Below are 86732 nucleotides of genomic sequence, written 5' to 3' on the forward strand. Positions count from 1 at the left end.
AATCCGGGCGAGGATCGCCCGTTCCCGGTCGGGGTCGTCGCGCAGCGCCTGGGTGTTGTCGGTGGCGATGTAGCCGGGGGCGATTGCGTTGACGTTGACCCCGCTGGCCGCCCACTCGTTCGCCAACGCCTTGGTGAGCCCGGCCACTCCCGACTTCGACGCGGCGTAGCCGGGAACGGTGATGCCGCCCTGGAAGCTCAGCAGCGACGCGGTGAAAATGATCTTTCCTCGGCCACGCTCGACCATCGCCCTGCCGATCTCCCGGCTCAGCACGAACTGGCTGCTCAGGTTCACCTCGATCACGTGGTCCCACATCTCGTCCGGGTGGTCGGCGGCCGGGGTACGGGCAATCGTGCCGCCGTTGTTCACCAGGATGTCGATCGGCCCGAGCGCGGTGAGGTCGCGGGCCAACCGGTGCACGGCCGCCCGGTCGGCGAGATCGGCCCGCAGCGCGGTGAACCGGCTGCCGGCCGCCCGGACCCGGCGTTCCACCTCGCTTCCGTGCGCTTCCATCTGAGCGGAGACGCCGACGACGTCGGCACCGGCAAGGGCCAGGGCCTCGGCCATGGCAAGACCGATTCCGCGCCGGGCACCGGTCACGACGGCGGTCCGCCCGGACAGGTCGAACAGGGTCATCACCGGTTGCCCTCCCGCAGGTCGAGCAGCACCTTCATGACGCCGCCACCCTCCAGGGCCGTGAACGCGGCGGCGACCGCCTCGACGGGTTCGACCCGGGAGATGAGCTGTCGCACCGGGATCGCGCCGGAGGCGACCAAACGGATCGCCTCCGCCATGTCGTCGCGCTGGTACAGGCGGGCACCGAGCAACTCCAACTCCCGCCAGAAGAACCGGTGCAGGTTGACCTCCCGAGGTTGAGGGTGAATCGCGACCATCACCAGTCGGCCGCGAGTGGTCAGGACGTCAACCGCCGTGGCGACCCCGGCGGCGGAGCCGGACACCTCGAAGGCGACGTCGGCACCCGCGCCCTCGGTGCGGTCGTTCACCAACGCCACGACATCGGTCGTACCCGGGTCGACGACATCGATCCCGATTTTTTCGGCGACCGCGCGCCGGAACGGGTCCGGCTCGACGAGGAGCACCTGCGCGCCGCGGCCCTGCGCGACGGCGGCGATGAGAACCCCTATCGGCCCGCCGCCGACCACGACCACCAGGTCGTCGGCGGTCACCTTTCCCCGCCGTACGTCGTGCACCGCGACCGCGACCGGTTCGACGAGCGCCGCGTGGTCGAGCGGCAGTTCCTCGGGCAGCGGCAGGACCAGTTCCGCCGGCACGTTCCAGAAGGACTGCATGGCGCCTGGCGAGTCGATGCCGAGAAAGTCCATGGCGTGGCAGACGTGGGAGTTCCCGTGCCGGCAGGCCGCGCATCGTCCGCACGACCGGGTTGGCATCACCGTCACGGCCTGTCCGACCGTCCAACCGGTGGCGTCCTCGCCGACAGCCGCGATCCGCCCGGACATCTCGTGCCCGATGATCGCCGAGGGGCCGACCCGGGCGTCCATGTCCCCGTGGTAAATGTGCAGGTCGGTGCCGCAGATGCCGGTGTAGGCCACCGCGATCCGCACCTGGCCGCGACCCGGTGGTTCCGGCTCACGTTCCTCGATCCCGAGGCGCCGCGCACCCCGGTAGACGACTGCCTTCATCGATCCTCCGTCTCGGCGGTCGGTACGTCGGTCGTCCCGACCGGGCATGGTCGTGGGTGCACCACCGTGGCGGTGCACCCACGATCCCCTTGGTCTGTCGGTAGCTCGCGCTGAAACCGGCACCCCGGTACCGGAGCCGACCGGGCGGACCCCGGGCCCGCGTCCGGACCCGGGCGGCCCCGCCGGACGAGTCCGGGTAGCCGTGTCCAGGTCAGTGGTGCGCGGTAGGCGACACCGCGTTGTGGGAATTCAGCGGCACGACGGGAACCTGGCGTACGGGCGCGATCCCGTCGACCCCGGCGAGCAGCCGTCGTCCGGCTCGCTCCGGCCGGACGTTGGGGCCCTCGGTCGTCTGCGTCTGCGGGCGGCGGGTGGCCTCCCGGATCCGGTCCTCGTCGACCAGGACGCCCAGTCCCGGCGAGTCTCCGAGGACGAAGGCCCCGTCCTCGACGTGGAGGTCGATGGAGACGCCGGCCGGTGGACGCAGGTCCTGTAGCTCGCTGGTCAGGTGATTCGGCACCGAGGTCGCGGCGTGCAGCAGTCCGACCGGGCTGTTGCCGATCGGGCTGACCGGCAGGTCGTGGGCGTGCGCCAGGGCGGACGCCCGCAGGAAGTGGGTGACCCCCCATACGGCGGCCATCTGGACGATGTCGACCGCGCCGGCGGCGATCAGCGGGCGGTACTGTTCGAGCCCGGTGAGGTTCTCTCCGGTGGCGACCGAGGCGCGAATTCCTCGGCCGACCGTGGCGAGTCCCTCCGCGTCCCAGCGCCGGACGGGCTCCTCGATCCAGATGAGGTCGAGGGTGCGTTCGAGTTCGCAGACGTGCCGTACGGCCTGCTTGCGGGTCCATGCCTCGTTCACGTCGAGCATCAGGCCCGGCCGCAGTCCGTGCCCGGCCTCGGTCAGAACCTCCCTGACCAGGCAGAGGCGGTGCCGGTCGCGCTCGATGTCCAGGCCGCCCTTGAGCTTGGCGGCCCGTAGGCCGTGCCGGGCGTAGACCTCGTAGGTCGAGACGAGTTCGTCGTCGGTCAGCCCGATGTCCAGGCCGGAAGCGTAGGCGGGGACCCGCCGATCGCGTCCGCCCAGCAGCCGCCACAGCGGCTCGCCGGCGGCCTGCGCCTTGATGTCCCACAGGGCGGTGTCGAGCGCGCCGATGGTGCCGAACACCGGACCCGCGTGCCCGGCCTTGAAGGTGTGCCGCAGCATGCGGTCGTAGAGGGTTGTCACCGCGCGGGGGTCTTCGCCGTCGATGGCCGCGAAAATACGCTCGATCTCGACGTGCGGTCCGAGTCCGACCCCGGAAATACCCGCGTCGGTCTCGACGATGACGATCGGCACCGGGACCACCCCGTCGGCGAACACGCCGTTGGCGTCGCCGACGGGCCGTCCCCATTCCTGGACAGTGGATAATGTCCGATATCCGGTGATCCGCATGTCAACCCTTCGTGGAACCGGCGGCGACGCCGTCGGCGATTTGGCGCTGGAGGAAGAGGTAGACGACCAGAACGGGTATCGCGGCGATCAGCACACCTGAGGCGAAGGTGGGAATGTCGTCGGAGTACTGCCCCCGCAACGCGGTGACACCCACCATCAGTGTCCGGTGGTCGGCCGAGGGCATCATCACCAGCGACATGAGGACGTCGTTCCAGCAGAACAGGGCGTTGAGGATGCCGACCGACAGCAGCGCCGGGGTCCCCAACGGCAGCATGATCCGGCGGTACACGCCGTACACGCTGTTGCCGTCGATCCTGGCCGCGTCAATGATCTCCGGCGGAATGCCCCGGTAGTAGCTCGTCATCAGGAAGACGGTGAAGGGCAGGAACTGGGCGACGTAGACGAGGACCAGCCCGGGGTACGTGTCGATGAGCGCGGTGTCGGCCATGATCCGGGCGAGCGGCACCATGATCACCTGAAACGGAACGAACAGTCCCGCGAGGCAGCCCAGGAACAGCACCGACGAACCACGGAAGCGCAACTGGCTCAGGGCGAAGCCGGCCATCGACCCGAGCAGCAGCAGCAGGACTACCGACGACGTCACGACGAGCAGGGAGTTGGCGAAGTAGCGGCCCAGGCCGACGCTGTTCCACGCCGTGCCGATGTTCTCCCAGCGCAGGGCATCGGTCAGCGAGAACCGGTCGAGGATGTAGTCACGCCGCGTCTTCATCGCGACGTTGGCGGTGAACAGCAGGGGGTAGATCGTCGCCAGCGCGAGCAGCGACATCGGGATGGCCACCGCCCAACGGCCCAGACGGAGGCGAGACATCACTTGTCCCTTCCCGCTCGCTCGAGCAGTTTGATCTGCAGCATCCCCACGACGAGCATGATGACGAAGAGAACCGTCGATGCGGCCGACGCGAGGGCCGGCCGGTTCATCTGGCCCTGTTGGATCCAGATGTAGTACTCCGGCAGGTACGTCGATCCCTCCGGGCCACCGCTGGTCATGACGAACAGCAGCCCGAACATGGAGGTCAGCATCCCGATCATCGTGGTCACGAAGACGAACTGAATGGTGCGCGTGAGGCTCGGGATGATCACGTGCCAGACGACCCGGGGTAGTGACGCCCCGTCCACCCGGGCCGCGTCCAAGAGCGCGGCGTCCAGGGTCGCGAACCCGGCGAGGAACACCACCAGGCTCATTCCGAAGGTGGCCCAGATGTACACCCCGACCACCATGAACATCGCAAGGTCCGGGTCGCCCAGCCAGTCCACCGGACCGACCCCGACCGCCTCGAGTACGGCGTTGAGGGGACCGTCGAAGGCGAGCAGCAGGTTGAAGATCGCGCCGACGATGACCGGGGAGAGCACCGCGGGAAAGAAGTAGACGCTGCGGTAGAACCGGTGGCCGGGCACCCTCAGGTAGATGAATGTCGCAAGCAGCCCGGGGATCGCCACCGCCACCGGGAGCAGCAGCACCAGCAGCCCGACGTTGCCCAGCGCGGTCTGGAACAGCGGATCCCCGAGCAGCTCGCGGTAGTTGTCGAAACCTACCGCCCGCCCGTTCTGCTCGCCGTCGCCGGTGAAGGAGAAGTTGACTCCGAGGAGCAACGGATAGAGCCGCAGCGCCACGATTATCAGGACGGCCGGGGCGACCAGGACGTAGGGCGCAAGGCGCTCGGCGCGCGAGCCACGACCGGCGCGCCGGGTGCGGGCACCGTCCCGCTCAGCCGATGATCCAGCCACCGCCCGCTCGGTCCGTCCGGTTTGAGCCGGACGGACCGACGGGTGTGCATTTCCGATCGGCACGAGTTCAGCCCGCCTGGTCGGAAGCGGCCAGTTGCTTCACCACCTCGTCGACGGTGATCGAACCGCTGAGCAGTTGCTGGGAGAGCCGCCCCATCAGGTCCAGGGTCTTCGAGGACAGCGCCACATGCAGGGCGGGCTTGCCGCCCTTGAGCTCGGAGACGATCGTGGCAACAGCCGGGCCGCCCTGCGACACGTCGATCGTGGTGTCGGCGGCGATCGCCCCGGCGTCGGCGTAGAAGGCCTTCAGCGCATCGGTCGAGGTCAGGGATCGCACAAGGTCGGCGGCCACCTTCGGGTCCTTCGTCCATTTGGCGACCCCGTAGCCGATACCCCCGTCGTAGGCGAGGCTCGGGGTGGTCCCGGCGGTGACTACCGGAGCGTCCATCACACCGAGTTTGTCGGCCGTCAGGAACTCGTTGAAGTCCTTCCAGTGCCCCACGTCCGACATCAGCCCGATGACGTGGGCCGCCTTGCCCGACTGGAAGAGGGCGAAGGAGTCGTTGAACATCGCGGTCGAGTTGGCCCCGTCGTTGTTCAGTCCCGCGTCGCCGGCCTCCTTCCAGAGTTGGAAGACCCGCTTGACGTTGGCGGAGTTCCAGTCGCGCTTCCCGGCGATCCAGTCGTCGTACTCCTGAGCGGTGAGGATGCCCGACGCCAGGCCCGAGAGCCAGAACTGAATGCCGGCGCCCTCCTTGTTGCCGAGGGCGAAGCACTTGGCGCCGGCCTTGGCGATGGCGGCGCAGTCGGCGACGAACTCGTTCCACGTCGTGGCCGGGCTCGCCGGGTCGAGCCCGGCCCTCTCGTAGATCGCCTTGTTGTAGTAGATGGGGTGACCCTGCAGCGTCACCGGGCCCGCGTAGATCTTGCCGTCCTTGGTGAACGCGTCCCACCCGGCCAGCCGTTGCTTGTCGTCGGCCACGTACTCGTCCAGCGGCACCAGCGAGTCCGTCCGGTCACGGATCTGGCCTCCGCCGTTGAACAGGATGACGTCCGGGCCCTTGCCGGACTGGATCGCCGCACCGAGCAGCGTGTAGTACTGGTCGAACGGCTGCGCGACGAACTCGACCTTGACATCCGGGTGCTTCTTCGCGAAGTCGGCCTTCGCCTCTTTGAGGTAGGACGCGGCGAACGCCTCGCCGGACTTCCAATCCCACACCACCAGCTTGCCGTCCGATCCGCCCGAGGACGAGCCCGAATCGGCGGCACTCCCACAGCCGGCCAACGCCAGCCCCGCAACGAGGACGGCCGACCACATTGCTCGCTGTTTCATCGCTGTCACCTCTGAGAGTGGGGTAGCCGACGGACGCGCCCGTCGCGCCATCATTGACCGGAACGTAACCCGTATGACGTGTGACGTCAATAGTCGGTCGTACACTGACCACGGACGTCGTGCCACGGCGATTCATTCGGAGGGGGACATGACGCCACCGCAGGAGAAAGCCGTGAATGCAACGGCGACCCCGGCATGGGTACGCCGACCGGCCAACCTCGCCAGGGCGGTCACCGCCGAGTTGGTGGAGCGCATCGTCCGCGGGGTCCACCCCTCCGGAACGTCCCTGCCCCCCGAGCCGGTCCTCTGCGAGACCTTCTCGGTGAGCCGGACCGTCGTCCGGGAGGCGGTGAAGATCCTTCAGGAGAAGGGGCTGGTGCAGGTCCGCCAAGGGGCTGGCACCATGGTCACCCCGCCGTCGGACTGGGACATGCTCGACGAACTCGTCCTCGCGGCCACCATCGTCGGGGACGACAGTCTCGCCGTACTCGACGACCTCGTCGTCACCCGGCGGGTGCTGGAATCCGACATGGCGAACGTCGCCGCCCGCCTCGCCGACCAGGAGACTCTCGACCGGCTGCGCGCTCTGGTGGACCGGATGGACGGGCTCGTTGACGACCATGTCACGTACCACGAGCACGACCGGACCTTCCATGACACCGTCATGCAGGCGTCCGGGAACCGCATCGCTCGCGGTGTCGTACGGTCGTTGGAAAGTCAGGTCATGAACACCGCCCGCTACATGGGCCGGACCGAACGCGCCCTGTGCGTGGCCTCGAACCGCGGACATCGGCGCATCTACGAGTTCATCGCCGCTCACGACCCGAACGGTGCCGCCGAGGCGATGTTCACCCACATCACCGAGGCCTGGCTGGTCCGGCGCAGCGGTTCGGGTGAGCCGGTCCGCCTGCAACGCTGACCGGACGCACAACGGATCGTCGGCGCGCGAAGGCGGACGGCGGTGCCTACCCCGGCGTACGGGAGCAGGCGCCGCCGCTCGACTTCGGCGTCGGCCACGGCGTCGACCGGCGTCACGAGAACTGGGCGAAGAACCTCCAGATCTCACCCTTGGTCCAGGTCGTGATGCCGCTCTCGGCGTAGGTTCCGTCCACCGGCCCGGGCATGTGACCGTTGTCGAACGCAGCCCACTGCACCGGGTAGCCGGCCCTGCACCCCGAGTAGCCGGTCGTGATGTGCGTACGGCTGCCCGTTCCCGGCTCCCGTGGGCTCTGCGCGGCACAACCGTTGTTCCGGACGAACGTATCGCGTAGCGACCGCCCCTGGGAGATGTTGAGGACGTTGTCGGAGATGCCGTGCAGCCCGAAGTACGCGATGGGCTGGGTGCCGCCGCTGCACCCGCTGATCTGCGCCCCGGAGATGACCGCGACGGCCCGGAAGACATCGGCCCGCGCACAGGCGAGGGCGTAGCTCATGCCGCCGCCCCAGCTGAAGCCGAGGGCGAACCGCTGCCTCGGGTTAACGCAGAGGTCGCTCTCGATCCGCCTGATCATGTCGTCGACGAACGTGACGTCCTCACCGCCGGCATTGCCCCAGCCGTTGCCGAGCCCCTGTGGCGCGACCAGGATCGCACTGTTGTTCGACTGCTCCTGCTGCCCGTAGTACGACCAGGCGGTCCCGCTGGTGCCACCCGAGGAGATCTCCTGCATCGTGCCGCCCCGCCAGTGGAAAGCGAAGATCAGCCGGTAGGGATTGTTGTTGTTGTAGTTGGCGGGCACCCGCAGGATGAAGGAGCGGCTCTTGCCGTTGCTCTGAATCGTGTGCGTACCGCTGGACAGGGTCGGCGCCCTGCCGCACCCGGTGCCGCCCGACGGCGGGTTGCCACCGTCCACTCGGGCGAGTTGCCACTGCTGGTTCGCACCGTTCCAGTCGGAGTACTGCACGATGTTCGCGCCGTCGGCGGTCGAGGCGCCCTGCACCTCCACGACCTTGCCGCTGTGCCGGCTGATCAACCGGACGTGACCGCCGTCCGAGTCGGCCAACCGGAACTGCTGGTTCGTCCCGTTGAGGTCGGACCACTGCGCGATCGCACCGCCGTCGGCGGTCGACCAGTTCTGCACGTCGAGGACCTTGCCCGAGTGCCGTGACTTCAGCCGGTAGTAACCGCCACCCGAGTCCACGAACTGCCACTGCTGGTTCGCACCGTCGTTCCGCGTCCACTGACTGATCCGCGCGCCGTCGTTGGTGGCCGAACCGTACAGGTCCAACGCCTTGCCGCTGTTCCGGTTCACCAGGACGTACCAGGCGTTGGTGTCCACGGTTGCCGCCGCTGCGGGCGCAACATCCACCGCGACGAACGTGCCTGCCGCCATGACCGCGGCCGCCGCCGCGGCCAACCCGGACCGCCAGCGACGTCTACCTGGAGAGGCGGGACGAGCCTCACCGATGACCTTCATGGTCCACTCCTTCGATCGGGATCACCCACGAGCAGAACGCACGCGCGTGCCCTGTCATGTGTGCCGGCGTCCGGTGGTGGCGTCGGCATGCCGGGACGTTGGGGAAGTTGGCGTTCGCATCGTCGAACATCAGATGCTCAGCCTCGATACGACTGCCTCCGGTGGTCCGGGTGGGCTCGGCCTTACGCCAAGTCCACCCGGACCATTTCCACTCGGCCCTGATCGTGAGCAGCGAACGGGCGCCCGATTCGACGTACACCGTTGTCCGCGAACGTCAGGAACCCCGAGCCGGACCTGCGTCATGCCACTAGCGCTGCAGTGTCAGCAGACCCGGCCGGTAGGGCAGAAGGCCGTAGTCGCCGCCGGAGCTGGGGGAACGCCCCTGGTAGAGAAACTGCAGATTGCAGGGATTGATGGTCATGGTCTGATCGGCGTTGGTGCGGATCAACTCGCCGTGGCTGATGTCGTTGGTCCAGGTGGCGCCGCTGTTGGCCTTGCCGGCGAAGGGATTGCTCTCGGTCGCGGCCTGCGGGGTCCACGAACCACCCAGGCTGGTGGCAGTGAACGAGCGGAAGTAGCGGCCCTGCGAGCCGATCGCCTCAACGATCATGAGGTATTGGTTCTGGCCCTGGATCTTGTAGACCTGAACGGCTTCGAACAGGTTGTTTGTCGTGTCGCTCATGATCACCGTCGAGGTGGAGCCGAAATTGCCCGGGAAGTTCCCGATGGGCATGCTGGCGCGGTAGATCTTGCCGTTGTCCCCGGCGAAAAACAGGTACATGTTCGTGCTGTCACCGATGAGTGCCTGGTCGATGGGTCCCGTGCCGGAGCCGGAGATGCTTCCGGTGAAGAGAGCCTGCTGCGATGACCACCCGTTCGCATTGGTGGGATCGCTCGACGTCCGGTACGAGAATGCGGTCCCACCCCACTGGTAGGCAAGCACCCAGATGTTTCTCGGGGCGAAGTAGAAGAGCGAGGGCGCAACGGTGGAGGAAGACATCGCGTTCTGGCTGGCCGACGCCATGTCGGACCAGTTCGTGAAGAGGCCGAAGTTCATCGAGCCCCACGACGTTCCCGTGTCGTGTGTCGTCGCGTAGACGAGGTGCCTGCCGTTGTAGGGGACGGTGGTGAAGTCCTTGAGCGAGACCCACCCCGACCTCGGGTTCGCCAGCGATCCCGTCGACGTCCAGCGGTACGTCGAGGGAAGTGCGCAGGTGCCGGGTGGCGTAGTCGGAGGCGTGGTGGGGTTGCCCCCGCCGTCCACGCGTACGAGTTGCCACTGCTGGTTGTTGCCGTTCCAGTCGTCGTACTGCACGATGTTCCCGCCGTCGGCGGTCGAGGCGCCCTGCACCTCCACGACCTTGTTGCTGTTTCGGTTGATCAGTCGGACGTAGCCGCCGGCCGAGTCCGCCAGCCGGAACTGCTGGTTGGACCCGTTGGCGTCGGTCCACTGCACGATGCTGGCACTGTTGGCGGTCGACCAGTTGTAGACGTCCAGCACCTTGCCCGACAGCCGCGACTTCAACCGGTAGTAACCGCCACCCGAGTCGACGAACTGCCACTGCTGCTGGTTGCCGTCGTTCCGGGCCCACTGCGTGATTCGCGCCCCGTCGTTCGTGGCCAGGTTGTACACATCCAACGCCTTACCACTGTTGCGATTGATCAGCACGTACCACGCACTCGTGTCGACCGTCGCCGCGGCCGCCGGCGTCGACACCACCGCAGCAGCGGCGACACCGACCACCACCGCCGTGACGCCGGCGGCGACGATCCGCGGCAACCACCCGCGCCGCCGCGACGGCGGCGCGATCGATCCAGACCTACCTGATGCAGACATGATCCTCCTTCAATGACCAAGGGCCGTACGGTCCACCCGAAGATGAGCACCCGCGGCACACGGGCCGGGGAGCATGCGCCAGAAATGTCAGCGTTAACAAGAACTCCGCATGCCTGCCCTTGGCGCATGCCTGATCCAAGGTCCGACGAAGCAGGCTTGCCCGGTAAGCCACAGGCGCCGTCATCCCTAGCCATCGACTGTGAGCGATAACATGCCGTTCGTCAAGTCGTAACGTCATGGGTCTATCGGCCGGTGGCACACCTCCCTGGCGCAGCCGCATTCCCCACCGATCCCGCGCGGGCGCCACCCACCCACTGACACGGACCGGGACAGCGCATCCAAGAAAGTGGCATGTTGCGACGAAATAGATGTTTGCGCAGGAATCGGTCGACCTGGTCCTGCTCCATGGTCCGTCGGTCAAGGCCCCGGAGCTGCAGCGCCGTCGCCCACCGGCGGACGGACGTGTGGCGGCTCTTCGCCACCTCGGGGCCCGCGAATCCGACAGCTCTGATTCACAGTGGTGACAGACAGTTTGCTTAGCCGAGCAGGATGCGCGGTCCGCCCGGGGCAGGGCGGCCCGGAAGAGCTGCATGCAGCTCGGTGTGGTGGGCCACCCACTGCCGGGCACCTTGCCGGCCCGCGCCGGCCCGCATCCCGGGCACGTCGCGTTCCCGTCGAGGGCTGATCTCCGTCCACGACGTACACGGTCCGGTGCGCAGCCGCGCCCTGCCGAACCTTCATCACCGGGGCGCAAAGATTGGGTGCGGCTCGCGGGCTACGCGGACAGTGTCGGCAATCGGAGAGGCACGGTAGTGGCGGCGAACCCGGCTGCGAAAACCCCGGGGCTGCGCCCCGGTCCGCAGCCCTCCGGCCCGGAGCCAAGTGGCTCCGGGCCCTTGATCCGGCACGTTCAGGGGCTGGTGCAGGTGATGTTGCTGGGCGGGAGGTTGCCGTTGCCAGTCGCGGTGAACCCGAAGGTGGTCGAGGCGTTCGGGCTCAATGTGCCGTTGTAGGGGGCGTTCTGGACGGTGACGTTGCCGGTGGTGCCCGTGTGGGTGCCGTTCCAGAGGCTGCTGATGGTCTGACCACTGGCCAGGGTCAGGCGTACGGTCCAGCCGTTGACTGTGGTGGCGGTGTTATTGGAGACGGTGACCTCACCCTGGAAGCCGCCGGGCCAGCTGTTGACCGAGCGGTAGCTGGCGGCACAGATGCCCGGCTCACCGGTCGGCGGCGGGGTGGTCGGCGGTGTCGTCGTGGGCGGTGTCGTGGTCGGCGGTGTCGTCGTGGGGGGTGTATCGGACGGGAACTGGGTGAAGAATCTCCAGATCTCCCCCGAAGTCCAGGTCCTGGCGTCGTTGGGGCTGGAGGATCCGTCGACCGGGCTTGGGGTGTGGTCTCCGTCGAACGCGGCCCACTGCACCGGGTAACCGGCTCGGCAGCCGGAATAGGTGGTGGTGATGTGGGTGAGGCTGCCTCGGCTCGGCTCGCGCGGGTTCTGCGCGGTACAGCCGTTGTTCCTGACGAACGTGTCGCGCAGCGACCGACCCTGGGAGATGTTCAGCACGCTGTCGTAGGTGCCGTGGATGCCGAAGTAGGCGACGGGTTGGCTGCCACCGTTACATCCGCTGAGGTTGGCGCCGGACAGGACGGTGACCGCGCGGATGACGGTGGGCCGGGCGCAGGCAACCGCATAGCTCATGGCCCCGCCGTAGCTCCAGCCCAGGGCGAAACGCCGGGTCGTGTCCACGCAGAGGTCGTTCTCGATCTGCCGGGAGATGTCGTCGAAGAGGGTCAGGTCCCGACCGTTGGTGTTGGCCCAGCCGGCGTTGAGGCCTTGGGGCGCGACGAAGATCGTGCTGTTGTTCGACAGCGGCGCAAGCCCGTAGTAGCCGGCCGAGGCGACGTTGCTGGCCGAGCCGTTCAGCCAGTGGAAGCCGAAGATCAGCCGGTAGGGGCTACTTCTGTCGTACCCGTCCGGGATCCGGAGGATGTAGCTGCGACTCTGCCCACTGCTCTGAATGGTGTGCGTCCCGCTGGTCAGCGTGGGGGCCTTGCCACAGCCTGCGGTCGTCGCGAGGGTGCCGTTCGTCGCGGCCACCGCGGCTCCGCGGAAACCGCCGCTCAGCATGCCGCTGGCGGTGGCGATGGTCGCGAGGAGTACCGCCGCGACCGCGATGGATGAGGTGGAGTGTCTCGGGTTAGCCATTGCTCGCCTCCTCGTCACCGGTGGTACTGCGCGAACTCGACCCGGCCACCGCCGGCCGCGCCCCGCTGCCACAGCAGGATGCAAATAGCGACATGTCCCGTCTCCTCGCCGTCGACGATTCGGTTCCTGGCCGATGGAGCCGCCGTTCAGCGCGGCCGGAACGACGGTTCGGCCGTTCCGTGACGTGTAGGCGGATGTTTCTGGCACTGCCTGGTGGAGGCATAGCGGCGATCCTTCCGATGCGGGCCGGCATGCTCCCGCAGGCCGGCGCGGCGTAGACAGGTTGGTCTGCGGACCGTCCGTCGGTGCCGGTGGTTACCTGCGACGGGGCATCGGAAGCCGAGCATGCGGCCGGACCGAAGTCGTCCGGCGACCGCGTGCGGTCGCCTGGCATCGGCGGAGCGGCCCGGACTGGTCACCGACCGGGAAGGCGGCGGGAGGGCGTACCCGCGGGCTTGCCTCTGCCGGCTGACTGAGGTGACCGGGAGCGTGCCCTTCGCTCCCGCACCAAAAATAGCATGTTATCGATAACATGCTCAACCAGCCGAGTGGGGCGAGAGATGCTGCAGCAGGCCATCAGCCCCCTGCCCGCGCGACCGCACCGTTCGCGGGGCATCCGGGATGACCTAGCCCGGCAGGGCGACCAGGTGACCGTCACCAACGCCAGCTACAACGACTTGCCGCGGGAGCATCCCCCACCGTGGCCACATCGGCAGCACCGCCGGCGGCAGCCGATCACCGACCCACCTCAGCTGTACGGTCGCATGACGGTCGCGGCGGCCAGCCCCATCGGGGCGGGCCGCCATCCCACCACCCGCCCGACAGCTTCCAGCCGGGTGCTGGCCTCCGCGAGCGCCATGATCAGCTGCAGTGGGGCGACCAGCACCGCCGGTGGCGGGACGATGCCGTCCGCACCACCGGAGTGCTGGCCCAGCGGATGTACCCGCTGCCGGAGCCGGGTTCGATCCCTGCTACAGGACCTGCAACCGGCGGAGACCGATGGTTATGGTCCGGTCGTTATCCGATGCGGACCAGTTGCCACTGTTGGTTGTTGCCACCCCAGTCCGTGTACTGAACGATGTTCCCCCCATCAGCGGTGGACGCGGCCTGCACCTCGATGGCCTTGCCGCTGTTGCGGTTGATCACTCGCACGTAACCACCGGCGGATTCGGCGAGCCGGAACTGCTGGTTCGTGCCGTTGCCGTCGCTCCATTGCACGATCGGCGCGGAGTCCGAGGTGGAGAAGTTGTAGACGTCCAGCACCTTGCCGGAGTGTCGGGACTTCAGCCGGTAGTAGCCACCACCTGAGTCCACGAACTGCCACTGCTGGTTCACCCCGTTGTTCCGGGCCCACTGCGTGATTCGCGCACCGTCAGTGGTCGCCTGGTTGTACACGTCCAGCGCCTTGCCGCTGTTCCGATTCAGCAACACATACCAGGCGCCGGTGTCCACCGGGGAACCCGGCGTGTTGGAGCCGGCGTTGAGGGCGTCGAGGACGGAGGTGTACGCCGCCTTCTTGTTACCCGACCGATCGAAAAGCAGGGCGTTGTCGGTGCCGCGCCAGGAGTCGCTGTCGCGTACGCCCCACACCGTGATGCCGGTGCAGCGCGAGACGGCCAGGCAGGCGCGGGTGACCGAGCCGAAGATGTTGGCCTGGTTGCCGCCGGTCATCACGTCCAGCTCGGTGATCTGCACGTCGACGCCCAGGTCAGCGAAACGCTGCAGATTCGCCTGATAATCCCCCGCCAGCGAGGTGCCCAGGTGCGACTGAAAACCCACGCAGTCGATCGGCACGCCACGGGACTTGAAGTCCCGAACCATGTTGTAGATGCCGGTCGACTTCGCGTTGATCCCGTCGGTGTTGTAGTCGTTGTAACACAACTTCGCACCCGGGTCGGCCGCCCGCGCGGCGCGGAACGCCGCCTCGATCCAGTCGTTGCCGGTACGCTGCAGATTCGAGTCACGTCGCCCGCCGCTGCCCCCGTCGGCGAACGCCTCGTTCACCACGTCCCAGGCGTAGATCTTGCCCCGGAAATGGGTCGCGACCTGGGTCACATGGTTGATCGCGGCGTTGCGCAACGCACTGCCGGACATGCCCTGCGCCCAACCCGGCTGCTGCGCGTGCCAGAGCAGGGCATGACCACGCACGCTCATGCCGTTCGCCTGCGCGTGACCGACCAGACGATCACCGCCGGTGTAGGTGAAACGGCCCTGCTGAGGCTCCGTGGCGTCCCATTTCATCTCGTTCTCGGCCACGACGCTGTTGAACTCGCTGTTGAGGATGCCGACGTACTGGCTGTCGGAGAGCTTGCCCGTCGCGACGGCGGCACCGAAGTATCGGCCCTTCTCGGCCGCCGCCGCCTTCAGGGTCGTGCCAGCACTGGCCGCAGAGGCCAGCGTCACCGTCATACCCGCGGTCAGTGCGACCGCGAGGGTTGCCGTCGCTAGCAGACTTTTCCTGGGTTTCATCTCGATCCTTCTCACTGGTGGCATCGATGGTGGTGAGGTGCTGTTTCCGCTCAGGACCAACCGTTCGGGGCGGCCGACACCAGCTCGGCCGAGGAATCCGGGACGGTCATCCTCGGCCGCACCGCACCGTCGCAGAAGTCCGGCAGGCTGTCCCCGGCACAGCCGGGAGTCCTGAGGCGACGTCCGCATGCCCTGGGGGACGTCATGATCCGAGGCGCGACCTGTCGGGCTCGCCCGGTGAGCCACAGGTGCCGTCAACCTCTATATCGAGAGTGAGCGATAACATGTTCTTCGTCAAGACGTAACGAACCGTCCACACCAATCCCCCGAATCACATCGATGCACCCAGGACGGCCTCGCCCACCTATCGTCGGCTCCCGCAGGCCAACCACCGATGAGCCGCACCGCCTCGACGCCAAGGATCTGACGACGGTCTTGTTATCGCTCACAGCTGATGCCGACACCGACGTCCACGGCGTACCGGACGGCCTACGAGGTCCCCGGCCGGCCGGGCTGAACGCCCCTCGACACTTGCCCGTTCGAGGGTGACGGTCGGGGCGCACGCTCCGACGTGGAGCGCACCTCGCCTCGGTGCCGGACGTGGCACCCGACTGGCCGGGAACCTTGCCACGCTCCTCATCGCCGCCGCGCTGACGGTTGGTGGCGCGTTCGGCTACGAGCGCCGCAACCTGCGGGGGTGACCCGTCCACGGTCCCAGCGTTGCCGGTGCGGGTGACACCCCCGGGCGTTGACCTCGTCAGGCGGCAGTCAACCGGACCACGAACTGGCAGCCCTCGGCGGTGTTGCGCACCTCGACCCGACCTCCGTGGGCCTCGACCAGCCCGTGGACGATGGCCAGGCCGAGTCCGCCGGAGGCGTCACCGTTGCCGTTACCCGGTCCGGGGGTGCGTGCCGGTTCACCTCGGAACGCCACGTCGAACAGCCGGGGAAGGTCGGCCGGGGGGATGCCGCCGCAGGTGTCGGCCACCGACAGCCAGGCGTGGTCCCGCTCGCGGCCCGCCTCGATCCGCACCGTTCCGTCTTCCGGGGGTGTAGCGGACAGCGTTGAGCAGCAGGTTGGCCACCACCCGGGCCAGTTCCGGTTCGCTCGCGGCAACCGTCGGCCACCCCGACTCGCTGGCGACCAGCTTGATCCGGCGGGCAGCGGCGAGCGGGATGGTGCTCGCCAGGGCGTCCGATACCACCTCGCCGAGCGGCACCGCCGTCAACGACAACCGCAGCGCCCCGGCGTTGATCCGGGACAGCTCGCGGGCGCGGGTCCTGACCTACGGGCTGAGCCCCCGCGCCGACGTGCGGGCCATCGACGTCAAGCTTGACGCGCAGGGGCGGCTCGGGTTCCGGCTCGTCGCCCGCGGTGCCGAGGCACGGGTCCGGCTGCGGGTGCACGGAGAACACCAGGTCGGCGATGTCCTCGCCTCGGTGGCGGTCGGTCTCGGCTATCCCCTCGACGCGGTCGCGCAGGCCCTCTCCGATGCCGAGGCGCTGTCCCGTGACGCATGCACGGACGCACGCCGCTCGCGTACGCGAGCCGCAAGCCATCCGGTTGGCCGTACGCCGGATGTTTCGCCCCCGCGGTCCGGGGTAGGCGGCCCGAACGGACATCGGTGAACGCCGGAGGCGATCGTGGCATACCAGGCACGCAACGGTGAGCAGCCCGCACCCGCCGAGAACGATGCCAACCGGGTCGCACTGCCCCAGGTGACGGCGGACACCGACGTGCCGGCGCCGGACGACACCGACGAGCAGCCGGACATCGTCACCGAAGACGACGGCGCGGGCATGGCCGGCGGCTCCTCCGGCAGCAGCAGTGGCGGTTCCAGCATGCCGGGACATCCGGACGCGGCCAACTGACTTCTCGCACGGCAGGCCGCACGACCGAACCCGGCTCACATGGCGGCGGTGAGGACGGATTCGGCCACGGACGTGCGCGCGTAGAGCACCGAGCGGCCGGCTCGGTGGGCGCTGACAAGGCCCGCGTCGCACAGCGCGGTCAGGTGCTGGGATACGCCGGCCGCGGAGATCCCGGTACGGCGGGCCAGTTCGGTGGTGGAGGCCGGTGTTTCCAGTTCGGTCAGCAGCAGGGTCCGTGACCGGCCCAGTACGGCGGCGATAGCGTCGGTCCCCGTCGTCGGCCGTGATGCCCACAGTGCACCAACGCCGCGCGCCGGGTAGGCGAGTTGCGGCGGCTCGGGCATCCTGACCCGGGTGAACGGACCCGGGCCGGTGAAGACCGAGGGAACCAGCAGTAGTCCCTCGCCCGCCGTCGTACGGCACAGCGCCCGCCGCCGGCGGGTCAGTCGTAGTGCGTTGTCACCCCAACTCAGCGAGGGGTGCAGCTCGTTGAAGAGGTGAGCCGTGCCGTGCTCGGCAACCTGCCTGGCCCGGTAGAAGACGTCTGCGTGGAGCACCGCCCGGATCCGCGCCCAGTACGGGGCGAGCGCCAGTTCCCAGTAGGCCCCGATCTCTTCCGTGAGCCGAACCAGACGGGCCTGCGGCTCGACGTACAGGGCCTGCGACCGGGGACCGAGCCGCCCCTGCTCGCCGGCCAGGCGGTCGAGGTCCTGCCGTACCTGTCCGGCGGGAGCAGCCAGCATGCCGGCCAGTTCGACCGTCAATGTGGGGGCCGGTCCGGCGGGTGCCGGGTTGAGGAAGTCGGGGACGTAGCCCGAGGGCGGGATCAGTTCGGCGAGCCAGCCTCGGTCCAGCCCGGCGGCGGCCACGCGTGGTCGTACCTGCTCAAGCCAGGGCTGATGCACGGGGTGCACGGAACCGGAGCGCAGCAGCCGGAAGCTGGTCCCGACCTCCCACATCGGCGAAACGGCGAACCGCATCTGCGCCAGATCACTCGCCGAAAACGCCAGTTGCTCCAGGCCGACCACTCCTCGCGGATTCGGGCATGCCTTAATCAATGGCTGCCAGGCTACCCCGTCGAGATCATTGCGGCATGACCTCGGAAACGATCACCGCAGCCGCGTCGGGCACCTGGACGCTCGGCGACCTGAAGATCAACCGGATCGGTTTCGGTGCGATGCGTCTTGCCCAGGAAGGCGCGGCGTTCCGGACGGACGGCACCGCGCGTGACCGTGGCCAAGCGATCAGCGTCCTGCGCCGCGCGGTCGAACTCGGCGTGAACCACATCGACACCGCCGCCTTCTACTTCTCCCCGTTGCGTTCCGCCAACGAGCTGATCAACCGGGCGCTGGCCCCGTATCCCGACGATCTCGTCATCACCACCAAGGTCGGACCGGGCCGGGACCCGTCCGGTCGATGGCTCCCCCACGCCGGCCCCCAGCAGCTGCGCGGCCAGGTCGAGGAGAACCTGCGTCAGCTCGGCCGGGACCATCTCGACGTGGTGAACCTACGCGTCGTCGGCACCGACTCGATCGCCGAACGGTTCGGCGTCCTGGCCGAACTACGCGACGCCGGCCTCATCCGCCACCTGGGCATCTCCAACGTCAACGCCGAACGCCTCGCCGAGGCCCGGGCCATCGCACCGGTGGTCTGCGTGCAGAACCGGTACGGCCTCGGCACACCACCCCAGTACGACGAGTTCCTGCGTACCTGCGGTGAGCAGGAGGTCGCATTCGTACCGTTCTACGCAATCGCCGGAGCCGGACGCGACGCGGGCGCGACGGTCGCCGACACAGCGGAGGTGCTTGCCATCGCACGCGCCCACGGGGCGAGCGCCGCACAGGTCCGGCTGGCATGGACACTGCACCAGGGGCCGCACGTGCTGGCCATCCCCGGCACCGGCAATCCGGAACACCTGGTCGCGAACGTGGCCGCCGGCGCACTACGCCTGTCCAACGACGACCTGGCCGTACTGAATTCCCTGCACCGGCGCGGCAACGACGCCACGATACGACGGCCCAAACAACGAGTTGACGCCCGGGATCAGCCGGCCAGCAACGCGTCATTCATTTCGGCGACGACCCCATGGTCGGCCGGAGGCCCACCTTGCTGGAACTCGGTGATGCCGAGTCCGACCACGGGCCGCGCTTGAGACGTCCGTCGTCAGCGAGCGACGGGGAGTCCTCGACAAGGTCAAACCCGAGTACGCCGGTGAAGAACGCAATGGCAGGTCATACTCGTCAACGATCAGGAGCTACCAAGTCGATCTGCATGTCGGGCAGCGCACGCGAGCAGTCGCCTCCGAGGCTGCCGCGCCTTGACGGTTGCAGAGAGCGCGCCGTGGGGGCGGATCGCCGACCCGGACGCGCTGGTGACCGGGACCGCGACGCAACCGGGTCAGGGGTTGTCAATCTTGGTCAGCGTGGTGACCTCGCCGTTGGTGGTGGTAACCGCGACCAGCCCACCCTGCTTCCCGGCCAGCCACTTGGTGAAGTCGGACGCAGAGATGGAGTGACCGGCGCCGGCGTGCACCGAGACGATGCCGTCCCCGCCGCCGACGTTCTCCCACGACGTCAGTTTCGGCGCGGACCGGACCGGGATCGTCACCTTCGTGTGGCTCTCGACGATCTGGTACGGGTCGCTGCACTTGATATCGCTCGAGTCAATCTTGAATTGCTTGCAGTAGTCCGCACTGGCCATCACGAGCACCGGCTGAGCCACCGCGGAGCGCGCGACCGGATCGTACGAGTAAAGCTCCACCATCGACTGACTGGAGCCAGTCGTAGGATCAGTGAAGTGCGCCGGCTGACCCACCACCGGTGACCGGAAATCGACGTTCGCGAAGGCCACTGTGGCGTCCCCCTCGCTCGCGTCGTTGAGCGCCCCGAGCACGACCCGGCCCGCGACCAGCTGCGGGTCGGTGACCGGCACGCTCAGAGCAGGCGTACCGTCGACCGTCACCTGGGCCGTGCCGTTGTGCACGGTGATGCCGGTCCGGTGCGTCTGCCCGACCTGGAACGCGCTCGAGGCGACCCGCTGCTCCGAATTGAACCCATTTCCCGAGCTTTCGTCGATCCCCAGCCGGATTTCGTTTTCGCAGAACGAGGCTACGTAGCCGTGCTGGTCGACGACCCGGAACCAGATCGCCGCGCAGGCGCCCTTGGTGACGATGCCGACGTCGGCCGCGATCGTCTGGTCGCCGGCGAACGAGTCCTGCGGCCCCTTGCACTGATAGAGGGTGGACATGTGTGTTGTCGCCAGCATCCGCCGGTCAAAGGTGCACCACCCGGCGGCGCTGTCGGCAGTCTGGTCGGCCTTCCACAGGCCGCGCCGGTCGAGTCGGTCGGACACCCCCGGCCCCTGGATCCGTGGCGTGTCTGAGACGGCCACCGTCGAGTTGGGCGCGGCCGACGCCGACGTGCTGGGCACGACGGACGCCAGCGTCTCACCCGGCTCGTTGCGCGACAACGCGAATCCGATACCGGCACTCACGACGGTCGCGGCCACGGCCACGGCCACCAGGCGGCTCACCCGCCGACGAACGGGTGTGGCCGGCTCGCGTACGGCGGAAGGCCGCACCCGACCCGTGTGCTGGGCCGCCTCGGCGGCCTTGAGCAGCTCCGGCCGCTGGGCGAGCGCTCCCCCCGTTTCCGCCTCCAGCAGCAGATCGAGCAGTTGGTGTGCGGTCGGCCGCTCGGTCGGATCCTTGGCTAGCGTGCGGGCCACCAGGTCACGCAACGACCCGCCGAGCCCTGTCAGGTCGGGCGGCTGGGTCAGAATGCGAGCCGCCGTGGCGGCCGGGGAATCCGCCCAAAACGGGGTACGTCCGGTCGCCGCGTAAGCCACCACCACACCCCACGCGAACACGTCAGCCGCCGGCCCCACCGTACGATTCGAGTCGTTGTCGAACCGCTCCGGCGCCATGTACGCCACCGTGCCGACCATCTGGTCTGTCTTGGTATGCCGGCTGGTCGCCTCGAGCGCCCGCGCGATCCCGAAGTCGATCACCTTGGGCGTACCCAGCGAGAACAGCACGTTCTGCGGCTTCAGGTCCCGGTGGATGACCCCCACTCCATGGATCGCCGCCAGCGCCGTGGCCACCCCGACCGCCACGCTGTGCAGTGTGCCGCCGTCCAGCGGCCCTCGCTCCCGGATCACCTCGGAGAGACTCGGCCCGTCGACGTACTCGACCACCAGATACGGCGTCTCGTGATCCGGGTCGGCGTCGAGCACCGCCGCCGTGCAGAAGCCGGGCACCTCGCGGGCCCGGTTGACCTCGCTGCGGAAGCGCCCCCGGAACTCGGTGTCCCAGGCGTGCTCGGCCCGCAACATCTTGACCGCCACCAGCCGGCCATCCGGCGAGCGTCCGAGGAAGACGGTGCCCATGCCGCCCTCGCCAAGACGACCGAGCAGCTCATAGTTACCAAGCCACCGCGGGTCGTTCGGCATCATTGGATAGGTCACACGCGGCAGGATACCGGCTTCCCGCTCGACCCCCTCGTCTCGATGCTCACGAGATGGCCTCCCATCCAACGAAGCAATCGCCCGTTGAGCGCCGTCCCGGCATCGTCGCTATAAGGAGCGCCGCCGACGGTCCGACGCACTACTTTCGGCACGAGCGCTCCCGCTGCCCGACCAAGACGTCGAGAAGAGACCCCTCGCGTTCGCGCCCGGCGCGTCCGATCGTGGATGAGCGAGCGAAGGCCACGCGGTCCCATCTACGCTCGCTGTACAGCGCAAGCAGGAAAGTCCCCTCGTCGCTGGTAAACTCGCGACACAGAACCTCAAGTGCATCCACGAAGCGATCCTTGCAGGCATCACGCGGGTCCGACAGCCGCTAGCCCGGAAAGTTGTTAGTGCTCCGACCGGGAAGGTTTACCGGGTCGGTGGCGCGCTGAAAGGCCGAGCCCGGCGAAGAATACTGGTTGCGGGGGCTAGGCCATGCCTGAGACGGTGCGTGCTTCCGTAACACCCGTGAGGTTCCCGTGACGATCTACTTCTATGGCGCTGGCGAAGTCCCTTATGGATGCTTTTCTAACTTTTCCGATCACGGCTTCGACCTCGAAGAAGTCTGGTGGCCGACCTCGGAGCACTACTTCCAGGCGCAAAAATTCAAGGGCACTCGTCACGCGGATCTCGTCCGGCGTGCTCACACACCGCTGCGGGCAGCGGAGCTGGGCCGTGACTCGTCAAAACCTCTGCGGAGGGACTGGGAACGGGTCAAGGACGACGTGATGCGCCGTGCGGTGGCAACCAAGTTCCGCGCGCACGCCGATATCCGTGACATTCTGTTGTCCACCGGTGACGAAGAGATCGTCGAAGACACGACCACCGATCACTACTGGGGTCGGGGCACGACCGGAAACGGCAAGAACATGCTCGGGCGGATTCTGGTGCGCACCCGTAGCCAGTTACGCGCCGAACTCGCCGAAGCTCTTGACAGCGATGGCCGCCGCCCGAGCGGTGATCCGGGACATGTGGACGATGTGCCGCATGTGTAGGACGGCTCAGGCCACGGTCTTGAAGGCGGGGCGCCCTCCCCAGCGGATGCCCTTCTCGCTGTGAATGCGGGCACAGTCTCGGCGATGTGCGGCGAGTATGTCGGCGTGGCGGGCGTGGACGTTGCGCCACCGCAGGTAGGCGTGCAGCGCGCGGGTCTGCACGGTGTGATTAGGTGGTGGGAGTTGGTCTTCTTGATCACTTAATCGGCGTACTCGAAGAGGTTCTGCCACCCCGACAGCCTTGACCCCGCCGGGGCTCCACCGGGGACCCGGCCGGCGTGTCACTCAACCCGGCCGACGTTTGACAGGTGCAGAAACCGAAAGAGAAATCTACGGACTTGGGCAGGACGCGGGACGGATCGAGCAGCGTCTGGAGGGCCACGACGACCATCTCCGCCGGATCGACGATTCGATCCACTCCCTCACCAGGGCAGTACAGGGGCTGACTGACGATCTTCACGCCAACGTCACCCTCTTCAGCACCAATATCACCTCCGACCGCCGCGACGCCGAAGAACGGGAAAGGATCGCGGTGACCGTTGCCGCCGCCCTCGTCGAGAAGGCGACCAGCGTCGAGAGAGGGAAGGCAAATCGGTGGACGGCGTGGCGACGCTCCGCCGCGATTCTCGGCGCGGTCATTCTCGTTGGCAACTTCGCCCTGGCGCTGTATCTGACGTTTTATCGCTGACCCCCTGTGTCTCACGGCCGTACCGGTCTCCTTCGCCCGCCGCCGCACGCCGAGAGCAGCAGGGTCCGGGAGAGACGGCAGCCCACCGATGACGAAGGCTTCCGTGGCCACCAGGGCTGGTGCTCAGCCGAGGGGTCGGCGACCTGTTACGGCTTCGGAGACCCGGCGGCGCGGTCGACGAGCGCGGCGGCGACGTCGCGGAGTTTGCGGTTGGAGTCCTGGGACACTTTCACGAGAATCGCGAACGCCTCGTCGGCGGTGCAGCGACGGTCACCCATGACGATGCCCTTGGCCTGCTCGATGACCGCTCGACTCTGCATCGCCGCCTCCATCTGTTGTGCCAGTGTGGCGGTGCTGTGGTAGAGATGGGCGTTGGCCAGGGCGACGGCGGCGTAGGCGGCGAACGTCTGGGCAAGAGTGACCGCGTCCTCGTCGAAGGCCTCGGGCTTGACGCCGTAGATGTTGAGTGCCCCGACGACCGCTTCCTGAACCGGCAACCCGATCGACAAGGAACTCTGCGCACCCTCCGTACGGGCGCGGGCCGCCCAGTCCGGCCAGCGGGTCTCGGCCAACATGTCAGGCACGGACATGGTGGTGGCGGTCACGGCGGCGTCCAGGCATGGACCGTGGCCGCTCTCGTACTGCCATTCGTCCAGGCTCAACGCGAGCCCACCGGTGAACGCGGCGGTACGGGCGTTGTCGCCGCGTACCAAGGTGACCGACACCTCTTCCGCGCCCGGAATGGTCCGCTTCGCGAGCTGGGCTATCCGGTCCAGGATTCCGTCGAGATCGGTGTCGCTGAGCTTGATCCGCCCGAGTTCAGCGAACGCGTCGGTAGGATCCAGCGGTGTATCGGACATGGCAGGGGAATCCTCGCGAACAGCGCCGTCACCGTACTTTGCGGCAATAGGGGCGCGTTGGCGGCCCGCGTTCGCGGACCGCTGCACGGACCAGCCGGAGCCGGATCCGAAACCCCGCCGCTTACATGACGTTGGCTCGCCGATTCCCAGAAGCCGGGCATCAGCCACAGACCTCAACCATACGCCGCCCTACTGCGAAACCCCGGGACCGCCGGGTCGGAACCTGCCCAGCTCAACAGGCCGGCTACGCCACACCTCCCCGGAGCTGGACTTCTCGCGGGTCAAGCCGCGCACCCAGGACTGCTCCCTTGCAGAGAGGGGTGCCTCCGGATCCCTCGTCACCGTGCGTCGCCCCATGGCATTGCCCGACGCGTTCTGCACTCACCGGCGTGGAACACATGCTCGGCATCGACACCCAGCCCCACCCGCACGGCCGCCATCGATAGATGGCTCAGCGACCGGCACTGACAATCGTGGAGCCCAGGTGCGACGGAGAGCGCGTACGCGGTGCGGTTTTCCCCTCGATCTGGCGGGCCTCAGTTGTCGACCGGCTGCTACCCGCGCACGCGGGCGCTCTGGGTCGGGTGCCGCTTCAAACCGTCACGTCCTCCCGAACCAGCTTTTTCATGCCGCCAGGTACGGGCGGAGCTTGGCGAGGGCCTGCGCCAGCAGACGGCAGACGTGCATCTGCGAGACACCAACCTGCTCGGCGATCTGGGTCTGGGTCAAATTGCCGTAGAAGCGCAGCGCGATGATCCTCTGCTCCCGCTCGGTGAGAGCCGCGAGTGCCGGTCCGAGGGCGATGCGCAGTTCGACCTGTTCATATCCGCTGTCAGGTCCGCCAAGGATGTCGCCCAGTTCGGTGCCCTGCTCGTGCGAGACCGGAGTGGAGAGCGAGATGGCGCGGTACGCGCGAGCTCCTTCCAGTCCCTCAAGTACCTCCTCCTCGCCCATCCCGAGTTCGACGGCGAGTTCGTGAACGGTGGGAGACCGGCGGAGCCGACCGGTGAGAGCTTCGGTGGCGGCGGCGAGCGCGAGCCGTCGTTCTTGTAGCTTGCGGGGGACCCTCAGGTTCCAGGTGTGGTCACGGAAGTGCCTTTTGATTTCGCCGGTGATGGTGGGGACCGCGAAACCGACAAACGCGATCCCGAAGGTGGGGTCGAACCGGTCGACCGCTCTGATCAGAGCGACAGTGGCGGTCTGGACGAGGTCGTCAAGAGGTTCGCCCCGGCCGCTGTAACGGGCCGCCAGGTGACGGGCCAGGGGCAGGAAGGCACGGATGACCTCGTCGCGGAGCCTGTCGCGGTCGGGGTGATCCGGACTGCTGGACGCAAACTGGAGCAGTAGGTCTGCGGCTGTCTGGTCATCGACCCGTCCAGCCGGTCCGTACCGGCTCGCCACACTGTTCGTGATCACGATTTCACTCGTCTCTCTGGGCTGGAGGGCTCGACCAACCGGGCGGTTCGACCTGGCCGTGACCGCAGCAGGATTCGCCTGCCGTCACCGTCGCTGCGTCGCCCGGCGAGGAAATCGGTACCGCGTCGGCCATCGATCCGGAGAGCGACGACGTACCGATCGCTGGACAGGGCGCAGTGATTGGCCCGCTCGCGTGGCGGGTCGCAGGAAAGGAAAGGAGTCTTGTTCGGTGACACCGGTGGTGCGCATAGATGCGGCACACTCGGCAAAGGACCGAGCATGGGCAACCTGCTCAGAACCAGGCCGGATCTGGGGAGACGCACAATGGGAAGGGCCGGCCATGGGCGCTCGGATATGAGCACCTGCATCCAGGTCACGTGGCGAACAAGGTGGGCGCGTGGCTTGACCCGGATCCCACCTTATGCGGACCGGTCGGAGTCCGCCACTCGAGAGGCTCCCTAGCCTTGCAAGGTGACCATCGACGGAGCGGCGGCGGCACGTGGTGGGGCGTACTTGACGTCGAAGGCGGGGCCCTCGGAGCGGAGCCGGGGCATTCGGTCGAAGTTTCGCAGCGGCGGTGGGCAACTGGTCGCCCATTCCAGCGAGTTGCCGAAGCCCCACGTGTCGTCGACGGTGACCAGTGGGCCGAAGCGCCAGGACTCCCAGACGTTGTAGATCACGAACAGCGTCGAGCCATCCAGCACGAACGAGCCGATCGTCGAGACGGTGTTCAGGGTTGTGAAACCGTCGTTCGGACGGTAATCGGCCGGGCCCCCGAGCCTACCGGCGCTCCGCTGGTGCATCCCTCCCCAGGCATGTCCCATACCGCACCCGTACGCAGGGCGACGGTCGCCGTGAGCGCGGTCTTCCTGCTGGTCGGTGTCCTGGGCATCGTGCCCGAAGTAACGACGAACTACGACTCGTGTTCGTCAGGTATCGGTGACGGATACCGATGTTGAGCGGTTGCCTGCGACCTGGGCCAGTTCCTTGACGAAGAACCACCACGGTACTGCCGGCGGCGCGATATGCGCCGCCGGCAGCGACCCGTCGAACCGGAACTCAGCCTGTCGGATTATCGCCACGACTGCTCGCCTCCCGGCGATCCCGGAAAGTCCCTCTCGCCTCACGCGTTGGTGGTTACCCGCTCGGAGTCAGGATCGGACCTGATCGGGCGCGTGGTCCCGGACGTTCTGGACGGCCGAACGACCGTCGTCCTTCACCGTTTGAACGGCGTCGCTTGCGGTGGAACGTACCGCCTCGGCGGCCCGCTGAGCCGGCTCGCGCAGCTGCTCACGGCCCTGCTGGGCTACCTCCGCGAGCTTGTCCTTGAGCTCGCCGCTGTGCTCACCGACCTTCTTCTTGAGCCGGTCGGCGGCCTGTTGCTCGCGGTCGGTGGCCGGCATCAGCGACGAGATGAGCCAACCGACACCGAACGCGATCAGGCCGGCGGCCAAGGGATTCCCCTCGGACTGCTGCCGCACCTTCCCCGGAGCCTGCTTTGCGGCATCGCCGACCGCCGTAACCGCAGACGATGCGTGGTCGGTCAGCGACGACGCGGTCGAGGTGGTGCTCTCACCGATGTCCGAAACGGTACCCATAACCTTGTCCCTCACATTCCCTACAGCCCCCCGGACGCGCTGTTTACGGTCCGCGATGATCCGGGCCGGACTCACCTTGTACGCCAGCGCGTCCACATCGGTGCTCAATTCGATTCGAGTCTGTTCGATCTCGCGCCGGATCTGCTCCGGATCGTTGGTCATCGGTCGACCCCTTCCTGATTCGGCTTCAAGGCCCCCGGAATTTTCTGCATGCTTTCCGTGGTTCGCCGCAATCCCCGCACCCGCTGGGCATTCGACTTCGCCTTGGCGTACAGCACGCCCGCGACCGTGGCCCAGACGACTGCGACGATCAAGGCCGCCCAGCCCTGGTCCATGACGTTGGACAACCCGCTCCAGAGGGCGAGGGAGAGGAAGAGCACGACCATGAAGCCACCAAGGCCGGCACCGCCGAAGAGACCGGCCGCCTTACCCGCCTTGGCGCCCTCTTGGCGCAACTCTGCCTTCGCCAAGGTCACCTCCTGGCGTACCAGCTCGGACAGGTCTTCGCTGACCTGCCGCATCAGGTCACCCAGGGACCGGTTTGGTGCCTCCTCGACCGTGTCGGCACTCGTCCGATAGCCAGGCATGGAGTTGGGAGCGGTCATGGCCGCACACCTGCCGGCGACGACGATGAAAGACCTTCGAGGTCCGCCGGGTCCGCCACACGCGTCATTCCGCGCGCCGGCTGGGTGGTCGGACTCTGCGAGGCGGGTGCCGCCACCGACAGAGCGCTGGTCGACGCGTCGTCGACCTGCCCAACGGAACCGTTGGCGGGCGGCGCCGTTTCGGCCACGACGAGCCCGTGGTCGCCGGCAGCGGCATCCTGAACACCGCTGCCTCCCATGTTCCGGGTCAGGCGCCCGGCGACCACTCCCAGCAGGGCCGCACCGACGAGGAACGTCGCGGGATTGCGCCTGGCATACGCCCGGACCTCAGTGAGCAGGTCGCCCGGCTCGCGCTCCTCCAGCCAGCCCGCGGTGACGTGAATCCTCTCGGCGGCCTGCCGGGCAAACTCGGAGACCGGGCCTGACTGACCACCCTGCTCTGCCATCGCCCGCATCTCGTCGGCGAGCGACCGCAGGCCGCCGGCTGTTCGACGCTGCTGCTCACCAGCTTGCGAGGCAAGTTGCCCACGGGCCTCGCCGTAGAGATTCCGAGCCTGCCGGGTTGCCTCGGCGAGCGTTTCCCCGCCCTGCTCCTTCACCGTTGCGGTGACATTTCGCCCGGCCTGCGCCGCCTGGGCACCGACCTCTCGCACTGTGTCGGTTGCGGACTCCCGGCCAACGGACGTCGATGAGGCCGACGAATTTATCGTCATGATGCCCTTCCAGGTAGATATTGACAGATGCATTGACTGATTCGATTCCGTGCGACGGCCTGCTACCCCCCAATCGCGGGACTACACGTCGAAGCTCTTCCATCTTTTTCGGAGCGACCGGTCCTCTGTTCGCAGGACGGAGCCGGCCTACACTGTGCTCGGCGCGCAGGGTCGCTCTCCCCTGTTGACATGCCCCACCTGCAGTTGCCTGTGCACACGCCGGTCCGAAAGCGCAGGGGAGGAGTCCGCTCTGGTCAACGAGGTGAGGATTCGGCTTCCCACGCGAAATGTGGCCGCCAGTCCCCGCACGGTGCGCGGTCTGGGCCAGGGGGCGGTCCATTGGGCCCGATTTCTGCCAGCAGCGCGCCGGCCGTGCCCCAGCCGCATGACCGGTGCCGCCGAGCCAGGAGTTGCCACCGGACAGCAGCTTCCACTGAATGCTTTTTCTCACACGGAGGCCCCCCATCAGCCCTGCCAGCGCTCACCACCGTCGCTGGAACCGCTCTGGACGACTGACCGCAACGGAACGCCGGGCGGCACTCGCGGCTCCTGCGCCGACCGGCGGATTCTCCAGCCGTTGGGTACAGGTAGCCGGCCTGCGGCTGCACGTCCGGGAACGAATCACCGCCGACGCCGCCACGCCGTGTGTGCTCCTGCACGGTCTCGCCGTCTCGCACCGTTACCTGATGCCCACCGCGTTGCGGCTCGGCGGTCGTTCCGTCTACGTTCCCGACCTGCCCGGCTTCGGGTTGTCGGGCAAACCGGGGGCTGTCCTCGACGTCGTCCAGCACGCCGAGGCGGTCGCCGCATTCATGGAAACCCTCGGCGTCGCATCCGCCGCGATACTCGGCAACTCGTTCGGCTGTCAGGTAGCCGTCGAACTCGCGGTGCGCCGCCCGGACCTCGTCGCGGCACTCATCCTCGTCGGTCCTACCACTGATCCGACAGCCGCGACGATGACCGGACAATTACGCCGGCTGCTGCGCGACCTACCTCGCGAGGACTGGCGGCAGACCCCGATTCTCGCCAGGGATCTACGCGACGCGGGACCACGCCGCATCGTCGCCACCCTACGGCACGCTATCGAAGATCACATCGATGCCAAACTCCCCGCGATCAGCGTGCCGACCCTGCTGGTCCGTGGCGACCTCGACCCGATCGCACCAGCGCGCTGGGTAGACCAGGCCGTCCTTCTCACACCGGGTGGCCGCACTCTTACCATCGCCGCCGCCCACAATGCCGTCACCACGGCTGGCCCGAAACTTGCCGCAGCCGTCGACACCTTCCTGCACGGCGACGCAGATCTCGACCACATTGCCGCGCGATCTAAGGCCCCTCCGCCCGGCGGGTCAGACAAACATCTACTGCGGGTGGGTCGCCACGATGGCGATGACGACCGGACCTGGGGTCGTCGACGTGCCGTCACGATCCTCGTGCTGGGCGATGACCAGCGGGTCTCGTAGGCTCCGACAGTGGAAAGCAGTCGAGGGCGGATCATGGCCGACATGTTGGATGCGGCGGAGAACGCCTCGCCGGTCGCGGCGGTCGAGGCGGTCACCCGGGAACTCGGTACGGCGCTGGGGGCACGTAGCGCGGCGTTCCTGATCGCGGACCTCAGCGGCCGGGCGCTGGTCCGGTTGGCCCACGTACCCCTCGACGGCGCCAGTAAGGGACGCCGGGACGGTGACGAGGTCGCCACCGTGATGCCGTTCGACGGCGGTCCCGCCGAGCGGGCGCTGCGCAGCCAGACGGTGCAGGTTGTCGCGCAGCCAGACCGGTGGACGGTGTTGGCGCCGGTGACCGACCGCGGCGAGGCGACCGGCCTGCTGGAGATGGTCCTGCCGGACGAGCCCGCGCCGCAGGTGGTGGAGGAGATCGCCCGCGCGGCTCACGTGTTGGCGTTCGTGGTGATCGCCAACAGGCGGTACACCGATCTTTTCGAGTGGGGGCAACGCACGACCCCGTTCACCCTGTCCGGGGAGATCCAGCGCCGCCTGCTGCCCGCCTCGTTCACGTGTGAGGGTAGTGCTTTCACCCTGTCCGGCTGGCTCGAACCCGCCGCCAGCATCGGCGGGGACACCTTCGACTACAGCCTTGCCCGGGACGTGCTGCACTTCAGCGTCACCGACGCGATGGGCCACGGGGTGGCCAGCGCGCTGACGGCCACGCTGGGCGTGAGTAGCCTGCGCAACAGCCGCCGCCGCGCGGCTTTGCTGGTGGAGCAGGCCAACGCCGCAAATGCCGACTTGGCCGAACACACGACCGTGCCCGGCAGTTACATCACCGCGGTCCTCGGCCGTCTCGACCTGCGTACCGGCGTATGCGCGCTACTCAACGCCGGACACGTGCCACCGCTGCTGGTACGCGACGGGGACACCCGGGCGCTGCCGCTACCGGGCAACTTCCCCCTGGGCATGTTCGCCGGAGCCAATTATCGTGCCGACGAGATCATGCTGTTACCGGGCGACCGTTTGGTAGTGGTTACCGATGGCATGCGGGAGCGCAACGCCGCCAGCCTGGACTTGCCGACCCTGTTGCGGTCGATCGCCGGTCTGCACCCGCGCGAGGCTGTACGGGCGTTGGCCGACGCCGTGCTCGAGGTCAGCGGACCGACTCTGGCCGATGATGCCACCCTGCTCATCCTCGACTGGCACGGCGGGCACAGCGTGGACCGGCGTACCAGCGCCGGCGCCGACCAGGCGCGTGCCAGCACCGCTCTGCCCGACTGACTACCGGCCAGTCGCGTCCGTGGACGGCACATCGGCTTCCGCCGCCCGCACACTGTCATACACGTCGATCACTCGATCCACCGACGTGACCGTCAGGACGCTGTGCACAGCGGGCTGGACTGCGGCGAGGCACAACCGTCCGCCGACGTCACGCAACGCCTTGAACATCACCACCAGCGTGCCCAGCGCGCTGGAGTCCATGAATCCCACCCCGGCCAGATCCAGCACCACCTGACGGTCACCGGCGTCGACCAACCGTTGCAGACCCTCACGCAACTGCGGGGACGTCGCCATGTCCAACTCACCGCGCACCTCGATCACGGTGCAACCCCGGCCCGGCCGGACCGACAACAGTAGATCCACTACAGCCTCCCCACGCCGGTGATTCCCGCTTACCCTATTCTGCCGGTGGGCGAACCGCCGCCGGCCTGGTACATCGGGCTGACACTCTGACCGTTTCACGTCGGCAACCCCGGGTAGTGCTGATCGCGACCGGCGCACCCCGCTTCAACGCATGACACAGCAGTCCGGCGCGGTCACGCACGGGCCGAGGAGGAACTGCGCGATGCGCGTGACCATGACCCTGTCACTCCCGCGGCAACCGTCCACGGTGACCCGCGCCCGTCATGTACTCACCACCCTGCTGAGCCTCACCGACGCCGCCGAGGACACCCGAGGACCCCTCGCCGTGCTGATCACCGAGGCATGCGCCAACGCGGTGATGCACGCCGATCCCGACAGCGCCGTCGACATCACCATCATCATCGACGACCACATCTGCCTACTCGAGGTCGGCAATCGCGGCAGCACCCCCAACGGCGGCCAACTCGACGCCGGTCTCCCCGACCCGCTTACCGTCGGCGGCCGTGGACTGCCCTTGATCGCCGCGCTCGCCGACACCGCCGCCTTCGTCGCCGGGCCACCGGACCAGGTGCTGCTACGCATCACCAAACACCTTGGCGACGTACGAACAACACCGATCCGATGACCGGAAAACGCCACGCCGATTCCCAGCGGTCCACACGACGGCGAGCGAGTCCCGCACATTGAAAACGATGTGTGAGATCCAACTGGTGGGGGTAGAGGATGCCGGGCCGGAGGTAACAAAGCCGGCCGGCGACAATGCCGTTGATTGACAAGCATCAGGAGACTGCCAGAGGAGCACGTCCATCCACGCGAACAACGGCACTACCGACGTCGCGCGCATCCGTACGCGTGGCGACGAGACGAAGCCGTCGTTCAAGACCAGCGAACTGGTCGTCTACGTGCTCGCTGTCATCGGTGTGCTGATCGCCTCCAACGTAGTCGGTGACAGCGGCAACAACGACGGTCATGACCTGTTCGCCGCCGACAAGGCCTGGTGGTTCATCACCCTGCTCACCGTCGGCTACATGGTCAGCCGGGGTCTGGCGAAGGCCGGCAGCCGCAGTAGGGACACCGACCCGCGCACCAGCGTCGACACCCACTAGACACGCGGTACGACGCTGGCCCCGGCGGCCCGACCAGTCCACCTGGCACGGTCACCGCCGGGGCCGTACTGCGTCCGCGTCTTTGACCGTGCAGGTCGGGCGCCCGTTCTTGAGGCAGGGGCGACGGTGCCAGCTCGCGATCCACACCAGGCACCGTCTCACCATTCAGGTGACTCGCCCTGCCGGGCCAACATTACGGGTCACCACGCATGAGCCTTGCGTGACTCCCATCGGGGGTGGGTCGGTTTCCCTCCCGGCCGCCGAGCGTGTGGGCGCGGCCCTTTTGCAGCGACACTCCCGGTGGCGGACCAAGGGTTCGGAGTGGCAGGGCACCTGCCGCTTCGGCCCTCGAGTCATCACGACAGACAGGAAGATCATCCATACCTGGTTCCGTCCGCTCTGCGCGGCGACCGCGCCGGGAATCATCAGGGTGGTCGCCACCAGCGCACACTGGGTCCAGCCTGGCAGTCCGACCAGTACGGCGACAACCGAGGCTCCAGCGAAGATCCACAATTTGAGTCGAACCCTTCCGAGCGTTCCGCACTCTGTGATCGCTGATGCATGGGCTTCGTCGTTGCCCGACAGTCCGGACCATCTGTTCGTCGTACGCATGACTCGTCTCCTCGATCGGCGGACTGTCGGTACTCAGCCGACGAACAGCAGGAGTGTCAGGCCGACGAGGATCGCCGGGATCGTGGTGATCACGGTGGCCAGCGCGGCCGCGCGACGGCGTAACGCGGCCAGTGGGATGAGGGCGTCACCGTCCTGGCTGATCGCGTTCGCGACGAGGGTCGTCATCGGCAGGCCGCCGCTGACGTAGATGCCGGTGAAGACGATCTGTACCGCGCAGCCGGGGACGAGGCCGATCAGCGCGCCGACGAGGACTCCGACCGCACCGGCGAGCGCCAGTTGCGATCCGTCGAACCCGGTGGTCGTGCTGAGGATCTGCCAACCCAGGTAGGCCACGGCAACCCAGAAGGTGATGAACGAGGCTTCGTGCGCGCTGTGCCGGAACGCATCCCGTACGGTCCGAGGTTGCGCGGTCTCGAGTGTGTCGTCGGCGAACCGACCGCGCCCGGCGGCGAAGATCAGCACCGCGACGAAGGTCCCGGCGCAGCCGAGTACCAGGTAGGGGTCGACACCGCCGAGCGGGGCGCTGAGCAGGGCCGGGTCGACGACATGGAAGACCACCGGTACGGAGACCAGGAACGCGGGTGTGGTCAACCCCCAGAACGCGGTCGACATTCGGCGCTGCCGCTCCACAACCGGGTCGGCCCGGGTGAGGAGGGCGAGCGCGGCGCCCTGTCCGGACACGGTCGGACCCGTCGACCCGTCGGCCGGGGTGTCAACCGACTCGGGCTGAGGATGGGGACGGGCCTCCGGCCGGTGCAGTGCTCGGGCCGGGTCGATGCCGAGCAGGTCGACGGCGTAGCCAGTGGCGAGTCCCACCGCGAAGAGCAGCGCATGGATTTTGAGAGCGAAACCCGGGTCGGCGGCGATGACGACCCAGGAGGAGTCACCCATGGTCGAGGCGAGCGCCGCCACGACCGTACCGAAGGAGACCTTGCCCCGGGCGTAGAGCGGCATGAGGATGATCGCGCCGCCACAGCCGGGGCTCACCCCGAGCAGCGCGCCGACCAGCGGCCCCAGCCGGGGGCGGCGGGTGAGCCCGTCGGTGACCCGGTCGCCGTACCGCCAGCGGAGCCAGCCGAAGAGCGCGACCAGCACCGCGACGTAGACACCGACCTGCATGAACGCGTCCGCCAAGGGACGAGCCAACAATTCGACCATGATCGGCCCTTCCGGTCCTGGGCCGCGCCGGGCCGCCCCGATGGGGGGCGACCGGCGCGACGAGGCAGGTCAGCGGCGCTTCTTGCCCGCCTTGGCGACGCTGTCGGTCGGCGGCGGCGTGCCGTGCAGACGCGGGTCCCCCGGTGGCAACACGGGTTCGTCGGCGTGCGCGGTCGGGGTCGCCTGATAGCTGAACTCGCCCTTGCCGTCCGGGCTAGGGCCGGACGCCCACCTGCCCTCGGCGGCATCCTCGCCTTCCGAGAAGTTGATGTACTGGTAGGCGAACTCGTTCTCCTGCTCCGCGTCGGGGAACGCCTCGGGAACCGGCATCTCCTCGAGACCGTCCTCCTTGAGCTGCTCGATCGCGGCCAGCCACATGTTCTGGTGCATCGTGTCGCGGGCCAGCAGGAACCGCAGCATCTTCTTCACGCCCGGGTCGTCGGTCATGTTGAACAGGCGGGCGACCTGCAACCGGCCCTGCGCCTCGGCGGTCACGTTGAGGTGGAAGTCGGCGAGCAGGTTGCCGCTGGCGGTGATGAACGCCCCGTTCCAGGGCACCCCGTTGCTGTCCACCGGCTGCGGACCACCACCGGAGTGGATGAAGTGTGCCGGGTTCGACCCCGCGTAGATGGCGGTCAGCATCGGGTTGTCCTCAGCCGCCGCCTCCTGCAGGGACAGCGGTGCGCTGTCGAGCAGCCGGGCGATCATCGTGCAGATCATCTCGACGTGGCCCATCTCCTCGGTGCCCACGTCGAGCAGCAGGTCCTTGTACTTGCCCGGGAGCCGGCAACTCCAGCCCTGGAAAAGGTACTGGTTGGCGACGGTCATCTCTCCCCACTTGCCGCCCAGCACCTCCTGTAGACGGCGGGCGAAGGCGGCGTCGGGGCCGTCGGGTTTGGCTTCGAACTGTAGATCCTTGACGTGACTGAACACGGTGGCCTCCTTGATCACGGATGGCGAACACCGGGTTCATCCCCCCTCGGCAGACCCGTCGGTGCCAACCGGCGGCCCACCGGGGCCAACCCCGGTACGCCGACCGGCATCCGGCCGCGCGGGAAGTCGCACCTCGACCGCGACCCGGCGTGATCGCAGCCGGTACGCGACCACGGTGCCGCCTTCCACGCCGACGAGCTGGCGGACGATCCAGAGTCCAAGGCCGGTCATCCCCGGCGGTGGCGTCGGACGGCGCAGGGCCGCCCGCAACGCCGTACAGGACCTGCCCTGGTCGGCGACCACGAGCACCAGCTCATTCGACCGCAACGAGGCGGAGATCCAGATCCGGCCACCGGGTGGCCCGTGTCGCAGCGCGTTGTCGACCAGGTTGATCAGGATCTGGCGTACGCGTCGACCCGCCACCAGGCGGTCCCCCGCCGCTGCGCTGACCCGTACCCGAGCCAGAGGTGCGATAGCCAGTACGGCGGGAAGGATCTGACGCAGGCGCACCCGGACGTCGGCAGGGCCGGTCGACACGACCTCGACCAGGCTCGCCGCCTGCCGCCAGACCCCGTCCAGATGCACCGCCTGATCCCGGGCGAGCAGCAACATCGCCTGCCGGTCCGGCTCGCGGAGCCGCTCCGGTTGGTCGGCCAAGGCCCGGGTCAGGGACGCGAGTGCGGTGATCGGCGAGCGGAGTTCGTGACAGAGCACCCGTAGCAGAACCGCGTCGGCTCCCTCTTCCGCGCCGGCCGGCATCGCGGCGGACCGGACCAGCCGCGTCGCGGCCACGTCCGATCGGTTGCGCCGCCACGTCCACGGCGCGGCCACGGTCGATCCGGCGAGGAGCCCGACCAGCCGGTCAAGGCCTCGACTCACGGCCCGACCCACCCTGTGACGCATAAACGATTCACGTTCGGGTAACGGCCCGGCGTGCCCAACCCGGCCACCGTCCGCATCGCGCTGGTCGACGACCACCCGCTGTTCGTACGAGGTCTGGAAATGCTCCTTGCCGCCACCAGCGACGGTCGGGCATGCGTCGTGGGGTCGACCGGCGACGCGGCCGGTGCCGCCGGCACTCGTCCGGCAGTGCCGACCGGACCTGGCACTGGTCGATCTGCACATGCCGCCTCCCGGTGGAGTACGCGCCATCGCCGCCATCTGCCGAACCAGCCCCGGCCTGCGGATCGTCGCCATGTCCGGGCTCGGCGAGACGGACCTCGCCGTCGAGGCGCTCCGGGCCGGCGCGGTCGGATACCTGCCCAAGAGCAGTGAGCCCGAGGAACTGCTACCGCCGCTGCTCGCGGTCCTCGACGGGTGGGCCGTACTCCCCGCCGACCTACTCACAGCGCTACTTACGCCGGTACGTAGCCGGCTTCCCGCTTCTGCCGTACTGGATGACGAGGAACGCCTGCTGTTGCAGCTTATTGCGAAGGGAAACAGCACGGTGGAGATAGCCGAGAACCTGCACGTCTCCGAGCGGACGGTCAAACGGCTGACCGCGTCCCTGTTGAGGAAGCTGCGGGTGAGTACCCGGACCGAGGCCGCCGCACTCGCCGGAAACGCCGGCCTGCTCTAGTCGCCGCGTCCAGCACGGGAGCGCGGCAGCGAGCGGGCCATACGGCGACGACCTCGCCCTGCTGACCGACCGAATCCCCTGCCCGGCGATCATTTTGACCGGGTCGCCCGTGGCGTCCGAACACCCTACGGTCGTTGGGTTATCGGGGTCCTTCGCTGGGCAGTTACCGGGCATGGCACACACAGGGCGCGACGAGCCGTCAGCGACGGTCACTTCGTACGAGGACGGGCCGTTGTTACTCAGGGGGGATTTCGAATTGCGTACCCCTGACGGGAACGTCATCGAGCCCGGACGCGACACAGTCGCGCTGTGCCGGTGTGGGGGATCAGCGATCAAGCCGTTCTGCGACGGCACGCACAAAGCCCTCGGCTTCCGCGCTGGCGCCGGCCCCGACCCGGCTCCTGACGGGCGGTACCGGGAAACCGGTACCGCCCGGGGAATCAGCGCCGACAGGTGAGTTCGCGCCGGGCAGGCGCGAGCACCCGCGACCCCGTCGAGCACCACCGGTTCATGTGGCACCACCAGGCTGTATCAGTCCTGACCGTCCGCAGCTCGCCGGATCGAGTCGCGGACCCGGTCGAGGACGGCCAGCGGCAGGCCCAGGCCCGCTCTGGCGGCTGCCGACCCGGGGGCAGCGTGGGGGCGTGTCGGTGCGATCGACTCCGCGGCACGGACGGCGGCGGCGAGACGACGAAGCCGCGTCGCCGGAATATGCTGACGCAGCAGCGGGAATTCGTACCGTTCCTCGTGGCGCGCGTGCCTGAGCACCGCGTCACGGAGCAACAGAATGCCCGCGCCGAAGCCTTCCGCCTGCACACCGCCCTCGGCGAGTTCCTTGAGCATCTCCTTGGCCTGGCGTTCCTCCGCCAACCGCTCCTCGACCAGGTCGTCGGCGCCGCCGCCGGGCAGTTCGCGGGCCAGGGGATGAATCACCTCTTCCTCGGCCGTCTCGTGCACCGCGAGCATGAAGACCAGGTCGTCGAACGCGTCCCGCTGCACCTCACCGTCGCCTCCGCTGACCAGGAGGAACAACTCCTCGATCTGGGCGTGCTGAGCCAGCAACAGGTCGACGACGTCGTCCTCGGGGCCCGGGGTGGCAGGCCCGGTCTGGTCAGGCACGACGGGTTCCCTCCTGTACGCGCAGCGACTCAACCGGGTGCGGGCCCTCGGTTTCGATTCGGTACTCGTCGCCGAACTTCTCCCGATGCAGGTCGATGACCTCCTCACTCGGCGGCTTCTGACCGTCGTGGAGCTGCTGCTGCATCCATTCGAACCGCTCGTGCGCCTCCTGTACGTAGCCCTCACCAAGCTTGTTCAGGTCCATCTGGGTAGCCAGGAGGTGCCGCAGGTAGTCCTTGTTCGGTTCGAAGGTCAACGGCTCCGGAACCCCGGCACTGCCGACGACCTCCTCCGGCTCCCGACCGTCGTGCACCCGCAGCAGGTTCGCCGCCTGCTGCAAATGCGCCAACTCCATCTGCAGGTGCAGCTCCCAGATCGCCTTGATCCGGGGATCGGTCTCCTGCTCCATAAACGAGTAGTACAACCAGCACTCGTTGTACTCGTGGGTGAGAAGCCGTTCCCACCAGTTCTCGCCCGGGTCGAGCAGCGACTCGTAGTGGGTGACGTGCTGCTGCTCGATCAGACTGATCTCCTGGTAGAGCTGTCGGGCAATCGGCTCCATGTACTGCGGCCCGACGTTCATGTAATACATCATCACCTGCTGCTCGGCCGACAGGATCGTCAGCGCGTTGAGTTTCGACCGGGGATCGACACTCTTCTTGTCGTACGGCGTTCGTACCTCGTCGAACGGATGCCGATGCTCGACCACGGTCGGTCGACCCGGCATCACCTCCGTCAGACCGTCGACTATCTTCTCCGCCTTACGCCGCTCGACCATCTCGTACAGGTTCGCGTAGCGGTACAGGTGATCGAAGTCCTCCAGTACCCCGAACTCGTACGCCTGCTTCAGGTACGGGTCCGGTTCGTGCCGGGCAACCCAGGCGGTGAGATCAACCGCGACCTGCTCGTACCCGAGTGTCGTCTCCAACACGCTGGCCACCCCTGGCAACAGCCAGTTCACCACCCGCTGCTGCTGGTTCTCGACGTACCGCACGTACGCGAGCTGACGTCGAACCTCAGGGTCCGGGCAGTTACGGGCGAAGTTGTGCTGGAACATGATCGCTTCGACCTCGATGCCGTTCATCGTGATGATCCGACACCGGGTGTACGGGTCGACCGCCTCCGGGTCGATCGGCTCGACGTTCAGCTCACGCCAGTTACGAATCTGCCTGTCCAGTGGTAGGCCCTGGTGATCCAACGGATTGAACACAGTCTCTCTCCTCCAGCGATCGCGTGCCCAGCCCCTACCCCCGCGACCTGGCCCGAAACCCGACGAACGGCTTTCTTGACCCGACAAGCACAAACCACAGGAAACTCGCTGGAACTACGCGTAACAGGCAGAACGTGCCACCTTCGCCAAAAAGCATCTACCGGAGATCAACCAATCTCCGGTAGATGCTTTTTGCAATCTCCTCCGCCGACTCGGCGGGTGGGCGACAACTCAGGAGCCGTGCCGGGCTGACGGAACGGCGGGCTCACCGGGCGGCAGTTCGGTGGCCAGACCGGACGCCAGCGGCGACGCGACACGGTCGCTCGCATTCTCGGACCCGGACTCGCCGCCGTTCGGCGCCACGACCCCGTCGTAGTTATAGACGGTCAGCGTGGCGCTGTCACGTTGCCGCTGCTGGGTGGTGCGGATGTAACGATGGATCAGGCCATCGATCTGCACCTCCACCAGTCCTGCGTCTCCGCCCGTGACCAGGGCGTCGTTGCTCGGACCACCTATCAGAATGGCATCTTGGCTTGTCGTCATGGCTACTCTCCATACCCACCGCCGGGGCCGCTCACTCCCCCGGCCCGACTGATTGTCCGCACTCCCTGGACCTGGGTTGTCTACTGATCGTCCAGCTCACGTGCCGGCAGCGGCTCGGTTGCGGGGCCCTGGATCACCGTGCCGTCGGTGCCGAAGCGGGAACCGTGACAAGGACAGTCCCAGGTTTTCTCCACGTCGTTGAAGGCCACAAGACAACCCAGGTGGGTGCAGGTGGCCGAGACCGCATGCAGGTTCCCGGTGTCGTCGCGGTACGCCGCGCAGCGTTCGCCGGAAATCCGGACGATCGCACCGCTGCCCGGGGCGATGTCGGCGGGCGAATCGGCGTGGGTGGCGGGACGGATGCGATCGCCGACGAACCGACGCGCGACGGCGATGTTGGCTTTGAGGAAGCTACCCGCCTCGACGGCGGGATGAACACGGCGCGGGTCGTAGAGGGCCTCCCACGGCGACCCCTGCCCGTTGATCAGATTGGCCAGTAGCCGGCTGGCCATCACCCCGCTGCTCATTCCCCAGGCGTTGAACCCTGTCGCCACGTACACGTGCCCGGCACCGGGGTGCAGCCGTCCGACGTACGGGACCCTGTCGGTGGTGATGTTGTCCTGCGCTGCCCAGTGGTAGGCCAAGGCATCAACCGCGAACCTCTCCCTGGTCCAGTCGATCAACGTCGCCAACCGGTCGGCGACGCCCGGAGTACCCGGTTTGAATGTCTCACCCGTGACGATGAGCAAGCGTCGTCCGTCACCGTACGGCGCGGTCCGCACCGAACGGGTGTTCTCCGCTGTCGTCACGTACATGCCGCCCGGGTCGTCACCGGGATCGACGACTGCCGCGACCACCAGCTCGCGGCGCGGCTCAAGGCGGGTGAACAGCGCGGCTCGGTCGAAGATGGGGTAGTGGGTGGCCACCACCACCGCACCTGCCGTCACCGTCGCACCGGACTCGCTCGTCAGCCGGCACGGTGTCCCCTCGTCCAGATCGACGATCCGGGTCCGTTCGAATATCCGGCCGCCGCGGGCGGTGAAATCCGCGGCCAGGGCGAGCAGATACCGGCGCGGGTGGAACTGCGCCTGCCGCTCGACCCGCACCGCCGCGCCGACCCCGTACGGCAGCCCCGTCTCGGTGACCAACGACGCCGGCAGTCCCGCCTGGGCTGCGGCTTCGACCTCAGCCTCGATCTGCCTCAGATCCGAATCCGGCGGCAGGTAGGTGAAAGCCGGCAGCCGCTCCAGATCACAGTCGATGCTCAGTTCGGCCACGGTATCCGCCACGTGCGCGAGCGCGTCCGATTGGGACGCGGCATACTGCTGAGCCGCCTCAGCACCGAAACTCGACCGCAGGTGCGCGTAAATCAGTCCGTGCTGGGTGGTCAGCTTCGCCGTGGTGTATCCGGTCACACCACTCGCGACCCGGTCGGCCTCGAAGATCGCCACCCGGGCACCGGCCCTGGCCAACTCCCAGGCCGTACAGAGGCCGGCGATACCAGCACCGATCACCGCCACATCCACCGCGACGCTGTCCGCCAACGCCGGGAACGACGTCGACCCGGTCGAATCCATCCAGTACGACTCCGCCATGCCCGAAACCAATGCCATACGCCCGCTCTACCCCTGTCCCCCTCCCCTCACGCCCATATCGAGCCACATCCTTCCCTCGCGTATTCGCCCACGAGGGGACGCAGGTCGTCGCGACAGCAGTCCCCCGCCAACCTCTGCCGGTGGAAGGAGAACGTGTCCGCCACACCTGAGCTGTGGCGGACACGTTCTCGGTCCAGACGGCCGGATGCGCCTCAGACGCATGCCGGGGAGCAGATAGGGACGTCAGGCGACTCGATGGCTCCGGCCGAACGATCCCGCCGCGATCGCGACACCGACGGCGGCGAGCCCGACCTGGAGGAGGAGCTCGATCCAGTCGACACCGCCGGTTTCGGCGACCCCGATCGCGCCGGCGATGACGGTACCGAGCAGGGCCGCGACGACACCGATGACGAGGGTGAGCCAGATCGGCAGATTCTGCTTTCCGGGTACGACCAGTCGTCCGAGGGCACCGATGACGAGGCCGATGATGAGGGCGGTGATGATGCCGCTGATTTCCATGGGGCTTCCCTTCGTTGTCTGCGGCGTTGCACTACCCATGTGGGCGGCGTCCCCAATCCTGGATACGCTGTCGCTGTTGCGTCACAGGTAGCCGCACTCGGGTGAGCGGCCCAGAACTACTCCGACAGCACCAGTCGGCGCCCGAAGAGTGGCCCCACCGGCTGACCGAGGGTGACCGCGGCCTTCCCTCATGACATGGATGGGCGGCGTTCGAGGGTCATGGCGGCGAGGTCGTCGTCCTGCGTGCCCCAGGGGAATCGTCAAGTGGCCGCGTCAGCATGGGTGGACCCGGGGTCGATACCGAGGATTCGCTCCAACCCGGTGAGGTGCAGGACGCGTCGGGTCACGCCGTGCGCGCCACGCACGGTGAGGCGGGACCCGAGCTGGAGCGCGCGGTTGTGTGCGACGAGCAGGGCGGTCACCCCGGCCGCACCGAAAAACGTGACCTTGCCGAGGTCGCAGCAGACCTGGGGATGTCGTTCAACGGCGCTCAGCAGTACCTCCTGCAGCAGCGGCGCGGTCGCCAGGTCCACCTCTCCGGCCGGGAGCACGATCAACTGGTCGTTCGCAGCCGGATTCGGAGGCGGCAGCGGTTCGGTGTGTCGGGAAACGGCGAACAGCGCTGCCCCAACGAGGTCGGCTTCCCGGGAGGGGACCTCCGCTGGCGGGTGAACGGTGCGACGGCACCCCCAGGGGGTCCGTCTGCCATCGATGGGGTGCGGTGCGGCATTAAAAAAGGGTTTGGAGGGCCTGCGCACGAGGGAACCTCTCTCATAGGGAGAGCTGAACGGGCGCATGGCTTGACCCGAGAGCAGTCTAGCGAGGCCCGGCTGGGGCCGGCCGCTCGACCAGCCTGCATTCGCGCGCGGCCATCAAGGTTCGCCGTTGGGCGAACGTTGAGATCATCGGGCAGCATCGCGAGCACGGTCCGATCGTCTTGTCTGCGAGCCGGAAAGTAGCCGCAGGTCAGCGCGGGTGAGTGCCCGTTGGCTGTGGGCTGCGACCCGAATCCGCCGAGCCGCGTACCACGCTCCGCCGCGACCGTATCTCAGGCCGAGCGCCAGCCAGCTGCACACCGCACGTTCCAGCACCCAGGCCGGAGCCAACAGCGTTGTGGTGAACGGATACACGGCCACACCACCGGCCCTGCGTCTGCCCCGCTCGGCAAGTGCCATGACGCCTGCGGCAGCAACCGCCAGCGGAGTTCGTCGGCCCCGCGCGAGCATCCCGACCAGCACGGGCAGGACAGCCAGGAAGAGTGCCATTCGGGCGGGTTGGGCCAGGTCGTCGTACGCCTGTCGGACCCGCTGGGACCAGAACCGGCGGACATCCGGCGGTAGCCTGCGCACGTAGAGGCCGGGATCAGAGACCTCGACGCCACCGCAGCCACGAACGGTACGGATGAGTTCGAGGTTCTCGAACAGCACGTCGCCGTCGTAGCCACCCATATCGAGGAACATCGACCGGCGGATGCCGAGGGTGCCCGGGTAGTCCGCGCCCACGGCCCGGTTGAGCAGCGTCCGGCCGGTGTCCCAGCGGGCATGCCAGGGCAGGGGGTGGAAGAAGTTCTGCGGTCGGACCAGGTCCGACCGGTCGAGTAGCCGATATACCTTGCGCAGCCCGTCGTCGTCGTACCGGACGTCGTCGTCCGCGACGACCACCCGCTCGTGTCGGGACAGCCGTACCCCTGTCGCCACCCCGTTGACCTTGCCGTTGGCGTAATGCAGGTCGGGATCGGGCGGTAGGTGTCGCACGTGTGGGCGCCACTGGGCGGCGTGCCGGGCGAACAGGTCCTGCGGGGAACCGTCGACCACTGTCACATCGACCCGGCAGCCGAGCCAGCGCAGGTACCGAGTCAGGTCGTCGAGTTCGGTGTCGTCGGACCAGCGGACCGGCAGCACGTACTCCAGGTTGAGGGTGGCGGGCTCGCTCCGGGCCGGCGTAGATCTCCTACCCGGAGGCAGGTTGGACCCGCCGGTCATCGCCGGACCATCGGTCGCAGCGAACTGTGCCCCGCAGCCCAGCTGTCGAGCAGGTGCATGCCGAAGGCCCGCTCCACGGCCAGCACGGATGCCGCCCCGAACCAGACGTCGGCGGCGCGGTCCGGCTCCGCGGTGGCGAACGCGCCACACATGTCATGTGCGGCGATCTGCTCGTGGACCGCGTCCGCTTCAACGTGTTCGTCATAGAAACGGGTGGCCTCCGGGGTGCCGCCAAGGCGCCGCAGTCCGTCCCCGTAGCGGCGGTTCGGCAGCGACGAGGTCATCTCCAGGGCCGCCAGGTGCCCGAGCAGGGCACCACGCCAGCGCCGGTGCAGGCCGAACAGCGACATCAGGTTGTTCGTCGCAAGGGTGACCGCGGGTACGGCATCGACGTGGGCCCCGTACTCGGTGTCCAAATCAAGCCAGTGCGCCGTGTTGCGAAACAGTTCCGCGTGCATCCGCGACAACTGGCCGCCACCGTACTCGTCGATCTGGATCTCGATCAGTGCCGCCTTGGCCGGCCCGCCCAGTCGTGGGATGGCCCAGGTGTGGGGGTCTGCCTCCCGGAAGTGGTACACCGACCGGTGCACGACGAACTCGCGGAACTGATCGAGACTCGCCCGGCGCTTCAGCTCGGTGGACAGCGGCGGCCCGTCGTCCGCCGCAACCAGACCCGCCAGAGCCTGCGGAATCTCCTGCGGTCGCAACGCCGGAACAGGACCCACCAACCGGCGTACCGACCGCTCGAACCTGTCCTCGGCGGCGTTGCGCGCAGCGAGCAGCGAGGGATCCCACTCCCACCGGTCATCGACCCCGTCCCAGCCCCGGTAATGCAACTCGTAACAGGTGAAAAGCAGAACCTGCAGGTCCTCGTCCCGGAGCGCGTCGTGGCAGGCTTCGCCGGCGGGCCAACGGCCCGCGAGGTCGACGGGAAGGGTGCCCGGCTCGCCGGCCAGCGCGTCGATCACGGCCCGGGACAGCGGACCACGGGGCTGCGGCAGTCTCATCGGTAACTGATCTGTCCGGGCGGAACAACGACCGTCGCGGGGCGGTGTCGCACCGCCGGCATCCGGCCACGCCTCCACCCGGATCCGGTGTACGGGAGCACGACCATCGGGCCAACTTTCCTGTGGGAGCTGCCACCTCGACGTGCCTTGCTGGTCACTTCGTCGGTCGCCGTGCTCCTGCTACCCGTCCGCACCTGACTCGACACGTAGCTGTCCGACCCACTGGAAGCCGGACGGCCTTGGTTTAGGTCGGGACAACCTGGGTACAAGCCGCTCGAGAAACGGGCGAAAAGACAGGAAACGGCTGTGGGGACGGATGCGCGGATCGCTCCGGTCGGCCGGGGGCGACCAGGTCGTTCAACGGTGGCGACGGTGCTGATCGGCGTGGGAGTGATGGCGGCGGTCGACGAGATCGTCTTCCATCAGCTTCTGCACTGGCACCACTTCTACGACCGGTCCACCCCCGCCCTGGGGCTTGTCTCCGACGGGGCGCTGCACGCCGCGGAGTTGGTCGCGCTGGTCGCCGGCTTCTTCCTCCTCGCCGACCTGCGCCGGCACGGTTCCCTGGTGCCGGCATCGGCCTGGGCGGGACTGTTTCTCGGGCTGGGCGGTTTCCAGCTCTTCGACGGCGTTGTCGACCACAAGCTGCTGCGCGTGCACCAGATCCGGTACGGCGTCGACCTCGTCCCGTACGACGTTGCCTGGATCGCCGCGGGCGCGCTAATGCTGGTCGTGGGGGCACTGCTCGCGCTCCGGTCCCGTCGGGCGTCGGGCGCTCGATGACGGACGGGCTGGCCCACTCGGCGCTGAACGCCGGCAGTTGGGGTTGGCTTCCGCTCCTCCCGGTCGTCGTCGTGACCGGGTGCTATCTGACCGCTGCCGGCCGCGCCCGGCGTACGACCTCCGGCTGGCGTCCCCTGCGGGCCGCTTTTTTCGTCGCGGGTGCCGGCCTGCTGGCCGTGGCCCTCTCCCCCATGGTCGCCTCGGCCGCCCACCACGATGTACGGGTGCACGTGGCGCAGCACCTGCTGGTCGGCATGTACGCCCCGCTCGCGCTCACGCTGGCCGCGCCGATGACGTTGGCGCTGCGAACGATGCCGAGGTTGGGCCGACGGCGCGTGGCGGGCCTTCTCCGTTGGCGGGTATCGCATCTGCTGACCCACCCGGGCACCGTGCTCCTGCTCAACGTCGGCGGTCTCTACCTGATCTACCTGACGCCGGTGTACGCCCACGCCAGGACGAACGAGGCGCTGCACATCGCCGTACATGCGCACGTGTTCGCCGTCGGCTACCTGCTAGCCTGGTTCGTCGCCGGCCCGGACCCGGCACCTCGGCGGCCCCACCTGGGTGTGCGGCTCGCGGTGCTCGTGCTGGCCGCTGCCGCGCACGCGGTGCTGGCCAAGCTCCTCTACTCCCAGGCATCCCACTGGCCACCCGGCGCCGCCCTCGATCCCGACGCCGTACGCGACGCGGCACGGTTGATGTACTACGGCGGTGACCTGGCCGAACTGCTCCTCGCAGTTGCCGTCTTCACCACCTGGAGCCGCCGACGAACCCGCCGCGCAGGATCCTCGCACCCTGTGGCCGAAACATCGTTCCGCTGAGCCGTCCCGGCAACGGAGGTCGGTCCGGCCGGACCGTACGGGCCGGATCAGGCGGCCGGGTGGAGCACCGTACGCAGGCAGCCGTCCTGTTTCTTCTCGAAGATCTCGTAGCCGCGCGGAGCATCCTGCAGCGACATGGGGTGGGTGGCGAGGTAACCAGGGTCGATCTCCCCGTTGGCTAGCCGTTCGAGCAGCATCGGGATGTAGCGCTGGGCGTGCATCTGGCCCATCCGCAACACCAGGGCCTTGTTCATCGCGGCGCCGAGCGGGAACTTGTCGACGAAGCCGCTGAACACACCGACGATGCTCACCGTTCCGCCCTTGCGGCAGGCCATGATCGCCTGTCGGACAGCGGTCGGGCGGTCGGTCTGTAGCCGGGCGGCCTGCTTGACCCGGTCGTAGGCGTACGCGGGGCCGGTGTCGTGCGCCTCCATGCCCACCGCCTCGATGCAGGCGTCGGGGCCCCGTCCACCGGTCATCTCCCGCAACACGTCCAGGACGTCGACCTTGCTGTAGTCGATCGTCTCGACTCCGAGCCGATCGGCGGCGACGGAGAGCCGATCGGGAAGCCGGTCGATGATGATCACCCGTCCCGCGCCGAGCAGTTGCGCGGAACGGGCCGCCATCTGCCCGACACCGCCGGCACCCCAGACCGCGACCACCTCACCACCGGCCAGGTTGCAGAAGTCGGCGGCCATCCAACCGGTGGGCATCGCGTCGGAGGCGAAGACCGCGGCGTCGTCGCTCACTCCTTCGGGAACCTTGAACACGCCGATGTCGGCGAACGGCACCCGGACGTACTCGGCGTGGCTGCCGGCGAACCCACCGGCGGCGTGGGAGTAGCCGATGATGCCGGCCGGGGTGTGTCCCCAGAGCTTCTCGGTAAAGTTCGGCTGCGGGTTGGAGTTGTCACAGAGCGAGTACTGCTCGGTTCGGCAGTACCAGCATCCGCCGCAGGCCAGCACCGATCCGACCACCACCCGATCGCCGACCCGGAGCTGTTTCACCGACGGGCCGACCTCGACGACCTCGCCCATGAACTCGTGGCCGAGGATGTCGCCCTGCCGCATCGCCGGCAGGTACCCGTTGATCAGGTGCAGGTCGGAGCCGCAGACACTGCTCGCCCGCACCCGGATGATCGCGTCACCCTCGGTACGGATGATCGGCTCGGGGACGTCGCGGACCGCGAGCTTTCCGACGCCCTCCCAGCACAGCGCCTTCATGACCGTCCTCCGGTCGCCAGCTTCTCCCGCATGAACCTGGTGGTCCGCTCCGCCACCGGCCCTCTACCCGACGGCTCATCCATCGTCGACAGCACCTGACCGGACTCGATCATCGACTTGGCCCGGCGCAACGCCGAACGGAGCACCTGATCCGGATCGTTGCCCCGCAGCTCCCGGATGCGATGTCCTGCCCGGCCCTCCGGGTAGGACAGATCGACCCGCAGTTCGGTACCCCGGTCACCCGGCGCGACCCTCAGCTCGAGGTGCCCCTCGTGCGCCATCGGCCCCTCCTCGACCCGCCAGCGAACCGAGTTGTCCTGGACCCCGGAGACGGCTTCGACAAGGTGCTCCGCCTCGTCCCCCGGCTCCCCGATGACGCACTGCCACCGACGATCGTCCAGTCGCCTGATCGTCACCGGCCGATCCAGTACGACCGACAACCACTCCTGATCCCCCCAGAGCGTCCGAACCTGCTCCATCGGCCGGTCCACCGTCACGACCCGAGTGGTCACATATCCGCGGCCCCGGTGTGACGGTAAAGACTCCTTGCCGCGATGGCGGACGGCAGCGACCGCAGCCGCGCCGACAGCTCCCAACGCCGCCACCGTCCACCATTCACCGATCCTGCGGGACATCCCGCTCCTCCTCGCGCGTCTGACACACACGTCCGTATCCGGAGACACCGGGAGTGTTATTCACGGCTGGGGCGGCGGCGCCGGTCAATCCTGATCCCGGTGCGCTTCGCGCCAGTCCCGTACCGCGTCGCGCAGCCGGTCGAACAACGCCATCGGTGGACCGGCGACGAGATTGGCGGTCCTGGACTCGCCGCTGTGGGGGTGTGGACGGGTCGGAGCCATCGCCTCCGCCGCCCGCAACGCGCCAGCCATCCGCCGCAACTGCTCCGGCGACGAGTTCCGCCGCAGCGCCGGAAACTCCTCCGACTCCTCCCGGCCGGCGTGCTCGACCACCGCGTCCTCGAACATGGCCAGACGCGAGTCGAAGTCCGGGTGTTCGACGCCCAGGTCGTACAGGGCTGCCAGTTCCCGCTTGGCCTGGTCTTCCTCGTGCCTGCGCTTGCCGACCACGTCAGCACCGCCGTCGATCTTCCGCTCGGCCCGCGGATGCACGACGATCTCCTCAGCGCTCTCGTGTACCGCGAGCAGCCGGACCAGATCCTCGAACAACTCTCGTTTCTCCGTACCCCGAGCACGGCTGAGCTGACCGAACAGGGCCTTGATCTGGTTGTGCTGCTCATGCAGCAGGTCGAGCACGTCCTGCTCTTGAACCGCGGTCATGTCGCTCCTCCTGATGTCCGTCGACCATCATGGTCAGGGCCACAGGCGTCTCCAGTTCGACGAAGCGCTGTCGCCACGTTAACTGGCTACCCGGCTGGATACAGCGGAAACCCGGCGGGAAAGCGGACAGTCGACTCGTCGGACGGCTATTTCCTGCTACTGCCGCGCCCACTGCCAGATCGGCTGTAGAGTGCCACGGCTGTGCACGGGGAGCTGTCGTACCGGACCGAGTACCCGTTCCAGCGCAACACCCAGTTGCTCGCAGCGGTCGCCGAACGGTCGGTAGCCGTAGCGGGGAACCAGCCAGACGGCTCCACCGTTGCGACCTGCCGCGACCTGTTCGGCGAGCCGGAATGGGTCCTGACTGTCGATTCGCTGCTTGTAGTCGATCCAGTCGAGGCGACCGGGGGTGTCCTGGTGGGGAAAACTGAGCAGCCGTGGGCGGGCTTTCAACCGGCGGACGATGTCCGGTCCGAGCTGGTCGGGGCAGAAGATCACCGTGTCGGCGTCGGTGAGGTGCCGGTTGAGTACGGCGGCGATGGGCCCGGCGTCGGTGCGTTGCTGGGTCACGAGAACGGCATCCGTCGCCAGCCAGGACAGTGCCAGGCCGGTGACCACCACGGCCGGCCACAGCCGGGGAAGTAGCGCGGCTCCCGTCCCGAGTAGCAGCAGTGCCAGTGGCACCACGACCGCGGTGTAGCGGCTGACCACCGCGGAACCGGTCAGCCAGGCCACGGCAAAGGCGAGCAGGAGGGTGGCGCCGCCCGCCGCGCCGAGCAGCCGAGCACGGTGTCCACCGGTCAGCGCGGCCCAGACGGTCAGTGGCCAGGTGACCAGGAGCAGCACGATCGGCGGTCGGAGGCCGGCGGTTCCCCATTCGGCGACCAGGTGCAGGAGGACCTGTGATCCGCTGCGTCCGGTCCAGGGGGTGCCGGTGTGCTGGATCTGGTACCGGAAGCTGGGCAGCCAGGGGACGAACAGTACGGCTCCCCCGGCAAGCCCGGCCAGGCTCCAGCCGGCCGCCCGGGAGCGGGTTCGCAGCAGCGACACCAGCAGGCCGAGCCCCACCACCGCGTAGAGGAACAGCGACCAGTAGTGGGTCAGCAGCAGCAGCCCGGCGACCACGGCCAGGAGTACGGCGCGAACCGGTCCGGGCCGTCGATACACCCGCTCCAGGGCGAGCACGCCGAGCAGCACCAGCAGGACTTCCAGGGCGTACGGGCGCGCCTCGGTGGCGTACCGCACCAACCACGGGTTCGCGGCTGCCAGTGCCAGCGTGGCAAGTCCGGCAGCCGAGCGTTTCGCCAGGAGGTAGAACAGTGGCAGCGCGGCGACCGCGAACAGTCCGGACAGGGCGCGTACCGCCCAGTCTCCGGTGCCGACGAGCTCGATCCAGCCGTGCAGCAGCAGGTAGTACAGCGGAGGTGCGGCGTCGGCGCGTAACGCGTCGAAGAGCTGGGGAATCGGCAGCTCGCTGATCGCGACGCTCTGCGCCTCGTCGAGCCACAACGGCGAGGTCGCGAGGAACCGCAGCAGGATTGCGCCGATCAGCAGCAACAGGACGGGTACGACCAACACCGGGTGTGCACGCCAAGCGGGACGGTCGCGTTCATCCCCCACCCTGGGACGCCCCCGCGAATGTCGGTGCCGCCCGACCGCCCTCGTTGGACGCCTCGGTCTTCTGCTCGTGGTAGTCGGACTCGACGTTGACCGACCACAGGTCGTGATCGGCGCCGGTGATGTTCTCGACCGCCAGCATCGCGGTGAGCATCGAGTGGTCCTGATTGTTGTACTTGTGCATGCCGTTGCGCCCGACCGGATAGACGTTCGGTGCGACCCGCTCCAGCCAGCGCCGCAGAACCTCGACGTGCTCGGCGTACCCGGCGTCGTAGACCGGGTACGCCTTCGGGACCCGGACGACGTACCCGGCCTCCACCTCGCCCTCGACGAGGCCGAGACTGGTCAGCTCCCGGGTGGCGAGCGCGATCAGGTCCGGGTCCGGGGTCTGCCACAGGTCGTCACCCTCGTTGACGAAGTACTCCAACCCGAGGCAGGTGTAACCGTCCTTCACCAGGTACGGCGACCAGGAGCCGAAGTTCTGCACCCGCCCCACCCGTACGCCCGGGGTGTGCACGTAGATCCAGTTGTCCGGGAACACGTCCTGGACCGGCAGCACGAGTGCGACGGTCAGGAAGTCGCGGTAGGTCAGCGCCCGGCCGGCCCGCTCGACCTCCGCCGGTGGGTCCATCGTCAGGACGAGTTCGGTCAGTGGCATCGACGAGATCAGGTGATCACAGCCGATGAACTCGGACCTGCCGTCGTGGGAGACCGTCACCCCGGCGACCCGTCCGCCCGCCCGGCGGACATCGCGGACCGGGTGGTTCAGGCGCACCTCGCCCCCGCCGGCCTCGACCAACTCTCGGGCCCGCTGCCACATCATGCCCGGGCCCAGGCGCGGGTACTCGAACTCGTCGATGAGCGTGGTGACCTCCTGGCGGCCCCGCCGCCGTTTGGACGGGCGCAGCGACTCACGTACCGCGGCGCCCAGCGACAGGTTCTTGATCCGCTGCGCCGCCCAGTCCGCCTGGATCTGGCTGCCCGGGACGCCCCACACCTTCTCGGTGTACGTCTTGAAGAACATGCCGTACAGTCGCCGGCCGAACCGGGCGCTGACCCAGCCCTCGAAGGTGCTCTGATCACGTGGCGGACGGATCCGTACCCATCCGTACGAGCCGACGCACCGCACAGCCTCGAGCAGGCCGAGGTTGCGCAGCGCGTTCATCGGCTTGAGTGGATAGTCGAACAGGCGGCCCCGGTACAGAATGCGACTCATTCGGGGCCGGCTCAAAAAGTCCTGCTCCGGCAGAATCTCGTGCCACAGCTCGCGTACCTCGTCGACCTTGGTGAAGAAACGGTGCCCGCCCAGGTCGAAACGCCATCCGTCGCGCTCCACCGTCCGGCTGATCCCGCCGACCTCACCGCTGGCCTCGAGCACCAGGGGCCGGTAGCCCGCACGGACCAGCATCAGCGCGGCGGTCAAACCGGCCGGTCCGGCGCCGACCACCACCACCGTCTCCCGGTCGCCCCGGCCGGTCCCAGCCGGTCCGCCCGCCGCGGCCGACCCCTGCGCCACCTCACCGGTCCCGCCGGCCCGCCCGCTGTCCACGGCGCTACCTTCCCCAATTGAAGGGAGCGAACCGCCCGGCCCGGTTCTCGGCGATACGTCGACGGACGGTCACCGGGACGAGCTTGTCGTCCCGGTGTTCATCGCCCTGAGCCGGGCGGCTAGCGCGGCCCGTAGTTCGGCGATCCCCGCCCCGGTCAGCGCCGATACCGCCACCGCGTCGGGGTACCTCCGGCGCAGCGCGGTCAACTGCTCCTCCGGTGCTACGTCGATCTTGTTGAGCACCAAAAGCTCGGGCACGTCCGCCGCTCCGATCTCGCGCAGCACGTCGTGCACCGTGGCAATCTGGTTCGCCGCGTCCGGCGCCGCAGCGTCGACCACATGTACGGCCAGGTCGCTGCTGCTGACCTCCTCCAACGTCGAGCGGAAGGCGTCGACCAGTTGGTGCGGCAGGTAGCGGACGAAACCCACGGTGTCGGCGAGGGTGGCGACGATGTCGTCGACCCTGATCCGGCGCACCGTCGGGTCGAGGGTGGCGAACAGTACGTCCTCGACGAGAACGTCGGCATTCGTCAGACGATTGAGCAGAGCTGACTTTCCGGCATTGGTGTAACCGGTGATCGCCACCGAGGGCACCCGGTTGCGCGTGCGGCGCCGACGGGTCTGCTCCCGACGCCGGGACAAATCCCGTACCCGCTCGCGCAGCCGGGATGCCCGCTGCCGCAGCCGGCGCCGCTGCGTCTCCAGGCGCTGTTCACCCGGACCCCTCACGCCCATGCCGGCCCCGCCGGCGACCCGCCCGCCGCCGACCCGGGAAAGCCCCCGGCCGTCGCCACGCAGGCGGGGCAACTGGTACGCGATCTGGGCCAACTCCACCTGAAGACGCCCCTCACTGGTGCGGGCGTGTTCGGCGAAGACGTCCAGAATGAGCGCGGTACGGTCGACAACCCGCACCCCGATCTGCTCCTCCAGGTTACGCACCTGGCCGGGGGTCAGCTCCCCGTCGGCGATCACCAGATCGGCGCGGCCACGTTCGGCCGCCTCGGTCAGCTCCCGTACCTTGCCGGCACCGACGTATGTGGCGGAGTCGGGTTGAGGGCGGTTCTGGACCACCGCGTCCACGACGGTAAGCCCGTCGGTGTCCGCCAGCCGTTCCAACTCCGTCAACGAGAGCTCGGTACCCGAGCCGCTCTCCTTCGGGTCGGCCTCGCCATGAACCGCCACCAGCACAGCCCTGGGGCGGTCCGCCCTGGTGGTGGCGTTGGATCCCAACAACCATGCTCCCGCCATCAACCCTCCCCGACGCAGCGTCAATACGGCCTACCCGGTCACGGATGAGCCATGCCGCAGGGGCATCATCGAACGGGTCTGCCAGGAGACCCGTCGGAAGCGGACAGCCGTCTACGGAGCCGGCGCGGGCGGTTGCGGGCGTGGCTGGAGAGTCGCCGAGGGTCCATGCACCTGCGGGCGACCGCCCTCCCAGGTGACCTGGTCCAGCCAGAGCTGCCGACCCGGGTCGGCCTTCCCCTGCCGGCCGGGCTGCCAGGCGTGGTACAGCAGCCAGGTTTGGCCGGCGTACTCCACCATCGAGGCGTGTCCCGGGCCGGTGGCGACCGCGTTGGATCGCAGGATCGGGTTCTCCGGGGCGTCGACGCACGGTCCTGTCGGTGTGTCGCAGACGGCGTAGCCCTCGGCGTAGCTGCTCCGGTCGTAGGCGTTGGCGGCGAAGAAGAGGAACAGGCGGCCGTCGTGACGCCAGAAAAACGGCCCTTCGACCAGAGGTCCCTCCCATGCCTTCGTCTGCTTCAGCAGGTGATGTGATTCGCCTACCAACCGCAGCCCATCGTCGGAGAGTCGCTGGGACGTCAGCCAGGTGTCCGCCCCGATCGCGTTGCCGTCGTTCTTCCAGAGCAGCCAGAGCGTGCCGTCGCTGTCCCGGTAAGGGCTCGGATCGATCGCCCCGCCCTCGTGGACGGGGCAGACCAGCGGCGTCGAGGACTCGTCCCGGTAGGGCCCCTGGGGTGCGGTGGCTACTGCCCTGCCGATGCACTCGAGTCCGGACGCCCGGTCGGCCGCCGTGTAGTAGAGCAGGTAGCGGTGGGGTGCAAGGGCGATGATCTCGGGTGCCCAGGTCCTGCCGGTATCGGCCCAGGACGGCAGGGTGGGTAGGGCATCGCCCGCCTGGTTCCAGCTCACCAGGTCGGACGAGGTCAGCATCGGCACGTTCTGGCCGCCGCTGTTGGTGTGCACCAGATACCAGGTCTCGCCCACCCGGATCGCCTGCGGGTCGGGGGTGTCGCCCTGGTGCACAGGGTTGCTGAACATGGTCGGGGTGTCGCGGAGGGCCGCCGTGGGACCGTCCCGGGTCGCCGCCCAACCAACCGTGGGCAGCACGAGAATGAGCAGCGCGAATGCGGCGACAGACCACCGGCGCCAGTGTGGCGTCGCCCTCTCGATCGGGTCGGAACCACCGGCCGCCGCGCTCGAAGACGCAAGACCCGCGCCGGACCGGTAAGCCGATCGACGCGGGAACAGCAGTGCACGAAAGTCGATCAAGGAGATTCATCCCGAGGAGCGAGGGGAAGCGGTGGAAAGAACAACAATTGCCGTGGAAGGAATAGTCCCGGCGCGAAGCCGTCGCCACCAAAGACGGTATGGGCTCCCCTGGATCGACCGCCGGATGTCTGAACTGTCCACCTTCCCAGCCGGGGGCGGCCAGAATGAGGAATCAGAGATGGCGCGGACGCGGACACGTCAGAAGGCGTGGGAAGGGATGAACCATGACATCGGTTACCGACCGCATCAGAGGTTTCCTGGCTGGGCAGCCTCAGGGTCGAAAGCTCATGGAGCGGGGCAAGCGGCAGGCGCGGAAGCCAAGTACCCAGCAGAAGCTCCGGCAGTTCGCGGACCGGGTGCGCGGTCGTTCAGGCGGCCGCCGAAGCCGTTGAGGAAGTTCCCGCGCAACCGGCGACTCACCTGCAAGAGCCGTCGGTCACCGGGGACAAGTGGCCTTGATGCTGAGGTTGGGAGACGAGAATGTCTGCTTCGAATCCGGCTGCGGCCGGTAGTGGTGATTACGCACCTCGCCGTGGTGAACGTGCCGCGACGTCGGCGAAGACGAGTACGGCGGCGACCTTTGCCCTCGTGTTCGGCGTGTCCGGTTTGATCAGTTCGTTGACGGTGATCCTGTCGGTCGCCGGACTCATACTTGGCATCGTCGGTGTCATCCTCGCGGTGGTGGCGTTGAAGATCACGCGCCGGCCAGGGGTGACCGGGCGAAGCATTGGCATCGCCGGCCTGGTGCTCAGCGCGCTGGCAGTCCTGATCGCGATCGCCTTCGCCGCCGGCGTTTCGACATTCCTCAATGACAGGGCCGCCGTGAACCGCCTCCAGCAGGAGGTCGAGGACCTGCGCGACGAATTACCCACGTGACCGGCCTGGCGAGGGCGGAGCGACTCCTTCCGGGTGCGTTACCGGAGGAACCGTCCGCCCCACCGGGAGTTCCGCCTCCTGTCGCGCACCGTCTGTCGGTACCTGCGGCCGAAGGCCACCGCGGCAACCACGGCAGCAGCGCCCACGACCACGGCGGCCGGGTTCTGACGGACCCTGCTGCCGGCCCGACGAAGGGAGTCACGCATCCCGCGGGCGTCATCCGCGCCGCGCCGACTGGTCGCCATGGCACTCTTCGCGACCTTCTGCCGTAAGGCCTCCGACGCCCGGGCAACGCCGTGCGTCAGCCCCTTCGGCGCCCGTAGCGCCATCTGCCCGGCCGACCTCGCCGTCTCGGCGGTCTTCTGCCCCAGGGTCCGGGGCGTCTGCGTGACCTTTTGGCGGACACTGTCGACGGCGTGCTCCGACCTGTCGCGCGCACGGTCCCGGGTCTCCGCCACCTTTTCCCGTCCGCGTGCCTTCACGTCAGCCTTGTACGCCAACGCGTTGATAGTCTCACCGAGTTCAGCCCGCGTTCTCTCGAGCTCCTCGTGCTGCTCGTCGCCGTACCCCCGTCCGGCTGTCATTTCCGCCCCCGATCCCTGGCAGCGCTCCGCATCGTCTCGGCGTCAGCCCGGAGGTTGCCGGCAGTGGACTTCGGAGCGACGGGCATCGCCTGACTCACCCGCCGCTTTCCGGACAACGCGAGCAACCCGGCGATCGCGAGCAGTACCACGCCGACAACCAACGCGGCTATCCCATCCGGCATGACGGCGGCGAGGCCGATGATGGCGGCAGCGACCAGCGCACCGCCACCATAGAGGGCCATAGCGCCACCGCCCCCGAACAGGCCGGCACCCACACCCGCGCGCTTACCCTTGCCCACCATCTCGGCCCGGGTCAGGGCCAACTCCTCGCGTACGAGCTTCGAAACCTGCTCCGTGCCCCGCTGAACCAACTCGGCGGTGGACAGGTCGTAGGCGGGTGGGCTGGTCTTTGTGTCTGCCATGACTTTCTCCTCTCAAGTGCTACGGCTTGAGCTGAGTTGCGAGTCGGATAAACGGTCGCCGAAAGCTGAACCCCAATGCGCCTGGCGGCCCGGCGATCTCGTGAGGCGAATACGGCGAGGCTCGGATGACGGTCTTCCCGTTCCGCGGCGGTCCTAGACACGCGGGCCCGGTCCGTTGCGAGACCTCGACTATCCGCGGGCGGCCGTCGCCGAGATCCGGCGACTACCCAACGACTCGGGCAGTACGTCCGTACGTGATACCCGGGGACGAAAAGGGCCTTGATCCACTTAGCGAATCAAGGCCCTGAACTGCTGAAATACTGTCGGGACGGCCGGATTCGAACCGACGACCCCTTGACCCCCAGTCAAGTGCGCTACCAAACTGCGCCACGTCCCGTTGCTACCGCTTAGTTCTCGGTGCGACAGCCGCTACAGCGTAGCGCAGCCCTGTCGACTCTCGCGCACGCCCCCTAGCCACTCGGCCGCCCCGGTCCTCACCCCACACCCCCTACCGCATCCTAGGAAGATAGGTGGGTACGGAGGGGCGGCGGGGAGCTGAAACAGGGCCGGGTGGATGGCCCGGCCCTGCTTTCGTCAGACGTACGGGATCAGCCGTGGGCCTTGCCTCGGCCACCCGGGCCGAGCTTCTTGCGCGGCCGGACCGACACCTCGACCGGGCTGCCCTCGAAGCCGAACTCCTCGCGCAGCTTGCGCTCGACGAACCGCTGGTAACCCGCGTCCAGCGGACCGGTGGTGAACAGTACGAACCGTGGCGGCTTGGTGCCGGCCTGGGTGGCGAACAGCACCCGCGGGGCCCGTCCACCGCGTACGGGGTGCGGAGTGGCCTGTACCAGCGCGGTCAGCCACTGGTTGAGCTGACCGGTCGGCACCCGGGTCTCCCAGCTCGCCAGCGCGGTACGCAGCGCCGGTGCGAGCCGGTCCACGGCACGTCCGGTCTTCGCCGACACGTTGACCCGGATCGCCCACGGGATGCGTCGCAGTTCCCGCTCGATCTCCTTGTCCAGGTAGTACCGCCGGTCGGCGTCGACCAGGTCCCACTTGTTGAAGGCGATCACCAGAGCGCGGCCGGATTCGGTGACCATCGCCAGGACCCGCTGGTCCTGCTCGCTGATCGGCTCGGCGGAGTCCAGCAGGACCACGGCGACCTCGGCCGCCTCGATCGCCCCGGCGGTACGGAGACTGGCGTAGTACTCGGTGCCGCTGGCCTTGCCCACCCGCTTGCGCAGGCCGGCGGTGTCCACGAGCTGCCAGGTCTCGCCGCCGATCTCGACCAGGCTGTCCACCGGGTCGACGGTGGTGCCGGCCACCGCGTCGACCACCGCCCGGTCTTCCTTGGCCAGCCGGTTGAGCAGGCTGGACTTGCCGACGTTCGGCCGACCCACCAGGGCCACCCGGCGGGGACCACGGGGGCCGTTCTCGTTGATCGGCGGCGGGTCCGGCAACGCGTCGAGGATCGCGTCGAGCAGGTCGCCGGCGCCCCGGCCGTGCAGGGCCGAGACCGGGAACGGTTCGCCGAGGCCGAGTGACCAGAGCGAGGTCGCCTCGACCTCGGTGGCGGCGTTGTCGACCTTGTTGGCGATCAGGATCACCGGCTTCGCGCTGCGCCGAAGCATGCGTACGGCCGCCTCGTCCACGTCGGTGGCACCGACCACCGCGTCGACCACGAACAGCACCACGTCGGCCGTCACGACCGCGATCTCCGCCTGGGCGGCGATGGCGGCGGCGCGATCCTTCGCGTCCGGTTCCCACCCACCGGTGTCGACCACAGTGAACTGCCGGCCGGACCACTGGGCGTCGTACGGCACCCGGTCCCGGGTCACGCCCGGTACGTCCTCGACGACCGCCTGGCGGCGCCCGATGATCCGGTTGACCAGGGTGGACTTGCCGACGTTGGGGCGACCCACGACCGCCACCACCGGTACCGGCCCGGTCTCTTCGACCTCGAGATCGGGCTCTTGAAGCTCGATCCAGCCATCGTCCGGGCTCATACCACTGCCTCGTTCCGCTCGTTGACACTGTTGGAGACGGCCCAGGGCCGGTTGATCAGGGCGCTCACGCGTCCACCTTGCCGTCGAGCAGGTCACGCAGCCTGGTGACGACCTCGTCGATGTTCATGGCGGTGGTGTCGAGCACCACCGCGTCGTCGGCCTGTTGCAGCGGGTCCGCCGCCCGGGTGGAGTCGAGCCGGTCCCGGCGGGCCAGATCGGCCGCGGTGGCGCTGACGTCGGTGGCGTACTCGGCGCTGCGTCGGCGGGCTCGGGCGTCGGCGGAGGCGGTGAGGTAGACCTTCAGGTCGGCGTCGGGTGCGACCACGGAACCGATGTCCCGGCCCTCGACCACGATCCGCTCGGCGGCCGAGATGATGCCGCGCTGCATGGCCACCAGGAGTTCCCGAACAGCGGGTACGGCGGAGACGGCGGACACGGCGGCGGTCACCTCCGGGCCACGGATCTCCTGGTCGATGGCGGTCCCGTCCGCGCTCACCCACGGTGCGTCGGGCTCCACCCCGATCCCCAGGTCGACCTCACTGGCGATCTTGACCACGGCTTCGGCGTCGGCCGGGTCGACCTGGGCGCGCAGCACCGCCCAGGTGATCGCCCGGTACATCGCGCCGGTGTCGAGGTAGTGGGCGTCGAGCGCGCTCGCCAGCCGCCGGGAAACGGTGGACTTGCCTGAACCGGACGGGCCGTCCACGGCGACCACACATCGCCCGGTCCGTACCTTTTCCGCCACCGTTCCTCCTTCGCCAGTTCGGGGACGTACACGCCGTCTCGGGCCCGATCCAGTCGGCCCGTCGGGCGGATTTTCGTCCACTCGTCGTCGTCCATCATGCCCCGTCGGTCCGACCGGCCCGCGTGCGCCTCAGTAGGCGCGACGCAGACCACGCCGGGGAACCGTCCGCCGCTCCCCCGCCGGGCATCAACGAGCGTCTCGCCCCGGTCTGCCTGCATGCCGACCCGGCGAGGTCCGCCGTGGGTCACCCTGTCCCGAACCGACCCGGCTGTACGGATCAGCCACCGAACCCGCCCCCAGGCGGCCTCAACCACCGGTACGGCTCAAGCCCCTGAGTCGGCTCTGCGAGTCCGGCGGATCACCCCGCCCGTACGGATCCCACCGGGATTCGCACCCCGGCACGATGCCCCGCACGCCGCCCACCTCGTGATGCGACGCCCACCCGACCAGGGGCGCGGCGGACGCCGTACCGGGGTCGGGCGTCATGGACGCCGCATCGGGGGTCAGTCGTCGACGTCGACGGCCTTGAACAGCGCGGCGACCTCGGCGTTGGTCAGTCGACGGGTACGTCCGGCGCGCAGATCCCCCAGCCGGATCGGTCCGATCTCGGTCCGGATCAGCCGCGACACCGGGTGCCCCACCTCGTCGAGCAACCGGCGCACGATGTGCTTGCGCCCCTCGTGCAGGGTGATCTCGATCTGGGCGGTACGCCCGAGCGTGTCGATCAGCTTGAACGAGTCGACCCGCGCCGGGCCGTCCTCGAGTTCCACCCCGGCCTGGAGTCGCCGGCCGACGGAGCGGGGCAGGGGTCCGGCCACCTCGCACAGGTAGGTCTTCGACACCCCGTACGAGGGGTGCATGAGCCGGTGGGCGAGGGTGCCGTCGTTGGTGAGCAGGAGCAGGCCCTCGCTGTCGGCGTCGAGCCGCCCGACGTGGTAGACCCGTTCCTCCACCCGGTCGAGGAAGTCGGCGAGCGCCGTACGCCCCTTCTCGTCGGCCATGGTCGAGACCACCCCGCGGGGCTTGTTCATCGCCAGGTAGACCAGGCGGGTGTCGGTGACCAGGCGCTCGCCGTCGACGTGGATCACCGCCGTGGCCGCGTCGACCTTGTCGCCGAGCTGGGCGACCCGGCCGTCGACCGTGACCCGGCGGCGGAAGATCAGGTCCTCGCAGGCCCGGCGGGAGCCGACTCCGGCAGCGGCGAGCACCTTCTGCAGCCGCTCGGTTCCCTCCCGCGCGTCCGGTTCCCCCCGTTGGGCACCGCCGCCACTCGATGGACCGTTCGCCCTCCCTGCGGCGCGGGTCACACGGGTACGGCTGTCATCGCGGGGCATCGGCTATCTCTTCCAGGTCGTCGGGGAGGAAAGGGGCCAGCGGGGGAAGCTCGTCGACCGTGTTCAGTCCGAGCTTCTCCAGGAACATGGTCGTCGTACGGTAGAGGAAGGCACCGCTGTCCGGTTCGCTGCCGCACTCCTCGACCAGGCCACGCGAGACCAGGGTACGGATCACCCCGTCGCAGTTGACACCTCGGATGGCCGAGATCCGTGACCGGGTGACCGGCTGCTTGTAGGCCACCACCGCCAGGGTCTCCAGCGCCGCCTGGGTGAGTCGTACCGCCTGTCCGTTGAGTACGAACCGTTCGACGTACGTGGCGTATTCCGGACGGGTGTAGAGCCGCCACCCGCCCGCGGCCCGCCGGAGGTCGAAGCCGTGTCCGGCTGCGGTGTAGTCACCGGACACCTGTTCGAGCATAGCGGCGACCCGATTCGTCGGCTGCTCCAGTACCTCGGCGAGCACGATCTCCGCGACCGGTTCGTCGACCACCAGCAGGATCGCTTCCAGCGCCGCCCGCAGTTCCTCGTCGACCAGCCCCGGCGCCTCCGACGATCCTGCCCCGGTGGCCTCCGGTCCCCCGTCCCCCACGGCGTCCGACGTCGGTTCGGCCGGGACCAACGATGCCACCGGCCTGGTTGCGGTGGCGTCCGGCACCCGGGCGCCGACGTCGGGCCGAGCCGACACCGGATCGGTCTCTTCCGGGCGCTCCTCGACAGGCTCGTCCGGGGCCACGACCTCGGCGGCGTCGACGGACTCTGCGGTGACGCCAGCGGGATCAACCACGTCGGCGGGATCAACAGTCTCGTCGGGTTCAGCCGCATCGCCGGCATAAGCCACGTCGGCGGGCTGCTCGGCCGGCGCCGCGGCCGGACGGGCCCATGGCGGCACCCAGGCGGCGGCCTGGTCGGCCAGGGAGTCCGGGGCGTCCCGACGCTCGTCGCTCGTCATTGCGGTACGTCCTCCTGCGCCGTCGAACCACTGCTTGCCTGCGCCGAGCCCGACGGCGTCTCCTCGGCACTCGCCCCGGGCTCGGCCCCGTCACCGTCGACAGCGGCCACCACCGCCGGCTCGTCCGAGGACTCCGGCGAATCGGGCGGCGCGGGCTGGTCGGGCGATGCGGGCTGGTCGGGCGGTACGGGCTGGTCCGGCGGTACGGGCGACCCGGCGTACTCGTCGATCTGGAGTTCGGCTCCGCCGTCGGCCGAGCCGGTCCACCGTACGGTCAACTCGCCCAGGGCCTGTTCCTGGGTGAAGCCGACCAGGCCCTCCCGGTACAGCTCCAGCAGGGCCAGGAACCGGGCCACCACCTCGAGCGTCGACTCGCAGTCGACGCAGAGCAGCCGGAACGTCGCGGTGCCCATCCGGCGCAACCGGTCCCGGAGGATCGCGGCGTGCTCCCGGACACTGACCCGTACCTCGTGGATGTGCGCGATGGAGACCACCGGCACCGGTTTCGGGGTCATCACCCTGATCGCGATCTTCAGCAGCCGCGCCGGTCCGATGCCGAGGACCAGGTCGGGCAGGGCCTGGGCGTACCGGTCCTCCAGGGTGACCGCCCGCGGGTAGCGACGGGACCCGACGGCCTCCAGGCCGGCGATGTGACTCGCCGCCTCCTTGTACGCCTTGTACTGGAGCAGCCGGGCGAAGAGCAGGTCGCGCGCCTCCAGCAGGGCGAGGTCCTCCTCGTCCTCGACCTCGGCGGCGGGCAGCAGCCGGGCCGCCTTGAGGTCGAGCAGGGTCGCGGCGATGAGCAGGAACTCGCTGGCCTCGTCGAGGTCCCATTCGTCGCCCATGGCCCTGATGTAGGCGATGAACTCGTCGGTCACCCGGTGCAGGGCGACCTCGGTCACGTCCAGCTTGTGCTTGCCGATCAACTGGAGCAGCAGGTCGAACGGGCCGGTGAAGTTGGCCAGCCGTACGGTGAATCCGGTCGCCGGCTCCTCGGCGGGCGCGGGGGCCGGGGCGGCTTCGTCCTGCGCGGCGGCGGCCGGGGTGACATCGTCCGGGTGCGCGGCGTCGGCATCGGTTGTGTCAACCGGCGGCGGCTCGGCGGGCTGGACGGTCACCCGAGCACCGTAGTCCACGGGTTGGGTGGGCAATGGCCGGCTACCGCTCGGCCTGCTGCGCGATCACCTCGCGGGCCAGTTGCCGGTAGTTGCGCGCACCCGACGACGCCGGGTCCAGCGTGGTGATCGGGGCACCGGCGACGGTGGACTCGGGGAACTTCACGGTCTTGGTGATCACGGTCTGGTAGACCTTGTCGCCGAAGGCCTCCACCACGCGTTGCAGCACCTGTCGGCAGTGCGTGGTACGGCTGTCGTACATGGTGGCGAGGATGCCTTCCAACTCCAGGTCGAAGTTGAGCCGCTCGCGGACCTTGTCGATGGTGTCGAGCAGCAGGGCCACCCCGCGCAGGCTGAAGAACTCGCACTCCAGCGGGATGAGTACGCCGTGGGCCACGGTCAGCGCGTTGATCGCGAGCAGGCCCAGCGACGGCTGGCAGTCGATCAGGATGTAGTCGTATTCCTTGCGGACCGTACGCAGCACCCGGGCCAGGGCCATCTCCCGGGCGACCTCGTTGACCAGTTGGATCTCGGCCGCGGAGAGGTCGATGTTGGCGGGGAGCAGGTGCAGTCCGGCCACGTCGGTCTTGATCAGGACGTCCTCGGCGGTGACGTCGTCCTGCATCAGCAGGTTGTAGACCGACAGGTCGAGGTTGTGCGGGTTGACGCCCAGCCCGACCGAGAGGGCGCCCTGGGGGTCGAAGTCGACCAGCAGGACCTTGCGGCCGTACTCGGCGAGCGCGGCGCCGAGGTTGATGGTGGTGGTGGTCTTGCCCACACCACCCTTCTGGTTGGCCAACGCCAGGATCCGGGCCGGCCCGTGCCGGTCGGTCGGCATCGGCTCGGGGATGGGCTTGCGCATGGTGTACGCGGTCGGGTCCGCGGGGGCGAGGTCGTTGCCGAAATCCAAGGCGGACTGCTGCTCACGGAGTGTGGAGGTCCACGCCTCGGCTCGGTCACCGTTGCCAGCCATGTGCTTGTCCGCCCCCTTCCGACGACTGCACGCCGGAGCCGTTTGGCGTCCCGCGCGGCGCCGCTACGAACCTCGATTGCCGCCCCAGGAGGCCCGCGCCGATCCCGACTGTACGCCACGTCCCGTCACCCCCGCGGGCACCGGTCCGGCGTGTCGACGCGGCAGAAGCCACGGGTAGATCCGCCGGTCAGGCTCGGGCTCGGGGGTGCGCAGTAGCGTACACCTCGCGCAGCCGCTCCACTGTCACCAACGTGTACACCTGGGTGGTGGTCACCGAGGCGTGACCGAGCAGTTCCTGCACCACCCGGACGTCGGCGCCGCCGTCGAGCAGGTGGGTCGCGTACGAGTGGCGCAGGGTGTGGGGTGAGACCGCGCGCGGGCCGTCGACCGGCAGGCCGGCGCGCTGTGCCGCCTTGCGGAGGATGGTCCACGCGCTCTGCCGGGACAGTGCCCCGCCACGGTTGTTGAGGAACACCGCGGGTGTGCCTCGACCGGCGGCGACGAGCAGCGGCCGGGCACGTGTCAGGTAGGCGCGCAGTGCCTCGGTGGCGTACCCGCCGATCGGCACGGTCCGGGTCCGGCCTCCCTTGCCGTGCAGGACCGCGGTCCCCTCGTCGGGCAGGTCCAGGTCGTCGACTGCCGCGCCGACCGCCTCGGAGATCCGGGCGCCGGTGCCGTAGAGAAATTCGAGCAGGGCCCGGTCGCGCAGTGCCAGAACCCCGTCGGCGCCCGCCGGACCGTCCGGTGCGGCCGTCTCCAGCAGCCGGATCACCTCGGTCACGTCGAGGGCCTTGGGTAACCGGCGGGTCGGCACGGCCGGTCGGACGTCGCGGCTGGCGTCCTCGCCGACCAGCCCTTCGCGCAGGGCGAACCGGTGCAGGCCGCGGACCGCGCTGGCCGCGCGGGCGGCGGAGGCGGCGGACAGCGGCGGGTGCCGGTCGTCACCGTCGCGCAACCGGGCGATGTAGCCGGTGATGTCGGCCGGCGCGACCGAGGCCAGGTCGTCGACCCCGCCGCCGGCCAGTTCGACCAGGTAGCGGTCCAGATCCCGGCGGTACGCCGTGAGCGTGTTCGCCGACAGGCCACGTTCGACGGTGAGGTGGTCGAGGTAGCCGCGTACGGCACGACGCAGGGCCGGGGACGGTTGCGGTGCTGCCCCGTCCCCGGTTTCCTGCGTTCGTCCGGTCAGGCTCGGATCCCTTCGGCGTCAGCGGGTGCGGCGGCTCAGGCCAGCACGTCCGCGAGGGCGACGCTGGCCATGCCGTGTGCCTCGGCGACCGGGCCGTAGGTGACCTGCCCGTCGTGGGTGTTGAGGCCCAGGGCCAGGGCCTGGTCCCGGCGCAGCGCCTCGCGCCAGCCGTGGTTGGCCAGTTCCAGGGCGTACGGCAGGGTGACGTTGGTCAGCGCGTAGGTGCTGGTGTGCGGGACCGCGCCGGGCATGTTCGCCACGCAGTAGAACAGCGAGTTGTGCACCGGGTAGACCGGGTTGTCGTGCGTGGTCGGCCGGGAGTCCTCGAAGCACCCGCCCTGGTCGATCGAGATGTCGACCAGCACGCTGCCGGGCTTCATCCGGGAGACGAGTTCGTTGGAGATGAGCGTCGGGGCCTTGGCGCCCGGCACCAGGACCGCGCCGATGACCAGGTCCGCGTCGAGCACGGCCCGCTCGATCTCGTACGCGTTGGAGGCCACCGTCTGCAGGTGGCCCCGGTAGATGGCGTCGGCCTGGCGCAGCCGGTTGACGTTGCGGTCGAGCAGGAGCACCTCGGCCTGCAGGCCGAGCGCGATCGCGGCGGCGTTCATGCCCGAGACCCCGGCACCGATCACCACGGTCTTCGCGGCGTAGACGCCGGAGACACCGCCCATCAGTACGCCGCGCCCGCCACCGGAGCGCATCAGGTGGTACGCGCCGACCTGCGGGGCGAGCCGGCCGGCGACCTCGGACATCGGGGCGAGCAGCGGCAGCGCCCGGTCGGCGGTCTCCACCGTCTCGTACGCGATACCGGTGACGCCCCGGTCGAGCAGCGCGTCGGTGGTCTCCTTCGAGGCCGCCAGGTGCAGGTACGTGAAGAGCACCTGTCCCGGACGCATCCGGTGGTACTCCTGCGCGATCGGTTCCTTGACCTTCAGGACCAGTTCGGCGGCGCCCCAGACCTCGTCCGCGGTGGGGAGGATCGTCGCACCGGCGGTGACGAACTCGTCGTCGGTGATCGACGAGCCGATCCCGGCTCCGGCCTCGACGAACACCTCGTGGCCACCCCGGATGAACTCGTGCACACCCGCCGGGGTGATCGCCACGCGGTACTCGTGGTTCTTGACCTCGCGTGGGATTCCGACCTTCACGATGAGACACCTTTCTTCCGGGGTCGACGTGCCCCGGCCGTTGCGCGCGACCGGCTCCGTTGCCGTCGCGGTCCGCAGTACCACCGGCGGCAGTCTAGAACCGCCGGGCGGGTCGGGCAGCCGCCATTGTGACAGCCAGTGATGGTTGATCTTGACGATGTGTCAGCCCGTGGTCCCTGCCGTGGCCGACCACACCGGTACGAACGCCGGAAGGCCGGCCCCGCCGTCTCGTCGAACAGACGGCGGGAACCGGCCTCCCGGATCGCACTCGGGATCGGGCGTGCCCGGTCCCCGCGGCTGGTGCCCCTCTCGGGGCCCTGCCCGGTCACCACCGGCAGCGGTTCGTCCCCGCGAGCAGGACGGTCAGCCGGGCAGCGGGGCGTCCGCTGGGCGTAGCGGGACCCAGTCGGCGTCCCGGGCCCGGGCGGCGGCGAGCACACCGGCGACACAGGCCGCGTTGGTGATCTCGCCGGCGAGCACCATCTCCACCGCCCGGTCGAGGTCGACCCGGACCACCTCCAGGTCCGCCTCCTCGTCCCGGCGCTCGTGCCGATCGGCCACCGGCACCTCGGCGAGCTGCCGGGCCAGGAAGATCCGGATCAGCTCGGTCGACGCACCCGGCGAGGTGTGCAGGTCGACCAGGAGGTCCACCCGGTCGGCGGTGAGGTCGACCTCCTCACCCAACTCCCGCAGGGCAGCCGCCGGCAGCGCCTCCCCCGCCACGTCGACCAGGCCGGCGGGCAGTTCCCAGAGCATCCGGCCGACCGGGTGCCGGTACTGCCGGATCAGCACCACCCGGCCCTCGTCGTCCAGCGCGACCACGCCGACCGCGCCGACGTGCCGTACGTAGTCCCTGGGGGCCACCCGGCCACCGGGCATGGTCACCTCGTCGGTGACCACGGAGAAGATCCGCCCGGCGTACCGCTCCGTCCGGGAACGCACCTCGTAGCGGTGCTCGCCGGGTGCCGGGGCGGTCACGAGGTCGACCGCGCCTTCGCCGAGCGTCCCGAGCCGTTCTGGCCGGTCCTGGGGGCCTGCGGTGCCGGTTCGATGGTGTCCGGGCCGGCCTGCTCCAGATCCGCCACCGAGGTCGCGGTCGGCCCACCCAGCTCCACCGGGAGCTGGTCGGCGGCCGAGTACGCGACAACGGCACCGACAAACGCGGCGAACAGCGGGTGCGGACGGGTCGGCCGGCTCTTCAGCTCCGGATGCGCCTGGGTCGCCACGAAGAACGGGTGCAGCGTCCGGTCGAGCTCGACGAACTCGACCAGCCGGCCGTCCGGCGAGGTGCCGGAGATCTGCAGACCGGCCTTGGTGAGCGCGTCCCGGTAGGCGTTGTTCACCTCGTACCGGTGCCGGTGCCGCTCGCTGACCTCGGTGTCGCCGTACGCCTGGGCGACCAGCGAACCCTCGGTCAGCTTCGCCGGGTACGCGCCCAGCCGCATCGTCCCGCCCAGGTCGCCCTTGCCGGCGACGATGTCCTCCTGGTCGGCCATGGTGGCGATCACCGGGTGGCTGGCCTGCTCGTCGAACTCGAGCGAGTTGGCGCCCTCCAGCCCGGCGAGGTGGCGGGCCACCTCGATCGTCATGCACTGCAGGCCGAGGCAGAGCCCGAGGATCGGGATCCCGTTCTCCCGGGCGTACCGCGACGCACCGATCTTGCCCTCGATGCCGCGTACGCCGAAGCCGCCGGGGATGACGATGCCGTCGACGCCGGCCAGTGCCGCGGCGGCACCGGACGGGCTGACGCACTCGTCGCTGGGCACCCAGTGCAGCTCCACCCGGGCCCGGTGACCGAAGCCGGCCGCCCGGACCGCCTCGCTCACCGACAGGTACGCGTCCGGCAGGTCGACGTACTTGCCGACCAGCGCCACCTTGACCGTGTGGTGCGGGTGGTGCACCCGCTCCAGCAGGTCGTCCCAGCCGTGCCAGGCCACGTCCCGGAAGGAGAGCCCGAGCCGGCGTACGACGTACGCGTCGAGCCCCTCGTTGTGCAGCACCTTCGGGATGTCGTAGATGCTCGGCGCGTCCGGGGCGGCGATGACCGCCTCCCGGTCGACGTCGCAGTACAGCGACAGCTTGTGCTTGAGCGTGTCCGGGATCTCCCGGTCCGACCGGCACACGATGGCGTCGGGCTGGATGCCGATGTTGCGCAGGGCGGCCACCGAGTGCTGGGTCGGCTTGGTCTTCAGCTCGCCCGAGGGTGCCAGGTACGGCACCAGCGAGACGTGCAGGTAGAAGCAGTTGTCCCGGCCGATGTCGTGGCGTACCTGGCGGATCGCCTCGAGGAACGGCAGCGACTCGATGTCGCCGACCGTGCCGCCGACCTCGGTGATCACCACGTCCGGCGTACGGCCGTCGTCGTCTGCGTCGGCCATCGCCCGGATCCGGGCCTTGATCTCGTTGGTGATGTGCGGGATCACCTGGACGGTGTCGCCGAGGTACTCCCCGCGACGCTCCTTGGCGATCACCGCCGAGTAGATCTGGCCGGTGGTGACGTTCGCCTTGCCGGACAGGGCCCGGTCGAGGAACCGCTCGTAGTGGCCGACGTCGAGATCCGTCTCGGCACCGTCGTCGGTGACGAAGACCTCACCGTGCTGGAACGGGTTCATCGTGCCCGGGTCGACGTTGAGGTACGGGTCCAGCTTCTGCATCACCACCCGCAGGCCGCGCGCCGTGAGCAGATTGCCGAGGCTGGAGGCGGTCAGGCCCTTGCCGAGCGAGGAGGCGACGCCCCCGGTGACGAAAATGTGCTTGGTCGTCCGTGCTGATGGCGCCAACGCCTGCTCCCGTGGTCGTCCGTTGCGGTCGTGCAGACCGTCGTGTTGATCAGGAAAATGATCACGCGATCCACGGGATTCCACGGTAACACCAATGCGACCCGCCCCGCCGGTCGCACCCACCTACCGCCCTGGCTGGGACCGACTCGGCTCGGCCGACCCCGGCGGCGCAACCCCGGCCGAACCCGACGCCGGGTCCGGAACAGACGGCTCGGCCGCCTCCGACGTGTCGGACGGCACCGACGGCACCGACGGCTCCGAGGACAGCGCGTCGGACGACGACGGCGCTCCCGACGGCGGCACTGGCGGCGCCGATGTCGGCGGCTCGGTCGGCAGCCGGCCGATCTCGGCGGCCCCGTCGGCCGACGGCTGGGTACGGTCGGCCGCGTGGTCGAGTACCCGCAGCGCGGCCAGCGCCGCCAGTGGTACGACCAGCGCGGCGGCGGCACCGGCCACGTCCAGGGCCGAACCGCCGAGCAACCCGCCGATCAGGGCGGCGACGGCGATACCGGCCATCCCGGCGCGGATCGCCGGGTAGATGCCGAACAGCCGCTTCAGCCCGCCCCAGGGGCGCAGCAGGGCGAACCACACCAGCACCGCACCGACCAGGGCCAGTACGGTCAGCGGGCTGCCGAACAGGGCGTCCATGTTCGCCGTACCGGAGCGGTGCACGGTCAGGCCGCTCGTACCGTCCGCGACCGCGCCGAGGAACCGGCCGAGGCTCCCCCGCTGGCCATCCGGCCGACGCATGTCGAGTACGGCGAAACCGATGGTCACCGCAAGCCCGGCCAGGGTCGCCCAGGCCAACCGGCCCAGCGTCAACCAGCCGCCGGTGCTCATCGCCGCGGCTATGCACACCCCGGCGGTGAGCGCGACCGCCCCGACCGAGTCCGCACCGAGGTACGGGCTGCCGATCACCACCAGACCGATGCCGCCGACCAGCACCACGATCGCCGGGCGCCAACTGCGGCGGACCTGCTGCGCCAGGCACCCGGCGGCGAGCAGGGTGCCGGCGACAAAAACCCCGAGCCCGACCGTGCCGAGTCCGGCGTACCGGCCGCCTTCCAGGGCCGAGTAGCCGGCCACCCCGTTGAGCTGCAACCGGGCGCCGGTCACCACGTCCACCCCGACGACGAGCGCGGCCAGCCCGGCGACGCTGCCCATCGGGCCGAGCGTACGGGCGTAGATCTTCGCCAGCCGGACCGCGGCGGTGGCGAGACCGAGGACCAGCACGGTGACCAGGCCGAAGTACAGGCCGCCGTGGTCGGACCGCCACCAGGGAACCGCGTCGGCGACCAGGGCCGCGGGGATCGCCAACGCGGCGGCGATCAGCAGCACCTCGACCACCGCGACCACCCGGCGGGACACCGGGACCGGACCGACCGGTCCGGCGCGTCGGCGGGCGCGGCGCAGCAGCGGGAGCACCGCGATCGCGAGCAGGGTCTGGAAGCCCGCCAGCAGGGCGAAAAACCAGCTCGCCACCCGCCGTTGCGCGCCGGCCTCCCGATCGGCGTCGGCGGGTTGGGCGATCGCCGCGGCCAGGTCGGACGGGCGGCCCGGTGAGGTGGTCGCCGCCTGCCCCAGGAACAGCCGCTCCGGCATCGGCCGACCGACCGCCGCCAACGCGGTCGGCGCCAGGTCGATGAGCTGGACGTAACCGTCGCGGCCGGTGCCGGACGAGGTGAGCCAGCCTCCGGACCAACCGGGGCCGTCGGCGACCGCGACGTGCAGCCGGGACGTCTGGTCGGTGTCGGAGATGCCGGCCACCAGGACGAGCGAACGCGCCGGTCGGGCCGCCAGCACCCGGGCCAGGGCGGCGTCCGCCCGGCGGGCGGCGGCGGCGCGTACGGCCGGGTCGTCGCCGGTGACGGCACCCAGGTCGACGATGCTGAGCACGCACGAGGCGAGCAGTTCGGCGGGGTTGGCCGGCAGCGTCGCGGCGTACCGGTCGACCCGGCCGAAGGGGCGGGCGGCGGCGATAGCGGCGCCGGGACCGACGGCGACGGTGCACCGGACCGACTCGGCCAACGCGCCGGGGATCGCCCCCCACGGTTGCCGTTCCTTGTTGTAGCGCACCACGGCCTGCTGGCCGGGAAGGTTGGCGCCGATCCCGTCCGGCTGCTCGACGGTCACCTGCGGCGCCGCACAGTCGCCGGTGACCGGCTCGCCGTCCCAGGCGGCGTAGTTGCCGGCGCCGAGGGTCAGCCAGCCGTCCACCGGGCAGGTCGGCTGCCGCCCCGAGCGGACCGACAGGGAGCCGATGGACCCGCGTTCGGCCATCCGCCACAGGGTCGGGGTGGTCTGCGGGCTGACATCCTCCCAGCGCAGTCCGGCGACCCCGGCCACCACCACGTAGTCGGCGGTGCGCTGTGGGGCGCCCCCGGCCGGCCGGACCACCAGCGCCGCCACGGCCGACGCCACGACGGCCACGGTCAGCAGCACCGGCACCAGTCGACGCAACATCATCGGCCGCGCCCCCGGTCGCGGCCGGGCGAGGTGTCGGACGGCACCTCGGGGACGGGCGCCAGTTCGGTATAGAGCGCGCTGATCTCGGCGACGGTCTGCGCCTCGGTGTGCCAGGTCCCGGCCTGGGCGATCCCCCGCCGGCTCAGGTCGTCCCGGCGTCCGTCGTCGGCGAGCAGGTCGCGGACCGCCCGGTCGAGGGCGTCGACATCACCCGGAGGCACCAGTACGGCCGCGTCCGCGACCAGTTCGGGAATGCCACCGACGGCGGTGCTGACCAGCGGTACGCCGCTGTGCAGCGCCTCCTGGACGAAGAGCTGACGCGCCTCCCAGTCGCTGGTCACCAGGGCGAGATCCGCCCCGGCCAGCAGTTCGGCGACGTCGGTACGGTGCCCGAGCAGGGTGATCGGTGCCCGCACCTCGGAGATGTGTGCGGCCAGCGGCAGATAGGACGGCCCGCTGCCGGCGATCAGCACCACGGGGGGCGGGTCGAGGTCACGCCACTGCGCCGCGGCCTCGGCCAGTACGTCGTACCGCTTCTGTGGGTGCAGCCGACCGACCGACAGCAGCAACGGCTGGTCGGGCGCCACCCCGAACTCGGCCCGTACGGCCGCGCGGGAACGCGTCGGAGTGGGCAGCGCCGGTGCGGCGACCGGGGCCAGCCGGGCGTCCGGGGCGCCGAGGGCGGCGGCCCGCTCGACCAGGTCGGCGGAGGCACCGAGGGCGACCCGGGCCCGCCGGGCGACGATCCGTTCCGCCCAGCGGGAGAGACGACCACGCAGCCCACCGGCGAGCACCGCGTTGTGCCAGGTGACCACGAGCGGCTGGGTCGGTCTGGCCAGCACCGCCACCAGGCCTGCGCGCAGTCCGTGGGCGTGCACCACGTCGACGGGGCCGGCGAGGACCCGGCGCAGCGCGGCGACCGCGCGGGCATCGGCCGGGGTCGGGTTCGCGGGGATCTCGATCGGAACGAACCGTGCCCCGGTGGCGGTGAAGGCGAACTGCTGCTCCGTCGCGGCCGGGCCGCAGACGGTGACCGTGGTGCCGCCCGCGACGAGGCCACGGGCGAGCGAGGTGATGTGCTGGCCGACGCCTCCGGTGCTGGAGGCGAGGACCAGGACCACCGAGCCGCCCCAGCCGTCGTCGCCCGGCTCGCTCCTCGCGCTCACCAAATCGGCCTTCCGTTCGCGACTGCGGGGCTCGCAAGCTCTACTCGCATTCCGGCGCGACCGCGTCCCACGCGAGCCGCCCCGGAACGCTCGCTCCTCGCGCTCACCCCGACACCGTCTCCTTTTCGTCTCCCCGGCCGGGGTGGGGCCCGTCGGGGCCGCCACCGGATCGTTTCCGCCGGGTCAGTCGGCTCAGCCGCCGCCCCACCGAACCGATCATCGGCCGTACGTCGTGCCGGTCCAGTGGGTAGGAAACGGCGAGGAACACCGCCCCCACGACGACTCCGGACAGCATGCCCTGCAGCAGCGCGTCCACCTTCGCCGGGGTGCCGGCGAACAGTCCGGGCAGCCATCGGAGCACCGCGATGCCGGCCAGGGTGGCGACGGCACCGGCGGCGAGGCCGACCAGGGCCGAACGGGCCAGCCCGTCGAGCATCGACCGGCCGGCCCGACGCGCGACGACGACAACCAGGAGGGTGCCGAGGACGAGCATGCCGAGGGAGTTGGCGGAGGTGACCGCGACCAGCCGGTCGGCGTCCGGCAGGAGCCGGGACAGGCCGACCGCGGCGACCGGTACGACCAGCCACCCGGCCGCCGTGGTGGCCGCCGCCGCCCGGTTGTCACCCCGGGCGTACAGGGCGCGGGACAGTACGGCGAAGACCCCGTAGCCGAGCAGCCCCGGCCCGAACCCGGCGATCGCGGCGGCGGACTCGCTGCCGAAGTCGAAGAACCGGGCGACCGGTTCGGCGGTGGCGATCAGCGCGGCGGCGCCGAGGCAGCTCAGCAGCAGGACACCCCGCGTGGTCGGGGCGAGGGTACGCCGGAACGTCTCCTCGTCCCCGGTGGCGTGCGCGGCGACCAGGGTCGGGTACGCGGCGACCGCCAGCGGCACCGCCAGCACCGCCCAGGGCAGCAGGTACATGGTCTGGGCGAGGTTGAGCACCACCGGGTTGCCGACACTGGCGTCCGCGGCGAGGCGGAGCATGACCAGCAGGGCGATCTGCTGCCCGGTGACGGTCACCGCCCCGGCCAGCGCGAGCCCACCGATCCGTCGCCGGTTCTCGGCGCTGAATCCGTACCCGGGTCGGGGCCGCAGCCCGAGCCGGCTCACCGGGACGAGCAGACACCCGGAGAGCACCACCACGCCGAGGGTGGTCCCGATCGACAGGATGAGCTGACCGCTCACCTCCACCTGGGCGATCGAGGCGTGCCGCCCCTCGACCCCACCGAAGAGCAGGTAGACGCCGATCACGGTGAGGCTGGACAGCAGCGGGGCGAGTACCGGCCAGGCGAACCGGCGGTGGGCCTGGAGGACGCCGGTGAGCACGATGCCGATCCCGTACAGCGGCAGTTGCGGGGCGAAGACCCTCAGCATCCCGGCACCGGCGTCGCGCTGGGCCGGGGTCGGGTCGCCGATGATCAGCGACACGATCGGCCCGGCGAAGACCGCCACCAGCACCGCGAGCGGCACCAGCAGCGTCACCGTCCAGGTCAGCAGCGCCCCGGTGGTTTCGGCGACCGAACGCCGGTCACCGGCCGCGACCGCGCCGGCGAGCAGCGGTACGACCAGACTGGCCAGCGCCCCACCGGCGACGATCTCGAAGACGATGTTCGGCACGGTGTTCGCGACCACGTAGACGCCGCCGAGATCGGTGTCGCCGACGACCCAGGTGAAGATTCCGGTACGCCCGAAGCCCGCCAGTCGACTGGCCACGGTGAGTACGGCGATGAGTGCGGCTGCCCCGGCGACCCGGCCGGCGCCGGCGAGGGGTGCCGGTGCCGCCACGTCAGGAGGGTCGCCGGCCCAGGGCGTCCAACTCGCGCAGCCCTCGGGTGTTCTGGATCACCTGGGTGAAGCTGACCTTCTCGCTGGCTGCGGTGAGGGCGACCAGGGCGGCCAGGATCCCGGCCCGCCCCACCGGCCCCGTACGGGCGGCCAGCGCCACCCCGAGCAGCGCGCCGAGGGCGTTGGCCCCGCTGTCGCCGAGCATGATCTCCTCGTTCAGGTCGGCCGGGAGCAGTCCGGCGGCGGCGCCGACCGGGCCGGCGGCGAGCCCACCGGTCGGGCCGGGCAGCAGGGGGGTGCCGAGCAGGACACCGGCCTTGAGTGCCCGGCCGGGGCGCAGGTCGAGCAGGTTGACCAGGTTCGCCGTACCGGCGATGACTCCGGCGCCGAGCAGGATGTCGGTGGCGAGTCCGAGCCGGCCTCGGCGGGAACGCCGGGACCGTACGGTCGGGTCGGCGGCGAGCAGCGCGGCGGCGGCCAGTCCGGCGGCACCGACCCCGGCGACCTTGACCAGTCCGCTGGTGATCCGCCCCTCGCGCAGGGCGCCGAGGTGTCCGGCGAAGCCCTTCGCGGACTTCTGTTCCGGTCGGTTGCCGACCACGTCGTCGTAGAGCCCGACCGCCCCGGAGCCGAGGCCGGCGACCAGGGCGGCCGCTGCGGCGGGGGCGCTGGGGGCGCCGACGGCGGCGGCCGTGGACGCGGCGGTGGCGAGCGCGGGTCCACCGGCGAGCGTGACCGTCCGGCCACGGAAGTTGGTCCGCTCCAACGCGGGTGCCACCGGTAGGCCGGTGACGGCGCGCAGGGCGGCCCGCGCGGCCAGCGCCGCGCCGCCGGCCACCCAGCGGCGGCCGGCTCTCCGCTGCCCGCTCACTTGGGTTGCTGGGGCAGCAGGGAGGTGGCGCCGGCGCCCATGCCGTACTGACCGGCCTTCTTGTTCACGATCTGCTCGGTGGCGGCGAGCGCGGTGACCACCTGTCCCTGGACCGTGTTGGCGTGGTCGACGGTGGAGATCGTCTTGGCTAGCGCAGGGTCGTCCCGGACGGCGGCGACCACGTTGCCGGCGCTGGTGCCGCTGCCTGCGACGATCAGCGGGACCGCCTTGTCGAACTGCTCGGTCATGGTGACCACGGCCTGGTCCTTCTGTGCGGAGTCGCGGTCGACGTACGGCTGCCCGCTGACCAGGATGACCGCCTCGGCCGGACCGGTGACCTTGTCCCCGACGGTCAGGTACCCGGCGTTGCTGTACGCGTCGAGTACCGCCCGGCGGTCGGCGTCGGTGACCGTGATCCCGTCGAGCCGGTCGAGCAGGGCGCCGGCGAGGAAGGCGCTGGAGGTCTCGACGCCGTTGCTGTTGCCTGGCAGGCCGTTGGCCGGAACGGTGGGCTTGGCGGACCGCTCGGCGAGCCCGAGCAGGTCGACGCTGTTGTCCGGGTTGACGAACTTGTCCTGCAGGTCGACCCGGCCGGTGATGGTGGCGCCGGTCTGCCGGAGCATCTCGATCACCCCGTCGACGTGTTTCTCCCCGCTCGGCAGGGTGAGTACGAGCAGCCGGCGGCCGGTGAGCTTGCCGCCGAGCAGGAGCGGCGCGGACTCCCGGGCGTAGTCCTCCTCCCGGGTCACCTCCTCCTGGAGGCTGCCGACCGTCTCCCGCAACTGCTGGTTGTCCTTGCGCAGCTCGTTGACGTTGGCGCTGAGCGAGTCGGCGACCGGGCCGTTGAGCGCCGCCGTACCGACCACCAGTCCGATGGCGAGGGCGAGGAACACCGCGGTGAGGGAAACCACGTGGTACCGAAAATTGATCACGCTTACAGCCCCTTGATCGTGGACGGCCTAGAACAGCTGCCCGAGCTGGAAGACCAGATTGTCCCACCACTCGGAGGCCACCCCGAGGTAGGCCTTGCCGACGGTCGAGACCGCCACCGCGGAGGCCATCGCGGCCACCGCCGAGAGGACCAGCAGCAGCAGCGACGAGCCGGAGATGTTCTGCCGGTAGAGCCGGCTCACCCCCTTGGCATCGACCATCTTGCCACCGACCTTGAGCCGGGTGAGGAACGTCGACGCCATGCCGCCGCGGCCCTTGTCCAGGAACTCGACCAGGGTGGCGTGCGTGCCGACCGCGACGATCAGCGAGGCGCCCTTGCCGTCGGCGAGCAGCATGGCAAGGTCTTCGCTGGTGGCGGCGGCGGGGAAGGTGATCGCGGCGACCCCGAGCTGCTGGACCCGGGCCAGGCCGGGCGCCCGGCCGTCCGGGTACGCGTGCACGATGACCTCGGCACCGCAGCGCAGCACGTCGTCGGTGACCGAGTCCATGTCCCCGATGATCATGTCCGGGGTGTACCCGGCCTCGACCAGCGCGTCCGCGCCCCCGTCGACCCCGACCAGCACCGGCTTGAACTCCCGGATGTACGGCCGCAGCACGTCGAGGTCGGCCTTGTAGTCGTAGCCGCGTACGACGATCAGGCAGTGCCGGCCCCGCATGGAGGTCTCGATGTCGGGCAGCCCGACCCCGTCGAGCAGCAGGTCACGTTCCTGCTTGAGGTAGTCCATGGTGTTGGCGGCGAAGGCCTCCAACTGGACGGAGAGCCCTTCGCGGGCGTCGGCCATCGCCTTGGCCACGGTCTCCGGATCCTGCCGGCCACCGTGCGCGATCGGCTCGTCGCCGATGAACACGGTGTTGCCGTCGATCCGGACCGTGTCGCCCTCACGGACCAGTTGGAAAACGTCCTCCCCCAGGTCGTCCAGGAGCGGGATGCCGGCCTTGACCAGCACCTCGGGACCGAGGTTGGGGTAGCGACCGGAGACCGACGGCTTCGCGTTCAGTACGGCGGCGACACCGACCGCGACCAGTGAGTCGGCCGCGACCCGGTCCAGGTCGACGTGGTCGATCACCGCGATCTCGCCTGGGCGCAGACGACCGACCAGGCGCTTGGTCCGACGATCGAGGCGGGCGGTGCCCACGACGATGCCCGGTTCCGCGCTCCGGGTCCGGCGCAAGATGGGTAGACGCATCGGGACCATCCTGGCATGCGCGAGCACGACTTACCGGTCGCGACATGCTTGAGCAGGGTCGCAAGCAGGTCGTTACCTCAGGGAAGCACACCCATTGCCCGTTTGATGTGCCAGATGTCACAAATTCCCTCGCCTACGGGCGACGATCCTTGGCCGCCACGGCCAACAGTTCCTCGGCGTGGGCGATACCCAGATCCGAATCCGGCAAACCCGCGAGCATCCTGGCCAGCTCCCGGGCCCGGTCGGTGTCCTCCACGACCCGCACCCCACTGGTGGTCACCGCGCCTCCGGTGTCCTTGGCCACCACCAGATGCCGGTCGGCGAACGCCGCGACCTGCGGCAGGTGGGTCACCACCAGGACCTGGTGGCTGCGGGCCAACCGGGCCAGCCGGCGACCGATCTCCACCGCGGCCTGCCCGCCGACGCCCGCGTCGACCTCGTCGAAGACCAGCGTCGGCGGCCCACCGGAGCCGGCGAACACCACCTCGATGGCGAGCATGACCCGGGACAGCTCACCGCCGGAGGCTCCGCGCTGCAACGGCAGCGACGGTGCGCCCGGATGGGCCAGCAGCCGCAGTTCGATCTCGTCGGCGCCGTCCGGCCCGACACCGACCTCGACACCGTTGACCGTCAGCGTCGGTTCCGCCCGCCCGACCGGCCGGGGCAGCACCGCCACCTCGATCCGGGCGTGCGGCATGGCCAGTCCGGCCAGTTCGACGCTGACCTGCTCGGCGAACCGGACCGCCGCCTCGCGCCGGGCCGCCGACAGCCGGGTGGCCAGTTCGGCCACCTCACCGGCGAGCCGCTTGCGTTCCCGGTCCAGTTCCTCGAGCAGGTCGTCGGAGGTGTCCAGCTCGGACAGCCGGGTCCGGGCCCGGTCCGCCCAGGCCACCACACCGTCGACGTCGTCGGCGTACTTGCGGGTCAACCCGCGCAACGCGGCCCGCCGCTCGTAGATCATCTCCAGTCGGGCCGGGTCGGCGTCCAGGCTGGCGAGGTAACCGGAAAGCTCGGCCGAGACGTCGCCGACCAGGGTCGCCACCTCGGCCAACCGGCCGGCAAGGTCACCGAGGGTACGGTCGACGCTCGCCTGCGCCTCCAGCGTGCGCCGGGCGGTGCCGAGCAGTGCGGTGACGTCCGGTGTCTCGTCCGCCGGCTCGGTGCCACCGGCGACGCAGTGGTGTGCGAGCTGCGCGGCGGTCCGCAGCCCCTCGGCGTGCTCCAACCGCTGGGCCTCGGCCTTCAGGTCGTCGTCCTCGCCGACCTGCGGGTCCACCCGGGTGATCTCGTCCAACCCGAGCCGGAGCAGATCCGCCTCCTGGTTGCGCTCGCGGGCGTTGCGCCGCCGGTCGGCCAGGTCGTCCGCGACCCGGCGCCACTGGGCGTACGTCTCCCGCAGGGCGTCGAGCAGCTTCTCGTGCTCGGGGCCACCGAACCGGTCGAGCGAGGCACGCTGCTCGGCCGGGCGCAGCAGGCGCAACTGGTCGGACTGCCCGTGTACGGCCACCACCTGCTCGCCGATCTCGGTCAGCATCGACACCGGCATGCTCCGGCCGCCGACGTGCGCCCGGGACCGCCCCTCGACCGTGACCGTACGGCTGAGCAGCAGCCCCCCGTCCTCGTCCGGCTCGCCACCGGCGTCGATGATCCGGGTGTGCACCGCGGTCGCGGTCGGCTCGGTCAGCCGGAGCCGACCCTCCACCAGCGCGCGGCCGGGGTCGGCCCGGACCCGTCCCGCGTCGGCCCGGCCGCCGAACAGCAGCCCGAGGCCGGTCACCACCATCGTCTTTCCCGCGCCGGTCTCGCCCGTGATGACATTCATGCCACTGGTCAGTGGCAATGTGGTGTCCTCGATGACGCCCAGCCCGGTGATGCGAAGCTCTTCCAGCACAGCACCCGACAGTAGTGGCGAGGCCCGACACTTGACCACCCGACGGGCGGCACCAACCCGAGCGTTCGGCCCCGCGACGGGCCCGACCCGAGGCGAAACACCGGCACGCCGCGCCCCGATGGCGCCGAACACCCGGATCGGACAGCACTGCGTCAGGTCAGGACGCCACTGCGTCACCCTGCTGCGGTGTCATGTCCGGAACGTGACAAGAGCCTGTTTCATCAGGCAGCCGAGAACACGGTCGCCGGAACACGGCGGGTCGAGCCCACCGGGCGCGGTCGGTGGCGGCGTGAGCGCCGGTTCGAGCGGGCAGCGAGCCCTCGCTCGGACCACCACCGGTCAGCTCCCGGCAAGCTCGACGCGCTCGGCCGCGCCCCCGCCGACCCGTCGTCTCCCCCGCTAGCTACGGCCGCCGCGCCAGCCCTGCACCGGCAGGCCGAACTTGGCCACCAACCGGTCGGTGAACGGACGCGGCCGGAGCCGGACGATCCGCACCGGCAGGGCGCCGCGTTGCACCGTCACCCGCGCGCCCGGCGGCAGGTCGTAGACCCGTCGGCCGTCGCAGCAGAGCACGGCCAGGGTGGTGAACGGGTCCACAGTGATCACGAAGGTGGACGTGGGGGCGGTGACCAACGGGCGGCTGAACAGCGCATGCGCGCTGATCGGCACCAGCAGCAGCGCCTCCACCTCCGGCCAGACCACCGGGCCACCGGCGGAGAAGGCGTACGCGGTCGAGCCGGTCGGGGTGGCACAGACAACGCCGTCGCACCCGTAACGCGACAACGGCCGGCCGTCGACGTCGACCAGCAGCTCCAGCATCTGGGCCCGTTCGCCCTTCTCCACACTGGCCTCGTTGAGCGCCCAGGACTCGATCGTCGGGCCACCCTCGAACTCGGCCCGTACGTCCAGGGTGAGTCGCTCGTCCACTGTGTAGTCCCGGCTCACCACGTCCCGTACGGCCAGGTCCAGGTCGTGGATCTCCGCCTCGGCCAGGAATCCCACCTTGCCGAGGTTGATCCCGAGCAGCGGCGCCTTGGCCGGTCGGGCCAGGTCGGCGGCGCGAAGGAAGGTACCGTCGCCGCCGAGCGCGAACACGATCTCGGCACCCTCGGCGGCGGTGGTACCGCTCACCGGAACCACCCCGGGTAGGTCGAGGTCCTCCGCCTCCTCGGCGATCACCCGTACCTCGAAGCCCGCGGCGATGAGGTCCGCCGCGACCGTACGGGCGTGCTCGGTACTGCGCCGACGGCCGGTGTGCGTGACGAGCAGTGCCGTACGGCTCATCGGATCTCCTCTTCCTCCGTCGTCCGGCCCTCGCCGGCCAGACCGGCCAGCACCACCGCGCGCACCCGCTCCTCGTCGGCGGGTGGCGCGCCCTGGCGCAGCCAGACGAAGAACTCCACATTGCCACTCGGTCCCGGCAGCGGACTCACCGCCACGCCAGCCAGGCCCAGGCCCAGCTCGGCGGCGGAGGTGGCGACGTGGAAGACGGCCTCGGCGCGCAGCTCCGGATCCCGGACCACCCCGCCCGGTCCGACCCTGGTCCGGCCGACCTCGAACTGCGGCTTGACCATCAGCGCCAGGTCACCGTCCGGACTGGTGCAGCCGGCCAGCGCGGGCAGCACCAGCCGGAGTGAGATGAACGACAGGTCGGCCACGGTGAGGTCGACCTGGCCACCGATCAGGTCGGGGGTCAACGTACGGACGTTGGTGCGCTCGAACAGCCGTACCCGCTCGTCGCTCCGCAACGACCAGGCGATCTGCCCGTAGCCGACGTCGACCGCGACCACCTCGGCCGCGCCGCCGCGCAACAGCACGTCGGTGAAGCCGCCGGTGGAGGCGCCCGCGTCCAGGCAGCGCCGGCCGGTCACGGTGAGCCCGTCCGGGCCGAACGCGGCCAGCGCGCCGGCCAGCTTGTGCCCGCCCCGGGAGACGTACTCCTGGGTGGGGTCGTCGCCGATCACCCGGACCGCGTCCGCCGGGTCGACCATGGCCGCCACCTTGCGGGCGGCCATGCCCTTGACCTGGACCCGCCCGGCCTCGACGAGCGAAGCGGCCTGCTCGCGGGAACGGGCCAGACCGCGGCGGACGAGTTCGGCATCAAGCCGGGTGCGACGTGCCATGCGAGGGCTCTCCGGTGGGAAGGGGGTGCGTCAGGCCTGGTCGATGGTGGCCAGGGTCTCCTGAAGCGTATTGTGCGCGGCCTCGTACTGGGCGACCTGGTCCGCCGGGGGTAGGTCGGCGGCGTTCGCGATGGCCTGGAGGGCCGCGTCGACCGCCGGGTGCCCCGACCCGTCGGTGGCACCCGGGTCGCGGTGGTCGGCCGGACGGGCGACCGGGGGTGGTGCCGGCCGATAGCCCCCGGGTACGCCGGGACGCGGCGGTCCCGGTACGGGAGCGGTGCTCACTGCGGACCGGAGCCGGTGGCGGGCGGCAGCTTCTCCGCCGTGACCTTCTTGGCCGGCCGGGGCAGCCGCTTCGCGGCGATCTTCTTCGCGGTCGCCGGCGGGGGCTGTTCCGCCGCGGCCTTCTTCGCCAGGCTCGCGGCCCTGTTGGCCGCGGCCTTCTTCGCCACGGCCTTCTTCGCTACCGCCTTCTTCGCCACGGCGGCCTTCTTCGCCACCGGTTCGGGCGTGTTCTCGGGTCCTGCCGGAGCCGGCGCGGCGGTGGCCGGCGGCGGCGTGCTCGGACCGGCGGCGGCCCGCGCCCCCCGCAGGTCCCGTTCCAGCTCGGCGACCCGTTCGTTCAGGCTCGCGACCTCGTCCGCCGTCGCCAGACCGACCGCGCCGAGCGCCCGCTCCACCTCGAACCGGACAAGCTTGGTCATCGCCTCCCGGTTGGCGAGCCCGGTCGACCTCAGCTCCTCGGCCAGGGCCTGCAACTGGGCCGCGGTGGCGCCGCCCTGACCGACCAGCTTCCTGGCGACCGTCTGGGCCCGCTTCCTGGACGACTCCGTCACGCCCATGGCCAGTTCCAGGTAGGCCCGCCACGCGTCCTGCATACCCGAATCCTTTCGCTGTCGGACTATCAGCTGTCACGCTACCGGGCGCTGGTCACCCCCTGGTGCGGTACGGTGCCGGGGAACGTGCGTGGCGTGCGACGAGGAGGGCGAGCATTGGCCAGCGTTGACGAGTGCCGACAGGCGTTGCACGATCTGGCTGCGCGGATGGATGCGAACGCGGCCCAGGTCCGGGACCATGCCAACCTCGAGCGGACCCTGGCGTGCCGGGTCAGCGACCTGGACTACGCCTTCCACGGCCGGATCAGCGACGGACGACTGCTGGACCTCGCCGACGGCGACGATCCGGACGCCAAGATCGCCCTGACCACCACCAGCGAGGATCTTGTCGCCCTGGTCGCAGGCCACCTCGACATCCCGAAGGCGCTCGCGGCCCGGCGGGTGTCGGTCGACGCCAACCCGTTCGACCTGCTCAAACTTCGCAAACTGCTTTAAGCGGCACAAACTGTTCTAGCAGCGCAAACTGGAATAAGCAGAACGCCACGGCCGTGATCGGCCGTGGCGTTGCTTCGAGTGACCGGCGCCGCTTCCCGGGTCCGGCCCTGCGTCGGCTCGCGTCAGTTCAGCCGCTCAGCCGGACAGGCCGAGTTCGCGCAGGGCGCCGCCGGCGGCATCCGATCCCGGACGGACCGAGCTGACCGGGTGACCGGACCAGGCGAGGGCACAGAGCAGCCGCAGCGCGTCAAGCGGACGCCCGGCACCGGTCAGCGTGGGCGCCGCCCCGTCGACGGTGACCTGCCAGCCGCCCCCGGCGACCACGGCCGGATCCCCCTGCGGAGCGGGCAGGTCGTGCAGGCCCACCACCGCGTCGGCGTCGAACAGCCCCCGCAGGTCGTGTGCCACGTACGTCGGCCGGGTCGACGGTGACGCGAGAAGCAGGTCGGCCGCCCTACTCACCCCGGTCAGTACGAGCAGGCTGTCCATGCCGGCCCGGCCTGCTCCCTCGATGTCGGTGTCCAGCCGGTCCCCCACCGTCAACGGCCGCCGCGCCCCGTGCTGACGGGCGGCGGTACCGAAGAGGGCGGATTCCGGCTTGCCGACGACAAGGTCCGGTTCCCGGTCCAACGCCGTACGGAGCACCGCCACCAGCGAGCCGTTGCCGGGCAGCGGACCCCGAGGGCTCGGCAGCGTACGGTCGGTGTTGGTGGCGACCCAGAACGCACCCGCCCGGATCGCCACCGACGCCTCGGCAAGCTCGGTCCAGCCGACCTGCGGGCCGTAGCCCTGGACAACCGCGACCGGTGACTGGTCGGCCCGCTCGACCGGCGTCAGCCCGACGGCACGTACCTCCGCCCGCAGGGCCTCGGCACCGACCACGAGCACGGGCGCGCCGGCCGGGAAACGCTCGGCGAGCGCCGCCGCCGACGCGACCGCGGAGGTGAGCACCTCGCCGGGCTGGGCGTTGACACCCAGCCCGACGAGCAACTCGGCCACCTCGGCGGGACGACGGGACGCGTTGTTGGTCGCGTACGCCAACGGCTTGCCCTCGCCGTGCAACCGGGCCACCGCCTCGACCGCACCCGGAATGGGGCGGTCGATCAGGTAGATGACGCCGTCCAGGTCGAAGATGACCAGGTCGTACGCATCGACCAGCCGTTCGCCCTGGACGGCGCTCATGCTCCGACCGGCCCGGTACGGTCCGCCGACTTGTCCTCGGCGTCGCCACCCTGGTCCGACGATGTCGACTCCGAGCCGGCCTCGGTCACCGCGGTTGCAGTCCCATCGCCCGCCCCGCCGTCGACCACGTCAGCGCCATCCTCTTCATCGCTGTCGTCTTCGTCGTCTTCGTCGTCTTCATCGCTGTCGTCTTCATCGTCATCGTCATCGTCGTCTTCGTCATCGTCGTCGTCGTCTTCGTCTTCGTCGTCATCGTCGTCATCGTCGTCATCGTCGTCTACATCAGTGGCCTCGGCGTCGACGTCGTCACCGGCCTCGTCCTCGTCGAGTTCCTCGTCGCCCTCCAGGACAACGCCGTCGAGCTCGAGCAGCCGCTCGGCCGCGTCGGTCTCGGAGTCCTCGTCGGCTTCGGCCGCACGGGCGAACCACTCACGCGCTTCCTCACGCCGGCCGTTGGCGAGCAGCGCATCGGCGTAGGCATAACGCAGCCGTGCCGCCCAGGCCTCGTTGACGGCACCGGTGAGCTCGCGGACCTGCAGCATCGCCACCGCTGCGTCGCCCTGTCCCAGGTCACCTCGGGCGCCTGCGGCCACGATCAGCAGCTCGATCGCCTGCGCGGGGTCCATCGACTCACGGTCGGCCCCCCGGAACAGGTCGATCGCCCGCTCCGGCCGCCCGAGCGCCCGCTCACAATCGGCGAGTACGGGCAGGTGCGTCTGCTTGCCGCTCATCCGGTGGTACGTGCGCAGCTCGGCGATCGCCGTCTGCCACTCCCCCGCGTGGTACGCGGCCAGCCCCACTGCCTCCCGTACGGCTGAGATGCGCGACGCGAGTCGCCGGGCGGCGAGAGCGTGTGACAGCGCGAGCGCCGGCTCCTCGTCGATCAGTTGCCCGGTTGCCACCAGGTGCCGTGCCACCGTGTCCGCTACCGGCTTGGCCAGCGACAGCAATTCCGCCCGTACGCCGCTGTCCAGGTCGGTCGCGACGATCTCGTCCGGAAGTGCCGGAGCGTCGACGCCACCGATCTGGTCGCCATCGCGCGACGTGGCCCGGTCGAACCGGTTCGGGCCACTGTCTCCCCGTCCCCGGTCGCCACCTTCGCGGCCACGGTAGCCGCCATCCCGGTCCGAACCTGACGTCCCACGCCGGTCATCCTGGCGCGGCCGGTCGTCCCTGGCCGGACGCGATCCGCCCTGGTCACGCCGGAAGCCACCACGGGTGTCGCCGCCGGCGCCGCCTTCACGCGGCGGCCCCGAGCGGTAACCACCCTCACGCGGCGGACCGGAACGGTAACCACCCTCACGCGAACCGCCACCATCACGCGGACCGCTACGGAAGCCGCCCTCACGCGAGCCGCCGCTGTCCCGGGGACCGCTGCGGTAGCCACCCTCGCGAGAAGCGCCGCTATCGCGGGGGCCGGAACGGAAACCTCCGTCACGTCCTCCACCACGGGAGTCGCCGCCGGCTCCACCGTCACGCGGGGGCCCGGAGCGGTAACCGCCGTCACGGGAACCGCCGCCGTCGCGCGGACCCGAGCGGAAACCACCCTCACGCGGGCCGCTACGGAAGCCACCGTCGCGGGAACCGCCACGGGAGTCCCGGTCACCACCGAAACCACCCTCACGCGGCGGACCGGAACGGTAACCACCATCGCGCGAACCACCGCCGTCACGGGGACCGCTACGGAAACCACCCTCACGGGAACCACCACGGGAGTCGCCGCCGGATCCACCCTCACGCGGGGGGCCGGAACGGTAACCACCATCGCGGGAGCCGCCACCATCACGCGAACCGCCACGGAAACCACCGTCGCGGGAACCGCCACGGGAGTCCCGGTCACCACCGAAACCACCCTCACGCGGCGGACCGGAACGGTAACCACCATCGCGCGAACCACCACCGTCACGGGGACCGGAACGGAAACCACCCTCACGCGGGCCGCTACGGAAGCCACCGTCGCGGGAACCGCCACGGGAGTCCCGGTCACCACCGAAACCACCCTCACGCGGCGGACCGGAACGGTAACCACCGTCACGGGACCCACCGCCGTCACGGGGACCACTACGGAAACCACCGCCACGGGAGTCGCCGCCGGCTCCACCGTCACGCGGCGGCCCGGAGCGGTAACCACCGTCACGGGAACCGCCGCCGTCGCGCGGACCCGAGCGGAAACCACCCTCACGCGGGCCGCTACGGAAGCCACCGTCGCGGGAACCGCCACGGGAGTCCCGGTCACCACCGAAACCACCCTCACGCGGCGGACCGGAACGGTAACCACCATCGCGCGAACCACCGCCGTCACGGGAACCGCCGCTGTCACGAGGGCCTGAGCGGAAACCACCCTCACGCGGCGGACCGGAACGGTAACCACCGTCACGGGACCCACCACCACCATCACGGGGGCCGGAACGGAATCCGCCCTCGCGGGAGCCGCCGCCGTCACGCGGGCCGCTGCGGTAGCCACCCTCGCGGGAGCTACCGGCGCCATCGCGGGGGCCGGAGCGGAAACCACCATCGCGGGGACCCCCACGGGAGTCCCGGTCACCACCGAAACCACCCTCACGGGATCCACCACTGTCACGCGGACCCGAGCGGAAGCCACCATCGCTTCGGCCGCCGCCTCGGTAGCCGCCACCACCGCCAGCGGCGCCACCGGAACCGCCTCGCTGGCCACCGCCTCCGGCGTAGCCACCACGGTCACCTGACCCACCACGGGAGTCCCGATCGCCCCGGTAGGGCGGGCGGTCATCCCGGCGCGGGGATCCGCCGCGACCACCGTCACGGTAGGGGCGATCGTCGTTTCGGCGCTGACGGTCGTCGCCCTGCGGTCCTGAACTCACGGGTACATCCTTCCTCATGGCACTGGTGCCGGAACAACGCAGTCAAGGGCCGACCCGGATGGGGCGGCCCTTGACTGGAAGATTGTCCGGCGGCGTCCTACTCTCCCACACCCTCCCGAGTGCAGTACCATCGGCGCTGGAGGGCTTAGCTTCCGGGTTCGGAATGTAACCGGGCGTTT

At 69.5% G+C, this 86732-nt stretch carries 80 protein-coding genes, 1 tRNA gene, 1 rRNA gene and 4 pseudogenes (1 of these 86 only partly in view); 17 read left to right on the top strand and 69 right to left on the bottom strand.

What is annotated here, in order from left to right:
* From ACWEFB_RS22740 to ACWEFB_RS22765, 6 genes are all read right to left on the bottom strand, one after another.
* Positions 1 to 636: the 5' portion of an SDR family NAD(P)-dependent oxidoreductase gene (locus ACWEFB_RS22740; RefSeq protein ID WP_452288352.1), read on the bottom strand. Its footprint begins 123 nt before the window's first position; only the first 636 of its 759 coding nucleotides appear in the window; its start codon is at positions 634 to 636; the stop codon falls past the left edge of the window.
* The gene (locus ACWEFB_RS22745; protein ID WP_452288354.1) at positions 636 to 1661 is read right to left on the bottom strand and encodes a zinc-dependent alcohol dehydrogenase; all 1026 of its coding nucleotides are present in this window, start codon (positions 1659 to 1661) and stop codon (positions 636 to 638) included. The genes ACWEFB_RS22740 and ACWEFB_RS22745 overlap by 1 nt, the downstream gene beginning before the upstream one ends.
* Positions 1662 to 1872: 211 nt before the next feature.
* The gene (locus ACWEFB_RS22750; protein WP_452288356.1) at positions 1873 to 3096 is read right to left on the bottom strand and encodes a mandelate racemase/muconate lactonizing enzyme family protein; all 1224 of its coding nucleotides are present in this window, start codon (positions 3094 to 3096) and stop codon (positions 1873 to 1875) included.
* 1 nt (position 3097) lies between these two features.
* Positions 3098 to 3925, bottom strand: a complete 828-nt coding sequence (locus ACWEFB_RS22755; RefSeq protein ID WP_452288358.1) for a carbohydrate ABC transporter permease — start codon at positions 3923 to 3925, stop codon at positions 3098 to 3100.
* Positions 3925 to 4842, bottom strand: coding sequence for a carbohydrate ABC transporter permease (locus ACWEFB_RS22760; protein WP_452288360.1), 918 nt, complete (start codon positions 4840 to 4842; stop codon positions 3925 to 3927). The genes ACWEFB_RS22755 and ACWEFB_RS22760 overlap by 1 nt, the downstream gene beginning before the upstream one ends.
* 67 nt (positions 4843 to 4909) lie before the next feature.
* Positions 4910 to 6175 (bottom strand): ABC transporter substrate-binding protein, encoded by a 1266-nt coding sequence (locus ACWEFB_RS22765; protein ID WP_452288362.1) that lies wholly within the window; start codon positions 6173 to 6175, stop codon positions 4910 to 4912.
* A 172-nt stretch (positions 6176 to 6347) separates the two neighbouring features.
* Between ACWEFB_RS22765 and ACWEFB_RS22770 the strand changes: the two genes are divergently transcribed.
* Positions 6348 to 7094, top strand: a complete 747-nt coding sequence (locus ACWEFB_RS22770) for a FadR/GntR family transcriptional regulator (RefSeq protein WP_452288364.1) — start codon at positions 6348 to 6350, stop codon at positions 7092 to 7094.
* Between the two features lie 112 nt (positions 7095 to 7206).
* On the opposite strand, the gene ACWEFB_RS22775 is transcribed toward ACWEFB_RS22770, so the two are convergent.
* The 5 genes from ACWEFB_RS22775 to ACWEFB_RS22795 all read right to left on the bottom strand — a co-directional run bounded on the left by ACWEFB_RS22775 (position 7207) and on the right by ACWEFB_RS22795 (position 15101).
* Positions 7207 to 8589 carry an RICIN domain-containing protein gene (locus ACWEFB_RS22775; RefSeq protein WP_452288366.1) on the bottom strand — a complete coding sequence of 461 codons (1383 nt, stop codon included), beginning with the start codon at positions 8587 to 8589 and terminating at the stop codon, positions 7207 to 7209.
* A gap of 307 nt (positions 8590 to 8896) precedes the next feature.
* The gene (locus ACWEFB_RS22780; protein WP_452288368.1) at positions 8897 to 10426 is read right to left on the bottom strand and encodes a non-reducing end alpha-L-arabinofuranosidase family hydrolase; all 1530 of its coding nucleotides are present in this window, start codon (positions 10424 to 10426) and stop codon (positions 8897 to 8899) included.
* A 910-nt stretch (positions 10427 to 11336) separates the two neighbouring features.
* A complete protein-coding gene (locus ACWEFB_RS22785) occupies positions 11337 to 12632 on the bottom strand; it encodes a cellulose binding domain-containing protein (protein ID WP_452288370.1) in 1296 nt (431 codons plus the stop codon).
* A 748-nt stretch (positions 12633 to 13380) separates the two neighbouring features.
* Positions 13381 to 13518, bottom strand: coding sequence for a hypothetical protein (locus ACWEFB_RS22790; RefSeq protein WP_452288372.1), 138 nt, complete (start codon positions 13516 to 13518; stop codon positions 13381 to 13383).
* A gap of 131 nt (positions 13519 to 13649) precedes the next feature.
* Positions 13650 to 15101: an endo-1,4-beta-xylanase gene (locus ACWEFB_RS22795; RefSeq protein ID WP_452288374.1), complete on the bottom strand. Its 1452-nt coding sequence runs from the start codon at positions 15099 to 15101 to the stop codon at positions 13650 to 13652.
* Between the two features lie 545 nt (positions 15102 to 15646).
* Here ACWEFB_RS22795 and ACWEFB_RS22800 point away from each other — a divergent pair.
* A complete protein-coding gene (locus tag ACWEFB_RS22800; RefSeq protein ID WP_452288376.1) occupies positions 15647 to 15802 on the top strand; it encodes a hypothetical protein in 156 nt (51 codons plus the stop codon).
* Between the two features lie 56 nt (positions 15803 to 15858).
* On the opposite strand, the pseudogene ACWEFB_RS22805 reads toward ACWEFB_RS22800, so the two are convergent.
* Positions 15859 to 16369: pseudogene (locus tag ACWEFB_RS22805) on the bottom strand (sensor histidine kinase); the annotation flags it as partial.
* On the opposite strand from ACWEFB_RS22805, the gene ACWEFB_RS22810 reads away from it, so the two are divergent.
* Together ACWEFB_RS22810 and ACWEFB_RS22815 are read left to right on the top strand one after the other, a co-directional pair.
* On the top strand, positions 16278 to 16730 hold the full coding sequence (locus ACWEFB_RS22810) for a hypothetical protein (protein ID WP_452288378.1): 453 nt from the start codon (positions 16278 to 16280) through the stop codon (positions 16728 to 16730). The pseudogene ACWEFB_RS22805 and the gene ACWEFB_RS22810 sit on opposite strands and share 92 nt — an antisense overlap.
* A gap of 15 nt (positions 16731 to 16745) precedes the next feature.
* Positions 16746 to 16973 carry a preprotein translocase YidC gene (locus ACWEFB_RS22815; protein ID WP_452288380.1) on the top strand — a complete coding sequence of 76 codons (228 nt, stop codon included), beginning with the start codon at positions 16746 to 16748 and terminating at the stop codon, positions 16971 to 16973.
* Positions 16974 to 17008: 35 nt separating this feature from the next.
* On the opposite strand, the gene ACWEFB_RS22820 is transcribed toward ACWEFB_RS22815, so the two are convergent.
* On the bottom strand, positions 17009 to 17953 hold the full coding sequence (locus tag ACWEFB_RS22820) for an ArsR/SmtB family transcription factor (protein ID WP_452288382.1): 945 nt from the start codon (positions 17951 to 17953) through the stop codon (positions 17009 to 17011).
* Positions 17954 to 18066: 113 nt separating this feature from the next.
* On the opposite strand from ACWEFB_RS22820, the pseudogene ACWEFB_RS22825 reads away from it, so the two are divergent.
* Positions 18067 to 18951 (top strand): annotated as a pseudogene (locus ACWEFB_RS22825) (aldo/keto reductase); the annotation flags it as partial.
* A 166-nt stretch (positions 18952 to 19117) separates the two neighbouring features.
* Here the strand turns inward: ACWEFB_RS22825 and ACWEFB_RS22830 are convergent.
* Positions 19118 to 19246, bottom strand: a pseudogene (locus ACWEFB_RS22830) (VOC family protein); the annotation flags it as partial.
* A gap of 124 nt (positions 19247 to 19370) precedes the next feature.
* The gene (locus ACWEFB_RS22835; protein WP_452288496.1) at positions 19371 to 21425 is read right to left on the bottom strand and encodes a serine/threonine protein kinase; all 2055 of its coding nucleotides are present in this window, start codon (positions 21423 to 21425) and stop codon (positions 19371 to 19373) included.
* 533 nt (positions 21426 to 21958) lie between these two features.
* Here ACWEFB_RS22835 and ACWEFB_RS22840 point away from each other — a divergent pair.
* Together ACWEFB_RS22840 and ACWEFB_RS22845 are read left to right on the top strand one after the other, a co-directional pair.
* Entirely contained in the window at positions 21959 to 22474 is a 516-nt protein-coding gene (locus ACWEFB_RS22840; RefSeq protein WP_452288384.1) for an NADAR domain-containing protein, read from the top strand.
* A gap of 301 nt (positions 22475 to 22775) precedes the next feature.
* Positions 22776 to 23162, top strand: a complete 387-nt coding sequence (locus ACWEFB_RS22845; RefSeq protein ID WP_452288386.1) for a hypothetical protein — start codon at positions 22776 to 22778, stop codon at positions 23160 to 23162.
* A 146-nt stretch (positions 23163 to 23308) separates the two neighbouring features.
* Here the strand turns inward: ACWEFB_RS22845 and ACWEFB_RS22850 are convergent, their stop codons facing one another.
* The 7 genes and pseudogenes from ACWEFB_RS22850 to ACWEFB_RS22880 all read right to left on the bottom strand — a co-directional run bounded on the left by ACWEFB_RS22850 (position 23309) and on the right by ACWEFB_RS22880 (position 28387).
* Entirely contained in the window at positions 23309 to 24022 is a 714-nt protein-coding gene (locus ACWEFB_RS22850) for a GAF and ANTAR domain-containing protein (protein ID WP_452288388.1), read from the bottom strand.
* A gap of 624 nt (positions 24023 to 24646) precedes the next feature.
* Entirely contained in the window at positions 24647 to 25438 is a 792-nt protein-coding gene (locus ACWEFB_RS22855; RefSeq protein WP_452288390.1) for a SigB/SigF/SigG family RNA polymerase sigma factor, read from the bottom strand.
* 503 nt (positions 25439 to 25941) lie between these two features.
* Positions 25942 to 26202 (bottom strand): annotated as a pseudogene (locus ACWEFB_RS22860) (cytochrome ubiquinol oxidase subunit I); the annotation flags it as partial.
* Positions 26203 to 26367: 165 nt separating this feature from the next.
* Positions 26368 to 26520 (bottom strand): hypothetical protein, encoded by a 153-nt coding sequence (locus tag ACWEFB_RS22865; protein WP_452288392.1) that lies wholly within the window; start codon positions 26518 to 26520, stop codon positions 26368 to 26370.
* 69 nt (positions 26521 to 26589) lie between these two features.
* The gene (locus ACWEFB_RS22870) at positions 26590 to 27198 is read right to left on the bottom strand and encodes a DUF3618 domain-containing protein (protein WP_452288394.1); all 609 of its coding nucleotides are present in this window, start codon (positions 27196 to 27198) and stop codon (positions 26590 to 26592) included.
* Positions 27195 to 27641 (bottom strand): phage holin family protein, encoded by a 447-nt coding sequence (locus ACWEFB_RS22875; RefSeq protein WP_452288396.1) that lies wholly within the window; start codon positions 27639 to 27641, stop codon positions 27195 to 27197. Before ACWEFB_RS22875 ends, ACWEFB_RS22870 begins: the two co-directional genes overlap by 4 nt.
* On the bottom strand, positions 27638 to 28387 hold the full coding sequence (locus ACWEFB_RS22880) for a hypothetical protein (RefSeq protein ID WP_452288398.1): 750 nt from the start codon (positions 28385 to 28387) through the stop codon (positions 27638 to 27640). The genes ACWEFB_RS22875 and ACWEFB_RS22880 overlap by 4 nt, the downstream gene beginning before the upstream one ends.
* 404 nt (positions 28388 to 28791) lie before the next feature.
* On the opposite strand from ACWEFB_RS22880, the gene ACWEFB_RS22885 reads away from it, so the two are divergent.
* Together ACWEFB_RS22885 and ACWEFB_RS22890 are read left to right on the top strand one after the other, a co-directional pair.
* A complete protein-coding gene (locus ACWEFB_RS22885) occupies positions 28792 to 29817 on the top strand; it encodes an alpha/beta fold hydrolase (protein WP_452288400.1) in 1026 nt (341 codons plus the stop codon).
* A 9-nt stretch (positions 29818 to 29826) separates the two neighbouring features.
* Positions 29827 to 31083, top strand: coding sequence for a PP2C family protein-serine/threonine phosphatase (locus tag ACWEFB_RS22890; protein WP_452288402.1), 1257 nt, complete (start codon positions 29827 to 29829; stop codon positions 31081 to 31083).
* Here the strand turns inward: ACWEFB_RS22890 and ACWEFB_RS22895 are convergent, their stop codons facing one another.
* Positions 31084 to 31446 (bottom strand): STAS domain-containing protein, encoded by a 363-nt coding sequence (locus tag ACWEFB_RS22895; protein WP_452288404.1) that lies wholly within the window; start codon positions 31444 to 31446, stop codon positions 31084 to 31086. It lies immediately after the preceding gene.
* A gap of 202 nt (positions 31447 to 31648) precedes the next feature.
* Between ACWEFB_RS22895 and ACWEFB_RS22900 the strand changes: the two genes are divergently transcribed.
* Together ACWEFB_RS22900 and ACWEFB_RS22905 are read left to right on the top strand one after the other, a co-directional pair.
* The gene (locus ACWEFB_RS22900) at positions 31649 to 32071 is read left to right on the top strand and encodes an ATP-binding protein (RefSeq protein ID WP_452288406.1); all 423 of its coding nucleotides are present in this window, start codon (positions 31649 to 31651) and stop codon (positions 32069 to 32071) included.
* Positions 32072 to 32348: 277 nt separating this feature from the next.
* Positions 32349 to 32552 carry a hypothetical protein gene (locus ACWEFB_RS22905; protein ID WP_452288408.1) on the top strand — a complete coding sequence of 68 codons (204 nt, stop codon included), beginning with the start codon at positions 32349 to 32351 and terminating at the stop codon, positions 32550 to 32552.
* A 645-nt stretch (positions 32553 to 33197) separates the two neighbouring features.
* On the opposite strand, the gene ACWEFB_RS22910 is transcribed toward ACWEFB_RS22905, so the two are convergent.
* From ACWEFB_RS22910 to ACWEFB_RS22920, 3 genes are all read right to left on the bottom strand, one after another.
* Positions 33198 to 34331, bottom strand: a complete 1134-nt coding sequence (locus ACWEFB_RS22910; RefSeq protein ID WP_452288410.1) for a putative manganese transporter — start codon at positions 34329 to 34331, stop codon at positions 33198 to 33200.
* Between the two features lie 81 nt (positions 34332 to 34412).
* On the bottom strand, positions 34413 to 35276 hold the full coding sequence (locus ACWEFB_RS22915) for a manganese catalase family protein (RefSeq protein ID WP_452288412.1): 864 nt from the start codon (positions 35274 to 35276) through the stop codon (positions 34413 to 34415).
* Positions 35277 to 35312: 36 nt separating this feature from the next.
* Positions 35313 to 36155, bottom strand: coding sequence for a sensor histidine kinase (locus ACWEFB_RS22920; protein ID WP_452288414.1), 843 nt, complete (start codon positions 36153 to 36155; stop codon positions 35313 to 35315).
* 187 nt (positions 36156 to 36342) lie between these two features.
* Between ACWEFB_RS22920 and ACWEFB_RS22925 the strand changes: the two genes are divergently transcribed.
* Positions 36343 to 36855: a response regulator gene (locus ACWEFB_RS22925; protein WP_452288416.1), complete on the top strand. Its 513-nt coding sequence runs from the start codon at positions 36343 to 36345 to the stop codon at positions 36853 to 36855.
* A gap of 172 nt (positions 36856 to 37027) precedes the next feature.
* Entirely contained in the window at positions 37028 to 37312 is a 285-nt protein-coding gene (locus ACWEFB_RS22930; protein WP_452288418.1) for a CDGSH iron-sulfur domain-containing protein, read from the top strand.
* Positions 37313 to 37386: 74 nt separating this feature from the next.
* On the opposite strand, the gene ACWEFB_RS22935 is transcribed toward ACWEFB_RS22930, so the two are convergent.
* The 8 genes from ACWEFB_RS22935 to ACWEFB_RS22970 form a co-directional block, all read right to left on the bottom strand.
* Entirely contained in the window at positions 37387 to 37974 is a 588-nt protein-coding gene (locus ACWEFB_RS22935) for a hemerythrin domain-containing protein (protein WP_452288420.1), read from the bottom strand.
* Complete coding sequence (locus tag ACWEFB_RS22940) at positions 37967 to 39184, bottom strand: hypothetical protein (protein ID WP_452288422.1); 1218 nt, start codon at positions 39182 to 39184, stop codon at positions 37967 to 37969. The genes ACWEFB_RS22935 and ACWEFB_RS22940 overlap by 8 nt, the downstream gene beginning before the upstream one ends.
* Before the next feature lie 231 nt (positions 39185 to 39415).
* On the bottom strand, positions 39416 to 39649 hold the full coding sequence (locus tag ACWEFB_RS22945) for a hypothetical protein (RefSeq protein WP_452288424.1): 234 nt from the start codon (positions 39647 to 39649) through the stop codon (positions 39416 to 39418).
* Between the two features lie 158 nt (positions 39650 to 39807).
* Entirely contained in the window at positions 39808 to 41340 is a 1533-nt protein-coding gene (locus ACWEFB_RS22950; protein WP_452288426.1) for an FAD-dependent oxidoreductase, read from the bottom strand.
* A 225-nt stretch (positions 41341 to 41565) separates the two neighbouring features.
* Complete coding sequence (locus ACWEFB_RS22955) at positions 41566 to 41841, bottom strand: GlsB/YeaQ/YmgE family stress response membrane protein (RefSeq protein ID WP_452288428.1); 276 nt, start codon at positions 41839 to 41841, stop codon at positions 41566 to 41568.
* Between the two features lie 260 nt (positions 41842 to 42101).
* Positions 42102 to 42392: an STAS domain-containing protein gene (locus ACWEFB_RS22960; RefSeq protein ID WP_452288430.1), complete on the bottom strand. Its 291-nt coding sequence runs from the start codon at positions 42390 to 42392 to the stop codon at positions 42102 to 42104.
* 351 nt (positions 42393 to 42743) lie between these two features.
* Positions 42744 to 43823, bottom strand: coding sequence for a glycosyltransferase (locus ACWEFB_RS22965; protein ID WP_452288432.1), 1080 nt, complete (start codon positions 43821 to 43823; stop codon positions 42744 to 42746).
* Entirely contained in the window at positions 43820 to 44830 is a 1011-nt protein-coding gene (locus tag ACWEFB_RS22970) for an iron-containing redox enzyme family protein (RefSeq protein ID WP_452288434.1), read from the bottom strand. The genes ACWEFB_RS22965 and ACWEFB_RS22970 overlap by 4 nt, the downstream gene beginning before the upstream one ends.
* A gap of 372 nt (positions 44831 to 45202) precedes the next feature.
* Between ACWEFB_RS22970 and ACWEFB_RS22975 the strand changes: the two genes are divergently transcribed.
* Together ACWEFB_RS22975 and ACWEFB_RS22980 are read left to right on the top strand one after the other, a co-directional pair.
* Positions 45203 to 45613: a DUF2243 domain-containing protein gene (locus tag ACWEFB_RS22975; protein WP_452288436.1), complete on the top strand. Its 411-nt coding sequence runs from the start codon at positions 45203 to 45205 to the stop codon at positions 45611 to 45613.
* Positions 45610 to 46434 carry a cytochrome c oxidase assembly protein gene (locus tag ACWEFB_RS22980; RefSeq protein WP_452288438.1) on the top strand — a complete coding sequence of 275 codons (825 nt, stop codon included), beginning with the start codon at positions 45610 to 45612 and terminating at the stop codon, positions 46432 to 46434. The genes ACWEFB_RS22975 and ACWEFB_RS22980 overlap by 4 nt, the downstream gene beginning before the upstream one ends.
* A gap of 47 nt (positions 46435 to 46481) precedes the next feature.
* Here ACWEFB_RS22980 and ACWEFB_RS22985 read toward each other — a convergent pair whose 3' ends face one another.
* The 7 genes from ACWEFB_RS22985 to ACWEFB_RS23015 form a co-directional block, all read right to left on the bottom strand.
* Entirely contained in the window at positions 46482 to 47657 is a 1176-nt protein-coding gene (locus ACWEFB_RS22985; protein ID WP_452288440.1) for a zinc-dependent alcohol dehydrogenase, read from the bottom strand.
* Complete coding sequence (locus ACWEFB_RS22990; protein WP_452288442.1) at positions 47654 to 48136, bottom strand: cyclase; 483 nt, start codon at positions 48134 to 48136, stop codon at positions 47654 to 47656. The genes ACWEFB_RS22985 and ACWEFB_RS22990 overlap by 4 nt, the downstream gene beginning before the upstream one ends.
* A 240-nt stretch (positions 48137 to 48376) precedes the next feature.
* On the bottom strand, positions 48377 to 48952 hold the full coding sequence (locus ACWEFB_RS22995; RefSeq protein WP_452288444.1) for a hemerythrin domain-containing protein: 576 nt from the start codon (positions 48950 to 48952) through the stop codon (positions 48377 to 48379).
* A 156-nt stretch (positions 48953 to 49108) separates the two neighbouring features.
* Positions 49109 to 50530, bottom strand: coding sequence for a glycosyltransferase family 39 protein (locus ACWEFB_RS23000; protein WP_452288446.1), 1422 nt, complete (start codon positions 50528 to 50530; stop codon positions 49109 to 49111).
* Between the two features lie 31 nt (positions 50531 to 50561).
* On the bottom strand, positions 50562 to 52118 hold the full coding sequence (locus ACWEFB_RS23005) for an NAD(P)/FAD-dependent oxidoreductase (protein WP_452288448.1): 1557 nt from the start codon (positions 52116 to 52118) through the stop codon (positions 50562 to 50564).
* Positions 52119 to 52187: 69 nt separating this feature from the next.
* Positions 52188 to 53366 (bottom strand): GTPase HflX, encoded by a 1179-nt coding sequence (gene hflX, locus ACWEFB_RS23010; RefSeq protein WP_452288450.1) that lies wholly within the window; start codon positions 53364 to 53366, stop codon positions 52188 to 52190.
* A gap of 111 nt (positions 53367 to 53477) precedes the next feature.
* The gene (locus ACWEFB_RS23015; RefSeq protein ID WP_452288452.1) at positions 53478 to 54401 is read right to left on the bottom strand and encodes a glycoside hydrolase family 43 protein; all 924 of its coding nucleotides are present in this window, start codon (positions 54399 to 54401) and stop codon (positions 53478 to 53480) included.
* Between the two features lie 711 nt (positions 54402 to 55112).
* On the opposite strand from ACWEFB_RS23015, the gene ACWEFB_RS23020 reads away from it, so the two are divergent.
* The gene (locus ACWEFB_RS23020; RefSeq protein WP_452288454.1) at positions 55113 to 55508 is read left to right on the top strand and encodes a hypothetical protein; all 396 of its coding nucleotides are present in this window, start codon (positions 55113 to 55115) and stop codon (positions 55506 to 55508) included.
* A gap of 38 nt (positions 55509 to 55546) precedes the next feature.
* Here ACWEFB_RS23020 and ACWEFB_RS23025 read toward each other — a convergent pair whose 3' ends face one another.
* From ACWEFB_RS23025 to ACWEFB_RS23140, 24 genes are all read right to left on the bottom strand, one after another.
* Entirely contained in the window at positions 55547 to 56092 is a 546-nt protein-coding gene (locus ACWEFB_RS23025) for a DUF3618 domain-containing protein (RefSeq protein WP_452288456.1), read from the bottom strand.
* Positions 56089 to 56514 carry a phage holin family protein gene (locus tag ACWEFB_RS23030; protein ID WP_452288458.1) on the bottom strand — a complete coding sequence of 142 codons (426 nt, stop codon included), beginning with the start codon at positions 56512 to 56514 and terminating at the stop codon, positions 56089 to 56091. Before ACWEFB_RS23030 ends, ACWEFB_RS23025 begins: the two co-directional genes overlap by 4 nt.
* A 323-nt stretch (positions 56515 to 56837) precedes the next feature.
* A tRNA-Pro gene (locus tag ACWEFB_RS23035) sits at positions 56838 to 56911 on the bottom strand.
* A gap of 211 nt (positions 56912 to 57122) precedes the next feature.
* Entirely contained in the window at positions 57123 to 58523 is a 1401-nt protein-coding gene (der, locus tag ACWEFB_RS23040; protein ID WP_326559365.1) for a ribosome biogenesis GTPase Der, read from the bottom strand.
* Between the two features lie 64 nt (positions 58524 to 58587).
* Entirely contained in the window at positions 58588 to 59268 is a 681-nt protein-coding gene (gene cmk, locus ACWEFB_RS23045; RefSeq protein WP_452288461.1) for a (d)CMP kinase, read from the bottom strand.
* Between the two features lie 503 nt (positions 59269 to 59771).
* Entirely contained in the window at positions 59772 to 60602 is an 831-nt protein-coding gene (locus tag ACWEFB_RS23050; RefSeq protein ID WP_452288463.1) for a pseudouridine synthase, read from the bottom strand.
* The gene (scpB, locus tag ACWEFB_RS23055; protein WP_452288465.1) at positions 60589 to 61551 is read right to left on the bottom strand and encodes an SMC-Scp complex subunit ScpB; all 963 of its coding nucleotides are present in this window, start codon (positions 61549 to 61551) and stop codon (positions 60589 to 60591) included. The genes ACWEFB_RS23050 and scpB overlap by 14 nt, the downstream gene beginning before the upstream one ends.
* Positions 61548 to 62669 (bottom strand): segregation and condensation protein A, encoded by a 1122-nt coding sequence (locus ACWEFB_RS23060; protein ID WP_452288467.1) that lies wholly within the window; start codon positions 62667 to 62669, stop codon positions 61548 to 61550. Before ACWEFB_RS23060 ends, scpB begins: the two co-directional genes overlap by 4 nt.
* Positions 62670 to 62709: 40 nt before the next feature.
* A complete protein-coding gene (locus tag ACWEFB_RS23065; protein ID WP_363599711.1) occupies positions 62710 to 63639 on the bottom strand; it encodes a ParA family protein in 930 nt (309 codons plus the stop codon).
* A 187-nt stretch (positions 63640 to 63826) separates the two neighbouring features.
* Complete coding sequence (locus ACWEFB_RS23070; RefSeq protein WP_452288498.1) at positions 63827 to 64828, bottom strand: site-specific tyrosine recombinase XerD; 1002 nt, start codon at positions 64826 to 64828, stop codon at positions 63827 to 63829.
* Between the two features lie 35 nt (positions 64829 to 64863).
* The gene (gene ald, locus ACWEFB_RS23075; RefSeq protein ID WP_326559371.1) at positions 64864 to 65979 is read right to left on the bottom strand and encodes an alanine dehydrogenase; all 1116 of its coding nucleotides are present in this window, start codon (positions 65977 to 65979) and stop codon (positions 64864 to 64866) included.
* 363 nt (positions 65980 to 66342) lie between these two features.
* Complete coding sequence (locus ACWEFB_RS23080) at positions 66343 to 66957, bottom strand: NUDIX domain-containing protein (protein ID WP_452288470.1); 615 nt, start codon at positions 66955 to 66957, stop codon at positions 66343 to 66345.
* Positions 66954 to 68759 (bottom strand): CTP synthase, encoded by a 1806-nt coding sequence (locus tag ACWEFB_RS23085; RefSeq protein ID WP_452288472.1) that lies wholly within the window; start codon positions 68757 to 68759, stop codon positions 66954 to 66956. The genes ACWEFB_RS23080 and ACWEFB_RS23085 overlap by 4 nt, the downstream gene beginning before the upstream one ends.
* Before the next feature lie 123 nt (positions 68760 to 68882).
* Positions 68883 to 71222 carry a hypothetical protein gene (locus ACWEFB_RS23090; protein WP_452288500.1) on the bottom strand — a complete coding sequence of 780 codons (2340 nt, stop codon included), beginning with the start codon at positions 71220 to 71222 and terminating at the stop codon, positions 68883 to 68885.
* Positions 71222 to 72391, bottom strand: coding sequence for a glycosyltransferase family 4 protein (locus ACWEFB_RS23095; protein WP_452288474.1), 1170 nt, complete (start codon positions 72389 to 72391; stop codon positions 71222 to 71224). Before ACWEFB_RS23095 ends, ACWEFB_RS23090 begins: the two co-directional genes overlap by 1 nt.
* Positions 72392 to 72494: 103 nt before the next feature.
* The gene (gene murJ, locus ACWEFB_RS23100) at positions 72495 to 74177 is read right to left on the bottom strand and encodes a murein biosynthesis integral membrane protein MurJ (protein ID WP_452288476.1); all 1683 of its coding nucleotides are present in this window, start codon (positions 74175 to 74177) and stop codon (positions 72495 to 72497) included.
* A 1-nt stretch (position 74178) separates the two neighbouring features.
* The gene (locus tag ACWEFB_RS23105; RefSeq protein ID WP_452288478.1) at positions 74179 to 75048 is read right to left on the bottom strand and encodes a hypothetical protein; all 870 of its coding nucleotides are present in this window, start codon (positions 75046 to 75048) and stop codon (positions 74179 to 74181) included.
* Positions 75045 to 75980 carry a copper transporter gene (locus ACWEFB_RS23110; RefSeq protein WP_326559377.1) on the bottom strand — a complete coding sequence of 312 codons (936 nt, stop codon included), beginning with the start codon at positions 75978 to 75980 and terminating at the stop codon, positions 75045 to 75047. Before ACWEFB_RS23110 ends, ACWEFB_RS23105 begins: the two co-directional genes overlap by 4 nt.
* 27 nt (positions 75981 to 76007) lie before the next feature.
* Entirely contained in the window at positions 76008 to 77186 is a 1179-nt protein-coding gene (gene steA, locus ACWEFB_RS23115; protein WP_326559378.1) for a putative cytokinetic ring protein SteA, read from the bottom strand.
* Positions 77187 to 77319: 133 nt separating this feature from the next.
* Positions 77320 to 79077: a DNA repair protein RecN gene (gene recN, locus ACWEFB_RS23120; protein WP_452288481.1), complete on the bottom strand. Its 1758-nt coding sequence runs from the start codon at positions 79075 to 79077 to the stop codon at positions 77320 to 77322.
* A gap of 399 nt (positions 79078 to 79476) precedes the next feature.
* Entirely contained in the window at positions 79477 to 80361 is an 885-nt protein-coding gene (locus tag ACWEFB_RS23125) for an NAD kinase (protein WP_326559380.1), read from the bottom strand.
* Positions 80358 to 81200: a TlyA family RNA methyltransferase gene (locus tag ACWEFB_RS23130; protein WP_326559381.1), complete on the bottom strand. Its 843-nt coding sequence runs from the start codon at positions 81198 to 81200 to the stop codon at positions 80358 to 80360. The genes ACWEFB_RS23125 and ACWEFB_RS23130 overlap by 4 nt, the downstream gene beginning before the upstream one ends.
* Before the next feature lie 30 nt (positions 81201 to 81230).
* Positions 81231 to 81485 (bottom strand): hypothetical protein, encoded by a 255-nt coding sequence (locus tag ACWEFB_RS23135; protein WP_452288484.1) that lies wholly within the window; start codon positions 81483 to 81485, stop codon positions 81231 to 81233.
* Positions 81482 to 82078 carry a phasin family protein gene (locus ACWEFB_RS23140; protein WP_452288486.1) on the bottom strand — a complete coding sequence of 199 codons (597 nt, stop codon included), beginning with the start codon at positions 82076 to 82078 and terminating at the stop codon, positions 81482 to 81484. Before ACWEFB_RS23140 ends, ACWEFB_RS23135 begins: the two co-directional genes overlap by 4 nt.
* A gap of 114 nt (positions 82079 to 82192) precedes the next feature.
* Here ACWEFB_RS23140 and ACWEFB_RS23145 point away from each other — a divergent pair, with 114 nt between their 5' ends.
* Positions 82193 to 82531, top strand: a complete 339-nt coding sequence (locus tag ACWEFB_RS23145) for an alkyl sulfatase C-terminal domain-containing protein (RefSeq protein WP_326559384.1) — start codon at positions 82193 to 82195, stop codon at positions 82529 to 82531.
* 135 nt (positions 82532 to 82666) lie between these two features.
* On the opposite strand, the gene ACWEFB_RS23150 is transcribed toward ACWEFB_RS23145, so the two are convergent.
* From ACWEFB_RS23150 to rrf, 4 genes are all read right to left on the bottom strand, one after another.
* Positions 82667 to 83713 carry an HAD-IIA family hydrolase gene (locus ACWEFB_RS23150; protein WP_452288488.1) on the bottom strand — a complete coding sequence of 349 codons (1047 nt, stop codon included), beginning with the start codon at positions 83711 to 83713 and terminating at the stop codon, positions 82667 to 82669.
* The gene (locus ACWEFB_RS23155; protein WP_452288502.1) at positions 83710 to 84630 is read right to left on the bottom strand and encodes a Replicase polyprotein 1ab; all 921 of its coding nucleotides are present in this window, start codon (positions 84628 to 84630) and stop codon (positions 83710 to 83712) included. The genes ACWEFB_RS23150 and ACWEFB_RS23155 overlap by 4 nt, the downstream gene beginning before the upstream one ends.
* An 8-nt stretch (positions 84631 to 84638) precedes the next feature.
* Entirely contained in the window at positions 84639 to 86414 is a 1776-nt protein-coding gene (locus ACWEFB_RS23160) for a hypothetical protein (protein WP_452288490.1), read from the bottom strand.
* A gap of 223 nt (positions 86415 to 86637) precedes the next feature.
* Positions 86638 to 86732 (bottom strand): 5S ribosomal RNA (gene rrf / locus ACWEFB_RS23165); the annotation flags it as partial.

The organism is Micromonospora sp. NPDC004704, from assembly GCF_053601675.1.

What these genes read in the sequence shown, in the direction of transcription:
- ACWEFB_RS22870 (WP_452288394.1), bottom strand. Translation starts at nt 27,198, where the DNA reads ATGACCAACGATCCGGAGCAGATCCGGCGCGAGATCGAACAGACTCGA.
- ACWEFB_RS22785 (WP_452288370.1), bottom strand. Translation starts at nt 12,632, where the DNA reads ATGGCTAACCCGAGACACTCCACCTCATCCATCGCGGTCGCGGCGGTA.
- ACWEFB_RS22900 (WP_452288406.1), top strand. Translation starts at nt 31,649, where the DNA reads ATGCGCGTGACCATGACCCTGTCACTCCCGCGGCAACCGTCCACGGTG.
- ACWEFB_RS22970 (WP_452288434.1), bottom strand. Translation starts at nt 44,830, where the DNA reads ATGAGACTGCCGCAGCCCCGTGGTCCGCTGTCCCGGGCCGTGATCGAC.
- ACWEFB_RS22990 (WP_452288442.1), bottom strand. Translation starts at nt 48,136, where the DNA reads ATGGAGCAGGTTCGGACGCTCTGGGGGGATCAGGAGTGGTTGTCGGTC.
- ACWEFB_RS22985 (WP_452288440.1), bottom strand. Translation starts at nt 47,657, where the DNA reads ATGAAGGCGCTGTGCTGGGAGGGCGTCGGAAAGCTCGCGGTCCGCGAC.
- ACWEFB_RS22795 (WP_452288374.1), bottom strand. Translation starts at nt 15,101, where the DNA reads ATGAAACCCAGGAAAAGTCTGCTAGCGACGGCAACCCTCGCGGTCGCA.
- steA (WP_326559378.1), bottom strand. Translation starts at nt 77,186, where the DNA reads ATGCGTCTACCCATCTTGCGCCGGACCCGGAGCGCGGAACCGGGCATC.
- ACWEFB_RS22980 (WP_452288438.1), top strand. Translation starts at nt 45,610, where the DNA reads ATGACGGACGGGCTGGCCCACTCGGCGCTGAACGCCGGCAGTTGGGGT.
- ACWEFB_RS23025 (WP_452288456.1), bottom strand. Translation starts at nt 56,092, where the DNA reads ATGACAGCCGGACGGGGGTACGGCGACGAGCAGCACGAGGAGCTCGAG.
- ACWEFB_RS23130 (WP_326559381.1), bottom strand. Translation starts at nt 81,200, where the DNA reads ATGGCACGTCGCACCCGGCTTGATGCCGAACTCGTCCGCCGCGGTCTG.
- ACWEFB_RS22930 (WP_452288418.1), top strand. Translation starts at nt 37,028, where the DNA reads ATGGCACACACAGGGCGCGACGAGCCGTCAGCGACGGTCACTTCGTAC.
- ACWEFB_RS22885 (WP_452288400.1), top strand. Translation starts at nt 28,792, where the DNA reads ATGCTTTTTCTCACACGGAGGCCCCCCATCAGCCCTGCCAGCGCTCAC.
- ACWEFB_RS22950 (WP_452288426.1), bottom strand. Translation starts at nt 41,340, where the DNA reads ATGGCATTGGTTTCGGGCATGGCGGAGTCGTACTGGATGGATTCGACC.
- ACWEFB_RS22810 (WP_452288378.1), top strand. Translation starts at nt 16,278, where the DNA reads ATGGTGCTCGCCAGGGCGTCCGATACCACCTCGCCGAGCGGCACCGCC.
- ACWEFB_RS23020 (WP_452288454.1), top strand. Translation starts at nt 55,113, where the DNA reads ATGTCTGCTTCGAATCCGGCTGCGGCCGGTAGTGGTGATTACGCACCT.
- ACWEFB_RS22745 (WP_452288354.1), bottom strand. Translation starts at nt 1,661, where the DNA reads ATGAAGGCAGTCGTCTACCGGGGTGCGCGGCGCCTCGGGATCGAGGAA.
- ACWEFB_RS23065 (WP_363599711.1), bottom strand. Translation starts at nt 63,639, where the DNA reads ATGGCTGGCAACGGTGACCGAGCCGAGGCGTGGACCTCCACACTCCGT.
- scpB (WP_452288465.1), bottom strand. Translation starts at nt 61,551, where the DNA reads ATGACGAGCGACGAGCGTCGGGACGCCCCGGACTCCCTGGCCGACCAG.
- ACWEFB_RS22775 (WP_452288366.1), bottom strand. Translation starts at nt 8,589, where the DNA reads ATGAAGGTCATCGGTGAGGCTCGTCCCGCCTCTCCAGGTAGACGTCGC.
- ACWEFB_RS23015 (WP_452288452.1), bottom strand. Translation starts at nt 54,401, where the DNA reads ATGTTCAGCAACCCTGTGCACCAGGGCGACACCCCCGACCCGCAGGCG.
- ACWEFB_RS22780 (WP_452288368.1), bottom strand. Translation starts at nt 10,426, where the DNA reads ATGTCTGCATCAGGTAGGTCTGGATCGATCGCGCCGCCGTCGCGGCGG.
- ACWEFB_RS22820 (WP_452288382.1), bottom strand. Translation starts at nt 17,953, where the DNA reads ATGCGGTTCGCCGTTTCGCCGATGTGGGAGGTCGGGACCAGCTTCCGG.
- der (WP_326559365.1), bottom strand. Translation starts at nt 58,523, where the DNA reads ATGAGCCCGGACGATGGCTGGATCGAGCTTCAAGAGCCCGATCTCGAG.
- ACWEFB_RS22875 (WP_452288396.1), bottom strand. Translation starts at nt 27,641, where the DNA reads ATGACCGCTCCCAACTCCATGCCTGGCTATCGGACGAGTGCCGACACG.
- ACWEFB_RS23090 (WP_452288500.1), bottom strand. Translation starts at nt 71,222, where the DNA reads ATGTTGCGTCGACTGGTGCCGGTGCTGCTGACCGTGGCCGTCGTGGCG.
- ACWEFB_RS23030 (WP_452288458.1), bottom strand. Translation starts at nt 56,514, where the DNA reads ATGGCAGACACAAAGACCAGCCCACCCGCCTACGACCTGTCCACCGCC.
- ACWEFB_RS22835 (WP_452288496.1), bottom strand. Translation starts at nt 21,425, where the DNA reads ATGATGCCGAACGACCCGCGGTGGCTTGGTAACTATGAGCTGCTCGGT.
- hflX (WP_452288450.1), bottom strand. Translation starts at nt 53,366, where the DNA reads ATGGCGGGAGCATGGTTGTTGGGATCCAACGCCACCACCAGGGCGGAC.
- ACWEFB_RS22955 (WP_452288428.1), bottom strand. Translation starts at nt 41,841, where the DNA reads ATGGAAATCAGCGGCATCATCACCGCCCTCATCATCGGCCTCGTCATC.
- ACWEFB_RS22965 (WP_452288432.1), bottom strand. Translation starts at nt 43,823, where the DNA reads ATGACCGGCGGGTCCAACCTGCCTCCGGGTAGGAGATCTACGCCGGCC.
- ACWEFB_RS22755 (WP_452288358.1), bottom strand. Translation starts at nt 3,925, where the DNA reads ATGTCTCGCCTCCGTCTGGGCCGTTGGGCGGTGGCCATCCCGATGTCG.
- ACWEFB_RS22880 (WP_452288398.1), bottom strand. Translation starts at nt 28,387, where the DNA reads ATGCATCTGTCAATATCTACCTGGAAGGGCATCATGACGATAAATTCG.
- ACWEFB_RS23140 (WP_452288486.1), bottom strand. Translation starts at nt 82,078, where the DNA reads ATGCAGGACGCGTGGCGGGCCTACCTGGAACTGGCCATGGGCGTGACG.
- ACWEFB_RS22750 (WP_452288356.1), bottom strand. Translation starts at nt 3,096, where the DNA reads ATGCGGATCACCGGATATCGGACATTATCCACTGTCCAGGAATGGGGA.
- ACWEFB_RS22995 (WP_452288444.1), bottom strand. Translation starts at nt 48,952, where the DNA reads ATGACCGCGGTTCAAGAGCAGGACGTGCTCGACCTGCTGCATGAGCAG.
- ACWEFB_RS23125 (WP_326559380.1), bottom strand. Translation starts at nt 80,361, where the DNA reads ATGAGCCGTACGGCACTGCTCGTCACGCACACCGGCCGTCGGCGCAGT.
- ACWEFB_RS22765 (WP_452288362.1), bottom strand. Translation starts at nt 6,175, where the DNA reads ATGAAACAGCGAGCAATGTGGTCGGCCGTCCTCGTTGCGGGGCTGGCG.
- ACWEFB_RS22850 (WP_452288388.1), bottom strand. Translation starts at nt 24,022, where the DNA reads ATGTCCGATACACCGCTGGATCCTACCGACGCGTTCGCTGAACTCGGG.
- ACWEFB_RS23150 (WP_452288488.1), bottom strand. Translation starts at nt 83,713, where the DNA reads ATGAGCGCCGTCCAGGGCGAACGGCTGGTCGATGCGTACGACCTGGTC.
- ACWEFB_RS23050 (WP_452288463.1), bottom strand. Translation starts at nt 60,602, where the DNA reads ATGCCCCGCGATGACAGCCGTACCCGTGTGACCCGCGCCGCAGGGAGG.